The following is a 97634-nucleotide window of genomic DNA, read 5'->3' on the forward strand; positions in this document are numbered from 1 at the left end:
ATTACTACGATTAATAGAAATGCGACTACGATGATTAGAAATAAAAATATTGTAAACGTACTCATTAGTTTTTCTTATTATGTTCTTGTATTTGTTTTATTGCTTTAATTCGGTCTGCAAAGAAACCACTTTTTTCTGGATATTTCAAAATTAATATGTTATAAGATTGAATTGCTTTTTTGTAATTTTTTTGCTCGACATAAATTCGTGCCAAAGTCTCTGTCATCAAGGCTTCGGGCTGTAACAAATTCGATTCTGCTAAATTTAATTGCGGGCTGGTCGATTTTTTAGGATCGATTTTAGGATTGCTAGAAATAAATTTATCTATCAATTCGAATTTTTTTGCCTTTTTAGGGCAGTGTTTTTCGTCTTTAATGAGTTTCTTATTAACAGCTTCCGATTCTGGTTTCACTTCGGGAGTCTGTTCTGGTTCTGAAACCGAGCGATCTACAGGTTTAAATGTTGTAAGCTTAAGCCACTCGTTAAATGAATGTGTTTCTCTATTATTAAAATCTAAAGGTTTTCCAATTTCTAAAACAGCTTCTGGACTTGCTTCTGTGTTATCCGTTTCTGAAGATGAAGCAGTAACCTCTTCATGGTCTTGATTAGAAGCTTCCGTTTCGGTGTCTAAGTCATCAATAGGTTCTTCTGGGAAATACACAAGTTTTGAAGGCGCTATTTTTGGCTGAAATAATTCAGGATCTAAAACGCCCTCGGTTTCATCTATATGTTGACTTAAAACATCATCAATAGATGTTTTTTTGTTGACAGAGATGTCTTCCACATCTACATCGATATCTTTTAAATGTGAAGCGTTTTGTTTTATAAACTGAGAAATTTCATTTTGCAGAAAAGCTTCCGAAGTAATAAAGTCAAATAAAATACTACGGTCGGTCGTATACGCCGCGGTAGTTTTTAATTCCTGATTGTATTTAAAACTCTCTGTGGTTTTTAACGCTTTTAAATATAATGCACGTGCCGGTTGGAAATACGGAAATTCATCTAAAATAAGTTTCAGTGCTCTGGCTTGGTCTGCCATTAAAGCTTCAGGGTGTTGCAGTATATGTGTAAAATCGGTGCGTGTCATGTTACCATTGTGCTAAAGACGCGTTGAAAATATCTTGGGTTAAACGTTCAAAAACTTCATCGATGGCAGTTACTTTTTGGGCACCAACAAGCTGTGCGGTACCGGCGTAATCGTAAAAGAACGAAAAGCGCTTTTCAAACTCTGCATCTTCATCTTGCTTATTGTAGAAGCGTACATTTACCGAAATAGTTAACCGGTTTTGGGCTGCCGTATTTTCTGCGGTCGCTGTGGTTGGCGAAATTCTATATTCTACAATTTCACCTTCGTAAACCAAATCGCCATTAGATTTTACTAATTGTAAATTGGTTTGGTTTAATAGTAAATCTGTTAAAGCATTGGTGAAATCTAAATCTAAACCAGGTTCTATTAAGGTTGCATTATTCTGGAAATAATTAACCTGAAAGGTTTTAGTATTCGGATTAACTTTAGCTCCGGTAAACGAATATGCGCCACAAGCAGCAAGACTTAATGACATACCTATTAAAAGAAGATAATGTTTTATGCTCATAATTTATAAGTCGTACTGTTTAATTTTTCTATATAAGGTGCGTTCGCTAATTCCTAATTCGGCCGCTGCCAATTTACGTTTTCCTTGGTGACGTTCCAACGATTTTTTTATAAGTTCTAACTCCTTGTCTTGTAAAGATAGTGTTTCTTCTTCCTGAATTTCTTCAGCAAAATGATATTTGTCTAATGGGTTTACACTTGGGTCTACTAAGGCCGTATTGATGCTTGGTTCTGGAATTGAAAGAATTTCTAAATTATCGTCGATGTCTTCTTCATCGTATTCGGCATCAGACTCGTCGCCATAAATTTTCTGAATCAGACTTTCGTTATTTTTTTGAACGTCTTTATCGTTGCCGTTTTTCATCAACTCGGCAGTTAGTTTTTTAAGATCGTTTAAATCGGCTTTCATATCGAACAAAACCTTATAAAGGATCTCGCGTTCGCTGCTAAAATCGCTTTCCGATTTAGAATGCGAAATCACTGCTGGTAAATTTGATGTGGTATTCGGTAAATATCCTTTAAGCGTTTGGGCCGTAATGGTTCTGTTTTCTTCTAAAACAGAAACTTGTTCGGCTACGTTTCTTAGCTGTCTAATATTTCCGTTCCAACGAAATTTCAATAAAATTTGTGCCGCTTCATCGGTCAATTTTATAGTTGGCATTTTGTACTTTAAAGCGAAATCGCTAGCAAATTTTCTGAATAATAAATGAATATCTTCTTGGCGCTCGCGAAGTGGCGGTAAATGAATTTCTACCGTGCTTAATCTGTAGTACAAATCTTCTCTAAATTGGCCTTTTTTTATGGCTTCAAACATATTTACGTTTGTGGCTGCCACGATTCTTACGTTCGTTTTTTGAACTTTACTAGATCCCACTTTTATAAATTCGCCATTTTCAAGAACACGTAATAAACGTACTTGTGTGGTAAGCGGAAGTTCTCCTACTTCGTCTAAAAAAATGGTTCCGCCATCGGCAACTTCAAAATATCCAGAGCGGGTTGCCGTTGCTCCAGTAAAAGCCCCTTTTTCATGACCAAAAAGTTCGCTGTCTATGGTTCCTTCTGGTATAGCTCCACAGTTTACAGCGATATATTTACCGTGTTTTCTGTGAGATAGTTGATGAATAATTTTTGGAATACTTTCTTTACCAACACCACTTTCACCGGTAACTAAAACCGAAATATCTGTTGGTGCCACTTGAATCGCTTTTTCGATGGCGCGATTTAGTTTTTGGTCGTTACCAATTATTCCGAAACGTTGTTTTATGGCTTGAATTGATTCCATAGCGTTATATACTTGAATAAAACTTTTCTTTTTTTTTGAAAGGTTTTATGGGTTATTAAAATTACATATTAGACAGATGAAGACCTTCTCCTATTAAGGTAGCACTCGTACAATCTGTAACTTTTACGGTTACAAAATCACCAATTTTAAAATTGCCTTTAGGGAATACAGCAACCATATTTTGCGATGTTCTACCAGACCATTGTAATTCCGATTTTTTAGATTCTTTTTCTATTAGCACTTCTACCTCGCGATTTAAATATTCTCGGGTACGGATTTCGCTGTGTTTACGTTGTAATTGCACGATGTCGTCTAAACGTTTTTTCTTAACTTCTAGAGGGATGTCGTCTTCTAATTTTCGTTCGGCAAGCGTACCTGGGCGCTCAGAATAATAAAACATATAACCAAAATTATACTTTACATGCTCCATTAAACTTAAGGTGTCTTGGTGGTCTTGTTCGGTTTCTGTTGGGAAACCTGTAATTAAATCCTGACTTATAGCACATTCTGGAAGAATGCGACGAATGTTATCTATTAAATCAAAATATTCTTCACGAGTATGTAAACGGTTCATCGCTTTTAAAATACGATTGCTTCCACTTTGTACAGGTAGGTGAATATGATTACAAATATTTTTATGTTTAGCCATGGTTTCTACCACGTCTAGCGTTAAATCTTGAGGATTAGAAGTTGAAAACCGAATACGCATGCCAGGTTGCGTTTTTGCACAAAGATCTAATAGCTGAGCAAAATTAACAGCTGTAGCTTTTTCAAGATCGGATGCTTTTTCAAAATCTTTTTTAAGTCCGCCGCCGTACCATAAATAGCTATCTACATTTTGGCCTAAAAGTGTGATTTCTTTAAATCCACGATTCCATAAATCGTTAATTTCTTCAATAATACTTTGTGGTTCACGACTACGTTCGCGGCCGCGCGTAAACGGCACAACACAAAAGGTACACATATTATCGCAACCTCTAGTAATAGAAACAAAAGCGGTTACACCATTACTATTTAAACGCACTGGCGAAATATCGCCATAGGTTTCGTCTTTGGAAAGGATAACATTAATGGCTTCGCGACCATCTTCAACTTCTGCCAATAAGTTAGGTAAATCTTTATAGGCATCTGGACCTACAACTAGATCAACAATTTTTTCTTCTTCAAGAAACTTGCTTTTAAGGCGCTCTGCCATACAGCCTAAAACGCCAACTTTCATTCTTGGGTTAATACGTTTTACGGCGTTGTATTTTTCTAGACGCTTACGAATGGTTTGTTCTGCTTTATCTCTAATAGAGCAGGTGTTTACTAAAACCAAATCGGCATCTTCTAATTTTTGTGTGGTGTTATAACCTTGATTCGATAAAATTGAGGCTACAATTTCACTATCGCTAAAATTCATAGAACAGCCATAGCTCTCTATAAATAGTTTACGTGAATTTTCTTTTTTTTGTTCTAATACCAGGCTTTCACCTTGTTTACTTTCGTCAATTGTCTTCTCCATAAGGCTGTTGAACATATTTATCAGTCAATAAGTTTGCAAAGATACAATTAAATTTATGTTTGTGACAAAGTGTCAGTTTAATTTTTCTTGTAATTTTGTTAAAATATAGTTTCTTTACTTGTAAACTAAATCAATCACCTATGAGCTTATCAGAAATTAACCAAAAGATAGAACAAGCAAAACCATTAGATTTTGGAATTATATTTAGTCAATCTATCGAACTTTTTAAGAAAATATGGCAACAAGGCTTAGTAATCATGTTATTAATGGTGGCTATTATATTGCCTTTTTATTTTATAATTTATGTGCCATTTTTAATGTTAGGAGTAGATCGGGATGCTTTAAATTCTACACAGGAAATGAATCCTATATTGTTAATTCTCGTAGGGTTATTCTTTTTATTATTCGTTATAATAGCCTCGGCAGCGAGCTTAGGGTTTCAAGCAGCTTTTTATAGGATTTGTAAACAAAAGGATTTAGGGGAGGTAGCAAAAGATGACTATTTCTACTTTTTTAGAAAACCATATTTTAAAAAATTAATCCAATTGTCCTTAGCTATAACAGGAATCTCGTTTCTTTGCGGATTACTTTGTGCTTTACCTTTAATTTATGCTATGGTGCCACTATCCTTTATAAGTGTAGTCTTTGCTTTTAATCCCGATTTAAGTGTTTCAGAACTTGTAAAAGTGAGTTTTAAATTAGGTAATAAAAAGTGGTTGTTAACATTCGGGTTACTCATTGTATGTGGAATTTTGGCCGAGTTACTCGGGTTGCTTATGTGTTTTGTAGGATTGTTTGTAACGGCATCGTTCGCTTATCTACCTTTATATATAATTTATAAGGAGGTAATTGGTTTCGAAAATTTAGAAGACGATTCAATTTTAATAGAAACACAACCCTAATTGGTATTAAATTAAGATTTAAACTGAAAAATAATAGGTCTAAAATCGATATTTTTTGCCTTTCATCGTACTGAATACTGATAAAAATTAGGATGATGTATTTTTTTTGATATACATTTGTAGCACCAAAAAAATAAAAATGGCGAAGAATTTAGTAATAGTGGAGTCACCTGCAAAGGCGAAAACAATCGAAAAATTTTTAGGTAAAGATTATAAGGTTGAATCTAGTTTTGGCCATATTGCCGATCTGCCATCCAAGGAGTTAGGTGTAGATGTAGAAGGCGATTTTAGTCCGAAATACGAAGTGTCTAGCGATAAAAAATCAGTTGTAAAAAAGCTTAGAGATTTATCTAAGAAAGCCGAGATGGTTTGGTTAGCAAGTGATGAGGATCGAGAGGGAGAGGCTATTGCTTGGCATTTAGCCGAGACTTTAAAGTTAGATAAAGCTAAGACGAAACGTATAGTTTTCCACGAAATTACAAAATCTGCCATTCAAAAAGCTATAGAGAATCCTCGTGGTATAGACTACCATTTAGTCGATGCACAACAAGCACGTCGTGTATTAGACAGAATTGTGGGTTACGAATTATCGCCAGTATTATGGCGTAAAGTAAAGGGAGGTTTATCGGCAGGCCGTGTACAATCGGTTTCTGTACGATTAATTGTAGAGCGCGAACGCGAAATCCAAGAGTTTACACCAGAAGCATCGTATAGAATAGATGCAGAGTTTTCAAACGAAGATGGGCAAACCTTTAAAGCTAAATTGCCAAAAACGTTTACTTCTAAAGACGAAGCCTTTACATTTTTAGAGCAAAATGCTTTAGCAGATTTCAAAGTAAAAGATTTAGAGAAAAAGCCAGCAAAAAAATCGCCTGCAGCACCATTTACCACATCAACATTACAACAAGAAGCAGCACGTAAATTATATTTCTCTGTAAGTAAAACCATGACCATGGCACAACGTTTATACGAAGCCGGTTTAATTACTTATATGAGAACAGATAGTGTTAACTTATCCGACGAAGCTAGAAAAGGAGCTAAAGCCGAAATTGAAAATGCTTACGGAAAGAAATACGCTAAAGAACGCAATTATAAAGGGAAAGCAAAAGGAGCACAAGAGGCGCACGAGGCCATTCGTCCTACAGATTTTGCTTTACATTCTGTCGATATAGATAGAGATCAAGCCCGTTTATATGAATTGATTTGGAAACGTACCATTGCATCGCAAATGAGTGAGGCGCAATTAGAACGTACCAATGTTAAAATATCGGCCTCTACACATTCAGAATTATTTTCTGCGAATGGAGAGGTTATTACTTTTGATGGATTTTTAAAAGTATATCTAGAAGGTAACGATGATGAAGATTCGGAGCAAGAAGGTATGTTGCCTGCAATGAAAGTTGGAGAAACACTTTTAAACGAATACATTACAGCTACCGAACGTTATACAAGACCACCTTACCGTTACACAGAAGCTTCTTTAGTTAAAAAGTTGGAGGAGTTAGGTATTGGGCGTCCGTCTACCTACGCGCCAACCATTTCTACTATTCAGAACAGAAACTATGTAGAAAAAGGAACAATTGAAGGTGTAGAGCGTGAGTATACCCAAATTACATTAAAAGAAGGTGTTGTTAAAGATAAACTACTTACAGAAAAAGTAGGTTCGGATAAAGGAAAATTAGTCCCTACAGATATAGGTATGATTGTTACCGACTTTTTGGTAAATCATTTTGAATCTATTTTAGACTACAATTTTACAGCTAAAGTAGAGGAGGATTTTGATGATATCGCGGAAGGTAAAGAGGATTGGACTAAAATGATGAAAGATTTTTATTCTAAATTTCATCCTATAGTAACCGATGTTCAAGAAAATGCCGATCGAGAGTCTGGTGAACGTATTTTAGGAACAGATCCTAAATCTGGACGTCAGGTAAGTGTGCGTTTAGGAAAATTCGGGCCAATGGCTCAAATTGGCGCAGCAGACGAAGACGATAAGCAATTTGCTAGTTTGTCTCCAGACCAACAATTAAATACAATTACTTTTGAAGAAGCCTTAGATTTATTTAAGCTTCCAAAAAGTTTAGGAACTTACGAAGATCTTCCTGTAGAAGTTAATAACGGTCGTTTCGGACCCTATGTTAAGTTTGGAGATGCCTATGTGTCCTTGCCAAAAGGTGTAGATGCCCTAAGTGTAGAGTTAGACGATGCTATTGTTTTAATTAAAGAAAAGCAAAAAGCAGATGCTCCTATATATATGTATGATGGCTTGCCAGTACAAAAAGGAAAAGGACGTTTCGGACCCTTTATTAAGTGGAACAATATGTTTATTAATGTAAATAAAAAGTACGATTGGGATAATTTATCCGACGATGATATCGTAACATTAATAAAAGAAAAAATCCAGAAGGAGATAGATAAAGTTGTTCATAACTGGGAAGATGAAGGCATTCGTGTAGAAAAAGCACGTTGGGGAAGACACAATGTTATAAAAGGTAAAATAAAGGTAGAATTAGATAAAACTGTCGATGCTACCAAATTAACCTTAGACGAGGCAAAAGCTTTAATAGAAGCTAAAACACCCAAGCGTAAAACTGCAGCAAAGAAAAAAGCTCCAGCGAAAAAGAAAACCACAGCAAAAAAGAAATAATTCATGGCCGACCTTAATTTCTTGGCTCCTGTTCCCGATGTTGTTTTAGCGCATAATGCATTATTGTCGCCACAAGCTTTCGGACAAAAATTAAAAATACATTCTAAACAACATGGCTTACCAGATCTTGAAGGTGTAAGCATAGCCATTTTTGGAGTGTTAGAAAATAGAAACGATGTAAACTATATAGGTGAAGATTTCAATTTAAACGAAATTAGAAACGCCTTATATAAACTGTACCCAGGAAGCTGGAGTACTACAATTGCCGATTTGGGCGATATTTCTAAAGGCGAAACAGTAGAAGATACGTATTTTGCTTTAAAGGAAACCGTTTCAGAATTAGTAAAATTAAAAATCGTTCCTATAGTTTTAGGCGGAAGCCAAGACTTAACTTACCCTATATATCGTGCTTTCGATAATCTTATTCCTATGGTAAACATGGTGAATGTAGATAATAATTTCGATTTAGGAGATTCTTCAAAACCTATGAAGAACGGTAGTTTTGTAGGGAAAATCATTTTAGAAGAACCATATAATCTATTTAATTATGCCACGATAGGCTATCAAACCTATTTTAATTCGCAGGAAGAAATAGATTTAATGGAGAAATTATACTTTGAAGCTTACCGATTGGGGCAGGTGTCTAACGATATCACTCTGGTAGAACCTGTCATGCGCGATGCCAATATTGTTACTATAGATTTAGGCGCCATGAAAGCTTCCGAAGTTAGTTTAAATCAAAAGATATCTCCTAATGGTTTAGATGGTAAAGAAATTTGTGCTATTACAAGGTATGCAGGTATTAGTAATAAAGTAAATGTTCTGGGTATTTTTGAGTACAAACCATCTAAAGACGATGAGATGACCTGTGTGTTAATCTCGCAAATGATTTGGTATTTTGTTGAAGGCCTAAATAATAGGGTAGATGATAGTGATTTTAAGGACGAAAATATTTACCAGAAATTTATTACCTTAGTCGACTCCCACGAACTCAATTTTTACAAAAGCATCAAAACTGGACGCTGGTGGATTGAGATTCCTTTTTTAAATGAAATCAATACTAAATTAAAAAGGCACACGTTATTACCATGTATGCATCAAGATTATTTAGACGCATGTAATAATCAAATTCCCGAAAGATGGTTTAAGGCATATCAGAAAAACCACGTTTAAAAGACATAAAAATTGGATGAAATGTACGTTTATCGATAAAATGTAACTTTTTTACGACGAAATGATGAATTTTTTATCGAAAAAGTTGTTTTTTAGAAAATATATAAATATGTTTACGCTCTTAAAATTTAGGTACCAATTATAACCTCAAGTTTTCTATGGATATGAAAAAAATAGTTTTATTAACAGTAGTTTTAGCAGTATTAACAAGTTGTGGTCGCTCCGGAGACAGGGGTGAACTTGTTGGAGTTAAAGGAAAAAGATGGCATCCAGAAAAACCTTACGGAATGGCATTAGTTCCAGGTGGATCATTTATCATGGGTAAAGCCGATGACGATTTAGCAGGAATTCAAGATGCACCATCAAAAACAGTAACCGTTCGTGCATTCTATATGGATGAGACTGAAATAACAAATAGCGAATACAGACAGTTTGTAAACTGGGTTCGCGATTCTATCATTAGAACGAAATTGGCAACCCTTGCCGATGAGGTAGGAAAAACACCGGACGATGGTGGTATTGGCGAATATGCATTTACAGATGCAGATACAGCTAGTATGACCGTGTATCAAAAATATATGTTAGATAATTACGGTGGTTTAGGACCAACAGGAAACGAAGGTCGTAAATTAAACAAACGTGTAGATCTTATATTTGACGAAGCCGATTATCCAGACGAGTATTATGCAGAAGTCATGGATACCATGCATATTCCTTTAGAGGAGTCTTATAATGGGCAACGCACTTGGGATGTAAATAAATTTAAATTCCAATATACCTACTTAGATATTCAAAAAGCGGCTAAGAATAGAAATCTTAAGCGTAGCGATGTGGTAATACAAGAAGAAATTCAAGTATATCCAGATACTACAGCTTGGATTAGAGATTTCGCTTATTCTTATAACGAGCCGATGCACAACGATTATTTCTGGCACGATGCTTACGGAGATTATCCTGTTGTAGGTGTAAGCTGGAAACAAGCTAATGCATTTTGCCAATGGAGAACGCTTTACAAAAATGCACACCAAAAAGATAAGAAAAAGCAATACGTAAATTCGTTCAGATTACCATCTGAAGCAGAATGGGAGTATGCTGCACGTGGAGGTCTTCAAGCTGCAACATTCCCTTGGGGTGGACCGTATGCTAAGAACGATAGAGGTTGTTTTATGGCAAACTTTAAACCTTTAAGAGGAGATTACGCAGCAGACCAGGCCTTATATACTGTAGAAGCAAAATCTTACGAACCTAACGATTATAACTTATATAATATGGCAGGAAACGTGGCAGAATGGGTGTACTCATCTTACGATCCTGCATCTTACGAGTATTCTTCAACAATCAACCCAAGTGTAAACGATCACGAAAATCAACGTAAAGTTGTACGTGGAGGGTCTTGGAAAGATGTTGCTTACTTCTTACAAGTAAGTTCTAGAGACTATGAATATGCAGATTCTGCAAGAAGTTATATCGGATTTAGAACTGTTCAAGATTATATGGGAACAGATATCACGAGTAACTCAGGACGATAATTATTAAACCTTAACCTAAATACCTTTAAACATTTTAACCAACCATTAAGGGGATCCCTTAATCCTAAAATTTAGAAATTATGGCACAGTCAAAAGCAAGTAAAAGATTTATGAATATGGCCTACGGGCTTGGAGCGTCAATTGTAATTATTGGAGCGCTATTTAAAATTACTCACTTCGAGTTAGGACCATTAACAGGAAATGTTATGTTAACCATTGGTCTTGTATCTGAAGCAATTATTTTCGCAATTTCGGCTTTCGAACCGGTAGACAACGATTTAGATTGGTCTCTTGTATATCCAGAATTAGCGGGAGGTCCTCAAACTGCAAAAGCTAAAAAAGAAGAGCCTAAAGATGCAGAAGGTTTATTATCTAAAAAATTAGATAACTTATTAAAAGATGCAAAAATAGATGCCGAATTAATGGCAAGCTTAGGAAACAGCATTAAAAACTTTGAAGGAGCAGCAAAAGGCATTAGCCCAGCTGTAGATTCTATCGCTTCTACTAAAAAATACGGAGAAGAAATGACTATTGCAGCATCTCAAATGGAGTCTTTAAACAGTCTTTACAAAGTACAATTAGAGAGTGCTAGTCGTCAAGCTTCTATCAATCAAGAGTCTGTAGAAAATGCACAAAAATTAAAAGATCAAATGCAATCATTAGCGTCTAACTTATCATCTTTAAATGGTGTGTATGGTGGAATGCTTTCTGCAATGAATAAGAAATAATAACTAATTAGAATATAGAGTTCTATTTACTAATAACTTAAAAAACTAATTAGACATGGCAGGAGGAAATTTATCTGCAAGGCAGAAAATGATTAACTTGATGTATTTAATCTTCATCGCGATGTTAGCGTTGAATATGTCAAAAGAAGTGCTATCGGCATTTGGATTAATGAACGAAAAATTGGTTGATTCTAACCAAGCGGCAACAGAACGTAATTTAGCGTTATTATCAAGCTTAGATGTTAAAGCAGGAGAAAACCCAGAAAAATTTAGCCCACTAAAACGTAAGGCAGATCAAATGGGAGAATTAACAACCAGTTTTAATGCCTATTTAGAAGACTTAAAAACTAAGATGGCTGCTACGGTAGAAGATCCTAAGGATTACGAAACCATGGATAAAGGTGATTTCTTAGATAACTATTTCTTTATTGGTGATAAATACAAGCCAGAAGGAGAAGAGTTTTTAAACGAAATTGCAAAATACAGAGATGGTGTAGTAGCAATTTTAAAGACCGATCCTAAATTGGCTTCTATGGCCGATGACGTGACGGAAGAATTTAGTACATCACCAGTTACAAACAGAGATGGAAAGAAAATTGATTGGTTAGGATATAACTACAAAGGGTTTCCTTTAGTAGCATCTTTAACAAAAATCACTCAAATTCAATCTGATGTAAAAACTACAGCTTCAGAAATCTTAAACAGAATGTTATCTGGATCTTTAGCGGCAGAGGCTTCTATGACAAACTATACAACCTTATTAGAAACATCGAAATCGGCGTATTTTAATGGAGAAAGTTTTGATGGAAACATTGTTTTAGGTCGTAAAGATGCGTCTACTAAGCCAAATAAAGTTGAATTAACTTTAGACGGAAGACCATTAACAGAAAAAGATTACACGATTGAAGACGGTAAAGTAAAATTAAAGTTTGGAACTGGAAGTGTAGGAGAGCATACTATTGAAGGTAAATTAACATTCTTACAAGATGGAGAGAATGTAGAGGTACCTGTAAAGTCTAGTTTTGCAACAGTATCTAAACCAAACTCAGCTACAATTTCTGCAGACAAAATGAATGTAGTATATCGTGGTGTTGCTAACCCAATGACTATTTCTTTCGCTGGTATTGCCGATAATAAAGTGTCTGCATCTGCACCAGGTTTAAGAAAAGGATCTGGAGTTGGTAAATATGTAATGAATCCAGGTACTGGTAGAGAAGTAACTATTAGTGTTTCTGGTACCTTACCAGATGGTGGAAAAGTTAGCGATAAAGCAACCTTTAGAATTAAAGATATTCCTAGTCCTACAGGAACAATTCGTGGAGAAGATGGTAATGTGTCTATGCAACGTAACAGTTTAGAAATAGCTACTGTTGGTGCTAAATTAGATGATTTCGATTTCGATTTACCATTAAAAGTAACTTCTTTTAAAATTAAAATCCCAGGACAACCAACAATTACTGTTGGAGGAACAAGACTTAACGATAAAGCTAAAGCGGCCTTACGTAAAGCAAGACGTGGAGATGGTATAACAATTTTCGATATTAAAGCTCAAATTAGCAATAACTCATCGTACAAGTTGAAAAAAGTATCTCCAATCTTAATTGAGCTTTCTAACTAGAATATTAAGTATTTCGAAAGAAGATTAGCACAACATTTTAAAATTTTTAAACAATGAATTATAAAAGTTTTTTATTAACCCTATGTAGCATTTTCGTAGCTTCTGTATCTTTTGCACAAGCCAACATATTAAATGCTAAGAGCCCAGACGAAATTGGAATAAGAACCGATGCGCAAATAGCTTTAGATAACGACAAACCATTAGAATATGGTTATGTAGACGATCGTGACTTATTGTTTTCTAAAATGGTTTGGGAAAAAATTGTGCTAGACGAGCGTGTAAACTTCCCTTTATATTATCCTGTAGACACAAATAATATTGGTAGCAACAGACGTTCGCTTTACGATGTACTTTTAAGAAGCATTAAGAATGATAAGATTAAAAATATCTATGACGATTCTTATTTCACAACAAAAAGAACGTTATCAGATATTAAAGATGCCTTAGTATTGGTTGATACTACCGATATTGGTTACGAGCAATACAATGCAGAAGGTACTGTAGATCCGCAATATATTAGAAGAAGAGAAATCTCTGCTTACGATATTACAGAATATTGGATAAAAGGACTTTGGTATTTCGATAAGCGTCAATCTGAGTTAAAATACCGTTTATTAGGAATCGCTCCAGTAGCACCAGATGTTAACTTTATCGATTCAGATACTAAAGAATTAATTCCATTATTTTGGGTATTCTATCCAGATGCACGTCAGGTATTACACGATGCAAAAGCCTTTAATAACAGCAATAGCGCCGTACCTTTTTCTTTCGATCATATCTTAAACGCCAGACGTTTTAACGGGTATATCTTTAAAGAAGAAAACGTATTTGGAGACCGTCAGGTTCAAGAATATATCGCAGATAATGCTTTAATGCAGTTGCTAGAATCTGATAGAATTAAAGAAAGTATTCGAAATTTCGAACTAGATATGTGGTCCTATTAATTCCAAGAAATTATCTATACTCATAAAAAAGGCTCGCAATTTGCGGGCCTTTTTTATTCCTCAAGAGTTTATCATTGTATCTTTGTTTTATGAAAGAAGTAGATTATATCATTGTAGGTTGCGGTTTGGCAGGTCTGTGTTTTGCCGAACAAGCAAAAGCTAATAACAAATCCATTTTGGTTTTCGATAACCAGTCGCAACAATCTTCTACAGTGGCGGGAGGCATGTATAATCCGGTTATTTTAAAGCGATTTACAGCGGTTTGGAAAAGTAAAGAGCAATTAGATTTGGCTTTGCCGTTTTACGAGCAATTAGAAGCTAAATTACACGATACGTTTGATTATAAACTTCCTATTTACAGACGCTTTTTGTCTGCAGAAGAACAAAATGATTGGTTTACTGCTTCCGATAAAATGAATGTAGGCGAATTTCTTTCAACCCAATTAATTAAAAATACAAATGAAAGTGTTCAAGCCGATTTTGGTTACGGCGAAGTGCTTCAAACCGGGCGCATTGATACACCACAATTAATCTCGGCTTATAGATCGTATTTAAAACAAGAAGATGCCCTAGATGAATCTGGATTTGAATATGAAGCTTTAAAACCTACAGAAACCGGTTTTGAATATAAAACGATAAAAGCTAAACATATCATTTTCGCAGAAGGCTTTGGATTAAAACACAATCCGTACTTTAATTATTTGCCTTTAAACGGAACCAAAGGCGAATTACTAACCATTCATGCTCCTAATTTAAAAATAGAGTATGTCTTAAAATCGAGTGTGTTTTTAATTCCTTTAGGCGACGATTTGTATAAAGTGGGGGCCACTTACGAATGGACAGACAAAACCTATGCGGTTACCGACGCTGGTAGAAACGAGTTATTAAGCAAATTAGATACTTTTTTAAAGTGCGATTATACGGTTGTAGATCAGGTTGCAGGAATTCGGCCAACGGTTAAAGACCGGAGACCTTTGGTAGGAAACCATCCCGAATATAAAAATATGTTTGTTTTAAATGGTTTAGGAACACGAGGTGTTTTAATTGGCCCATATGCGGCAAAACAACTATATAGTTTTATAGAAAATGGCAATGCTTTAGATCCTGATATCAATATTTCTCGATTTTTAGAGTCTTAAGCCTTCAGGTTTTTACCTAAACTTTTGTCGTAATGCATAAATATATTAATCCAAATATTTCTCGACCACCGCATAATAATGGGCATAAAAGCGATTAAAGTACAAACAATAGCAATAAATGCAGTGATTAGCCCCGATCCAAAAAACAGGTAGCTAATAATAAAAGCAGCCACGGCAAACGCTATACCTACCGCATAACTTACATACATAGAACCATAAAAAAAGGAAGGTTCTATTTTGTATTTGGTATGGCAATGCGAACAGGTTTCGTGCATTTTTAGGGTGTCGCGAAGTATATACGGATTTTTAACCACATACATAGATTCTTGATGACATTTAGGGCACGCGCCAGTGAAAATACTATATAGTTTCGATCCTTTTGTAACCATTTTATTTAATGTATTTTTGCAACCAATTTTAAAATACAAACTTAAGATTTAATCACTTAACGTTTGGCAACATTTGTAACAATTCTATGCTTAACATACATAACTTATCTATTTCATTTCAGGGTGAATATTTATTCGAGGAAATTACTTTTAAACTAGGGCAGGGCGACCGCGTTGGTTTAATAGGTAAAAATGGTGCAGGAAAATCTACCATGCTGAAAATATTATCGAAAGATTTACAACCAGATTCTGGTCAGATTTCTGCCGATAAAGATTTAAAAATTGGATTTTTAAGACAAGATATAGATTTTGTTCTTGGCCGTACCGTTTTAGAAGAAGCTTATCAAGCCTTTACAGAAATAAAGGAATTGGAGGCTAAAATGGAATATATTAACGAACAATTTGTTACTCGTACCGATTACGAAAGTGAGTCGTACCATCAGCTAATGGTCGATTTAAACGATTTACAACATCAATACGAAATTGTTGGAGGGTATAATTACCAAGGTAATACAGAGCGTATTCTTCAAGGTTTAGGGTTTCAGCGTGAAGACTTCGAAAAGCTTACAGATACTTTTTCTGGAGGTTGGCGTATGCGTATTGAATTAGCCAAATTATTACTTCAAGACAACGATATTTTATTACTCGATGAGCCTACCAACCACTTAGATATAGAATCTATTATTTGGTTAGAAGGCTTCTTAAAAAATTATTCTGGCGCCGTGGCCATTGTATCGCACGATAAAATGTTTTTAGATAATGTCACCAACAGAACGATAGAAATTTCTCTTGGACGTATCTACGATTACCCGAAACCATATTCTAAATTTTTGGTTTTGCGCCAAGAAATTAGAGATCAGCAAATGGCTTCTCAAAAAATCAACAAAAACAAATCGAGCAAACCGAAAAGCTAATTGAAAAATTCCGTGCAAAAGCCTCTAAAGCTACTATGGCACAGTCGTTAATTAAAAAGTTAGATAAAATAGACCGGATAGAGGTCGATGAAGATGACAATAGTGTAATGACTTTAAATTTTCCGGTGTCTATTACTCCAGGAAAAGTGGTTGTAGAAGCTAACGATATTGTAAAAGAATACGGCGAGAAGAAGGTGCTTCAAGGGGTAAGTTTACATATAGAGCGCGACAGTAAAACGGCTTTTGTTGGACAAAACGGACAAGGAAAATCAACATTAGCAAAAATTATTGTAGGCGAATTGGAGCATGGTGGCGATTTAAAATTAGGACATAACGTTCAAATCGGTTATTTTGCTCAAAATCAAGCAGAATATTTAGACGGAAATAAAACCGTTTTAGATACTATGATTGACGCCGCAAATGAAAAAAATAGAAGTAAAGTTCGTGATATTTTAGGATCATTTTTATTCCGAGGCGAGGAGGTAGATAAATATGTACGTGTGCTATCTGGGGGGGAGCGAAACCGTTTGGCTTTAGCAAAACTAATGCTTCAGCCATTTAACGTTTTGGTTATGGATGAGCCCACAAACCACTTAGATATTAAATCTAAAAATGTGCTAAAAGAAGCCTTAAAACGATTTGAAGGGACCTTACTTTTGGTGTCTCACGATCGTGATTTTCTTCAGAATTTAACAGATAAAGTGGTCGAGTTTAAGGATCATAAAATAAAGGAATATTTGGGCGATATCGATTTTTATTTAGAAGAACGTAATGTTGAAAACCTAAGAGAAGTTGAAAAACGAAATGTTGTAAAATCTCAACCAAAAGACAAAAAAACGGCTTCTTACGAAGATCAAAAAAGCTAAAATCTTTAAACAATAAACTCAGTAAAATAGAGTCTCAAATCAATGAGTTGGAACGTGATTTAAAGACTTTAGATGCCGATTTAGCGGTACGATACGACGAACTAGCGGCACAACCTGGATTCTTTGATGGTTACAACAAAAAGAAAAGAAATTATCAGATTTAATGACTTCTTGGGAAGATGTTCAAATAGAACTAGAAAGCATAGAAAGTTAACGAAAAGTGTATTTCATCGAAAATATTTGACTTTGGTCTGAGATTAGCTTACTTTTATAATCTAATAGCCACAAATCTTTTTTACTATGAAAACAATTCGACTTACTGTAATTTGTTTATTTACTTCTTTTTTGCCTTAGCAAGCATCCCTTTAAGTGAAAAGAAAGCACTAGTTAATTTGTACTATGCTACCGATGGGGAACATTGGAAAAGACCATGGGTTTTAAATACTCCTGTAGAAACCTGGTACGGTATAACGATTAGCGATGGTCATGTTATAGCTCTCAATCTCCCAAGTAATAATCTTAGAGGCGAATTGCCAGCAAGCATTAGCGAATTACGCTATTTACGTGTGCTTAACTTAGCATCAAACCGTTTAGGCGGAACCTTGCCACGGTCTATTGGAGAATTAAGAGATTTAACCAGTTTAGAGCTGTTTTAAATGAGTTCGTTGGTTTTTTACCTATGGAACTCGGAAATTTACAGAACTTAGAATTTTTAAGTCTTTATCACAATAAGTTTAAAGGCAATGTACCATCAACCTTTAAAAATTTAACCCAGTTAGAAATCTTACAATTGGGGAGAAATCATTTTTCAGGGTATTTCCCAGAGCAATTATGCGGTTTAAAACACTTAGAGCATTTAAGCTTACATGACAATAAATTTGAAGGCGAACTTCCTGAAGAATTAGGTGAACTTAGTAATTTAGAAGAATTAATTATTACCAACAATAAGTTTACAGGGTATTTGCCGTCATCTTTAGGCAAATTGAATAAATTATCGACCTTAATGCTTAAGAAGAATCATTTTAATCAAGAATATTACAGTTTTACAGATCATATGCCTAAGGGATATTTAGCAATTGAAACGGGTACTGTGGTTACCGATAATAATTAATGTGATATAAACGCATGCTGGAACATTTTTTTACATGTCCGTATTGCTGGGAAACTATTTCTATGTTGTTAGATTCTGGAGTTTCAAAGCAAGTGTATATTGAAGATTGTGAGGTATGCTGTAATCCTATAGAAATAAAGGTTGCATTTGTAGATAGTGAACTTACAGAATTCCAGGTGAATACCATTTAGTTTGAAATTTATTTAAAAATAGACTTGTTATTTCTAAAAAGGGTTGTATATTTGCACTCGCAAACAACAACATTCGTCGGCATTATGAACCGAGAGTTAAAAGCTAAGAGAAGTTGTGTTTTGATTAAATCGCGGGATAGAGCAGTAGGTAGCTCGTCGGGCTCATAACCCGAAGGTCACTGGTTCGAGTCCAGTTCCCGCTACTAGAGTTTAAAAGGCTTCACAGACATGTGAAGCCTTTTTTTATTTGGTATGGGTACAGAATAAGTACACAACTTTTAAGCTTGATCCTATTTTTTTAGGATTACCAGGTTTAATTCTAGAAGTGGTCTTAGAAAGAGCAGTTGTTACAGCCTCTAATATAGAGTTGCAATCGCAGTTAAAATTCCGCCTATTAAAAAAGATCACATGATCTCTAAGGCTGTTTTCGAAGCAGAACTTAGGAGCTTAAATAACGCTTTAAATAGTTATCTCGACAATTAAGGATTGTTTAATTTAAACATCCTCCTCTTTTACTTCCTTTTTATAGTTCAAAAAAACTAAAATCAAAATTTTGGGAGAATATAAAATGTAATACACGACTTACATCGAATATTTATTAATTTATTTCTATAATATTTATAACTGTTGTAAATTAGAATCTTAAAACTTTAGTAATCAATACAAAGTACCACTTTTATGAAAACAATTTATGGTAGTATTATCATTTGCACTGTATTAGCTTTTACGGCCTGTAAAAGCGATAAAAAAGAAAAAGCAAGCACGACTTCGCTTACAGCCGAGGAAGTAACGGAGCTTACTAAGGAAGCTTACGTATGGGGATTTCCAATCGTTGAAAATTATAAAGCCATTTATATGTATGGTGGGATAGATTCAACGATGCGTATGTACACCCCGTTTAACAGCGTAAAACCCATGAACGTGTTTTACGATTATACGGTAAAATCTGTTGTAAGCGGCAATAACGACACTTGGTATTCTAATGGTATTCTCGATCTTAGGGCCGAACCTGTTGTTTTTCATGTTCCAGAAGTTGAGAACGATCGTTATTATACCTTTCAATTAACCAGTATGACCACCGATAATTTCGGATATATAGGGTCACGTGCTACAGGAACTAAAGAAGGGTATTACGCAGTTACTGGACCGTCGTTTACGGGAACACTTCCAGATAGCTTACATCAAATTAAAAGTCCTTCAGAATTTGTTTCCGTTATAGGGCGTACTGCCGTATACAATAAAGCTGATGGCGAAAAGGTGAAAAAAATTCAAGAGGAAACAGAAATTATTCCTTTAAGTAAATTGGATTCCAATTTCAAACCAAAACAAGTTGCCGAAATCCAATGGCCAAAATACAATCCTAAAACAAGAGAAAACGTAGAGGCTCTAGAATTGCTCAATTGGTTAAATCAATACATAAAGTTTGGAGAAGAAGAAGCTGCTTATATGAAGAAATTTGAAGCCGTTGGGATTAAACCCCAAGGTGACTATACATTTTATAAAGAGCATCCTGAATTTCAGAAAGCTATAGAAGAAGGTGTAAAACAAGGCTATGCCGAAGTACAAAGACTCGCAAATGCAACAGGAAAAACCGTTGATGGTTGGGATTTAGCACCAACTGATGTCCCGTACTATGGCAATAATTACGATTTACGTACAGGTTGGGCTATGAAAGCCATTTATGTAAACACACCTATAGAAGCGTATTATCCTGCAGGAAACCTAGACTCCGACGGTAATCCGCTTGATGGTAAAAACAACTATGTTTTACATTTTACTAAAGATGAGATTCCTCCTGCAAAATACTTTTGGTCGATTACCATGTATTATGCCGATAACAAACTCATGGTAGAAAATCCTATTGCGCGTTATTCTATTGGGGATAGAACAGAAGGTTTAAAATATAACGAAGATGGCTCTCTAACCATTAATATTAGTCATAACCAACCAAAAGAAGGCACTTCCAACTGGTTGCCAGCACCAGATCGAGAGTTTTATATTTTAATGCGTTTGTATGGACCGGAAGAATCGGTATTAAACGGAGCATGGACACCTAAGTCTATTGAAAAAGTAAAGTAATTTAAAAAAAACAAAAAGTCTACTATTAGCTATAAATCTAAATGCCATCTTATGAAAACCAATAAACAATATGTATCCATACTTTTAATAACAGGTCTGTTAAGTTTAAATGCCTGTAAAGAGAAATCTAAAGAAGTTCCTGTAGAAGAAACCAAAACCGCAGAAACAGCTTTAACGGTAACCGAAGACAATTATGTACAAGCAGAAACCGATTGGAACTGGAATGTGCAGCAAGCCTCCACTCCAATTAACCATTGGCTTCATAAAGAACCGGTAACCAAAGAAAATCAAACCATTATCCGTTCTAATGCCGATGTGGTATATTCTTTAGCATTAGTAGATGTAAGCGAAGGCGCAACCTTTACGATTCCTAAAAGAGAAAATGGTGCCATGCAGTTAATGCAATTAATAGACGAAAATCATTTCACAAGAAAAGTAATTTTTGCTGGAGAGTCTGCGACCCTAACTCCTAAAGATTTATCAGGAGGAACGTATGTGTATATTCTGGCACGAACCCGTATTTCTGATGATTTGGGAGAGACAAAACAAGCTCAGAAAGGTATGATTATCGATGCGAAATCGGCCATTCCATATAAAAGTAAAGGGTTCAAGTCAGAAGATGTAGAAGCCTTTAGAACTAAGTTAATTAAAGATGTAACCGAAGATCATTTAGAAATAGTTGGAGCCAAAGGATTTGGTGAAAAACCATCAGATGTTGATAAAGTTAATTATCTACATGTCGCAGCTATGGGTTGGGGAGGTTTACCACCAAAATATGCGCAATACACTGCGTTGATTAAAGGTCAAGGTTCTGGTGCAAAAAATCAAACCCTTACGTTTCCTAAACCAGATCTTGACTATGATAAAGGTGGATTCTTTTCAATTACAACTTACAATGCCGAATCTTGGATTGGAGAAGAAAATTTTTATATAAGTATGGATAGAATGAAAGACAATGGAGATGGTACGGTAACGGTCGACTTTAATTCTGGCACACCTTATTCTGTAGATGTATCAGAAGGTTGGAATGGTACGCTTAGGCTATATCTTCCTAAAGATGCCAATAAAACTTTAGAAGAAATTAATCATTTTGTTACGATTCCAATAAGTAAAAAATAGATATCTAATACTCCTAAAAACGCTGTCTAAAAATAGAATTAGGCAGCGTTTTTAAATTTTATTCTATGAAGCACTTTGCATTACTGATAATAATCCTTTTATTGATTTGGGTATTGCATGTGTTGTTCAAACTAGTGTACACTAAAGGAGACTCACTTTAGAAGAAAAGGCAAGAAAGCGCCAAAACCCTGATGAAGTAATACGCAGTATCTATTTGCAAAAGATACTTTTTCTGCTGGTTTTGTAATTCAAAACTATTGGTCTCTTGGTGATGAAGGAACGAATAAAGTGAATTCGTTTAATTTTCAATATTTCACCTATTATAACTTAGCTAAAGGCTGGTTTTTGGGGAGTAACGCTACTATAGTTAATAATTGGTTGGCAGAGGATGGCGACCAATTATTACTTCCTCTAGGAGGTGGTGCAGGGAAAACCTTCAAAAAAGGACAATCGAAATTGTTTTATTGTGTTACTGCTCAAGTTTTTTTATGCGGTACGGCCTGACATTGTCGGCTCCTGGGAAGCTGTGTTTTAGTTTCAAGTGATTTTGTAGTTTCTTTTCAGGTAGAAATTAAAGATCCATATTCACAAAACCAACAGCTGAATAAATCTGTTTTTCCAATTGAACTATTAAATATTTTATTTATTTTTAACTAAATCAATTGTCCAACCAACCAAAAACAAATGAGAGATTATAAAAAGCGTTTAGTGAAACCTAGAAATAAAGTTGTAAGTGGGATGATGTACCTCTTACCTATATTTATTCTTTTTATAGTTGTTGAAAAGCTATGGTACAAAGTAAGTCATCTGGGAAAAATTGTTGTTCATAATTTACATTTAGACGATTTTTTCGGTAAGTATTCCTTAACCATTACAACAGGGTTGTTAATCTTACTTATTTTTATGTGTTTGGATATTTGGCGACCTTACCAAAGTTTATAAAGTTTTACAATTGGTTTGAAGGGATGATGCTAGATGTTATTCCGGGGTATAGTAAATATAAAACCGAACTTGAAAATAAAATAAGTCCGAAACCAGATAATAGAACGCCTGTGTTGGTACATGCGCCAATGGGAGACAAACCCGGACTTTTAATCGATGAAAAAGCGACGAGTTCAGTTGTGTTTTTTCCGAGTACAACAAACGCCTTAGAAGGAGAAGTTTTGGTAGTAGATAATAAAATTATCCAGAAAATTGATATCGATGCGAAATCGCTACTTGGCATCATGAAAAAACAAGGGAAAGGCCTTCCTGTAAGCTAAGTTTTTTGGGGTTTATTCTTCAAAAAACAATACCCCATAAATCAATACACCTTATAGAAAAGAATAAATTTCTAGCTGGATGGTAATTTATCACCAGGTTCTAAATTCCTTAAATCTATATAATCCCGAATTTTGGAAATGACTAGATTGTGGACTTGAATGTTATCTTTTATCCTAACAGGTTTCATTGTTATAGTGCAGACTTAAATGTAAACGAATTTACAAAAAAAGAATTAAGAAAAGTGAATTCGTATATAAAGTGCTGAATAAGAGGTGTAACGTTTGAACTTGATTTCTTATAAATGCTGCATTAATACTTTGGCATAACGAACTATAAAGGAATTATGTTTAATTCATTGGGATATACCATCTAAAACCAAAACGAATTCCAAAATTACTCAGGTTTCTAGCATAGCCATCAGAGCGGTAGGCCATAATTTCTGGTTCTATATAGGCGTTATATTTTAATTTTCCAGACCAGATATAACCTACTCTAAAATCTATAGGGATGGCAACTTTTCCCGTATTATAGTCGATTTGCCACTCTGGCTCTATACCGGCGTAAATACCATTGGCCCAAGTGTAAAAAATATTGGGTTGTAAAACGGCATAATTGTTATTCCCATAGGTATCGTTTTTACTAATAGAAAAGAAATTTTCTAAAATCCAATACATTTGCCAGTTTCCAAGATTTGTAAAGGTAACGGTAAAGGCTGGACCTATAGACCATTGTGGAGAACCTAGCTTGTGAGAGGTGTTTGTTGGTGCAGTTAAATTCCAACCGGCACCAAATTGACCCCATTTTTTCTTACTTATAATAAAGAATTGGTTAAGAGTTAAATCTCCTAAACCAGTGGTGCCGTCTGGGGCAGTATTTACAAAAGCAATGACTCTAATAAGTTGTGGTAAAGGAATAAGGAGCCCTTTTTCTACAGGTATGATACCTCTAAAACGAAAATTCTGAGCAAAACCATCTTCGCCCTCTGTATCAAAAATAGCATATTCTTCTAATTGCAATTGCCAAGCCATTGTTGTAGGGTTCATAATCTCTTGAGACTGCTTCACCGATGTTTTAGATTCTGGGGCAGCTTCTTTTGATTCTTGAGCGTACAAAGGCAGACTAAAAATAATGAAAAGTACGATAAGATTTAGTTTCATAACAACACGATTAAATATGCAAAAGGGGTGTTTGTTAAACACCCCTTTAAATGCAAAGAGATTTAAATTTAATTTTTTAACTCGTAAGGATAAATAACCTTCCAGTCTTTAGCCATATCTACGATATCCCATCCTTTGTCTGTAGCTTCGTCTAAAGCTTTGTCAAATGTACCGATATGTGATTGTCTATCGTATTTCCATTCACGAATAGAATCGGTGTGGTGTACATAAATTTGTAAATTTTTAATAGGGTTTGATTCTGCCCAATGCATCATTTGTAAATCACCATCAGAGTTACCAATAGCGACTACAGGCTTACGCCCGATGTAACGGTTAATTCCAACAGGTTTACCATCTTTATCATCAATTAAATCAATTTCAGCAAGACGAGTAATAGTTGGTTTACCGTCGTTGTAACTGTATTTTGTTTTAATGCTACTTCCTATAACGTTTTCACTAGGAATGCCATACACTTCTTCTGCCCATGGTCGCATAAATTCAATGCCACCACCAGATACGATGAACGTTTTAAACTCGTTCGCTTGGAAGTATTTTACAAGCTCAAGCATAGGTTGGAAAATTAATTCGGTATATTTTTTCTTTTTAATCGGGTGTTCAGCTGTGCCTATCCAATCTTTTACAATGCCTGCAAATTCGTCGGTACTCATTCCAGCATGTGTAGTCATAACGATTTCTAAAAGTCCTTTTTCGCCTTGAGCCATTAAGGTTTTCATATCGTTTTCTAATACGGCTTTATAAGGTTGTTTGTTTTTCCATTCCGGATGTTCTGGAGCTAAGGCTTTAATACGGTCTAATGCAAAAAATAATTGAAAATACATTGGCTGTTCAGACCACAATGTACCATCGTTATCGGTAGTAACGATACGGTCTGATTTTTCTATAAAATCTGGATGACCAACAGTAGTCGAGTTGGTTACAAAATCGATAATAGCTTGTTTTGCTTTTCCTTCATTCCATGAGGGTAGCGGGTCTGCTATCTCTTTAGGGTGTTCGCTTTCAGTTGTTGTAGCCGTTTCCTGTGTATGTGTTTGTTCTTTACAAGATGTAAATACCATGGCAAACAATAGGATAAATAAATACGAATGTAATGTGCTAAGTTTTTTCATAGGTTTATTGTTTAATAGAATAAAGGGTGAATAAGGCACCCTTTAAATTTGATAAATTTAAGTTATTTACCTTCTAATTCTGGAATTACAATCCCTTTTTCTTTAAGTAAAAGTTTTGCTTTTTCTATGTTTCTAAAGCGTGTTATTTCCATTGGCCCTGTAAATACTTCACTTTGAAGCGGACGTGGTGGATATTTTACATACGATTTCATTAGATCTTGAGAGGCTTTATTGAAAATAGGTAAGGTCCATGTTTTTTCTGTAAAGCTATTCATAAATAAATCGTAACGCTCTTGTGGGTCTGCCCATAGGTCGTAAATTGCAGGTACTGTTGCGATATAAGTCTCATCACCTCTCCATCCTAATTGTTGTCCTGGAGCATCACTACCAGCTTGTGCACCATTGTCACCACGTGTGTTAAAAACGGCTTTCCATCGGTCTACGCGCACTGCACCTGGCGATAATTCAGATTCTGTAAAGTAGAACCATTTTCTACGTAAAGGCTCACCCTCATCGAATAATATGTTAGACATGTCGTAACTATCAAAAACCATTGGTACACCTTCTCTATCATTTGTTGGTAGGGTAACACCGGCTAAGCTAGCAAAAGTAGCCATAAGGTCTAATCCACCTACTATGTCATGATTGTCAGTTCCAGCTTTAATTTGTCCTGGCCACCAAGCTAATGCTGGTACAAGACTTCCACCTTCTCTATCTGTTCCTTTAGATCCTCTGAAAGGTGTGTATCCAGCATCTGGATAAACATCTTGCCAAGCACCGTTATCTACAGTATAAATTACAATGGTGTTTTCAGCAATACCTAACGCTTTAATTTTGTCCATAATACGTCCTACGTTATAGTCCATTTCCATAACACAATCGGCATAATTACTTTTAGCAGGAGATTTACCTTTAAATTGTTTTGAAGGTAAGTTAGGTTGGTGATTTTTAGCGAAGTTAATACTCATAAAAAATGGATTTTTATCTTTTGCATAGATATCCATTTGTTTTAAAACATTGTCTGTCATATTCATGTCTAATTCCGCAATGTTTTCTGGAGTTACTTTAGAAATTTCTCTAACTGCTTTACCAGCTTCTCCTTCTAAAATACCTTTAGTTGATTTTTGGAAAAAGGCAGCCATTTCTGGCGACATTTCAGGGTTCCAAGAAGGGAATGCGTAAGTATATGCATTTAAGTGATATAATACCACATTTTCCATTTTATCGTAGCCTTGGTTACTAGGCATAGCATAATCGGCTTCTCCTAAATGCCATTTTCCAGAGAAATAGGTATTGTAATTGGCTTTCTTAAGTATAGAAGCTAAAGTCCATTCTGCTGCAGGAAGACCTCCTCCTTGTCCTTGAAATGCTACAGTTGTCATTCCAGAACGGTTAGGAATTCTACCTGTTTGCATGGCAGCCCTACCTGGAGTACAACTTGGTTGACCATAAAAAGACCAAAATTGCATACCTTCTTTTGCAACATTGTCTAAATTTGGAGTAGGCATTCCACGTCCAACACCTCCTCCGTATACGCCAAGGTCACCCCAGCCAGTATCATCAGAGACAAGCATAATAATGTTAGGTTTGCTAGGTCTTTTGTTGTTCTTCTGTGCTTGTCCAAAATTCGGTACACAAAGCGCGAGTAAAACGACAAGCGTTGAGATGGTAATTCGATTCATAATAAAAAATTTATAGATTATAGATTTAGCTAATTTAAGTAAATATTGTTAAAATATGTTTTAAAAAAAAACCTATGAAATTTAATAGTTTTCATAGGTTTAGTTGGGCAATAATTATCGTCTAAATCCGCCATGGAAGCCGCCTCCCATACCTCCGTGGAACCCGCCAAAGTTAGAACGAGTAAATGTTGCTCCACGGTTCATGTCTAACGTATGTTTATTGTACATACCGTTGTTTCTATGTTGAAAAGACTCTGTAGGATGGCTTTTAAAATGATCGTTTCTAGATAAGTTATTGTGTTGTAAATTATGATTGTGATTATTAAAATTAGAATGGTGGTAGATGTTGTTATTATTAATATGAATATTTACATTGTTATGGTAAATATATGGTGGGAAAGGTCTCCATGGGTGAAAAAACGGAGGGAAGAATCCCCAGTAGAATGGTGAAATCCAAGGCGTAAACATTGGTCCCCAAAACCAATCCAAAATTAATGGTGTAGCAACAAAAGCTGGGTAAATATAATAGTCTGGTCCGTAAATATTTGGATCTCCTATTACCTGAACGGTATTGTTTTCTTTTTTAACATCTATAGTAGCTACATCTTGGTATTGATCTTTTCCAATAACGGCCTGAATGGTTACAATTTTTTCATCTCCATTATCTTTACTAACCACTCTTAGATAATCTACTTGGCCATCTTTATTTAAATCTAAATTCGAGATTTGGGCTTTAGGATCGTTAAGACGTTTCTCGAAATCTTCTAAATCTTTAGACTCTCCAAATACAGAAGACACGGCTTCTAAATCTAGGTTGTCGCTAATATCTGAATCTTTAGCTTCAACAGTAGTTGTTGTGGTTGTTGTATTAGATGTTGGAGCGTTGTTTACTGTTACATTTGGTGGTGGCACATTAGACGACGAACTTGTCGATGAACTAGAGCCACAGTTAACCATAATAAGCGATACCAATAAGACACTTAAAATTGAAAGCTTTTTCATTTGTAAAGAATTTTAGTGAGTTTTAAATAAAAAATAGTTGTTTGTTTTAAATAAAGTTAAAATAATTTTATCATTTAGGATGAGGTTTTATACGAACGACACCCTTTTTACGATAAAGTGAGCACTACATAAACTGTAAATTAATCCCAGTTAAAATTTGAAATACGGGTTGTACACCTTCTACATAAATAGAATATTGTGGCTCAACATACATATTGAAAACCGTCTTGCCCATTTTTACAACTTTACCAATCCCTAATGCAATTGGAATTGAATAGGCTTCTTTTTCGAAATCTAAAACCCAAATAGGAGCTCCTCTTAAATAAGTGCCTTTTCCTAACTGCCAAAAGTAAAAGGGTTGTATGGCTCCCATGTTTGTGGACTGTCTATCATCATCGCCAGCAAAAGAAGCTTGCCAGGTGATTAAACCTCCAAATTGAAATATAGGTGATTTTGAAAAGAATGCAACAAAAGCAAACCCTCCTTGCCATTTACCCGTTCCTAGTAAGTCGTCTGAAGCTGTAGGTGCGGTAATAGATGGTCCAATTCCAATGGTCGATGTCGCATCTGAGACTAAGGTATAGGCTAAAAAGGCATTAAAATCGCCTAATCCACTTGTGGTATTTACAACGCCATTGGCATTTGGTAAGCCCAAAGTAGAAAACGGCATAGAAGCACGTAGTAATAATTTTCCTTTAGCCATAGGTTTAGCGAAGCGTACCCATGTGGTATTCATAAAAGCATCATCTGGAGATTCTGCTAATTTAGGCATATAATAGTTTTGAAAACTTAAGGCCGTCATATTCGCCAAAGGGTTGTTGGCTTGTGCTGCACTTGCACTTGGATCTGGTTTTTCTTCAGTTTCTGTTTCAGATTGAGCAAATCCGATAGCACTTATAAAGATGCAGCATAATGCTAAAAGGTAGTTTTTTCTAATCATAATGGTATTGATTTAATAGAATAGTTTTATTCAAAAATAAATTAAATTATGTGTTTCTCGTGGTCTTTCTTAAACGATTTCATTTTTTTGTTTCAGACCTCGTGAGATGTAATAAATATACTAAATAAAAGTCAGTGTTAATTATAAATTAGAATGCAATTGGTACTACGCAAAAAGACGTTATGTCTGGTTTAATTTGAATTGAAATAAAAGTTAAGTTTTCTTTAAAGTGATTTTTAAGATGTAATTTATATGTTAATTTGTGCAGAAATAAAACCAAAGCAAGAGATCTAAAAATATAATCGGTTTGACCTTTGAATAACATTTAAAAAGGTTTTATTTTTAAACAATTAAATTAATCAGAGGATTACCTATAATTATTTAAACACATTTACCTCATGAGCGCAACAGAGCTAGGATTAACAGCAATAGAAATAGATAACATTTCCGAACGTAACGATTTTCATATCGCACCACTTAGGGAAGATGGTACAACGTATGGAACTTTAACATGGATCTGGTCTGTGCAAGTAGATCATCAGTTATATGTAAGAGCCTATCATGGTAAGGATTCTAGATGGTATCAAGCTGCGGTTAATCAAAAACAAGGTAAAATACAGGCTGCCGGATTTGAAAGAAATGTGCGCTTCGAACCTGTTTCGGGCGATATAAATGCTAAAATTGATGAGGCTTATAAAGAAAAATATGGCGATAGTCCGTACTTAAATACCATGATAAATCAGCATGCTAGAATGTCTTCACTTAGGGTGTATTAGCGAATAACATAATTTTTAAGTCGTTTTCTGTTTGAGAAGAAATGGCTTTAAAACGGGTTTGTTTGATGAATTTCAAATAAATCCGTTTTTTTTAGATAGGAATTTACCTGTGTAAAGGTTAAGTCACTGCTGTATAGAGTGATTTGAGCTATAATTATAAAATTTCATCCCGATTGAATTTTTAGGAACTTGTATTCGGTTTATATCTTTTCTAAAAAATGGTCACAACAACTAACATACTGGGTTCAAGACTTTTTAATTGGAAGTTGCTGTTTTCTTTCACATCGAAAATGATAAGTGAACCTTCATTTATTTTGTTGGTCTTTGTCTTGTGTTCCAAACTTAATTGGCCTTCGTAAACATAGATAGCTATGGTTTTTAAACCCTCTTCAGGAGTTGGGTGCCAGGAGCTTTCTCTTTCTAGGGTAATTGAAGATAAGGATGTTTTTGTATTGCCGGTTGTCATCACATTGAAATCTGTGCAACGCCCAATGCAGGTGGTATTCCAGTCGCCTTTAAACACATCGATATCACCACGATTAAGGGTAATACTATGCCTATTCTTGTGTTGTAGCGTTATTTGTCCATCTAAAACCAATAATTGTCTGTTTACACCTGCTAACGATGTGAATGTCGAGTGTTCTACCCGTACCGTAGCGGTGCTTAACCGCAGGTTGAAATTCAACTCAGAATACTTTGCTGTTGGCGGATCTATAAATAATTCGGTAGTTGTGCCTCCAGACCAAGGTTTAGGGGTAAAACGATGTGGAGGAAATATTTGAAGACTCATAAATAAAGGTTTTACTTTTGTAAAAATAAGATTCTTTAACTAAGCAGAAGTTATAATAGGTAATAAAGGATATACTTTAAGCGAGACCGCTTTTTTAGGTCGATTTAAATAGATATTTTTAAGGTATGCTTAATTCGATTGCCTTGTCAAGATAAACGAATTATTCAGTCTAAAATTTTAATCCTCAAAACTGTTGAAAATTCTTATTGTTACTCTTATTATATTCAGTGTTGCAACCACAGGTTTAGCACAACAATTTTCTAGTGGGGATTGGGTGGATTTTGAAAATGAATCGCGAAGAACTTTAAAAGTCACGCAATCTGAAGTTTTTAAGTATAACGATTTTCAGTTTCATGTCACATGGAACGATACTCTAAGTTATTCTGGTAATATTGGGTATTATGGAGGGATTTCCGAATTAAAGGTTTTCAAGCAAGATAAATTATTACAGACTGCGCAAGATATCGAGGATGGTATTGGCTTAGGTGAGATTGTAATTGAATTATATGATTATAATATGGATGGTTTTCTCGATTTTTCGGTGGTTCGAGAATGTGGTGCGTCCTGCTATTACGCGTATTATTTGTTCGATACCACACTTCAAAAATTCGTGCATCAGGAATCATGGGATGATATCCGTATTCAGAAATTAAATAAAATCGAAAAATTAATTGCTGTCTACCCAGACCGATTTGAAGGCCATACTACAAACACGTTGTACAAAGTAAAAGGGAGTACCTTAATCCGTGTTAAGTAAATCCTATGGAAAATAGAGGAAACTGACTATAAAGTTGAGTTTTCGTCAACTTCACAGACCCAAATAAATATTATAAACGCCAAGTTGAAAGCCGCTTTAAATTAGCAAAGCTTAACTTGATTTTTTAAGGCTGTTTATGTGTGTTAATGACGGTCTTCTATGGTCTCTTTCTTTTTATAACGTAGTTCCCCAAGTTCTATACCTATAGCGGTTTTAGCCAGTATGGTAAACACAAAGGCACCCAATGCCCAAATCCCTAAAGTCACACCTATCTCGATACCTGTTGGTAAATACTCTACAATTTTTCCGTAAGGTCCAGGGATAAATCCTGGAACAATAAGTCCGAATCCTTTTTCAATCCAAATTGCAACAAATAACATAAAACAACAAACATATAAGACCTTAAGATTATTTCGGAACCGATTAAATGTCAGGATGATTGTTGCAATAACATTTAGCGGAATGGCCGTCCAAATCCACGGTAATAAGGCATTTTTACCATGAAGACCAAAGAATAAATAATAGGCGCTTTCACTGTGGTGAGTAGGCGCATAGAACTCTTTAAATAATTCTGAAATTAACATGATAAGATTGATTTGTGCAGCCACAGTAACAATCATTGCAATTTTTTTAATGGTTTTATCTGGAATATTAAAGGCCGAAAACGAGCGGATAATGGCTAAAACTAAAATAATTAATGCAGGTCCTGCAGCAAAAGCTGAAGCTAAAAATCGAGGTCCTAATAAGGCGTTATTCCAAAATGGACGGGCTTGTAAACCTTGATATAAAAAGGCTGTTACCAAGTGAATCCCTACGGCCCAAAATACAGATAGAACTGCTCCTGGAACATAAACACTTTTTTTGGCTTCTTTACCTTGATAATGCCTAAATAGGATATAAAAAGGAATAGAAATATTAATAAATAAATAACCGTTTAAAACAATAACATCCCAAGTAAGCATAGAATTAGGGAAATTGAATACACCAATACCGGGAATCATATGCCAAAGTACCGACGGACCACCCATATCGGCAACTACAAACGCTAAACACATAATTAATGCTGCCACGGCGAGGCCTTCGCCAATTAAAACGGCTTGTTTAAAATCGACATCTTTTAACACATAAGTCGGCATAACAAGCATTACAGCAGCCGCAGCTACTCCTACCAAAAAGGTGAAATTAGAAATGTATAATCCCCAACTTACACGATCGGTCATGCCCGTAACACTAAGTCCTTCTTCTAGTTGAATGGAGTAACAATACATACCAATTAACATGACTAATGTTAGAACGCCCATCCATATGTGATACTTTATAGACCCTTTTGTAATGGTGTCTAAACTATCGACTACTAAACTTTTTAATACTTTAAATCGTCCCATTTATTATTGTTTTATATCAAACAGCTGAGGTGTGATGTACGCTCAAACTTCCGATTTATATGCTTTCTTTTTTGGTATATAGCTTAATCCATAAAGTACCAGAATTTAGGATCTGTTCCTAAATCTTCCTTTAGTCTAAATACTTTTTTGTTTTCTAAAACCCAACGTATCGTGCTATTTGGGTCTAATAGGTTTCCGAAAATTCTAGCTCCTGTTGGGCAAGCTTCTACGCAAGCTGGGTTTTTTCCTTTTCTAGAGCGTTGTACACAGAAGGTACATTTTTCCATCACTCCTTTTTTACGCATTCTGTTCCCCAAGTAATGTTGATTTTTGTTTACTTCAGATTCAGGAACTTCAGGTTTGCTCCAATTAAATCGGCGGCCATCGTAAGGGCAGGCGGCCATACAATATCGGCATCCTACACACCAATCGTAATCTACAACTACAAGACCATCGTCTTCTTTCCAGGTGGCTTGTACCGGACAAACTTCAACACATGGCGGGTTGTCGCAATGAAAACATTGAGTCCCCATATAAAAATGGCCCTCTACAGGTACTTCGTGATAGTAATTATCGTCGGCCTTATCAAATTTAAATCCTTCTCCGTCTTTCATTTCGTGAATACGGATATATTGCATTTCTGAATTCCGATCTTGATTGTTTTCCTTTACACAAGCACTTACACAATCCATGTAGCCTTGGCATTTAGAAATATTGAAAGCATAACCAAATAAGACATCTTCAGCTGGATTTTCTGCAGTCATACTAATGGTTTTTCCAGTGCGTAATTCGTAAGACCGCATCAGCCTATTTATGGTGTCTTGCTTTTCTTCATCGGACATTAACTTGTAATTGCCCTTAAATTGTTCTTCCCAATCTATTTGTGCTTTTTCCTTAGCATCATCGCTAGCAAGCGTACTACACGAGGTGCTTATAGCTCCGGCGCCTATTAGTAAACTTGCCGTGAGTTTTTTAAAAGCCGTTCTACGGTCCATTTTAACATCGAAAACTTGGTCGAAACCATCTTTATGGCGTTCGTCTCCTATAGATGCATTAATGGCTGCTTCGTAAAATTCATCGGCACTAAGTTCTTCTTCATTTTGATTATGACTGCCGCATCCCCCTTCAGTTTTTCCACAACCACAGCTACCCGAGGTTTCCTTTTTTTATTTAGACCTAAATCTAAAGCGTACCATTTTTTATTATTGCTCATACCTCCTCTGTTTTTAATGATCTAAATCTTGTTTACGTTCTAGTTCGATATGACTATTGAATTGTGCTGGCCATCGCGATTCGAAACCTGGACTATGCGGATTATGGCAATTAACACATGTCATTGAAGCTCTTGGCGGTGCCCAACCGGCTACTTTTTTTCCGTGTGCACCTCCTTTCCAATCTTCAAATTGGTTGGCGTGACATTGAGCACATACTTTATAACTACTATTGAAATCTATTCTGGTACCCGTAAGACTTTTTAGATTATTCATGTCGTTTCCATTATGGCAGGTTGTGCAATTCATGGCATCTCCATTAGCATGATTTAATTTAATGTCCCAATGGGCTTTTTGTCCCGATTCACTATACATTTGGGTTACAGGTTGTGTATGGCATTCTATACAAGCATACGATTTTAATTGCCCTTTGCGTTCCGGAATTAAAAAGGTATGTTCTCCTTCGGTAATCTTAATTAAATTGGTGCCTTCTAACAATTCTTCCGAAGTAAGTTTTCCGTGATAAGGTTTGCTTTCTGCATTAATTTTATCAGTAATAGAATGATATTTTTCTTCCTTTTTACAAGAACTAAATACCATAATAACCAAGGCTAATAAACAATATGTTATATTTCTATTTCTCATCGGTAGTCTTGAATGATCTTTTAAAAGCACTCTCATCCATGATCGGCGCTTCGTTAGTTTTTGGTAAATGACATTGTCTACAATTAATACGTTCTGGATGCGTGGTTCTAATTTCTTTAGGAGCACTTGGTCCGGCATGACAAGAAATACAGCTTTCACGCATTTCTAATTGATGCGGAATCATTGGTGGTGTGCCTATTAAAGCGTTATTTACCCCAACTCCAACTTTAGGAGGTGTTTCTTTATTAAAAGCAAACGGTTTAAATGTGGCATCTGTCTTTTTCTCGACATGGCATTGGCGGCAATTTATCATTTCTGGATGCGGTGTAATCGGGGCATAGGCATTGTACTTCTCTACAAAGCCACCGTCTTGATGACATTGAATACAGGTGTTTCCACCTACGCTATGATCGTTAGCAACCGGATGCGGAATAGTAGGCGGCGCCCCAAGAAAAGCCCTATTGTTATAATAGTCTTTTAAAAATCGCTGATGATCTTCGTCTACAGGTAAGTTAACGTAGTCTGTGCTAAAATCGGAACGTTTAAACATACCGCTTTCTAGAGGGATAACCTTGCCCGAAGGTGCTTCTATAATAGGTGTATAGGCTTCCTCTAGTCCTTCCCTATAGCTGAAATTCCAAATGGTAATAAAGGCTATAAAAATGATGACGAAAAATGATATGATTACAAGTCTCTTTTTCATAACCTAGGCTTTTTCGACTTTAACGGCGCATTTTTTATAGTCGGGTTCTTTAGAAATAGGGCAAAAAGCATCAAGTGTTACATCGTTAATTAGCATGTTTTCATCAAAGAAAGGCACAAACACCTGTCCTTTGGTTGGTAAGCCACGTTCGTTAATAGATGCTGGTAATTTACAAGATCCACGTCTAGAGGTTACTTTTATAATTTCTCCATTTCGTATTCCTAAAGCTTTAGCATCGTCTGGATGAAATTCTACATAAGCATTAGGCATGGCTTGGTTTAATACAGGAATTCTACGGGTCATAGAACCCGTATGCCAATGTTCAATTACACGGCCGGTGTCTAACCAAAACGGATACTCTTGGTCTGGTTTTTCTGGTGCATCTTCAAAAGGGCGTTGCCATATTACAGCGCGACCATCTGGTTTGCCGTAGAAATGGAAATCTTCGCCATTAGAACAAGCCGGATCGTATTTAGCATTGAAGCGCCATTGGGTCGATTTCCCGTTTACATAGGGCCAAATAACTCCCGATTCTCTCTTTAAAACGTCTAAGGGAGCCATACCGTGTTTTGCACCTTCATGGAACTGTCGGTACTCGTTGAAAATCTCTTCTACATGATTTTCTCTACTGTAAGGGAATAGGTCTGCAAAGCCCATACGCCTTGCAACTTCAATAAACATCCAAGCATCTGGAGTGGTCTCGCCAGGGCCTTCAACCATGGGTTGCCAATATTGTGTTCTGCGTTCAGAATTTCCGTAAAGTCCACCTTTTTCAATATGCCACGATGCAGGTAAAATAACATCGGCAACATCGGAAGTTGGAGTAGGAAATACATCGGAAACCACAACAAAACACGATGGTTTTTCCATTGCTGGACGATAACGACTGGTTTTTGGTAAAGACACCAACGGATTCGTAGCTTGAGTCCATATAAATTTAATATCGCCACGATCTACTGCTCTAAACATTTCTGTGGCATGATACGTGGGCTTAGAAGGAATGCGTTCTACTGGAACTTTCCATATTTTAGCAGCAAGCTTTCTGTTGTCTTCGTTGGTAACAACTCCTTTTGGTAACTTGTGTGTAAATGTTCCTACCTCACGGGCGGTACCACAAGCCGAAGGTTGACCTGTTAACGAAAAGGGGCCGTTTCCTGGTTGAGAAATTTTTCCTGTTAAAAGATGAATGTTATAAATAAGGTTATTCATCCAGGTTCCTCTTGTATGTTGATTAACACCCATGCACCAAAGCGACATTACTTTTGTATTTGGATCGCCATAAATGGAGGCTAAATATTTAATGTCGGTAATAGATACTTTGGAGTATTTTGAGACTTTTTCTGGACTGTAATCTTTTAAAAATTCTTTATAAGCTTCAAAATCGATGCCTTCTGGTTTGTCGGCAAATTCGTAGTTGTCTTCTAGTCCGTAACCCATATTGGTAAGACCTTTGCTGAAGTTACAGTGTTTTTCTACAAACGATTTGTTAACCCAACCCTTTCTTATAATTTCGTAACAAATAGCATTTGCTACGGCTAAATCTGTTTGAGGTTCAAATAATATAGAACGATCTGACGCCATACTGGAACGTGTTGTTCGCGTGGCAAAATCGACAATCTTGGCACCTCTATTCGCTTTTTGTTCTAACATTCTAGAGAATAATACCGGATGCATTTCTGCCATATTATTTCCCCAAGTCACAAAATAATCGGCATGATCGATATCTTCATAACAGCCCATAGGCTCGTCTGCTCCAAAAGATGATAAAAATCCAGTTACCGCACTAGCCATACATAAACGAGCATTACAATCTAAATTATTGGTACCTATAGCACCTTTCATAAATTTAGAAGCAATATAACCTTCAGGTATTGTAGATTGTCCAGAGGTATACATGGCAACAGCATCTTTTCCGTGCTGAGCAATGGTCTCTTTCATTTTATTAGCAACAATATCTAAAGCCTCGTTTAAAGGCGTTTGTACGTATTTGCCATTTTTTTTAACCAAGGCATGTGTAAGACGATCTTTAGATTGAATACACATGGTTTGGTGATAACCTTTTACACAAAGCAATCCTTTATTTACGGATGAATTTGGATCTCCTTTTACCGCAACAGCTTTGCCATTCTCGGTGCCAACCAATATACCGCAACCTACACCACAAAAACGGCAAGGTCCTTTTTTCCAATCTAGATTAGCACCTTCGGGAATGCCTGCTTCTTGCTCACTGGCAAATAAAATTCCTGGAAACATAGAGGCCGCAGCTGTCATGGCCGATAACATGGCTAACTTTTTAATAAAACTTCTTCTATTGGTTACAGAATTGTTCATAGACGTATTAATTTTGAGGTGAGTTAAAGCCAGAGACCAAAGACAATAGTTTTAGGCTAGGTATAGATTCAATTTTTTCTTTTAGAATTTCTTCTTCTTGTTCGTTGGGAGTTTCGGTAACTAAAGCCAAAAGTTCTTGGTTTTCTGCAGGAACAACTTCACATTGTTCGAGGCCAAGTAATGCGTGCAATAATTCTTCTTTTTGTCCGGAAAGCGGAAGCGCGAGGTAGCTCTTTATTGGCATATATATTGGTTTTAGTTATGAATATTTATGTTTCATCATCTAAGTATTGACAATTTAGCAAAATTTCAACTATATTTTGATAAAAAACATGACAAAAGTCAGTTATATTGAATATTTCTAAATAACTAAGTTGTAGTACGTTATTGTTTATTTAGACCAAAAAGAGGAGCGATAATTGTTGGAAAATAAGGGTTATCCTTAGAGGACGAATTAGGTCGTGAGTAAATGGTGAAATATCAACGGCATTCTAAAAGCTAAAGATGCTATTTTCAGAATTTATGAAAAGTATCATTTGTGCAAAAAAAATAAAGGGTCTTCTAAAAATTTGAGTTTTCGTCAATCAGAGCTCCTGTCTGCCGAGAGGTTTGACGATATAGATTCTCACATGTATGTTATCCATATGATGAGAATCTGAAATAAATTCAGAATAATGTATTTTAATACGTTTTAGGCAGCTGCTTTAGAAATGCTATATTCTCATCTAATCGAACTAATGATAATTTCGTTAATGTAAATAAATTGGACTTTAAACGCCAGGATTCCAGCCAAGGGCAATGGCCACTTGGTTTTGTTCTTTAATAATGGAACGCATCATATAGGGACGTTCTAAACCTACATTTTGAATGGAAGTTTCTACAGGTTGACCGTCTATCGTTACGGTTCCTGTGAAATTTTTTTAGGTTGATGCCCTAAACCATACCTGTTATCTTGAACGAGTAATAACATAAGCATTTTATCGGGACTAGGACTTGAGCAATAAATCCCTAACTCGTCCCACAAATAAACTTGGTTTTTCGATTGTTTAATAGATTCAATTCGATTGGCTTCTCCAAATATGCTTTTTAATGTTGTATAGGTTGTTGGGAAGCTAATTTCTGTATCGTTTATATAAACGGCATGTGTTAGGCATGCAATAGTTATGTCTTGATTTCTTTTTTTTCTTTTGCTCGGATCTCTAAAGTCAAATAGTCCCATGAAATTACGTGTTATTAATTAGCTTCGGGCGTATTTAGTTCAGATGAAATCATGAGTGCAGGTTCCCAAGCCGAAACGGCACCATCGTCGATACTTAAAACAAAGCTACTTCCGTTAGGGACTTCTGCAACATACGATTGAAATCCGAAAGTTTGCCCCGCATGTCCTAACGATAAGTCAAGCAAATCTATAACACCTAAGCCATATCGAATTCCCATAGCCATTTCGTTAAAATATTGCGTTTTTACCAATTTTATAGTTTCAGGGTTTTTAAAGAGTTTTCCATTATACCATGCATTAATAAAAATGTCCATATCATCTAAAGTAGAAATTATTTCTCCGGCAGCACCTGCTAATGAAGGTGGCATATGTACTAATTTTCCTTTATAATGTCCGTCCGGCATGTCTTTAGGGATGTAAACCGATCCGAAAGAGGTGTGTTTTAAATCTAAAGGTTCAATAATATGTTGCTTTATATAGCTTTGAAATGTTTCTCCCGAGTATTTTTCTATAATCATACCTAATAAAGTATAATTTACATTGCAGTAACTCATTTTACTTCCTGGTATAAAAGGCTCTTTAATTGGTTTTGCTTTCGATAAGTTGATGAGGTCTTCTGGAGTGAATTTCATATTTGGGTCGCCATGAATTTCAATTTCTCTTTCATCATCGCCGGTAGTAAAATAATCGGTAAAACCTGTTGTATGGTTTAATAGGTTTTTTACTGTAACAGAATCGATATAATCTTTTCCGTCGATCACTAATAAACCTTCGTATAAATTTTTATTTGGAAGGATATCGGTTAGGCGGTCTTCTAACGAAAATTTATCTGCTTCAACCAATTGTAAAATGGCGCTTGCCGTAAATAATTTTGTGCAGCTTCCAATTTCATAAGGCGTGCTAAAATTTGTTATAGGGGCGTTTGCTCTACCATCAAATCCCAAATAAGAAAACACATCCTCGCTAGTCTCTACTTTAGCCATAACACGACACGAATGTTCTTTAGCATATTTAATTAAAATGCTATCTAGTTTGGTGTGTAAGGAATCGGGCAGGGGCTTGCTAGCGTGTTCTTTAGTTACAACCTCTACATCTTTAGTTTTCGATTGCTCTTTACAAGCAGCAAACAGCGTTAAAAATGTAAAAAAGAAAAACAGATTTTTAATTGTTGTTGTTTTCATAGAAAAATTAATGGAGTTGATTCTAGGTTAAAAGTAAGAAATATAAAGTAAAGGGTGCCGAATTAATGTAATTAAGGTTTTTGAAATCGTGAGTGTCTTTGTTAAAATTATAAGAATTACCTAAGATATGGTGTTTTAAATTTGGTAATGTGGATACGAATTAGATAATATAAATTGAATTATAAAACAGCTATTTTGATTGTTTTTCAGGTAAGCTGTTAAAATTGACGATAAACTGTAATTATTTGAAAAGAATTAGACCAATTGTGTTTAGTAGCTGTATCTTTACAGGAATTTGCTAAGCCTGAAATCGTACGTTAGCGCTACTTGTTCCGATTAAAAATACAAGAGGAATATGTTGATAGCGTTAGCCCGTTTTTTATCTGTAAAACGATATTTGTAACGGATTTTAAAGCGATTTTATCCTTTAAAGATGAGTCTGATTTGGCCTAGAATAAAATTTTTTTAATATATAATTTATAATGAAGCATATCCTTTTTTCCTTATTATTTGTATTTAGTTTAAGTGCTTTTTCTCAAATCTTAGAACCCGTAAAATGGACCACTTCGGTAGAAAAAATATCCGATACCGAATACAACTTAATTTCTACAGCACATATCGATGCAGGTTGGCATTTATATTCGCAAACAGTACCCGATGGCGGACCCATTCCAACAACTTTTATTTACGATAATTCTGAAGAGAATTTCACGATAAACGGCAATACAAAAGAAGGAGAAGGACATACCGTTCAAGATCCGGTGTTTGAAATGGAAATTAAATTTTTTGAAGGTGAAGCGACATTTGTTCAAAACATAAACCTGTCGCAAGCCACGGCAACAATCAACGGTATTGTGGAGTTTATGGTCTGCGACGATACGCGATGTTTACCACCTACCGAAATAGATTTAGAGTTTCAGCTTGGCGATAAAAAAGCCTTAACAACCGAAACAAAATCGGAGGTCATTCCTGCAGCAACATTAGAGAAAAACATAGAAAAAACCGAGAAATCGGTCGCTAGCAAAGGACTTTGGTCTATCTTTTTTATTGCGTTTTTATCGGGCTTTGCAGCCTTGTTAACCCCTTGTGTGTTTCCTATGATTCCTATGACGGTGAGCTTTTTTACCAAACAAAGTAAAACTAAGGCTGCTGGTATAAAAAATGCTATTATTTACGGGATAAGCATTATTGTAATTTATGTGTTATTAGGGACAGCAGTCACCGGAATTTTTGGAGCGAGTGCCTTAAATGCCTTAGCAACCAATGTGTGGTTTAATGTTATTTTCTTTATTCTACTGGTGGTTTTTGCCTTTTCGTTCTTGGGTGCTTTCGAAATTGTTTTACCAAACTCATGGGCAAATAAAGTCGATTCTCAAGCCGATCGTGGCGGACTTGTAGGGATTTTCTTTATGGCCTTAGCATTGGCTATTGTGTCGTTCTCTTGTACCGGACCTATTGTAGGTACCTTATTAGTAGAATCAGCATCTAAAGGAGGAGCCGCTCCAATTATTGGAATGTTTGGTTTCTCGCTTGCCATAGCCTTGCCTTTTGCCTTATTCGCCGCTTTTCCAGGGTGGTTAAATTCATTACCAAAATCTGGAGGTTGGTTAAACACCGTAAAAGTGGTTTTAGGATTTTTAGAGTTGGCTTTAGCGTTTAAATTTTTAAGTCAGGCCGATTTAGTATTACAACTTCACATATTAGAGCGCGAGGTCTTTATCGCGATTTGGATTGCCATTTTTGGAGCTTTAGCTTTTTATTTATTCGGAAAAATTCAATTGCCACACGATTCGCCATTAACACATATTTCGGTAGGGCGATTAAGTTTAGGCCTAATCGTATTAAGTTTTACTATTTATATGATTCCAGGGCTTTGGGGAGCACCTTTAAATTTAATTAGTGCCTTTCCGCCGCCGTTAGAATACAGCGAATCTCCTTACGGTGTCGGATTCTCCAAGTTAGGATCGGGCGGTAGTGCATCGGCTCATGGCGATTTACCAGAAGGCGCCCATTTATTAGCACCACACGATATTATGGCCTTTAACGATTACGATACAGGATTAGCCTATGCTAAAAAAGTAGGAAAACCGGTGATGTTAGATTTTACAGGTTGGGCATGTGTAAACTGCCGAAAAATGGAACAAAATGTATGGCCAGATCCAGGTGTTTTAAATATTCTTAAAAACGATGTGGTATTAATCTCATTGTATGTAGACGATAAACGCGAATTAGAACCCGAAGAAGTTACAGAGTCGCAATTAAAACCAGGCAAGCAGTTAAAGTATATCGGGCAAAAATGGAGTGAATTACAAACCATAAAATATAAGTCTAACTCACAACCATTTTACGTGATCATCGATCATAACGAAGACAAGTTGGTAGAGCCTGTAGGCTATCTGCCAGATGTGCCAGACTATAAAGCTTGGTTAGAGGAAGGGGTGGAGAATTTTAAAGAAGAATAGGTAAACTCGACGTAAAACAGAGCTTATAAAAAAATCATCAGTACGTTTTAATGTGTACTGATGATTTTTTTTGTTTTTCAACTAGATCAAATTATTTTTTTGTTAGAGATCATAAGAGTTTTAAACAGCTTCATTTAATAATCGCAAGTATTTTATTAAGGTTTCCTCGCTGTCCTGATCTGTTTCGTTCTTGTATTGTTCCAGTAAATTATCGTGCTGATTAAGTAAAGTTTCAAAGTTCTCAGAAGTAATGGTTTTAACCTCATTTGTTTCCTTATCTATGGCATATAGGAATCTTAGTTTGGCCAGTTTAGCACCTTGTATGGCTCCGCCAATAGCACCAAGGGCATAGCCCGTTTTCATTTGCTTTTTTCGTTCACTTTGGTCCTGAGAAATACCACCTCTAAAAACTAAATATTTTCCGTCGGAAATTACATTAGCATACCAAGGCTGCACTTTATATGTAAAGCAATTGATGTATAGAGAATCGCCGGTAGAATGGGCTAAAACCTCTTTCTTTAATACTTTTTTCTGAAGGGATTTGTCTGGAGAAACTAATTTGTAATCATTTCCACCGTTCATAGCGATGTCACTCGACGTTCTTTTTTCAATTTTTAAATCATACTGTTGCGAAGGTGTTTTGTTTACAAGCTCGTCGAAACTCATATAAGTCCCTTTCGGAAAGTTGGTTTGTGAAAATATTTGATTTCCAAAAATCAAAGTCATCACTAAAATCAATGGTATTGTTTTCATCTTAAATTGATTAATTTTCTGTCAAATGTATATTATTTCTAATCTCAAATTTAAAATGGATTCTACTTTATTTTCAGTTGTTAAATAAGTAGGTTTTCAGACTTATTATAACACAAAAAACGGATTGGTTTTAGTGGCCAATCCGTTTTTTTATATTCAAAATAGCTATGAATATTATATGGTCATGGAAAATAATTTGGTGTCGGGTTTGTTTTTTAATAAACGTAAATCGAATGCCATACAAATGTTTCTAATAAACATGCGTCCTGCTTCTTTTACAATTAAATGATCGTCAAAAATATCGAGTACACCATCGGCTTCCATCTCTTTTAAGTGCGATAAAATTTCAGGAAGTTCTTGTAATTGCATTTCTGGAGCTTTCCAAGAAGTTTCAAGATTACACATAATATTTAAGATGTGTTTTCTAACAATAAGATCTTTTTCGGTTAATAAATGACCTTTGAAAATTGGAAGCTCATTAGCATTTAAACGAGCGTAATAGTCATCTATATTTTTTTCATTCTGAGCAAAACTGTACCAAGAATCGCTGATAGACGACACTCCTAGACCGAGCATAAGCTGAGTTTTTCCAGAGGTATAGCCCATAAAATTTCGGTGCAAAGCTTTGTTTTTCATGGCCATATACATGCTGTCTGTAGGTAATGCAAAGTGGTCCATGCCAATCTCTACATAGCCCGCATCAAAAAATAATTGCTTTCCTAATTCGTATAATGCGCGCTTTTCGTTGTCTTGTGGTAAATCTGAATCTTTAAAACCACGTTGTCCATTTCCCTTAATCCACGGCACATGGGCATAGCTGTAATAGGCGATGCGGTCTGGTTTTAATTCGACCGTCTTTTTAATAGTATCGCGTATGCTGTCTTCGGTTTGGAAAGGTAAACCGAATATTAAATCGTGACTTACAGAATCGTAACCAATAGCTCTAGAATCTTCGGTAACCCGTTTTACCACTTCAAAAGATTGCATACGGTGAATGGCCTTTTGTACTATAGGGTCGTAATCTTGAATGCCAAAACTATTACGTTTAAAGCCTAAATTATACAAAGCTTGAAGTTGTTCTTTTCGTGTGTAATTAGGATGACCTTCAAAGCTAAATTCGAAATCTTTAGCCCTGTTAGCAGTTTCAAAAATACCGTTTATTAACTTGGTTAAATTTTCTGAAGAAAAGAACGTTGGCGTTCCGCCGCCCAAATGAATTTCCTTTATGTTTGGTCTCTCTTCTAAGATGTCGCAATACATATTCCATTCTTTTAAAACCATTTCTACGTAAGGAACTTCAACACCATGTTGCTTTGTAATACGTTTGTTACAGGCGCAAAAGGTGCATAAACTTTCACAAAAAGGTAAATGTATGTATAGACTTATTCCTTCGGAAGTATTTGATTCTTTAAACGATTTTTTAATGGTTTTAATCCAATTTTCAAGACTAATCCCTTGCTCGTCCCAATAAGGTACGGTAGGGTAACTCGTATAGCGAGGTCCTGGAATGTTGTATTTCTGAATTAAATTATTCATACGATCTTAAATTTTTGACTTCAGAATTCATCATTTCTAAAGTCGGTATTTGGGATTGCAAAAATACGATTTATTTAACGGATGTTTTACTCTTTTTAAGAATTAACTGTAGCTTCTTTTAAAAACGGATAATCGGTATAACCTCGTGCTCCTAAACCTCCAAAAAGGGTGTGGTTATCGGATATTTCATTTAAAGAGGCATTGGTTTTTACACGTTCTGGGTAATCTGGATTGGTTAAAAAATGTCTCCCGAAACCTATTAAATCGACTAAATTTTCTTGTAATAAGGCATTTCCAATGTCGGGTGTTTTATTTCCAGTAGCAATTATAGTGTTCTTAAAGGTGGCTCTTAAATGAGTTCGGAAATCATCGGGAATAATGGGAGCATCATCCCAGTCGGCCTCACTTAAATGTAAATAAGCAATATCTAAATCGCTAAGTTTTTTCGCTGCTAGCATAATGGTGTCTAAAATTTCTGGATCGTCCATATCTTTAAATTTTATAAACGGAGCCAGACGCACACCAACCTTATCCTGCCCAATAGCATCGGTAATTGCTTGAGTAATTTCCATTAACAAACGTACTTGGTTTTCTTTGCTAGATCCATAATCATCTATACGTTTGTTGGCATTACTTCGTAAAAACTGATCGATTAAATAGCCGTTTCCACCATGAATTTCTACACCGTCAAATCCGGCTTCTATGGCATTTAAAGCGCCTTGTTTAAAATCGTTAATGGTGATGTCGATGTCCTCTTGGGTCATCGCTCTGGGAGTTTCTACAGGCACAAAGGTAGCATCGCCATTAGGAGCGCCATCAAAAATATAAACCGAAGTGTCTTTTGCTATTTTTGCTGAAGGAGCGATAGGTTGTAATCCGTTTACTTTAGAAGAGCTTATACGGCCTACATGCCAAAGCTGAAGAAATATTTTACTTCCTTTTTTGTGAACTTCGTTCGTGATTAATTTCCAGCCTTCTATTTGTTCTTGAGTGTAAATTCCGGGTGTGTTGGCATATCCTTTTCCTTGTAACGAAATTTGAGTTGCTTCAGTTATAATGATACCGGCCGATGCCCGTTGCCCATAATATCTTGCCATGAGTTTATTAGGAACATCTCCTGGTTGCGATGCTCTAGAACGCGTCATTGGTGCCATTAAAAATCTGTTTTTTAAAGCTAATCCGCTTAAGTTATAGGGGTTAAAAAGTGCTTGTGTTTTCATGATGATATAGGTTTGAACTAATTACAATACAAAGTTAGAGGAGGTTTAAATAAATTAATTGTAATAAAACACTATATATTTGTAATATCTAATTAAGTTGTAAATGAGACGATTATTTAGCAGGCAGGCATTAAATGTATTCCAAATCGAATTGGAAGAATGGCCACATGCTGTGCATACCCATAATTTTTACGAATTAATTTTAATTGTTGAAGGTCATGGTATTCATAATCTTAACGATGTTAGTTTTCCTTATAAAAAGGGCGATGTGTTTTTGTTAACCCCAGAAGATTGGCATGAGTTTAAAATTGAATCAAAAACTATTTTTACCTATTTAAAGTTTACCGAACAAATTCTAATTGAAAAGCATTTAGATTCTAAAAACAGTTGGAAACGCAACCTAGAATCGGAGTTGTTTAAACCCAATGTGATTCCAGAGAATATTATTAAAGGTAAAAAAGATAAGCAAATGATTTGGAGCTTATTGGATATGTTGCTTACAGAGTTTCACGATTACGATCGGTTTAGCAGAGAAGTGGTTTTAGAGTTATTTGGAGCGGTTTTGTTTATAATTGTTCGAAATTTGAGTAAAAAAGGTGAAAATGTTTCTAAAGTTGAGCATATTGAAAAACAAAAAGTATCCGAAATGTTATCCTATATTCGTCAGCATTTAAACGATAAAGAAGCCATTTCATTACAAGCCATCGCTAACAAATTTTTAATGTCTCCAAATTATGTAAGTGTATATTTAAAGAAACATACGGGGATTGGATTACAGCAAATGATTATTGAAACCCGTTTAAAAACAGCAGAGCGTTTACTTAATCAAAGCACATTAACCATTTCTGAAATATCGAATACATTAGGATTTAATGATGCGAGCCATATGAATAAGATGTTTAAAAAGTATCGGAATAAAACCCCAAAAGCATATAGAAATACCTAATACAGAAGGCTTAAAAGCAAGAATATAAACCGTATGCTTTTACGTATTTTTAGTAACTCTTCTTAAAATGATGCTTTGCGCAGAAAAATAAGCGTATTTTTGCGGTTATATTATAAATGACATAAAAATTAAGTGTCATTTTCTTCAATTCAAATATATGTCATTTAATTCACTAGGCTTATCTGATGCCTTATTGAAAGCAATCAATAAAAAAGGATACAACACGCCATCACCAATTCAAGCAAAAGCAATCCCACCCATTTTAGAAGGGAAAGATGTTTTGGCATCGGCGCAAACAGGTACCGGTAAAACCGCGGGTTTTACACTACCATTACTTCAAATTTTAACAGAAGGAACCACAAAAAGACAGCGTCCAGTACGCGCTTTAATATTAACGCCAACTCGAGAATTGGCGGCTCAAATTTTTGAAAACGTTAAAGAATATAGCGAATTTATAGATATCAGATCGGCAGTTATTTTTGGAGGTGTTAATCAGCGTCCTCAAGAAGCCCAAATTAGACGAGGTGTCGATGTGTTGGTAGCAACACCAGGCCGATTATTAGATTTGTGTAGCCAAAACATATTGTCTTTATCGAGTGTAGAGATTTTTGTGTTAGACGAAGCAGACCGTATGTTAGACATGGGATTTCTTCGCGATATAGAACGTGTTATAAAGTTAATTCCGAAGAAACGTCAGAATTTAATGTTCTCGGCAACCTTTTCAAAAGATATTAAAAAGTTAGCGAACGGCATCTTATCTCATCCAGTTTCTGTTGAGGCGACTCCAGAAAACACAACGGTTGAGGTTATTCAGCAAAAAGTGTATCGGGTTGCTAAAGCCAAGAAAACCGGATTAATTATTAAATTAATATCGGAAGGTAATTGGCAACAGGTTTTGGTGTTTACACGTACAAAACACGGTGCGAACAACTTAACCAAAAAAATGATTTCTGCAGGTATTACTGCAGCAGCCATTCATGGCAATAAAAGTCAAGGTGCGCGTACAAAAGCCTTAAGTGGGTTTAAAGATGGAAGTATACGGGTTATGGTTGCTACAGATATTGCAGCTCGTGGTTTAGATATTCCATTGTTGCCACATGTTATAAACTTCGAAATTCCGAATATTTCTGAAGATTATGTACACCGTATAGGTAGAACCGGGAGAGCTGGAGCTAGTGGGGAAGCCATTTCATTAGTAAGTGCAGACGAAACCACGTTTTTAAGAGATATTCAAAAACTAATTGGATTACAAATTCCAGTTGAAATTGTAGAAGGTTTCGAACCAGATCCTAACGCCTCTACCGAGCCTATTAAACAAGGCGGCGGCGGTTCTAGAAATAGAAACTCTAGACCAGGCGGTGGTAGTAAAGGCAATAAAAAAAGCTCAACTAAAGGAGGAGCATCTAGTTCTAGTAGAAGTAGATCGCGAGATAGAAGAAAATAAGTGCGTATGGATAGTCAGCCAAATAATCCGTTACATGGCGTAAAATTAGAACAGATTTTAGTAGCGTTAGAAGCGCATTACGGTTGGGAATATATGGGGTATAACATTAATATTCGTTGTTTTAACGATAACCCGTCTATTAAATCGAGTTTAAAGTTTTTACGACGCACGCCGTGGGCAAGGACTAAAGTTGAACAGATGTATTTAAATATGATTTCTAAAAAATAAACAGATGAATTGTAAGATATTCTATTTTAGATAGTTATCTTTATAAGAAATCAAACCATTTTAATACCATTAAAATCATGAAAAAATTAGTTCTAGTTCTATTAGTAGCTTTGTGTTTTACAACGTTTTATAGTTGTCATTCATCAAAATCATCAGTGCCAACAACTGCCGTGTCAGATATGAGTGCCGATCAGATGAAGTCTTATTTTATGAGTAATCCAGATGTTCAAAACAAAGTAAAAGACGCTTTGGTCGATGAGAATTCGCCGCTGAGAAAACAAGCTACCGAGTATTTAAAAACAAATCCGGATACTCAGGCGAAAGTAACAGATTTTATTGCTAAAAACCCGGATGCAAAGGGAAATTTAATGAAGTATGTTATGGATAATCCTGAATTAACCAATAAACTTATGAATTGGATTTCTAACAATCCGAAAGTATTAAAACAAGCTATGAGTTTAATAGGAATGTAATTTTTCTTACATAATATTTTAAAGCAGTTAAGTTGTACTTGGCTGCTTTTTTTTGTTTAAAACCATACTAGAATGCAAGTATTCTGCAACTAAACGCGGATTTAATAAAGCAAGGTTGTAACTTTGCAAACACTTAAACGTAGTAAGACATGAATCATAAAGCCGGTTTTGTAAATATTATAGGAAATCCAAATGTTGGAAAATCTACATTAATGAATGCTTTTGTGGGTGAAAAATTATCGATCATAACCTCTAAGGCACAAACTACGCGTCACCGTATTTTAGGTATTGTGAATGGCGACGATTTTCAGGTGATCCTCTCTGATACTCCTGGAATTATTAAACCCGCTTACGAGCTACAATCGTCTATGATGGATTTTGTAAAATCTGCCTTCGAAGATGCCGATGTCTTGGTTTATATGGTTGAAATTGGTGAAACAGAACTTAAAGATGAAGCCTTTTTTAACAAGATTACTACGGCTAAAATCCCTGTATTATTGCTGTTAAATAAAATAGATAAATCCGACCAAGAGCAGTTAGAAGCTCAAGTTGGCTTGTGGAGTAGAAAAGTGCCTAATGCCGAAATTTTTCCAATTTCTGCTTTAGAAGGTTTTAATGTGTCTGAAGTATTCAATCGTATCATTGAATTGCTTCCAGATTCACCACCATTTTATCCAAAAGATCAGTTAACCGATAAACCAGAGCGATTTTTTATAAATGAAACCATTCGTGAAAAAATATTAATGCATTACAAGAAAGAAATTCCGTATGCGGTAGAGGTTGATACCGAGGAGTTTTTTGAAGAAGAGCAAATTATTCGTGTTCGTTCTGTAATTATGGTCGAGCGAGAAACCCAAAAGGGAATTATTATTGGTCATAAAGGAGCTGCTTTAAAACGTGTAGGCGTAGAGGCGAGAAAAGATTTAGAAAAATTCTTTGGAAAGCAAATTCATCTAGAATTATACGTAAAAGTGAATAAAAATTGGCGTTCCAATTCGCAGCAATTGCGTCGTTTCGGGTATAATCAGAAATAAAATGTTATAAATTAAGAGCGCTTTTCATAAATTGTTGTAGAGCTATCATATCTTTTTTTCCTTTATAACGCCCAGCTCGTCCAATAAAATACAAGGCAAACCAAAGTACAACCATGGCTATACAAACACCTATTTGTATGCCGTATGAGGTCTCTAATGCCCAATTGGAATAGGCCCAAATCCCGAAGCCGGTAAAAAGCATGGCCACGATAAAATGGAGAAACATAAAGAGCGTCCATACTGTTGGGTTTGGTCCGAAAAGCCCGTGTAGCCTGCAAGATCCATCTTCTTTTTCGTTAACTTCAAGATGTAATTGTGGCGACCAGAAGTGCTGTTTATGCTTCGGAATCCGAATAAAAACATGATCGTCTATACGCGACACTATAAACTCGTTCTGTGTATTTTTAAGGGCTTCAAAAACCGATAAAACCTCCTCGTTATGTTGGGGTAAGTCTATGTTAAATCTCGGGCGAAGAATAATGTCGTTATCTAATATCATCTTTTTTATCAACTTTAAAGAATGCGTTAAAATACAGTTTTTTCTTAAACATCTAAACACTACCTTTGCAGACAATTAAAAGTGTATGAGTAATATAGTAGCCATAGTAGGAAGACCAAATGTTGGAAAGTCAACATTTTTCAATCGTTTAATACAACGAAGAGAAGCCATTGTAGATGCAGTTAGTGGGGTTACTCGCGATAGACATTACGGAAAGAGCGACTGGAACGGAAAAGAATTTTCTTTAATCGATACCGGCGGATATGTAAAAGGAAGCGATGATGTTTTTGAAGCAGAGATCGATAAACAAGTAGTTTTAGCCATAGAAGAAGCCGATGCCATTATTTTTATGGTCGATGTAGAATCTGGGGTTACCGGCATGGATGAAGACGTAGCGAAGTTATTAAGAAAAGTAACGAAGCCAGTTTTCTTGGTGGTAAATAAAGTAGATAACGGAAAACGTGCCGAGGATGCTGTAGAGTTTTACTCTTTAGGTCTGGGCGAATATTATACGGTAGCAAGTATAAATGGTAGTGGAACGGGAGATTTATTAGATGCCTTAGTTGAAGCTTTGCCAGAAAAAGAGGAGGAAGAAGATGAAGAAGCTTTACCTCGTTTTGCGGTTGTTGGCCGTCCAAATGCAGGGAAGTCATCATTTATTAACGCTTTAATAGGTGAAGAGCGCTATATAGTTACAGATATTGCAGGTACAACACGAGATTCTATAGATACGAGGTATAACCGTTTTGGATTTGAATTTAACTTGGTAGATACGGCTGGAATCCGTAGAAAATCTAAAGTTAAGGAAGATTTAGAATTTTACTCTGTAATGCGTAGTGTACGTGCCATAGAGCATAGCGATGTTTGTATAATAGTGTTAGATGCCACAAGAGGTTTCGACGGACAGGTACAAAATATTTTTTGGTTAGCAGAACGCAATAGAAAAGGTATAGTTGTGCTTGTAAATAAATGGGATTTGATAGAAAAAGAAACCAATTCTGCTAAAGAATACGAAAGACAAATTCGTCGCGAAATGGAACCTTTTACCGATGTGCCTATTGTATTTATTTCGGTATTAAATAAACAACGTATTTTTAAAGCTATAGAAACAGCTGTTGAGGTTTACAAAAACAGAAGCAAAAAAATTAAAACTAGTGTTTTAAACGAAGTGATGTTGCCTATTATAGAAAATTATCCACCACCGGCGTATAAGGCAAAATATGTAAAAATTAAGTTTATTACGCAGTTACCAACACCACAGCCGCAATTTGCATTTTTCTGTAATTTGCCTCAGTATGTAAAAGAATCTTATAAACGATTTTTAGAAAATAAATTACGTGAACATTTCGATTTTAACGGTGTTCCTGTAAGCGTATATATGCGAAAGAAATAGTGTAAATATTACATAATTCAAATTAATAACCTCGATTTTTTGTTAAGTCGGGGTTTATTTTTTTGTTTCATTAAACTTTTTATAGTTTTGGCAGTCTAAGAGACAAGTGGTTTTTTTCTTGAGAAATTTTTAATTTTTTAGTCTTCACTTTTAATTAATAAGATACCGAAAACTTAGTTTGCAATGAGATATTTCTTTACGTTGTTATTTGTACTTACTTCAATATATGTACAAGCACAATCTAAACATTTTCAAATTTCAGGAACCTTAATGGCTTCCGATGTGAATGAACCCCTAGAGGCGGCAACCGTATATTTGCAACGTATTCAGGATAGTACGTTAGTCGCGTATGGCATTACAGATGCTAAGGGAAATTTTGAAATAGAGGGAAAAACAGCAGACCCTCAGCTTAATATATTTATGTCTTATTTAGGCTATAAAACCTATGCTAAAGTTATCGAAATTGCTTCCGATCCTATCCACTTACAAACCATGCGACTAGAAACGGAAGACAATACTTTACAAGAAGTTATTATTAAAGCGGCGGCTCCAATTACGTTTAAAAAAGATACTTTGGAATACAATGTCAAATCGTTTAAAACTAAAAAGGATGCCAATGTAGAGGATGTTTTAAAAGTACTTCCGGGAGTTGAGATTGATGAAGATGGTATAATTACAGTAAACGGAGTGGAAGTTGATAATGTATTGGTTAACGGAAAATCTTTTTTTGGAGACGACCCAAGTATTGCAACAAAAAATCTAACCAAAGATATCATAAAGAAAATTCAGATTGTAGATACCAAAACTAAAGCGCAAGCTTTTGCTGGCGAAACTGGCGATCAAGAAAATAAAACCATAAACCTAACTATAGAAGAGGATAAAAACAAAGGGCATTTTGGCCGAGTTTCCGCAGCTGGAGGTACCGATAATAGGTATGAAACCTCTGGTATTTATAATCGATTTAACGATACTAAACGTGTAAGCGTCCTAGCCGGAACCAATAACATTAATGCGCCAGGGTTTAGCAATGCCGAGTTAAACGATACTTTTGGAGGTCGTGGTAGTAGAGACTATGGAAGTGGCAGTGGTAACGGGATAATCACCTCTAAAAATGTGGGTGCTAATTATACGAGTTCGCCTTCAAAGCATAAAGAATTTAATGCCGACTATTTTTACGCACGAAGTGATTCAGATCAAGAAAACAAAACCGATAAAGAAATCTTTCTTCCAGACTCTAAATATTACACGTCGTCGGTGTCTACAAATTTAAAAACCAATCAGAGTCACAAGGCGAATATCTATTATGAAACCGATTTAGACTCTACTTTGTTGCTTACTATTAGGCCACGTTTTCAAGCAAATGAAAGCGAAAGTAGATATTTAAGCGACGAGAAATCGTTTAATGAAGAGAAAGTATTAAGCAATCAATCTATTAGTCAGATAAACAGCAATTCTGAATCGCAACAATTTTCTACAGATTTGGGCGCTACCAAGCGTATAGGTAAAAAAGGAAGTTATGTGCGATTTAATTTAGGTGCTAATGTATCAAATAGTGATTCTGACAAGTATTTAAAGTCTCAGACCAATTATTTTGGAGATTCTCCAAGTGATGAGGTTAGAAATCAACATGAAGATGGGAAACAATCTGGGCAGGAAATAAGTTCTTCTCTGCGGTTTCGATTACCGCTTATAGAAAATAAGTTGACTTTAGATTTGGAATACGATTACCAGTCTAATTTGTCTAAAAGTAAGTTGTTTACTTATGATTTTGATGACTCTACAAATGAATATTCCGATTTTAATTTTGATCAAAGTACAGATTTTGAAAACGAAAACATAGTAGCTACCCCAGAAGTAGAATTGCGATATCGCGGCGATAAATGGTATTTTAGAACAGAAGTAGGCTACGATTTTATCGAATTGTCTTCTAAAGATGCCTTAAGGCCAGAACTTAACTTTAGTCAAGATTTTACTCAAATAAAATTAGGAACGACGCTTGGTTACCGTGTGCGTTCTAAAATGGAAATGCGCTTACAATACCGTTTAAGAAATCAGGCACCAAGTATTTCTCAATTACAACCCTATGTTGACATTAGTAATCCGTTACATATTGTTATGGGTAATCCAGCCTTAGAAATGACGCAAAACCATCGTATACATGCGCGTTACAACAGTACGAATTATAATAAAGGGTTTGGTTTTTTTGGTTTTGTAAATTTAAATGTATTAGATAATAACGTGGTGCAAAAATCTGTAATCGATGAAGATTATGTAAAAACCACCACCTATGTAAATGTAGATGGTAGCTATAATTTAAGCATGATGATGAATGCTTCTAAAAAGGTGAAATTAGATTCTATTTCTAATATTAAATTTATAGTGGGGTTACGTCCGTCGTTAAATAGAAGTGTCAATTTTAATAACGATGTGCAGTATACCAATACCGTAAGAGCATTAGGGCCAACAGTGGGTGCGGTATACGAGATATCTGATATTGTTGAGGTAGAAACTTATTATTCTGCGCAGTTTTCTAGAGCTAATTACAGTATAGATAGTTTTGACGATAATGCGTTTACTATTCATAATTTGCGAATAAATACAGCAACATATCTACCCAAAGGTCTTGAGTGGCGAAATAATATCAATTTTAATTACAACTCCAATATTTCCGATGGTTTTCAAAAGAGTGCTTGGTTTTGGAATAGTACCTTGTCGTATTCAGTGTTAAATGACACCGGTTATGTAACGCTAAAGGCTTACGATTTGTTAAATCAGAACACAAATGCGCGTCGTATTGTAAATCAAGATTATATTCAGGATAGCGAGAGTAATGTCTTGCAACAATATTTCCTGTTGGGCTTTAGTTGGAAATTTAATAGTCTTGGTGCCAAAAGCTAGTATTATGCTAAGGGCATAGCCATTTCGGTATTAGCATTCTTATCAATTACAATTCGTGTTCTTGGTAGACTATCTGGATAATTTTTCTGAATAAACGCAATCATCTTTTCGCGAATAAGCACCCTTAAATCCCAGGCTATAGGCGAGTTTTTTGCACTTACAAGTATTCTTATTTCTACGGTAGTTTCAGTACAATCGGTTACCTGTAACACATTAACTTTTTTGTCCCATAAATCTGTAGCATTCAAGAGGCGAGTTAATTCGTTTCTTAAGTCATCAAACGGAATAGAATAATCGGTATACAGAAATATGGTTCCCATAATATCGGCGTTGTTTCGTGTCCAGTTTTGAAATGGTTTTTCAAGGAAATAGGAGGAAGGTAACACCAATCGTCTTTTGTCCCAAAGACGGACTACGACATAGGTTAAATTAATTTCTTCTATCCATCCCCATTCATTTTCAACAACTACAGCATCATCTATTCTAAAGGGCTGCGTTATGGCTATTTGAATTCCCGCTAGCAGGGCGCCAACTACTTTTTGAGCGGATAACCCCAATATAATACCCGCAACTCCGGCAGATGCAAAAAGGCCGACTCCAATTTTTCTGATACCTTCAAACGACAACAAAATCATTCCGATAGCCAAAATAATTATAATGAAAATGATGACCTTTTCTAGAATATTAAATTGGGTATAAATTTTCCGAGAATGCAAATTATCTTCTTTAGTAATATCGTAACGCTTCAAAAAATTGGTCTTCAATTTATGTAGTAGTACTATACTTAAATACGCAGAAGCTGCGATAAGCAGGTTTTGTTGTTGCGATGCTAAGATGGAAAAATCGATACTTGTGGTTCGCGTTAAGAATTTACTTAAGGGGTCTATGCTTAGTACAAATAGAATAATAGCAATGCTTATTATTAAGGGCAGATGTTTTTTCATAGGCAAAGATTTTACAAGGTAGGAGGTGTAAACCTAGCTTAGATTTAACTATGAAAAACAGCGTGTTACATCGACTATAAAGAGGATGAGCAAAGAAAAAACATAGCTTTTTATTTTAAAGTTAACCAAAAAAAGATGAACTATACAAGCATAAAGCCATGAACTGATTAGAAATCAGATTAATAAAAAAATAACTATGAAAAATTGAAAATATGATAATGCATTTACCAGCTTCCACCGGCACCACCCCCACTGAAGCCACCGCCACCGAAGCCACCACCAAAACCTCCGCCACCGCCGAAGCCACCTCCACCGAAGCCGCCTCCGCCAGATCCAAAGCCACCGCCATAGGTTCCGCGGCCCATATTACTTAAAATAATGGCATCGAGAATACTTGTTGGTCTGCGGTTACTGCCGCTGCCACCGCCTCCGCCACCGCGTTTGTTTCTAGAAATGGCAATCATGAGAATAACAAACATGATAAACATAAAGATTAGTTCGGGTGGAAAACCTTCTGGTTCTGCATTTTGTCTGCTGCCTTGATATTCACCCATTAAGAGTTGAAAAATAGCATCGGTTCCTTTGTCTAAACCTTGGTAGAAATTACCGTTTATAAATTCTGGAATTATAACATTACGTGTCATTTCTCCTACAATTCCGGCAGTAAGTTTGTGTTCTACACCATAACCTGGGGAGATATGGATTTTACGGTCGTCTTTCGCTAACAATACAAAAACACCATTGTCTTCTTTGGCTTGACCAATACCCCATTCTTGTGCCCATTTAGGGGTTAATAGGCCAATATTTTCTCCTTTAGTAGTAGAAATAATGGCAATTACAATTTGGGTAGATGTAGTGTCTGAATATTTTACAAGCTTGTTTTCTAAGGCGCTTTTTTCTGAAGGAGTTAATAAGTTTATATAATCGTAAACACTGGTTTGAAAATCTGGTTTAGCAGGAATGTCGAATTGTGCTGTAACGATTTGTGATATACAAAACGCAATACAGCAACAAGTAATTAGCCAAGTGTTTTTAATTTTTTGCAAGATTATCCTTTTGAAATGTCGTTAGGTAATTCGTTAATGTCTGAGGCGTCCCAAGGGAAATTCGCTTGAAGTTCTTTCCCTGCTCTTAAAACACCTTCAACAAGGCCGTCTTTAAATTTACCTTGTTTAAAATATGATTGAATAACATCTTTGGTCGTGTCCCAGAAATCTGCCTCTACAACGTCGTTAATACCTTTATCGCCATAAATAACAAAGGTTTTGTCTTCTACAGCAACATAAATTAAAACCCCATTTTGGAGTTTGGTATTATCCATTTTTAAAACATGAAAAACTTCCATAGCCCGTTCGTAAACGTCTATGGAAGCTGTTTTTTCAATATGGATACGGATCTCGCCAGAGGTGTGACTCTCGGCCACACGAATAGCTTCAACGATCTCGTCTTCTTCGTCTTTAGTAAGAAATCTTTCTACTTTAGAGTCCATTATTTGTTATTGAAATCGAAATCAACATCTACAGGTCGTTCTGCACCAGCTTCAGCATCGAAGTATGGTTTAGATTCAAAATGTAACAGTCCTGCTAATAGTGAGTTCGGGAATGTTTTAATATGATTATTGTATGGTTTTATCGCTTCATTATAACGTACACGTGCGGTTTGAATGGTATTTTCGGTGCTTGTTAATTCGTCTTGTAATTTTAAGAAATTCTGATTGGCTTTTAATTCAGGATAACGTTCTACAGATACTAATAATTTAGATAACGAACTACTTAATCCGCCTTGTACTTCATTAAATTGCTTTAATTGTTCTGGTGTAATATTAGAAGGATCTATAGTGGTTGAGGTTGCTTTTGCACGAGCTTCTATAACTTCGTTAAGTGTTGTTCTCTCGAAATCTGCAGCACCTTTAACGGTATTTACAAGGTTTCCAATAAGATCGTTTCTACGTTGGTAAGAGGTTTGTACATTACCCCATGCTTCACTTACATTTTCGTTTAATTTAACTGCTGTGTTGTTAAAGCCAACACCCCATTTGTAAAGTCCAAATGCAATTACCGCAAGGATAATTACAGGAATTAACCATTTTTTCATGATTGTTAGTTTTTAAAGTTGATTTTTAATTCTGATGAGTTGATTTTTTATGTCTTCTAACTTATCGATAATATCAAAGTTAGTTAAAGTTTTCTTTTTTTCTTCTTTTAAATGTGTTTTTGCGCCATCAAGCGTAAATCCTCGTTCTTTTACAAGATGAAAGATTAATTTTAAGTTTTTTATGTCTTCGGGCGTAAATTTTCGGTTGCCTTTAGCATTCTTTTTGGGTTTAAGCACATCGAATTCTTTTTCCCAAAAACGGATTAAAGACGCATTAACATCGAAAGCTTTGGCGACTTCGCCAATTCCATAGTATCGTTTTTCGGGTAAATCTATATGCATTAATCTAATGATTGATTTTCTAATGATGCTTTTTCTAATAAACGGCTATATTCTTCTGGTGTTAAACTGCCGTAATAGAAATTTGTTGGGTTAATACGCTCGTCGTCTTTAAAAATTTCATAATGTAAATGTGGCGCTTCAGATCTACCAGTACTTCCTACAAATCCAATAAGATCTCCACGTTCTACTTTCTGGTTTTTCTTAACATTGTACTTGTAAAGATGCGCATATAAACTTACATAACCATAACCATGGTCTATTCTAATATGATTTCCGTAACCGGTGGAATGATTGTCGGCACGAATTACTACGCCATCTCCAGTAGCATACACGGGGGTTCCACGCGGTGCCGTAAAATCCATACCATAATGAAATTTCCTCGCTTTGGTAAAGGGATCTGTTCGGTATCCGTAACCAGAAGCTATACGCGTTAAATCTACATTATTTACGGGTTGTATTGCTGGAATTGCAGCTAATAATTTTTCTTTGTCTTCGGCTAATTTTGCAATTTCATCTAGAGATTTAGATTGCACTACAATTTGTTTTTGAAGAATGTCTAACTTTTTATTGCTTTCTATTATAAGTTTAGAATTGTCGTAGCCTTCTAAATCTTTATATCTGTTTATACCTCCAAAACCAGCTTTACGTTGCTCTTCCGGAATAGGGTTGGCTTCAAAATAAATGCGATATATGTTGTTGTCTCTATCTTCAATACTGGCTAAAACTTCAGATGCTTCATCCATCTTTTTATTCAGCATATCAAATTGTATCTGAGTGTTTTGTAACTCGCGTTTTAGGGCTTTCTCTTTAGGCGATTCAACAAAATGGCTAGTAATAAAAATAGTTAAAAACCCAAATAAGGCCGCTGCAGTAATAAATGCTAATATAAACTTAAACGTATTACGTTTTTTACGCTCTATTTTACGATAGGAAAGCGTCTCAGGATCATAATAATATTTTACCTTACTCATTATCTAATTTATACTATTTTTGCAATTAAATTGATGCAATTTGCTGTTAAATCAAAGGGATTCTGGCAAACCTACAAAAATATTCGAACTACAAATTTAAAAAACAAATGACAATATTTTACGTCTAGCCTTAAGCAAACCTTAATTTAACAATATATTTGCACTTAATAATCGAAAAAATGACTTCCTAAAAGTAGTCAATTTAATAACAGTTTGTTACGTATAATATGAAATCTCAAGACATTCGCGCTAAGTATTTAGAATTTTTTAAAAGTAAAGGACATACCATTGTGCCGTCTGCACCTTTGGTATTAAAAAACGATCCCACCTTAATGTTTGTAAATTCTGGAATGGCACCGTTTAAAGAGTACTTTTTAGGACAAGCGAAGCCCATAAGTAATCGTATAGCAGATTCGCAAAAATGCTTACGTGTTTCGGGTAAACATAACGATTTGGAAGAAGTAGGGTACGATACGTATCACCACACTTTATTTGAAATGTTGGGGAATTGGAGTTTTGGAGACTATTTTAAAAAGGAAGCCATTGCATGGTGTTGGGAGTTATTAACCGATGTTTATGGTATAGATAACGATATATTATATGTTACGGTTTTTGAAGGCGATAAGGAAGATGGCACACCTATGGATCAAGAAGCATACGATTTTTGGAAAGAAATTGTAGACGAAGATCGTATCCTTTTAGGGAATAAAAAAGATAACTTTTGGGAAATGGGCGATCAAGGTCCGTGTGGACCATGTAGCGAAATACATGTTGATATTCGTTCGGCAGAGGAGAAAGCTAAAATTGATGGAAAATCTTTAGTGAATGCCGATCATCCTCAAGTTGTAGAAATCTGGAACTTAGTATTTATGCAATACAATCGTAAAGCCAACGGAAGCTTAGAAACACTTCCTAATAAACATATCGATACCGGTATGGGCTTCGAACGTTTATGTATGGTATTGCAGGGCGTTCAATCTAATTACGATACCGATGTGTTTACGCCAATTATTAGAGAGATTGAAATAATTTCTAAAGCTAAATACGGGAAAGACGAAAAAGCCGATGTTGCCATTCGTGTTATCTCAGACCATGTGCGTGCGGTAGCTTTCTCTATTGCCGATGGTCAATTACCTAGTAATACGGGGGCGGGTTACGTAATACGTCGTATTTTACGTCGCGCCGTACGATACAGTTTCACATTTTTAGACGAGAAGGAACCATTTATTTATAGATTGGTGAATGTTTTAAGTGAAAAAATGGGAGCTGCTTTCCCTGAATTAAAAGTTCAAAAACAATTAATTCAGAATGTAATTAAAGAAGAAGAAGCTTCATTTTTAAGAACTTTAGAGCAAGGTTTGGTGCTCTTAAACGGTATTATTGAAGGTGCTTCATCTAAAACAATTTCTGGAGAAAAAGCATTCGAATTATACGATACTTACGGATTTCCTATCGATTTAACCTCTTTAATTCTTCGCGAAAAAGGATTAGCCTTAGATGAAGCTGGTTTTCATGCCGAAATGGAAAAACAAAAAAACAGATCGCGTTCTGCTAGCGAAATGTCTACAGACGATTGGACGGTTTTGATAGAAGATGATGTTCAAGAATTTGTAGGGTACGATACTTTAGAGGCGCCTGTTAATATAACACGATACAGAAAAGTAGTTTCTAAAAAAGAGGGAACGATGTATCAACTCGTGTTTAACTTAACACCGTTTTATCCAGAAGGTGGAGGTCAGGTTGGAGATAAAGGTTACATTGAATCTCCAAACGGAGATGTCACTTATATTCTAGATACTAAAAAGGAAAATAATGTTGTTATTCACTTAGTAAAAGAGCTTCCGGATGATATTAATGTGGTGCTTCAAGCTACAGTAGATGCAAAACAGCGTTACCGTACCGCTTGCAACCACACGGCAACCCACTTATTACACCAGGCTTTACGCGAAATATTAGGAGAGCATGTCGAGCAAAAAGGATCTGCTGTACATTCTAAGCATTTAAGATTCGATTTTTCTCACTTTTCTAAAGTAACGAACGATCAATTACAGGATATAGAAAGTTTTGTGAATGCGCGTATCGAAGGTAAACTTCCGTTGCAAGAACAGCGTAACATTCCAATGCAGAAGGCGATAGATGAAGGAGCGATGGCCTTATTTGGTGAAAAATATGGAGATACCGTTCGTGCCATTCGTTTCGGAAAATCGATAGAACTTTGTGGTGGTACACATGTACAGAATACCGCAGATATTTGGCATTTTAAAATTATTTCTGAAAGTGCTGTGGCCTCAGGAATTCGTAGAATTGAAGCCATTACTAATGATGCGGTTAAGAGTTTTTATACCGAAAACAGTAAGATTTACTTTGAAATGAAGGATTTGCTAAATAATGCGCAAGAGCCCATTAAAGCTCTGCAGAATTTACAAGACGAAAATTCAAGTTTAAAAAAGCAAGTTGAGCAATTATTGAAAGAGAAGGCTAAAAATATTAAAGGCTTGCTTAAAGAGGAAGTAGAAACTATAGGTGGTATACAGTTTTTAGCAAAACAATTAGATTTAGATGCGGCAGGAATAAAAGATTTAGCATTCGAGTTAGGCGATCAGTTAGGAAATGCATTTTTAGTTTTCGGTACCGAACAAAACGGAAAAGCTTTATTGTCTTGTTATATCTCTAAAGGATTAGTGGCTAGCCATAATTTAAATGCCGGCCAAGTGGTTCGCGAACTTGGGAAGTTTATTCAAGGAGGCGGTGGCGGACAGCCATTTTTTGCAACTGCTGGAGGTAAAAATCCAGAAGGTATTGCAGAGGCCTTACAGGCTGCAAAACAATATGTTGCCAAATAGGAATTATATATGAAATTTTTAACCGAGATCCCAATACAACAACAAAGCGAAAATCTTATAGATTATCAATCAGAAGTGTTGTTATTGGGATCTTGTTTTGTAGAAAATATTGGCAAAAAATTAGACTACTTTAAATTTAAAAATCTTCAGAATCCCTTTGGGGTATTATTTCAACCCAAAGCCATCGAAAATTTAATAGATAAAGCTGTCCATAATCATACGTATACCGAGGCCGATTTATTTTATTTCAACGACATTTGGCAATGTTACGAAGCGCATTCTAAATTAAGCGCCCTATCTAAGGAAGCTGTCCTAACTAGATTGAACTCTTCCTTAAATCAAACTAAACAGTTTTTGCAAACGGCAACTCATGTTGTAATTACTTTAGGCACCGCCTGGATATATAAACATGAAGCGACACATACTATCGTTGCAAACTGTCATAAAGTTCCTCAAAAATCATTTAAAAAAGAACTGTTAAGTGTAGCAGACATTCGTGATTCTTTAAATCATATTTTAGGTTTAATCGCTTCGGTGAATCCTAACGTTACTGTGCTGTTTACCGTGTCTCCAATTCGACATACTAAAGACGGATTTGTTGAAAATACACGCAGCAAAGCACACTTAATTTCGGCTATTCATCAAGTTCTTGAGACTAAAAAAGGAAATACATTTTATTTCCCATCTTATGAAATTATGATGGACGAGCTTCGTGATTATAGGTTTTATACTGCCGATTTAGTGCATCCTAACCAAATGGCTATCGATTATATTTGGGAGAAATTTCAAACGGCTTGGCTTGCTCCAACGACTAGTCCTATAATGAAGGAAATTCATGGTGTTCAATCAGGTTTACAGCATAAACCGTTTAATGAATCATCGGAACAACATCAAAAATTTCTTCAAAATTTAGAACAGCGCATACATACAATTCAAAAGAAATTAGATAGAAATTTGTTTAATATGTAAGAATTTATTGTGATTAATGAGGATGTTTTGCGATATGGCTAATTTTTGTGTTAGTCATCTAAAAAAATCGATAAATATCTGAATAAATTATAATTTAGACTTGCTATTAATCAATCTGTTAAGGAGCATCAAAGACTGCGAATCACAAAAGGTGTAGATCAGTAATTGATGCTTTTTTTTATGACATTATTAGGGTCTTCTCATAAACATATTTTATACCTTTAAGTAAAATTAAAATTGATGCGTAATATTATTTTTGGAATCCTTATCGCAGTTGCTTTGTTTTTTACTTTAAGATACTGTAGTGCTGCAAAGGAAGATAAAGCAGAGCTGCTTGAAAGTTCGCAATTAATTCAGGAACAGATTAAGAATGTCGGTAAGCTCGTGGTTACCGAAGGGCATTTTAGCGAAGTGTTTACGTATAAAGATTCGCGTGAGGTGTTCCCCTATTTGGTGAGTGCCGAAAAGAAAGCTTTAGTGGTGGTAAATGCCGATGTTACGATAGCCTACGATTTAAGTAAAATTGAATATGATATTGACGAAACTACAAAAACGTTAAACATTACATACATACCAGAAGAAGAGGTTAAAGTATATCCAGAATTCGAATATTACGATATACAGGCCGATTTTTTAAATCAGTTTCAAGCGAAAGATTACAATGCTATTAAGAGTAGGGTAAAGGCATCGCTTATGAAAAAAGTTGATAAATCTGATTTTAAAAAGAATTCTAAAAACAGGTTAATCAGCGAATTGTCTAAGTTTTACATTTTAACCAATTCTTTGGGGTGGACCTTACAATATAATCAGCAACCTATTACACACGAACAAAGTTTGCAAGACCTAAAATTATAACCACTGTTTTAAAGTTTGGTAGCTTCCTCCATTAGTGGCGTCTATGCCATTTATATGTAAATATTTAACTGCTTTGGCAGATCGTACACCGCTCGCACAACAGACTATAAACGGCTTGTTGGTTTTTCTTAGAACAGAAACTTGTTGGTGTAAATGGTCTATAGGAATGTTTTCCGATCCTATAATATGACCTTTATTGTATTCTTTTTTAGAGCGTACATCTAAAATTATGGCACCCCTAGATTTAAAATTTTCAATGTCGCGTCGCTGCTTTCTGAATAAAAAATCTAGTAATCCCATGACTTTTTTATAAAAATACAAGATTTCTTAGGAAAATGAAAACTTAAAAGGAAGCAACTTAAAAATTTCTGTATCTTCGATTTTAAAATTTTAGGCAAATAAAATGGCAGAATCTTACGTAAAACAATCCATAAACGACGGGGTAAGTTGTATTGAATTTTACAATCCTCCGCACAATGGTTTACCTAGTCATTTGCTTTTACAATTAGAGCAAGAATTAATTCAGGCCAGTAACAATGATGCTGTAAAAGTTGTAGTGCTACAAAGTGGAGGCGATAGAACCTTCTGTGCCGGAGCCAGTTTTAATGAGCTTATTACTATTGAAACAGAGGCGGAAGGAAAAATCTTTTTTTCAGGATTTGCAAAGGTTATAAATGCTATGCGAACCTGTCCGAAATTTATTATTTGTAAGGTGCAAGGGAAAACGGTTGGAGGCGGCGTTGGTATTGCCGCAGCTTCAGATTATTGTTTAGCCACTCAATATGCTGCTATAAAACTTAGTGAATTAAGTATAGGAATAGGACCCTTTGTAATAGAACCCGCCGTGAGTAGAAAAATTGGTGTGGCAGCTATGTCTGAAATGACTATTAATGCCGAACAGTTTTACGATGCAAATTGGGCCAAACAGAAAGGGTTGTTTGCCGAAGTTTTTGAAACTAAAGAAGCATTAGATACCGCTGCAGAGGCTTTAAGCCAGAAATTAAAAACCTACAATCCCGAAGCCGTAAAAGATATGAAAAATGTGATGTGGCAAAACACATCGCATTGGGACGAATTATTAGCCGAACGCGCTAAAATTAGTGGCAAGTTGGTGTTGAGTGATTTTACAAAACAGGTGTTAAGTAAGTACAAAACAACTTAAAATAAACTACAAAACGTTGTTCGTAATTTTTACGCCGCCATCAATTAAATGACTGATTTCTGGACGACTTGTTCTCAAGTGTTTTAAATGTTTCAATATTAATTTTTCTGATGATTTGGCTTTATGTTGATGTGCTAATTCATACAATTCGACCGATAAAAGCCAATCTGTAGGATGGTTTTTTTGAAGCTTTTCTATAAGGTCTGAATATGAAAAGCTATCAATTTTACCTTCCCTAAAATCACGAACATTTTGATAAAGCTGTTCTAAATCTAGGCTTTTTTTAGTCTTTTTTGCTTTAATAGTAGGCTGTGTTTGTTTGTGTGTTATTAAATTGAAACTATTAAAATCGGCTGGACCAGAAAATGCAGAATGTATCGATTTGCCTACAGCCAAATCGTAATGGCCCCATTCAGGTTTAAATAATACGTGGTCTTTATGGGTTACGGTGCAATTTTTAAAACGTATTAAAATAATTTTTCCTTGTAAATTGCGCTTGCCTGTTATTATTTCACCCCGAACTTTAATGTTGTTTTCAAATTCTAAAGTCACCACTTTACCTTCGTAAATATCATAAGCACTTAAATCACGCGGACTCATATCTTCAATAGCTAAATTGATGCCTTTTAATTTCCCGATAGGCGAGCCAAAACCATCTGGATGATTTTTAGTGCCGTGTCCTACCAATTCTTTTTCGCGATATGCTAGCGCTGTAGGTCCTTTTGTTTGAAAATAGATAGGCTGATTATTCGCTTCTAAAACTGAATCAAATACTCCCGAAATTTGAATTCCAGTACTTAGTTCTATAGTTCCTAAGGCGTTAGAGTCTATAAGTTTTTGGAGTCCTTTTAATCCGCCAGTTCTTAGAGCCATGGTATTTGCAAACTGTTCTAAAACCAAGCTTAAATGAGCAAAATCTGGGGTTACATAAAGTTGAGGTTGCGGTTTCGTAATGTCGAAATTTTGGTGTAATGCCTCTATAGTGTACGGAATTTTTGTTACCGCATCTGTCATGCACCACGCACTTTCGCCTATAGACGATAATAAGCCCGCGCCGTAAATTTTAGGATGTTTAATGTTGCCAATTAATCCATACTCCACTGTCCACCAATGTAGGTTTCTAATTAGTGCCATTTCGCTAGGTTGTCCCATGTTTTTTTGTAGGTTTTCAACCCGGTGTTCTGCTTTAATAATTTCAGTTTCTTGACTATCTGGAGCTTCTTTAATAATGGATAAATGTCTTACAGCTTCGTACAACTCGTAATCTTTGGCCGACGAAATGGCTTTGCAGCCAATTTCACCAAACCGTCTTAAATATTCGGCATATTCAGGATTTGCAATAATAGGAGCATGGCCTGCCCCTTCGTGAATAATATCGGGAGCAGGGGTGTATTCAATATGTTCTAACTGACGAATATCACTGGCAATTACAAGTACATTATAAGCCTGAAACTCCATAAAAGCATTTGGAGGGATAAAGCCGTCTACAGCCACTGCCGCCCATCCAATTTCTTTTAAAATACGGTTCATCCCGTACATATTCGGAATATTTTCTATGGAAATCCCAGTTTGCTTTAGTCCATCTAAATAAGATTTATGAGCTACGGTACTTAAATAATTTACATTTTTACGCATAACATACCGCCACACAGCCTGATTTATAGCCGTGTAGTCGTTGTAGTTTTGTGGCTTAATAAACTGTTGTAGATGTTTTGGTAAACGCTCTAAAATGCTGTTGTATTCTATATTCGTATGACTCATAACGTTACAAGTTGCTTCTTGTAAAAATAATGAATATAGAATGGATTAAATGTTAAAGTATGTTATGGTTTTATTAGAACTTGTTGAAATAAAAGGAATTAGAATTTACTTTTAGTGAATTCAGCTTCAAAGAGGTTTTCAAAATGTTTTAAAAGTTTAGCTTTTACTTCGGCTTCGTTAACTTCTCGTTGCCCTAATTCTACATTCATAGAGGTTACAGCCTTTCCACGAATACCACATGGAATTATATTATCGAAATACCCTAGGTTAGCATTTACATTAAGCGCAAAGCCGTGCATGGTAACCCAACGACTTGCGCGTACGCCCATGGCGCAAATTTTTCGAGCAAAAGGAGTACCTACGTCTAGCCAAACACCTGTTTCGCCAGGACTACGTTCGGCCTTCAACCCATATTCTTCTAAAGTAAGAATAATAATTTCTTCTAAGAATCGAAGGTATTTGTGTATGTCTGTAAAAAAATTGTCGAGATCTAAAATAGGATACCCTACAATTTGCCCAGGACCATGATAGGTGATATCTCCACCTCTATTAATTTTATAAAATGTAGCACCTTTCTCTTTTAATTGTTCTTCGTTGAGTAACATATTAGACATATGGCCACTTTTACCCAACGTGTAAACATGAGGATGCTCTACAAATAAAAAATAATTAGGAGTAGGAATCTCCGTGTCTTCCCTTCTGTTTTTTATTTTTAAATCGACGATTTGTTTAAACAATTCTTCTTGGTAATCCCAAGTGTCCTTGTAATCTTTTAAGCCTAAATCTTGTATTTGAACTGTTTTATTCAACCTTATTAATCTTCTAATATTACTTCTACATCTAAGCGTTTCGGATCGATTAAATAATCCTTAAAACTGACTTCTGCAGAGAAACTTTTGTGGTCTTCACTAAAGCTAGCATCTTCTAATGATACTGATTTTATTTTCTTCGGAAAGTGATAATTTATGGTGTAGGTAGATGCAGATAACATCATTTCGGCATCGCCAATACTATCTTTTACTTTTGCTAATTGTTCTGGATCTGTAATGGTAACCGAGCGTTTAAATACTTTACCGTTAAAGCTATAATCTACTTTTGATGATTCTCCGGTGCCTAGATTAGAAAAAGGATTGGGCTTCTTGTCATCATTTTTCTGATTTAATGCACCAGCATTATTCATCATTTTAAACATATCATGCAAACCATCGACATTTTTAAAATCGGTAAACAAATCCACCGACATTTTTTTAGTCTTAGGATCTATAAGCATATGCATGTTGAAATTTTCTAGCGCTTTTAGGCGTTGTTGCTCTTCGGCAGGTAATGTTGCAATGCTATCTTTATTTTTTTCGAGAAAATCTTTGAAAACCACTGTAGAATCTATTACTTTTTCATTGGGATTAACCATTTGGTCGCCGCCCATTTGCATTAATTGAGAGCCATCTAAATTAAAAGACATTTTACCGCTTCCGTCGTTGTTAATATAAATCGTTTCAGAAAACTGGCAACTAGAGACTAGTAGGAGCATTAAACATAAGGTTAAGTAGTAAAAAGTTTTCATTTAGCGGTTTTATAAAGTTAAATCTAGGCAAAGATAATTATTAAATACCTAAAACCGGTTGTTTGTGTAATGTTGTGTTAAAAGTATAAACCTGTTTAAAAATTAAAAGTCCGATAAACAAATTAAGATTATCGGACTTTTTTGAATTCTATTTTTATCGTTTCGGATTATTTAAGATCACTAAGGCGGCAATGACTCCAGGAACCCAACCACACAGCCATAATAAAAATACGATAATTACAGACCCGCAACCTTTTCCTATAACGGCTAAAGGTGGGCATATAATAGAAAGGATAACTCTCCAGATGCTCATTTTTGATTTGATTTTAATAGATTGATGATATACAAATATGACGCCAAAACACTGCTTTTGTTACACGAATAAAAAACTATGACGTATTTCAATACTAATAAATTGAAATAGTAACCAATAGTAATTATCTTTGTGCGTTAAAAATTTAATTAGAACAATCTAGATATGTCGCAATTATCAGAGCAAGAAATCGTAAGAAGAGAAAAGCTAAGCAAACTTCGTGAGCTAGGGATTAATCCTTATCCTGCAGATCTTTATCCTTTAACCCATTTAAGTCAACAAGTTAAAACAGATTTTGAAGAAGGTAAGACCGTGGTAATTGCCGGACGATTAATGTCGCGTAGAATTCAGGGTAACGCTAGTTTTGCCGAAGTACAAGATAGCGCAGGACGTATTCAAGTCTATTTTAATCGTGATGAAATTTGTACAGGAGACGATAAGACAAAATACAATACCGTTTATAAAAAATTACTAGATATAGGAGATTTTGTAGGTATAGAAGGGGAGTTATTCACGACTCAAGTGGGCGAAAAAACCATAATGGTAAAAGATTTTACAATTTTAAGTAAGTCTTTACGTCCGTTACCACAACCTCGTGTAGATACAGAAGGAAAGGTTCACGATGCCTTTACAGATCCAGAACAACGATACAGACAACGCTATGCCGATTTAGTTGTGAATCCGCATGTAAAAGAAGTGTTTGTTAAACGAACAAAACTTTATAATGCCATGCGTGGTTTCTTTAACGATGCTGGTTATTTTGAAGTAGAAACCCCTGTTTTACAACCTATCCCTGGTGGTGCAGCGGCCCGTCCGTTTATTACGCATCATAACAGTTTAGATATTCCGTTATACATGAGAATTGCTAACGAATTATACCTAAAACGTTTAATTGTTGGTGGTTTTGATGGCGTTTACGAGTTTTCTAAAAACTTCAGAAATGAAGGGATGGACAGAACTCATAATCCAGAGTTTACGGCTATGGAAATCTATGTGTCTTACAAAGATTATAATTGGATGATGGATTTCTGTGAGAAACTTTTAGAACATTGTGCTATTGCAGTAAACGGTACTAGTAAAGTTACTTTTGGCGAACATAACATCGACTTTAAAGCGCCGTATGCTCGTGTAACCATGGCAGATTCTATTAAGCATTTTACCGGTTTCGATATTATTGGTAAATCTGAAGAAGAAATACGTGAAGCTGCAAAAGGCATGGGCATTCAAGTAGATGCAACCATGGGTAAAGGGAAATTAATAGATGAAATTTTTGGTGAGAAATGTGAAGGAAATTATATTCAACCAACATTCATTACAGATTATCCTAAAGAAATGAGTCCGCTTTGTAAGGAACATAGAGACAATCCAGATTTAACAGAGCGTTTCGAGCTTATGGTTTGCGGTAAGGAAATTGCTAATGCCTATTCAGAACTTAACGATCCTATAGATCAACGCGAACGTTTTGAGCACCAATTAAAATTGGCTCAAAAAGGTGATGATGAAGCGACCGAGTTTATAGATTACGACTTTTTACGTGCTCTAGAATATGGAATGCCTCCTACATCGGGAATGGGGATTGGTATGGACCGTTTAATTATGTTTTTAACCAATAACCAGTCTATTCAAGAAGTGTTATTCTTCCCGCAAATGCGTCCGGAGAAAAAACAAGTTGAAATGTCTGAAGATGAAAAGGCAGTTTTCAATATTCTAAAAGCAAATTCACCTATCGACCTTAATTCGCTAAAAACGCAATCTCAATTAAGTAATAAAAAATGGGATAAAACCATTAAAGGTTTAACTAAATTAGGGCTGGCTAAAGTTGATAAAACAGACGAAGGTTTGTTTGTAGCCTTAAATGAATAAACATGTTTAAACTGATCGCAAAATACAAAGCATACCTTATTATTTGGTATGCTTTTTTATTAGCTGTTCATTTTATTTTTAAAGATCGTTTTTCGCCTTTCATTTTTGTTTTTAATGCTGTCCCACTAATTTTTACGGTTTTATACGGATTTTTTATGTCGGTAATTTTATACAGACATAAAACTTTATGCCTTTTGCTTTTGTTTATAAACGGTTTGCTTACCGTGTACTGGATGAACCATTACTATGTAGAAAACAAGAGCACTTATCAAAATCTTGAAGCCAAGAAACACGCTATCCTATATTGGAATGTGGCCAGAAAGAAACATTTGCCTTTAGATATTATTTTTGAAAATATGGCGACCTATAAGCCTGAAATTATGGTGTTGGTTGAAGCGAAAAATGTTTTAGAGGAAGATATCCAGGCGTTTAAAAAACAGTATCCAGACTTCGAGATTAGGCAGCTGGAAGGGGAGATGCTAATTGCTGTAAAGGGAGAACTTAATACTATCGATTTTCAGCATATTGCATCAAGTTCTAAATACAATTTAGTAAATACAACGATTCATGGCCACTCCATTTCGATACTCATCATCGATTTGTTAGCAAGTCCGGTACATTCAAAAAAATCTGATCTAACTAAAGTGGTTAATATTGCCAATCAAAATGCGGTCGATTTTGTTATTGGCGATTTTAATACTCCTTTCGAAAGCTATTATTTTAAACCTTTTAACACCAATTTTGAGAGTTTTCATTACTACAATGATGGGTATACGGCAACATGGCCCACCATATTCCCTGTGTTAGAAATAGACCACTTTTGGCTAAATAAAAGATGGCAGCCCCTAAAGGTAAATAAGCAGTTTCATACGGTATCCGACCATGCCTTACTTATTGGTGAGTTTATTTTAAAACATCGCAAAGAATAAAGGTTTAATGGTTAATACATTGTTAATTTCGCTAAAGGCATTAAACCTTTCTAAAATGCGAAAGTCTTAGCTGTATAATAATTTAAACCGTAAAAAGATGAAAAAAATAATGATTTTAGCTTTAGTGTTAATCTCTTTTAATGCTTTAGCACAAGACCAAAAAGGTGAGAGAAAAGGAAAGCATAACAAAGAAATGCGTATGCAAAGACCAGACTTCACTCCAGAGCAGCAAGCCACTTTGCAAACCAAAAAAATGACCTTAAAATTAGATTTAACAGAATCGCAGCAAAAGGAAATTTATAATCTAAATATTGCTCAAGCAAAATCAAAACAAGCAGATCGTGAAGCGTTTAAAAAGGCAAAAGATGCAGGGAAAAAACCTACACAAGAAGATCGTTATAATAGAATGGTGGCTCAGTTAGATCATCAAATTGCGATGAAAAATAAAATGAAAAGTATCCTTAAAAGTGATCAGTACGAGCTTTGGGAAAAAAGTATGAAGCAACGCAAAGGAGGAAGACAGCACAATGAGGGTAGACCAAACGGACGTGAACAACACGGTAGACGTGGATAAGATAGGGATCAGTCCAAATAAAAAACGACAAACTTTTTAGTTTGTCGTTTTTTATTTTTAGAATAATTAATTGGTTGTAATGATTTATTATTCGATCTACAACCTTAAACTTATTTAATCTTTCTGTATAGAGTTTTTGACTAAAATTAATGAGATTCAGAATCAGGTTCGAAAAGACATAAGCTGGAAAGCATGAAATAACTTTAGATTAATTCAGTAAATTTAAAAGATTGTTTTTAACGGCATAGGTTACTAATCCAGCAACATTTTTAGACTCGGTTTTAAGTAGTAAATTATTACGGTGACCTTCAACCGTTCTAGGACTAATACATAGTTGGTCGGCAATTTCCGAGGTCGTAAATTGTTTGCAAATAAGATCTAAAATTTCTTTTTCTCTACTCGTTAAATACGATTCGTCAAAATCACATTTAACAGCTTTTCCATTATTGTGATTTAAATCTTCATGAATATATTTCATGACTTCGGTAGTGTAACAAAACCCAATTTCATGTACTTCTTTAATGGCCAAGATTAACTCTGCAGGTTTGCTATTTTTTGGCATATAGCAAGAAGCACCCAAATGAATCATGTTTAAAACACAAGATTTAGAATTATAACTACTTAGGGCGACGATTTTTAAATTGGGAAATTCCTTGTGAATTAATTTTGTGGCTTCTACACCGTTTAACTCCGGCATACTTAAATCCGTTACAACTATATCTGGAAGTGTGTTTTTTCTTAAATAATCGATGAGTTCAAGCCCGTTTGATGCTTCAAAATCTACTATAACTTGTTTGTCGCGTTCTAGCAGAAAGCGAATTCCGGTTCTAAACAAACGTTCATCATCGGCAATAACTATATGTATAGGTTTAGATTCCATTTAGCAAGTTTTATAGCATAATCATATAAAAAAGACGGTAGGTTAATCATATTGTTACATTATTATTGGTTTTTTAGTAAATTTTAACATTAAAATGAAAATAGATTTAAAATTATCAATAATAAAATATGCTATCGTTAATTGCTAAAGGGAGTGGGATGCGAATATAGCTTGTTTTAAATAGAGAAACGCGGTTCTCTAACTATATTAGGGAGAAAACGGGTACAAATACCTGTTTTAAAAGAGGAAATTTCTACGTTTAAATACATCAGAATTAAATATTATATTCAGTTGTCATTATGTAATACATAATTAACTGTATTAAATATAATAAAAAAAAGAATACCAAAAATGGGTTTTTGAAAAATACACAGTTATGCGTAGGTAAAAATACCTTTTTTAAATTCTGGTACTACCCCTCTGAAAATAAATGTGTTAGTGTGCTAACTTTGATTCAAATAAATTATTAATCTTAAAATTCTAGAAATCATGAAAACATGTATTGCACTAGTAGGTTGCCTGTTTATAGTAAACAGCTTCTACGCCCAAACCACAGAACTGAAATCTGAACAGCAACACGAGTCTGAAACAGCAGTAGCTTACAACCAGAGTAAAGATTTAGCAGCTTTAAATAATTTGAATACAAACACGATGGCTGTGAAAACTACAGGAGTAAATGCAAATTATTTAAATAGCCATATGTTATCAGATAATGCGTTATATGTAAAAGTGTTACAGCAACACGCTGCACAATACGATTTAAAAACACAGATGTGTATAATAAAAAAAACGTGTCTACTTATGATGTAGTCTTTGATAGTAAAAAAGGAACGATGTCTGTGAAATATGATGAGACTGGAAAAATTACTTCATCTAAAGAGCGATATAAAATGTAGCGCTACCAACACCTGTTATTGTAAGCATCATGAAAGCTTATCCTCAATGGCGCTTTAACGAAAATGTGTGTACTGTAGATTATAAGCATAACAAGGCAGTAATTACAACCTATAAAGTGAAAATATCTAATGGAAACCAAACAAAAACGGTGAAAACAGATGAAAAAGGTAATCTTATTTAAACCTAACTTTTAATAATTCTCCTAATTTTTTAATATTAGTTAAATAGGTAAAAAATAGAACGCAAAAATTATCAATCATGAAACGTATCGTATTAAGTACTGTTTTTTTGCTCTTTAGTTTGCATAGTCTGCAAGCACAACTAAGTTCTAAAAAAACAGCTATCGAGTTTACCGACAACCATGCATTAAATTTAGGGAACATTTATAGTGTTAATAATAATACCATACAGGGCAACTACGTTATTATTCAATCTGATGTTGAGGTGCCTGTGACTTACGAGCCATATACCTATCATCCTATAGAAAATAATACAGATGATAATAACATGGGTACAGATATTCAGGCAGAGGAGAATCATACTAAATTCTCCGATCAAGGGTTAGCTAATTTGCAGGCTTTTGCTGTATTTACTATTGTAGATACCAATAGTCTGTCTGATGACATCGTGGAGGATGATATATCTGGTTTAGATCCAGATTTTAAAAAGTTTCTACCAAAAGGATTTAATCCTTATCATGGTATGTTTAAAAGCGATACTTATAGTAAATCTTTACAAAACCCAATTACGGTTAGATAAGTACAAATTAATTATGAACACTAGTCTGTTAGAGGGCTGTGCAAAAAGTTTAAAGTTCGTTATTCTGAATTAATTTCAGAATCTCTTGATTGAAAATCAAGTGTGAGAGAACATGAGTTACCGTGCCAAGTGGTAGTTAGGAGTTCTGATAAACGAAAATTCAACTTTTTTGGACAGCTTTTTTTGTGTTATTTTCTTATAGAATTTTTTAAGATAGTTATTAATCAAATTATCAGTCTTCTAACCCGTACAAGTACCTAGTTGGTTTTAGGTGAAATCTACGCTGAGAACCGCCGGATGTTTTGATTATCTTTAATAGAGATAAGGTTAAAATTGGAAATTAAATAAATGAAGCACGTGTTTAAAGTTGAATTGAATTTTTGTGAAAATAAAGGTTTCTTTCGAGGTGAAATCTCGAAAACCCGAACGGGGTGAGATAAATAGACATTACTGGATGGAGTTGATTTACTTTCTAAATTTAATCAAAACGAGTATTAACTTAAAATTTAGAAATTATGAAAGCATTCACTTCAATTGTATGTTGCTTGTTTGTACTAAACAGCTTCTACGCACAAACATTAAATTACCAAGTCATAACGATATCGAAACTAAGGTTGCTTATGTAGACGATCCTGCCATAGATAAAATCAACGAATTTAATACTGTTAACAGATCGGTTAAAACTACCGGGGTTAATACTGCATTTTTAAATAGTTCATTATATACTAACAACGCCAATTTTGTAAATACTGTAGAACATCGCATCTCTAGATTTGATGTTCAAAACGCAAGTGGCTATAACGGCGATCGTAAATCAAAGTACGATGTAGTATTTTTTACAGAAAAGGGAGATTTGTTAGTTACTTATAATCATCAAGGAGAAATTATAGCGTCTCGGGCACGTTTTGTGAATATACCATTACCTAGACTTGTTAGTATGAGTATAATGAATAAATACCCGAGCTGGATAGTCGATGAAAATGTTTGTCTTATAAATTATAAACAAGATAAAGGTCGAGTTACAATTTATAAAACAAAGATTTCTAAAGACAATCAAAGCAAAATAATAAAGACCGACGAAAAGGGAAATATTATTTAATTCAAAGTATAAATTATTAATCTATGTATTATGAAAACATTCCTTTCAATTGCATTAGGGCTGTTACTTTCGGGAGGCCTATATGCACAAACAACGAAATTTAGTAAAGCAAAGGGAAAGCGTATAGCGGAAACAACTATAGAGGCACCGGATGCTGCGATTGTCGGATCAGCCAGCAGTACTACGGCTGTTAAAACGACTGGAGTAAATGCTAATTATTTAAACATTTCTAATGTTTTAGAGAGTCCGAAAAGTGTGAGACAATTTCAGCAAATTGTAGCGGAATATGATGTTAAAACATCTGGTATGTATAATAGTAAATATGAAGGGCTTAGTAAACCGATATATCAAATCACTATGCAAACAAAAGATGGTATTCTTAGGGTTGATTATAACGGAGATGGTAAGATTGTAAAAACCTCGGAGCATTATAGCAATGTTGCTATTCCTTCCTTTATGGTGGTAAAGATTCTACAAGAGTATCCAGGGTGGAAAATTGTTAGTCAGAATTGTAATGTAGACTACCTTCAAAATAAAGGTACCACGAGGACTTATAAAATTAAAATAGAAAAAGAAGGTAAAAAGAAAACACTACATTTAGATGGTGCTGGTAAATTACTATAAAAAGTACGTTTTCAAGTAAAGAAGAAGAAGAGGTTGTTTAATCCGTATTGAAATCCATTATCCTGAAATTGAAGTAATATAAAGTTGAGAAACTAAACAATTTTCGGAGTAATGAGAGTCTAACGTATAAACAACCTCTTTTTTTATTGATGCTACTATGTAAGTGAACTAGCCACTTTATGAACAGTATTTATTGTCGTATCTAAATCTTGATAGCTTAAAGCATCTGTAATAAACCAAGTTTCAAAAGCACTAGGAGCGATATAAACGCCTAAATCTAATAACCCATGGAAGAAGGTTTTAAAATTCTCATTATTTCCTAAGGCAGCCGTTTTAAAATCGACAACAGGAGTATCAGAAAAATGAACAGAAATCATAGAGCCAACACGGTTAATGGTATGGGTGATTTTATGATCTTTTAAAACTTTAGTAATGCCTTTGTGTAAATATTCGGTTTTTTCGGCTAAACGATTAAAAATTTCAGCATCGCCTTCTAAAGCTTGTAACATGGCTAAGCCTGCAGCCATGGCTAACGGATTTCCACTTAAAGTTCCCGCTTGATATACAGGGCCTACAGGTGCAAGGAAATCCATAATTTCATTTCGAGCTGCAAAAGCACCTACAGGTAATCCACCTCCAATTACTTTTCCGAAACATACAATATCGGCTTTAATACCGAATAATTCTTGTGCGCCACCACGGGCTAATCTAAACCCTGTCATGACTTCATCAAAAACCAATAATATATTATTTGCGTCGCAAAGTGCTCTTAGCTCTTGTAAAAAGTTGTCTTTTGGAGGAATACACCCCATATTACCCGCAACAGGCTCTAAAATAATACAAGCAATATCGCCAGAATTCGCTTCGATAATCGATTTTACATTCTCAATATCGTTATAAGTTGCCAATAAAGTATCTTGAGCGGTACCTTTGGTAACTCCTGGGCTATTCGGACTTCCAAAAGTTACAGCACCACTTCCTGCTTGAATCAAGAACGAGTCGCTATGCCCGTGGTAGCAGCCTGCAAATTTTATGATTTTCTCTTTTCCCGTAAATCCTCTAGCTAAACGTACAGCACTCATACATGCTTCTGTGCCAGAATTTACAAATCTAATTTTATCTATATTCGGAACCATAGATACAGCTAAAGCGGCAATCTCGGTTTCTAGTTCTGTTGGCGCTCCAAACGAGGTGCCTAGCTTTGCTTTTTCAATAATAGCATCTACAACTGGTGGGTAGGCATGACCCAAAATCATAGGCCCCCAAGAGTTTATATAATCTATATAAGTATTATCATCTTCATCTATTAAATAAGCGCCTTTAGCTTTCTTCATAAAAATAGGAGTTCCTCCAACGGCTTTAAAAGCACGTACTGGCGAGTTTACTCCGCCTGGAATCACTTGTTCTGCGTTAGTAAATAATGCACTACTTCTTGTATATTTCATTGTACTATGGTATTAAGATTTTATGATCAATTCCTGACCTACAGAAATTGTTGTGCCATTTAATCTGTTTAATTTTTGAAGTTCTTTTATAGATATTTTATATTTTCTAGAAATAGAGTATAGGGTATCTCCTTTTTCTACAAAATGAACATTCTTCCGTTTCTCGATAGGCCTTGGCGTTTTGCCCGAAACAATATCATCGTAAGTATAAAGTTTATAACGCTCGATAAGGGCGATTAGTTTTTCTGGATATTTCCTGTCTGTGGCATAACCGGCGGCACGTAAGCCTTTGGCCCAACCTTTATAATCGTCCATGTCTAAATCGAATAAGGCAGCATAGCGTTGTCTTTCGGTTAAAAACAAGGAATGGTCGCGGTACGAATATTTGGCATCTTTATATTTTCGGAAACACTCCTGGTCTTCGTCATCGTCATGATAAATACGAGCTCCTGTCCATTCATGACATTTTATTCCGAAGTGATTATTGGCCTCTACCGCCAATCGACCACGTCCTGACCCCGATTCTAAAATACCTTGGGCTAAAGTGATACTTGCTGGGATATGGTAAAATTTCATCTCCTCAATGGCAATATTACTAAATAGCCTAATGTATTCTTCGGTGCTACTTACCAGTTTAGGAACCACTAAATCTACAGCTTCCTTGGCAGGAGCTTCGGTAGTTTTGTTTTGTGTTTTTGGCTGAGTATGTTTGCGTTGTACGTGTTCTGTTTTAGGTTTAGACTTCGACGATTTATGCTTACGCTTTCTCGAACCACAACTAAACAATACACTTATTACTAATAAAAGGATAACAATTTGCTTCATGCACTTAAATAATTTGGGGCAATTTTTTCTTTTTTAATTGGATATTCATACCTGTTATACCCTGCAATCCTCCAGTATGAATCACCAATATTTTTGATGCCTTCGGAAAATAGCCTTTATCAATCAAATCCATAACGCCATATACAACCTTCCCGGTATAAACAGGATCTAATGGCACTTTATAATTGGCTTTAAACTGATTGATAAAACGTATTAAATCGGGATTAATTTTAGCGTAACCACCAAAATGATAATCTGTTATTAACGCCCAATTGGTTTTGTTTACAAATTTACTAATATTGTGTTGTAAAAAATCACCTTTTAAGGCTGGAAATCCTAAAATTTGCTGATGCGATTTACTACTGTTTATTATTCCAGAAATAGTACCGCCAGTTCCCACGGCGCAACATATATAGTCGAACACAGTATCGGCCTCGGTTAAAATGGCCTCGCAACCTTTTACCGCAAGCGTATTGGTGCCTCCTTCGGGTACTAAATAGAAATCACCAAAAAGTTTTTTTAATTCTGCTATAAAACCATCTGTTTCTTTATCGCGATAGGCTTCTCGAGACACATAATGAAATTGCATACCACAAGATTTCGCAAATTCAAGAGTTGGGTTTAAAACTGTTTTTTTTGCCAATTCTTCACCGCGAATTACCCCAATCGTTTTAAATCCTGAAACCTTTCCAGCATAGGCTACGGCCGCAATATGGTTAGAAAAAGCACCACCAAAAGTTAATAAGGTGTCTTGGGTTAAACGTTGTGCTTCAAAGATGTTGTAATGTAATTTTCGGTATTTATTCCCACTTACAAAGGGGTGGATTTCGTCTTCACGTTTTATACTTAACTGTATGCCGTCTTTCAACGCTATAGGAATAGGCACATTTTGAATCTGTTTAGGAAGCGACGAAAATAGCATGATTTAAGGTGTTATAACAACTTTTTTTGACTCACAAAAATAAAGGAAATACATGGTTTACAATACCTTTTTAATTAAAATAGCAAAAGCAACATAGAAATTATTATTTTTACATGGAATATGAGCCTTAAAACTAACCTTTTTGTCGAATAAACAAATAGTTAGTAATCAATAGCCTATATTTAAAATGGTAATTTTATTACTTTTACAATTTATATTATATCTCTGTGTTTATGATAACAAAAACTACTTATAAAGTTCCTTCGGGAACTACTTTTTTTAACACTTCTTTTTTAAAACAATTTGCTTTATATCTTGTATTTGGGTTGTTGAGTTTTGGTGCTCAGGCTCAAGATGAAACAGTAATCATTTTAGACCAACCTGGTTCTGGAACGTTTGTAGCTCCTTGTGGAGTTTCAAAAATATTTGTAGAAGTTTGGGGTGCTGGGTCTGCAGGAGGAGGTAGTATTAGTTCTAACCGGGGTGGGTTAAAAGGTCTTAAAGGGCGATATGGGTCGAAAGAATATACGTTACCTGTAGAAGGTCTTAAATTTGATTATATAATTGGTGAAGGAGGAAAAGGTATAATCGGAAAAGCCGGAACTAAGCCGACCGACCCAACACAGATGACTGGAGGTTAGTATAATAACTTTCAATTAAGAGTAGATCAAGCCACTCACTTCGGTGATTTGGGTAATAGTGGTCAAATAGCCGAAAATGGGGAAAATGCTCCTAATGATATTAATGGTATTTCAATTGGAGCAGGTGGACTAGCTAATACTGCTGGAGATGGTTTTCCTGGAGGTCAAGGAGCTGGTGGAGGTGGCGGAACAGCCACGAGCTCTGGCAACGCGAAAGGAGGCGATGGTGGAGATGGTATGATTAGAATTACCATGTATGGAAATACGGGGAATTCACAGTATTGTAAAACTACCTTTTCTGAAGATGTAGAACCAATAACCCAAGTCACCTTTGCAGGTATAAATAAAACTTCAAGTGCAATTATAAATGACACATTAGAAAATGAATTCTTTTGTACTGAAATAGGAACTGTTGTTAAGGGAAGTGGAGATAATAAAATTACACTTAAAGGGAATACTAATGGAGCCGAAAAAAACTTCTTTGTTGCATATATAGATTGGGATCAAGATGGTGTTTTTGAAAAAAACAGCACTGAAAGACAAAAAATTGGTGAGCTAGCAAAGTCGACCGGAACAGATAGCGTAAGTCTAGAAGATTATATTAACGTTCCTGATAATGCAAAGTTAGGAACTACTACCATGCGTATTATTAAAACAGATGGTGAATCTGCAACAGATGGGCCTTGTGAAACATACATTAACGGCCAAGCAGAAGACTATACGCTTGTAGTAAAAGAATTTGAAGATGATGAAGTATTGGATGACTGTGGAGATGTTTTAATAGATTGCGACATTACATTTAAGAATGTTGCTGCAATTACACAGGTAAAATTGGCTGGTATAGACCATGAAACAGATGTTAATAGTAATACTGAAATTGAGCGTTTTTGTGATATAGAAGGTACCGTTAGTCGAGGAGGTACTTATGAAATAACTTTAAAAGGGGATACAAATGGGAAAAATAAAAACTTCATTGTGGCTTATATTGATTGGAGTCAAGATAACGTATATGATAAAGACGATGAAGAGTATAAATTAGGTGAATTAGAAAAGTCTAATGGAGAAGATGGAGTTAGCCTTATAAGAAATATAGTAGTTCCTAATGATGCTGTATTAGGATTTACTAAAATACGCATCATAAAGACTTACAATGGATCGGCTAGGCAACCATGCGATGATTTTAATGAAGGTCAAGCAGAAGAATATACGCTAATTGTAAAAGAGTTTGATCATGATCCTAATTGTGACCCTTTTACAACAACCTGCTATCCAGATTTTGATAGGGTTTATCCTATAACAAAAGTTGAATTTGCGGGAATAAATAATTCATCTAGTGCCACTATTGACGGAAGTCCGGCAGTAGAACGTTTTTGTGATGTTACCGGAATGGTTAAAGCGGGGCAGACCTACGAAATTAAGCTAAAGGGTAATATTAATGGGGAAGAAAAAAACTTTTTTGTGGCTTATGTCGATTTTGATGGAGATGGCGAATATAATTCTTTACAGAATGTTGGTAATAATGGCGGAGAAGAATATAAGTTAGATGAACTTCATGATTCTGATGGTACAGCAACAGCACAAATAACCATTCCATTAAATGCAAAACCAGGGTTTAGCAGCATTCGTATTGTTAAAACCAGTCATATCGATGGTTCTTCTACTTGGGCTTGTGTTAATGAAGGATCTATACCTAATGAATCTATTAAATATATTGGGGGGCAAATTGAAGAATACCCTATTTTTATAGAGCGAGAATGTATAACCTGGGAACCAGGGACAGGTAATAATAGGTGGAACCATGAACAAAACTGGAGTTCTAAGAAAGTTTCAGACCAATATGATTGTGTAATTATACCTAGTTTAAACAATGACAGATATCCTATTCTTGAAAATAGTCCAGGAGTAGATGCAAGAGCCAACTCTGTTTATATTGAAGCAGGTGCTTCTCTAACCTTAGGGTCAGGAAGTACGCTCACAGTTGAGGATGATTTAAGTATAAACGGTGAATTATCTGTAGAAGGACAAGGTATTCTTACCATAAATAACATTTTAACCGTAGGAGGTAATTTACACGCCTCAGATCAAAGTATCATTACCGTAGATGATTTATTGACATTAAGGGGTAATATTACCTTAAACGATGATGCCAGCTTTATTCAAATTAAAGAATCTGACAGAAATGTATCTACTGGAACGTTTATTGTAAACCGTACAGCAAAAAATCTTAAAGCTTACGATTACGTTTATTGGTCCTCACCAGTTATAAATTTTGATGTCTCGAACATTGGAGCTACATCTCATCGTTATCAGTGGAAACCAACAGAGGATAATGGAAATAAATATAAAAGTCCTTTCGGGAACTGGAGTAAAGCTTCAGGAGATATGGTACCAGGTAAAGGCTATATTGTTAGGGTAGGGGCATCATCTTGGTCTGGTGCTACAAATACATTCGATCAAGTGTTTCAAACATATAAACCTAATAATGGTACTATTGAAGTCGATATCACACATGGTGGTTATAATGAAGGGAATTACAACAATGGGCCATCAAGTACCATAGTTACCAATGACGACGATAACTGGAATCTTATAGGGAATCCATATCCTTCTGCTATTAATGCTACTGCCTTTTTAACAGAAAACTTTAGTATGCTTGAAGGTGGTGTACGTATTTGGACGCATGGTACAGAAATAGGTAAAGGGGGGAATGAGGATCCGTTTTATGATGATTTTGTATATAACTATTCTAGTAGTGACTATCTTACTTACAATGCGTCAGGACCTAGTGATCCGGCTGGCTTTACAGGTTATATTGCCTCGGGACAAGGTTTCTTTGTATTGATGAAAAATGATGCTGATAGAAATACTAGTAAAGTCTCTTTTAAGAATGCAATGAGATCTTATAATTCGGCGAGTTATACAAATGCTGAGTTTTACAGAAGTTCTGGAGAGAATGAATCAAAAAAACATAGAATATGGTTTGATTTTGCTGATTCGGAACAATCGAAAGTGTCTATGATGGTGGGGTATATTGAAGGTGCTACTAATAAAAAGGATGATTTATATGATTCTGGAATTATGGATTATAATGTTACAAATTTCTATTCGTTAATTGATGATGAAGCTATGTTAATTCAAGGTCGTGCATTGCCTTACACGGAAGACGATACCGTACCTTTAGGTTTTATTGCTGCCAAAAAGGACCAATATAGTATAGGAATGAGTAAAGTAGATGGATTATTTGAGAACAGTCAAGATCTCTTTCTAGAGGACCTATACACAAACACGCTGCACGATTTAAGAAAAGCTCCTTATAATTTTACTACGGAAGCAGGTACGTTTAACGACCGTTTTGTATTGCGTTATCAGGCTAACAAATTAGATGTTAATGATGCTGTAGCCAATAGTGATTTTAAAATTATAGCGACAAAGAATTTTATAAAAGTAAGTGCTTCAAAAAGTCCGATAGATCAAATTACTATTCACGATGTTTTGGGTAGAGTGTTGTTAAAAAAATACCATATAAACGCTTCCGAAATTCGATTAGATGAGTTTAAACCAACACAAGGACCACTAATTGTAAAAGCTACTTTAGCGAATGGTTTAGAGAAAACTCAAAAAGTGATATTTTAGTTGGTAGATACTCTTTTGTTTATAGTAAAGCTAAAAACTAACATTTATAGTACTTCAAAAAAGAAAACAAAGACCTTGACTTTAAATAGTTAAGGTCTTTTTCGTGTCTATAAGCTTCACGCTCGAATGAAATATTTGCATAAGCCTTTTGCCAGGATCTGTATTGCAGATACCGAATTAAGAATTCTAGAACATATAATATATAAAACGGAATAACCAGGAGTTCCAATTGTTGTTTAAGATGAATACGCTCATGATTTAGTAATACAGCATCTTCCTTAAGGTGTGGTTGTTTTAAAAACACAAAAGGGTAAAGCGTAATACCTTGGTAGCCCTTGGGAACGATATGTTTTGAAATTAAAATCATGTAATACCTCATTCAAAAATCAATCCAAATTACACTATCTTTGCTAAACATGAAAAAAATTATCCCTGTAGAGGAAGGCGACTATTATTTAACACCAGAAGGTTATCGCTGTTTTACCGAGCAATATCATCTAAAGAGAGGATATTGTTGTAAGAGCGGATGTAGACATTGCCCGTATGGTTACGATAAAAAAACAGATAGCTTTAAAAAATAAATTGTGGATATTCTATTAATGACATATCGAATTAAAGTAGCGAATACCCACCATCGTGTGGATATTCGGTACCCTTAGTGCCTGTTGTTAAACCATTAATTTACACACAAAATTAAAATGTAGATAATGGTTTAGATGTCTTAACTTGAAAAGTGGTATTTCAGAATTAAATTTTGAATCCCTTTAGTTAGGTTAAGAGAGTAACATAAAGTAACCAGCATACTTAAAAAAACAATAGCACTAAAATTCAAATTAAAATGACATTTAAAGAGCAAATATTAGAAGGAATTCCTAAGCAGTTACCATCACCACAAGCTTACGATACTACAATAAATCATGCCCCTAAGCGTAAAAATATATTAACTTCAGAAGAAAAAAAACTAGCCTTACGGAATGCTTTACGTTATTTTTCTCCAGAACATCACGCCGAATTAATTTCTGAATTTAAAGAAGAATTAGAAACCTACGGTCGTATTTATATGTATCGTCTACGTCCGACGTACAAAATGTATGCGCGACCTATAGACGAATATCCAGCAAAAAGTAAACAAGCTGCAGCCATCATGCTCATGATTCAGAATAATTTAGATTATGCAGTGGCGCAACATCCGCATGAATTAATTACTTATGGGGGTAATGGTGCAGTGTTTTCTAATTGGGCGCAATATCGCCTAACCATGAAATATCTGGCCGAAATGAACGATGAACAAACTTTGGCCATGTACTCTGGGCATCCTATGGGTTTGTTTCCATCTCATAAAGACGCACCTCGTGTGGTAGTTACCAATGGAATGATGATTCCGAATTACTCTAAACCTGACGATTGGGAGAAATTTAATGCCTTAGGTGTTACTCAATACGGACAAATGACGGCTGGTAGCTTTATGTATATTGGTCCGCAAGGGATTGTTCATGGAACAACGATTACAGTTTTAAACGGATTCAGAAAAATTAAAAAATCGCCTAAAGGAGGTGTTTTTGTGACTTCCGGTTTAGGAGGTATGTCTGGTGCACAGCCAAAAGCAGGGAATATTGCTGGCTGTATCACGGTTTGTGCCGAAGTAAATGAAAAAGCAGTTCACACACGCCATTCTCAAGGTTGGGTAGACGAGGTTATTTCGGACGTGTCCGCCTTAGTAAAACGTGTACGAGAAGCTCAAGTTAAAGAAGAAACGGTTTCTATTGCTTACCACGGAAATGTGGTTGATGTATGGGAAACTTTCAATGCAGAAAATATACATATCGATTTAGGAAGCGATCAAACGTCGCTTCATAATCCATGGGCAGGAGGGTATTATCCGGCAGGCGTAACCTTTGAAGATGCCAACACTATGATGGCGAATAACCCAGAACGTTTTAAAGACAAGGTTCAAGAAAGTTTACGTCGTCAGGCAAATGCTATTAATAAACATACAGAGAAAGGTACTTATTTCTTTGATTACGGAAATGCTTTTTTATTAGAAGCGTCTCGTGCAGGAGCAGATATCATGGCAGAAAATGGTATTGATTTTAAATATCCAAGTTATGTGCAGGATATTATGGGACCGATGTGTTTCGATTATGGTTTTGGGCCTTTCCGTTGGGTATGTGCTTCCGGCAAGCCTGAAGATTTAGAGAAGACAGATGCTATTGCTTGCAATGTTTTAGAAGGTATTAAATTGCATTCTCCTAAAGAAATTCAGCAACAAATGGCTGATAATATTCAGTGGATTAAAGGTGCTCAAGAGAATAAACTTGTCGTAGGTTCGCAAGCCCGAATTTTATATGCGGATGCCGAAGGACGTATGAAAATTGCTGAAGCTTTTAATGATGCCATTCAAAACGGAGAGATTGGTGAAGTGGTTTTAGGACGCGATCATCATGATGTTTCAGGAACCGATTCCCCTTACAGAGAAACTTCAAATATTTATGACGGATCCCGCTTTACAGCAGATATGGCCATACAAAATGTAATTGGCGATAGCTTTAGAGGTGCAACCTGGGTAAGCATTCACAACGGTGGAGGAGTAGGTTGGGGTGAAGTTATTAACGGAGGATTCGGCATGGTTCTTGATGGTAGTAAAGAGGCGTCTAGACGCCTGAAATCCATGTTGTTCTGGGATGTAAACAACGGAATCGCTAGACGAAGTTGGGCTAGAAATGAGGAGGCTGTTTTTGCCATTAAACGGGCTATGGAAGCCGAGCCAAATTTAAGAGTTACATTGCCAAATACCGTGGATGATAAGTTAATTAATATGAACTAAATACCTAAGCAATATGAAAAGAATACTAAAATTTACTCCAGTAGTGTTACTACTTTTTGTACTAGGCTCTTGTAGCTCTATAAAAGTAGCGTCGGATTATGATAAAGCCACAACCTTTGATCAATATAAAACCTTTGCGTTTTATAAAACAGGAATTGATAAAGCAGAAATTAGCGATTTAGATAAACGTAGAATTTTACGTGCTATTGAAACCGAACTTTTAGCTAAAGGCTTTGTTAAATCTGAAAATCCGGATTTATTAGTTAGTATTTTTACAAAAGCTAGAGAAAAAGTAAACGTTTATAATAACAATATGGGCTGGGGACCTTACGGTTACGGCTGGGGTTGGAGTCCTTGGTATTACAACGATTTTAACAATACTACCGTAACACGCTCTACCGAAGGTACTTTGTTTGTAGATCTTATTGATGCCAACAAAAAAGAATTGGTTTGGCAAGGTGTAGGATCTGGATATTTAACCGATAATATGGAGAAGAAAGAAGAACGTATTCAAGAATTTGTTGCTAAGATTTTAGCCAATTACCCTCCAGAGCAAAAGAAATAATTTTTTTCCTTGAAAAAGAAAATTAGTGCCGGGAACCTAGAAATAGGTTCCTTTTTTTTTGGATAAATGTTTCCTATTGGAATATAATTACAACGATATCTAATTTTGAAGAATGGATTAACTATTTTACTAACAACTAACAACTAACAACTAACAACTAACAACTAACAACTAACAACCACCTCTACTTTAAAGCCTCAATCTTATTTACTATGGTGTTGTAGATGTCTTGTTCGTCTTCTAATTGTAATTTAGCGTCATATTGTTTTTTAAAATTGTAATCGGTTAAAATAATATGCTCGTCCGGAATCACATCAATCCCAGAAAGACATGCTTTTGCACATTGCAGTGGGCAGCCATCTATAGCAATAATAGGTTTATTAGATTTTGCTTTTTTTACTAAAGATTTTACTTTACCGCCAACACCAGCGATACAAGACATTTCGGCTAAGCCATCGGTATTTGTTTTAATGGCAATATCGTTGGCCAATTGTGCCACATTGCTACAGCCAGAACAAGAATAAATGAGTGGTAAATCCTTTTGTTTTTTTAGTCCCATAACGTTTTATTCTATTTGTGGGTTTTGAAAACCTATTTCATCACAAATCATAATAATGACACGTTTACAAAAATAATTCCAAGAGTGGAAAAAACAGAATTTAAATTTAGATAAAATAAAAAAGAGGCTATCTAAAAAATTAAACTTAACAGGTTTGGTTAACCATGTTATGAGATTCTGAAATAATTCAGAATAACGAGTTTTAATTCATTTAGTACAGCCTCTTTCTAAGGCAAGGAACGCTATATAAATTATAACGTTAAGTTATTTAGCCATCAATTTTTTAGAAACTTTGTAGGTTGCGGCATACAGCATTCCTGCTTGTTCATGTTTTAAGTGACTAAATTCTCTTTTATACCAATTTTCATCGGTTGCTTTTTTTCTAAACGACTCGTGATTGATGGTTTTATAAGGATCTTTGTCTACAATGGTTTTGATGTCGTAAACAGAAATTCCATAATAGGCACATTGAGTTAAAACTGTAGAAAAATCTTCCTCAGAGAAATAATAATCATCGTTAACTTCATTCTTTTGCAATCCGGTAAATACATTTTTTTCTAAAAATTCTTCTTGGGTCATTTTCTTTGGATTTAAGTATTTTATCTGAATACAGAATTACTCTTTTTAATTGATCTTTCTGTGTTTTTTTATATTTAATTTTCTTAACCTTCTGTATTAAAGAAAACTTTATAATAGTACATTTTCTTTTCCTCATCGAAACCGCGTTCTAGATATTCGCTGGCCGCATCAGGGGCATCGATATCGAGTTTAATTTGTATTTGGGTGTCGAGTTTTATTTCAGTTTTAATTTTCTGCTTTTGCTTTTTTACAACAGGTTCTGCAACATCAAACTGATTTAATATAAGTAAATCTTGTTCGCTTTCGAACGATTTTTTGTAGTCTTCGAATAAGGTTTTATGCTTATCGTCTTCAAAAACTTCTTCTTTAAAATTCTCTACGTTTATAAATTCATGTTCTTTAAAGAAATCTACGGTTTTGGCTAAGAAAATATTTTGTTCTTGGTTGCCATAACTAGTCTTTAAAACTTCGGTAGAAAACTCTTTGCATAACTCTAAGTAATTCTGAGTATGAGAATTATTGTCGTTCGCATATTTAATGTTTAAAAAGTGATTAATCCAATATTGAGCATCGTAATTATTATTGTCTACGGTAAGTACAATAGGACCTTCGGCATCAGTCTGATTTAAAATTAAACACCCTTTATCAACTTTTTTCGTATTAATTCCTTGTTGTACGGCAACGTCGTAACTGTTGTTTTCTAAATAGGTCTGAAAGAAATTAGATTTACTTTCAATTTTAAAAATTCCGACAGCATTGGTTACAATCTCGTTAAATTCGATGCCTTCAAAAAGAGCAACAATTACATCGCCCGTTTTAATTTGTGCCGAATTAGATTGCTCGTATAAATGCTTTACAATGTTTTTAGAAACTTCGATAAAATTAGTTTCATCTGCAAAAATATCTTCAGCATAAGTGTTTACCTCGTTAAGTTTTATGTTGGCATGATGATTAAAACGATGACTCTGAACCACACTACCAAAAGGTCTCAACAAAAACGGTAACATTAAATCGTAACTCGCTTCGTCAAACTGTACTTCGCTTTCTGAAAATGCGTTTTTTGTATCGTTGAATTTATTTCCTACTTTATGAATTATAAATTTTGAAATCGAGGCATTGTTACGTTTTATCATGGTGTTTTATGCTTAAAAATTAGGGGATGCAATAGTACTAAATTCGCTTCAGAATTAAATATAAATTAGAGAATCTTAACAACTAAAAATTAATTTATTTGGTAAATAATTATAGCATTATCGTTTCCTTTTGTAACACCTTCCAAAGGTTTGTCTTTATCAAGATTGGCCATATCTAAAGCACTAGTGCCGTACACAGGAAAGTTAGAAATATCTTCTCCTTGGCTATCAAATACATAAACTTTTTGGGCTTGTAAATCGGTAGTGGTGATATAAATTTTATTGTTAAGCAAAAACAGTTTTACCGGAGTATAGCTTCCAAAATCTAGTTCTAATTTTTTATCTCTAATTTTTAGAGTATTTCCAGATTGGGTTACTAAAGTACGCGTAGAGGCATCTATATGGTGTTGTTCGCCTAAGTTTAAATTTTCGCTTGCTACGTTTCCATTTACATCAATAAGAATCAAATCACCCTGATCTGTGGTTGTTGCAAATTTATTGTTGTAAATATATATGGCCTCCTTAGAATAGGTGTAAGATGATTTTGGAGTAACACGCTCTTGTCCTGTACGACTTAAAATATAAAGTTTTTTAGACGTTTTAAAAACCAGATAATCCTTACCACGCACTCTAAAATGTTGAGGTTTATGGGTAATCGTAGAATTCGCCTTCTTAAAATTAAAACCTTTTACGGTTTTACCTTGAGCATCGTACATTAAAACCTCTTGGTCTTGAATTACTAATAGACGATATTTTTTATTGTGGTCGTAATCGAACACCGCTAATGGTTGGGTAACCTTATCTTTAAAGTTTAAAGGGAATGGCGCTACCTCTTTGCCGTTTCTATCTAAAACATACAAGTGGTGTGCTGTAGTAAAAGCTAATTGTAAACGGCCGTTTTTATACATGTCAATCTGCGAGACATCTCCAAGTATGGCTTCGTTTAATTGCTTTTTCCAAAGTACTTTTCCTTTATTTGAAATTAAATATAAGTTGTTATTAATATCCTGAACCACAATGTCTTTTTGTCCAGAAATATGATTGGTTACAAATTGCGGGGTATTTAAAAGTTTAGCATCTAATTTAATATTCAGTTCCTCGGTAACCGAGTTTATAGCAGCTTTACCTTTGGTCTTTTTTATTACGGCATTGATATGTGCAAAATCATGATCGTATATATATTGTATAGCCGAAAATTTAAATTCGCTTGTATTTACTTTTGAAGAGGATTTAAAATTAGCCTGTAAATAATCGTTTAAAATATCGGAATTACCAACTAACATTAGCGAGGAGGCATCGCTTAAATCTTCGGTAATATTATGGTAGTAATCGCTGTTGTTTAAAGTGGCTTTATTTTGATAGGATGCAATAATGTTTTGAAGCATTTCTAAATCATCTGCAAATACAAAGAAAGAGTCTATTGCGGCATAATAAGACGTGTTCTGAGCTTTTATTAAAGGTTGAAAATTGATGTTAAACCATTCTGGATGTGCGAAATTTTTTATATCAACATTTCTAAACGTTTCGATAATTTCTTGCGAATCTAGTAAGGCTTCATTCGTAGCCATATCGTCTAAACTGTACAAAACAACTGCACGATGATCATTATTATAAATCACCCCGATTTCATTAGTATTATCGAAAAGTGTGGTTTCTGGTGGCTCTTGATTGTTTAATGCTACAAAATTAGCCTGTAAGTTGGCGAAATCATGATAAGTAAAACTCATAAATCCGTCACTGTTGGCAGGTGTAATTTCTGCAAGTTTATTTAGTTGAGGAAGTGTGTTTTTAAAAACGTTGATTAAACTATTTGTAGAATCGTTGGCTTTTGTTATCCCGTTTAATGTGATTTGATCTTGAGTAATATCGGTGTCTAGAGCAATATATTTTGAAAATATCTGTAACGGAATCGAGTCTGATGCAAAAAATAAGGAGGCTTCCTTGGTGTTTTTGGTGTCGAGAATTATAGCAAAGGTTTTTTCTGAGCTCGTGGTATTATAAATTTTTTGAAGTTCTGGTTGTATTGGTCTTTCGTTTACACTTTGTTCTATAATTTGTTTGGATGTAGACCCTATAAAAATACTATCTACAACCACACTAAATAAGGTCTCGGTATTTAATTGTGTTTTTGTTATGGTTGCATTTTGAAATGAAATTTGTTCTTGTTTTGGTTTTGTTAGCGAATCGAACTGAAAGAGTTGCGGTGTATATTTTGTTATAATTGTAATTTGAGTGCTATCTGCTTGGTCCGTATTTAGGCAGAATAAAACTTCACGTTCTGGTTTAAATGCAGCGGTGTTTTTAAAAACCCTATCTAAAGTGGTGTAGAAATTAGCAGTTTTAAAGTCCTGTATTAAATCGTTATTGGTAAGACTGCTTTTTAAATCTTCAATATTATTCGTTTTAATTATAGTTGAAGCGCCTTCGGGAACAAATTCTATTAAGCTGTGGTGTGTTGTTGTAGTGGTATCGCAACTTATTAGGAAGACACTGCAAATTATGGCTAAGTAAAGCGCTCTCATAAAAAGGATTTTTTTTACAAATATAGAAAGTTATATATCTAATTTTAATTGATCGGGAAGTAATGTAAAAGATAAGCGGTGGTATTTTGTTGGACCGTATTTTTTTATAGCTTCTCGGTGTGCTTTTGTTGGGTATCCTTTATTCTGTTTCCAATTGTACATTGGGAACTCTTCATGGATGGTATTCATATAAGCATCGCGATAGGTTTTTGCTAAAATAGATGCGGCTGCTATATTTAAAAACCTACTGTCTCCTTTAATTAGTGTTTGGTGTGGTATATTAAGGAAGGGTTTAAACCGGTTGCCATCTACACTTATAAATTCAGCTTTTGGTTCCAGTTGTGCTATGGCCAATTGCATGGCATAAATAGAAGCGTTTAGGATATTTATTTCATCAATTTTTTCAGGAAAAACATGGGCTACTCCAAAAGAAATAGCTTCATCTTCAATAATTGGTTTTAATAATTCTCGTTTTTTTTTGATAACTGTTTGGAGTCATTTAAAATTGAATTTTCAAAAGTTTTGGGTAAAATAACGGCTGCAGCTGTTACTGGACCTGCCAAACAACCACGTCCAGCTTCATCAGTGCCACATTCAAACTCGTATTCAGAATAGTTAAGCGCAAGCATTTAAATAATATTTTTGATTTAATAATGGTATCATATTTTGTATTTACCTTTGCAAGGTCTAAAAAATAATTATGAAGCAAATCATTCTATCATTCTTTTTATTGTGTTTTACGCATTTTGCCTTTGCCCAAGTTAGCGGAGGTTTGTCAGAAGGAAAGAAGGGTACACGAGACGATGCTGCTATTCAAGAAGGATTTACACAACAGTCAACAGACACTACAAGTACAAAAGCAGGAGAGCAGAAAGTAGGAAAGATAGAGCAATATTTAATTGTTTCAAATGAAAACGATAGTACTTATGTAGATACCACCTTGTCGCTAAAAAAGGAGTATAAATTCAACTACATTCGTAAAGACAATTTTAATCTCATAGCGTTTTCAAATATGGGGCAAACCTTTAATACGCTGAGTTACGATTTTAAGTCGGAACTTTTAATGCCAGATTTAGGTGCACGATCTAAACATTTTAGTTTTAGAAGCCTAGAAGATATTAATTATTACCATGTGCCAACACCACTAACCGAGTTGTTTTATAAAACAGGTTTTAAGCAAGGGCAAGTAGCACAAGGATTTTTTACCACCAATTTATCAGAACAATTTAATTTTTCGATATCATATAAAGGGTTACGTTCTTTAGGAAATTATCAACATATAATTGCTAGTTCAGGAGATTTTGAAGTCACTTCCAATTATAAAACGAAGAGCGAACGTTACATTGCAAAAGTTCATTTTGTGGCTCAAAATATAAATAATGAGGAAAATGGAGGACTAACAGATGAAGGGATGGGGTATTTTGAATCTGGAGATCCTGAATTTCTTGATCGTGGTGTTTTTGATGTGAATTTTGAAGATGCCGATAATACCTTGAAAGCAAAACGATTTCATTTAGATCACAGATATTATATTGTAAAACCAACAGATTCTCTGGCTAAACATAGTTTAAATGTGAACCATATTATGACCTTTGATGATAAATATTTTCAGTTTAATCAATCTACCGCTAACGACTATTTCGGAGATTCGTTTAAATCGACATCCTTAAGTGATCGCGCGACACTCGAAAATTTTTATAACGAATTTCAGCTGAATTATAGTAATGATCTATTAGGAGATTTACAGTTTAATACAAGTATTGATAACTATAATTACGGTTACGACCAAATTGTTATTCTAGACGGCCAGCATATTACTAACCGTTTAAAAGGAAATGTGGGTGCAGTAGGCGGAAAGTACCATAATCATTTTGGAGGCTTCGATATTTATGGAGACGCCGGGCTAAATGTTACAGGAGATTTTAGCGGAAATTATATAACAGGAAAAGCAGCCTATCAATTTAACGACGATTTACTTGTTAGTGCAGCACTTAATCATAATGCTAAACAACCTAATTATAATTTTTTGCTGTTTCAAAGTGATTATATAAATTACAATTGGCAAACAAATTTTAGCACAGAGAAAACACAGCAATTAAGTTTTAATATAGAATCTGAAAAGCTATTAAATCTGGCTGTCGATTATTCCACGATAAGCGATTATGCATATTTTAAGCGCGATGAAGTTTCGGGGGGTGTAAAACCGTTTCAAAACAGTTCAACCATTACCTATTTGCGAGTGCGCTTAGATAAAGAAATTAAATTTGGTCATTTTGCTCTGGCTAATACTTTAATGTATCAAAATGTGCAAGACGATAAGCAGGTTTTAAACATGCCAGAATTTGTAACTCGTAATACCTTATATTACAGAAATGAGTTTTTCAAAAAGGCTTTACTCTTAGAAACAGGAATTACATTTAATTATTTTACAAAGTATTATATGAATGCCTACGATCCTTTATTAGGTGAATTTTATGTTCAAACAGATAGGGAGTATGGTAATTTTCCAAGATTAGACTTCTTTTTAAACGCTAAGATTCAGCAAACGCGCATATATTTTATGGTCGAACATTTTAATGCGGCGCTTACAGGCTATAATTATTATTCGGCACCAAACTACCCGTATCGCGATTTAGCTATTCGTTTTGGACTTGTTTGGAATTTCTTTTTGTAAAAAAATAATAAGGTTATTTGCGATTTAGGTTAAAAGTAATGCTTTAGGTTTATTCTGTTTTGCCTATATTCGTTTTAACTATTATTTGATTTGGCGTTTATATGAAAATACACGGTTTTCTTTTATTACTTTTTTTTGTGTTTTTGGAAGGTGCAACTTATGCACAAATACTGGAAGAAACAGAAACTGATAGTACAACCACTGGTGAGTATCCTTATGTGTTGCCTATTTGGGGGCAAAAAGTTCAAGATCGTGGAATGGCAGATCAACTGCAATTGCCGTTTGGTGTTAATTTAAATTATGTAAATGCCTTTATCGAATTAGATATTACCGAGTTCGAGTTGGCATTAAATGGTCATGATTTATCCGATTTTTTAAATGTTGAGACATTAAATTTCCAAGAGGTAAGCGGTACTACTAATGGTGTAAATTTTAGAGCAGATGCTTGGATTTTACCATTTATGAATGTGTATGGATTATTCTCAGCTGTTAAAGGAGGCACGAACGTTACTTTAATGCCGACCTGGAAAAATGAATTAGGAGAGGTGGTTTTGCAATTACCTGAATTTTCTTCGCATGTCGATTTTGATGCTTTAGCTTACGGAATAGGTACAACCTTAGTTTTTGGTTGGAATAATTATTTTGCTAGTATTGATATGAATTATTCCAGAACAGATACCGACTTATTAAACGAGCAAGTAGGGTATTTAACCTTGTCGTCAAGGCTAGGATACCGTTTTGGTTTAAGCAAGAAAAATAAAGATTTTTTTATAGCTCCATATTTGGCTTGTATGTATCGTGATTTTGTTGGTGCAAAAGGAAATAGCGGGCAAATTAATATGAGTGAAATCTTTCCTGATTTAGAAAATGTTTTTAATGAAAAGGCAGATGATAAAATTGCTGCGAACCAAGAAATTATTAACGATCCAGGAACATCTGCTGCAGAACGTATAAAATTGCAGGCTCAAAATCAAGCCATAGAAACCATACAAGGTAAAATTAACGACAGCGGTGTGTTTAGTTCGGAAATAGATTATTCTATCCGTAAAGAAATGGTTCAACCTATAACCTTTCAATTCGGATTCAATCTTCAAATTAATAGAAACTGGATGGTTAGAGGAGAGTATGGAGTCTCAGATGCACAACGCTTTTTAATGACCGGTTTACAATATAGATTTGGTATTAAAAAGAAAGGGATTTAAAGAAGGCATTATTTTTTTTTATACTGAAGCGCAATAACGCTTAAGTTTCACTACAGCTTCTGCATTATTTTGATTGTAAAGATTTACGATTATTTAGTTCAAGATATTTGTTGTTTAATCGTTTTAAATTGTAATTCTAAGGTTTTTATTATTGTTGAAGCATAATTTATTTGATGCTCTAACCCCACATTCATTATCTAATTTAGGTTTTATCTCGGATGGTGTTACTTGGTTGGGCTAGAAAGTTCCCTAAAAATTACGATTGTTTAGTGTGAGTTTTAGGTCTTTGCTGAGTTTTCCAGTTACTATTATATAAGTAAGGAATAAGTTAAGTCCATTATATATATAGTTAACTCCATATCTAATATTATAGACAGAGAATAGGCTTAGGAGTAAATAGGGTAAAGTATATTTAGGTAGTTTATAGCTGTAATTGGAATGAAATCGTAATCACATAAAATTAATTTCACTTTCAATTGTCTGCAAACCTGCATATTAAAACTAAATCAAAAAAAACCTTATAAAAAGTTAGTTTTATAAAAAGGAAAGGTTGTATATTTGCACCCGCTTACGGCGAGAGGGTATGATAGGAGAGTAAGCAAACGTTCATTAACAGGTTAAAAAATCGGATTTAAAATAAGTTTTAAAAAAGACTAGAAAAAGCTTTGTAGGAATAAAAAAGGTTGTAAGTTTGCAGCCGCTAAAAACGGCAACGTTTTTAGATAAGAGAAGTTCTTTGGCTAGTGTTTTAATGAGATTAGAAAGTTTGCAAAAACAATCTAAAAAAAACTTCAAAAAAACATTGCAAGGAATAAAAAAGGGTTTTATATTTGCACCCGCTTAACAAGGAAACGCGTTAAGATAAGAAGAGAAATAAGTTCATTAACATATTGAATTGACAGCGTAGATATTAACTGGAAACGGTTAGTATCACAAAAAGAGAATAAACCATTTTGAGTACCAAAATTTAATTCCATTAGTTGTTAAAAGTAAAAGTGGAAACACTTAAAAATTTAACGATGAAGAGTTTGATCCTGGCTCAGGATGAACGCTAGCGGCAGGCCTAACACATGCAAGTCGAGGGGTAACATTGTGCTTGCACAGATGACGACCGGCGCACGGGTGCGTAACGCGTATGCAATCTACCTTTTACAGAGGGATAGCCTTTAGAAATGAAGATTAATACCTCATAGTATATAGATGTGGCATCACAATTATATTAAAGATTTATCGGTAAAAGATGAGCATGCGTTCTATTAGTTAGTTGGTAAGGTAACGGCTTACCAAGACCGCGATAGATAGGGGTCCTGAGAGGGAGATCCCCCACACTGGTACTGAGACACGGACCAGACTCCTACGGGAGGCAGCAGTGAGGAATATTGGACAATGGGCGAGAGCCTGATCCAGCCATGCCGCGTGCAGGAAGACTGCCCTATGGGTTGTAAACTGCTTTTATACAGGAAGAAACACTCCCTCGTGAGGGAGCTTGACGGTACTGTAAGAATAAGGATCGGCTAACTCCGTGCCAGCAGCCGCGGTAATACGGAGGATCCAAGCGTTATCCGGAATCATTGGGTTTAAAGGGTCCGTAGGTGGACAATTAAGTCAGAGGTGAAATCTTGCAGCTCAACTGTAAAATTGCCTTTGATACTGGTTGTCTTGAGTTATTATGAAGTAGTTAGAATATGTAGTGTAGCGGTGAAATGCATAGATATTACATAGAATACCAATTGCGAAGGCAGATTACTAATAATACACTGACACTGATGGACGAAAGCGTGGGTAGCGAACAGGATTAGATACCCTGGTAGTCCACGCCGTAAACGATGGTTACTAGCTGTTCGATCTTCGGATTGAGTGGCTAAGCGAAAGTGATAAGTAACCCA

General features: G+C 35.2%; 89 protein-coding genes, 1 tRNA gene, 1 rRNA gene and 2 pseudogenes (2 of these 93 cut by a window edge). 48 read left to right on the forward strand and 45 right to left on the reverse strand.

Features of this window, described 5'->3' with window-relative positions; all coding sequences use genetic code 11:
* From secG to miaB, 5 genes are all read right to left on the reverse strand, one after another.
* Positions 1 to 65: the start of a preprotein translocase subunit SecG gene (gene secG / locus A9D35_RS14275; protein ID WP_066224104.1), read on the reverse strand. It extends 292 nt beyond the left edge of the window; 65 of the gene's 357 nt are visible here — the first part of the coding sequence; the start codon lies at positions 63 to 65; the stop codon falls past the left edge of the window.
* Positions 65 to 1087 carry a tetratricopeptide repeat protein gene (locus A9D35_RS14280; RefSeq protein ID WP_066224106.1) on the reverse strand — a complete coding sequence of 341 codons (1023 nt, stop codon included), beginning with the start codon at positions 1085 to 1087 and terminating at the stop codon, positions 65 to 67. Before A9D35_RS14280 ends, secG begins: the two co-directional genes overlap by 1 nt.
* Position 1088: 1 nt before the next feature.
* Complete coding sequence (locus tag A9D35_RS14285; protein ID WP_066224108.1) at positions 1089 to 1595, reverse strand: LptE family protein; 507 nt, start codon at positions 1593 to 1595, stop codon at positions 1089 to 1091.
* A gap of 3 nt (positions 1596 to 1598) precedes the next feature.
* On the reverse strand, positions 1599 to 2876 hold the full coding sequence (locus tag A9D35_RS14290) for a sigma-54 interaction domain-containing protein (RefSeq protein ID WP_066224110.1): 1278 nt from the start codon (positions 2874 to 2876) through the stop codon (positions 1599 to 1601).
* A 61-nt stretch (positions 2877 to 2937) separates the two neighbouring features.
* The gene (gene miaB, locus A9D35_RS14295; RefSeq protein WP_066224112.1) at positions 2938 to 4380 is read right to left on the reverse strand and encodes a tRNA (N6-isopentenyl adenosine(37)-C2)-methylthiotransferase MiaB; all 1443 of its coding nucleotides are present in this window, start codon (positions 4378 to 4380) and stop codon (positions 2938 to 2940) included.
* Between the two features lie 140 nt (positions 4381 to 4520).
* Here miaB and A9D35_RS14300 point away from each other — a divergent pair, with 140 nt between their 5' ends.
* From A9D35_RS14300 to A9D35_RS14335, 8 genes are all read left to right on the forward strand, one after another.
* On the forward strand, positions 4521 to 5282 hold the full coding sequence (locus tag A9D35_RS14300) for a hypothetical protein (RefSeq protein ID WP_066224114.1): 762 nt from the start codon (positions 4521 to 4523) through the stop codon (positions 5280 to 5282).
* Between the two features lie 139 nt (positions 5283 to 5421).
* A complete protein-coding gene (gene topA / locus A9D35_RS14305; RefSeq protein ID WP_066224116.1) occupies positions 5422 to 7929 on the forward strand; it encodes a type I DNA topoisomerase in 2508 nt (835 codons plus the stop codon).
* A 3-nt stretch (positions 7930 to 7932) separates the two neighbouring features.
* Positions 7933 to 9102: a formimidoylglutamase gene (locus A9D35_RS14310; protein WP_066224118.1), complete on the forward strand. Its 1170-nt coding sequence runs from the start codon at positions 7933 to 7935 to the stop codon at positions 9100 to 9102.
* Between the two features lie 164 nt (positions 9103 to 9266).
* Positions 9267 to 10631 (forward strand): T9SS ring complex lipoprotein PorK/GldK, encoded by a 1365-nt coding sequence (gene porK, locus A9D35_RS14315; protein ID WP_066226133.1) that lies wholly within the window; start codon positions 9267 to 9269, stop codon positions 10629 to 10631.
* Positions 10632 to 10711: 80 nt separating this feature from the next.
* Positions 10712 to 11359, forward strand: a complete 648-nt coding sequence (gene porL / locus A9D35_RS14320; protein ID WP_066224119.1) for a type IX secretion system motor protein PorL/GldL — start codon at positions 10712 to 10714, stop codon at positions 11357 to 11359.
* Positions 11360 to 11414: 55 nt separating this feature from the next.
* Complete coding sequence (porM, locus tag A9D35_RS14325; protein ID WP_066224121.1) at positions 11415 to 12977, forward strand: type IX secretion system motor protein PorM/GldM; 1563 nt, start codon at positions 11415 to 11417, stop codon at positions 12975 to 12977.
* Positions 12978 to 13030: 53 nt separating this feature from the next.
* A complete protein-coding gene (gene porN / locus A9D35_RS14330; RefSeq protein ID WP_066224123.1) occupies positions 13031 to 13921 on the forward strand; it encodes a type IX secretion system ring subunit PorN/GldN in 891 nt (296 codons plus the stop codon).
* Positions 13922 to 14010: 89 nt separating this feature from the next.
* Complete coding sequence (locus A9D35_RS14335; RefSeq protein WP_066224124.1) at positions 14011 to 15060, forward strand: NAD(P)/FAD-dependent oxidoreductase; 1050 nt, start codon at positions 14011 to 14013, stop codon at positions 15058 to 15060.
* Here the strand turns inward: A9D35_RS14335 and A9D35_RS14340 are convergent.
* A complete protein-coding gene (locus tag A9D35_RS14340; protein WP_066224127.1) occupies positions 15057 to 15449 on the reverse strand; it encodes a DUF983 domain-containing protein in 393 nt (130 codons plus the stop codon). The genes A9D35_RS14335 and A9D35_RS14340 overlap by 4 nt on opposite strands.
* An 86-nt stretch (positions 15450 to 15535) precedes the next feature.
* On the opposite strand from A9D35_RS14340, the pseudogene A9D35_RS14345 reads away from it, so the two are divergent.
* From A9D35_RS14345 to A9D35_RS14390, 10 genes and pseudogenes are all read left to right on the forward strand, one after another.
* Positions 15536 to 17443 (forward strand): annotated as a pseudogene (locus tag A9D35_RS14345) (ABC-F family ATP-binding cassette domain-containing protein).
* A gap of 112 nt (positions 17444 to 17555) precedes the next feature.
* Positions 17556 to 17885, forward strand: a complete 330-nt coding sequence (locus tag A9D35_RS14350; RefSeq protein ID WP_066224130.1) for a hypothetical protein — start codon at positions 17556 to 17558, stop codon at positions 17883 to 17885.
* Positions 17886 to 17908: 23 nt separating this feature from the next.
* A complete protein-coding gene (locus A9D35_RS14355; protein WP_066224132.1) occupies positions 17909 to 18340 on the forward strand; it encodes a leucine-rich repeat domain-containing protein in 432 nt (143 codons plus the stop codon).
* 14 nt (positions 18341 to 18354) lie between these two features.
* A complete protein-coding gene (locus A9D35_RS14360) occupies positions 18355 to 18531 on the forward strand; it encodes a CPXCG motif-containing cysteine-rich protein (protein WP_066224133.1) in 177 nt (58 codons plus the stop codon).
* Positions 18532 to 18661: 130 nt separating this feature from the next.
* Positions 18662 to 18734 (forward strand) — tRNA-Met (locus A9D35_RS14365).
* A gap of 475 nt (positions 18735 to 19209) precedes the next feature.
* A complete protein-coding gene (locus tag A9D35_RS14370; protein WP_066224135.1) occupies positions 19210 to 20610 on the forward strand; it encodes a DUF1254 domain-containing protein in 1401 nt (466 codons plus the stop codon).
* A gap of 51 nt (positions 20611 to 20661) precedes the next feature.
* Complete coding sequence (locus A9D35_RS14375; RefSeq protein ID WP_066224137.1) at positions 20662 to 21729, forward strand: DUF1254 domain-containing protein; 1068 nt, start codon at positions 20662 to 20664, stop codon at positions 21727 to 21729.
* Positions 21730 to 22017: 288 nt separating this feature from the next.
* Positions 22018 to 22233, forward strand: coding sequence for a hypothetical protein (locus tag A9D35_RS14380; protein WP_066224139.1), 216 nt, complete (start codon positions 22018 to 22020; stop codon positions 22231 to 22233).
* A 180-nt stretch (positions 22234 to 22413) separates the two neighbouring features.
* Entirely contained in the window at positions 22414 to 22671 is a 258-nt protein-coding gene (locus A9D35_RS14385) for a hypothetical protein (RefSeq protein WP_066224141.1), read from the forward strand.
* Positions 22647 to 22991 (forward strand): hypothetical protein, encoded by a 345-nt coding sequence (locus A9D35_RS14390; protein ID WP_218017744.1) that lies wholly within the window; start codon positions 22647 to 22649, stop codon positions 22989 to 22991. The genes A9D35_RS14385 and A9D35_RS14390 overlap by 25 nt, the downstream gene beginning before the upstream one ends.
* 348 nt (positions 22992 to 23339) lie before the next feature.
* On the opposite strand, the gene A9D35_RS14395 is transcribed toward A9D35_RS14390, so the two are convergent.
* From A9D35_RS14395 to A9D35_RS14415, 5 genes are all read right to left on the reverse strand, one after another.
* Positions 23340 to 24149: a transporter family protein gene (locus A9D35_RS14395; protein ID WP_066224143.1), complete on the reverse strand. Its 810-nt coding sequence runs from the start codon at positions 24147 to 24149 to the stop codon at positions 23340 to 23342.
* Between the two features lie 68 nt (positions 24150 to 24217).
* Entirely contained in the window at positions 24218 to 25276 is a 1059-nt protein-coding gene (locus A9D35_RS14400) for an HAD family hydrolase (RefSeq protein WP_066224145.1), read from the reverse strand.
* A 62-nt stretch (positions 25277 to 25338) separates the two neighbouring features.
* Positions 25339 to 26958, reverse strand: a complete 1620-nt coding sequence (locus tag A9D35_RS14405) for an arylsulfatase (RefSeq protein WP_066224147.1) — start codon at positions 26956 to 26958, stop codon at positions 25339 to 25341.
* A gap of 114 nt (positions 26959 to 27072) precedes the next feature.
* Complete coding sequence (locus A9D35_RS14410) at positions 27073 to 27960, reverse strand: hypothetical protein (RefSeq protein WP_066224149.1); 888 nt, start codon at positions 27958 to 27960, stop codon at positions 27073 to 27075.
* A 124-nt stretch (positions 27961 to 28084) separates the two neighbouring features.
* On the reverse strand, positions 28085 to 28900 hold the full coding sequence (locus A9D35_RS14415) for a hypothetical protein (RefSeq protein WP_066224151.1): 816 nt from the start codon (positions 28898 to 28900) through the stop codon (positions 28085 to 28087).
* 398 nt (positions 28901 to 29298) lie between these two features.
* On the opposite strand from A9D35_RS14415, the gene A9D35_RS14420 reads away from it, so the two are divergent.
* Positions 29299 to 29676 (forward strand): DUF2255 family protein, encoded by a 378-nt coding sequence (locus tag A9D35_RS14420; protein ID WP_066224152.1) that lies wholly within the window; start codon positions 29299 to 29301, stop codon positions 29674 to 29676.
* Positions 29677 to 29887: 211 nt separating this feature from the next.
* Here A9D35_RS14420 and A9D35_RS14425 read toward each other — a convergent pair whose 3' ends face one another.
* Complete coding sequence (locus A9D35_RS14425; RefSeq protein WP_066224154.1) at positions 29888 to 30466, reverse strand: HutD/Ves family protein; 579 nt, start codon at positions 30464 to 30466, stop codon at positions 29888 to 29890.
* A 193-nt stretch (positions 30467 to 30659) separates the two neighbouring features.
* On the opposite strand from A9D35_RS14425, the gene A9D35_RS14430 reads away from it, so the two are divergent.
* Entirely contained in the window at positions 30660 to 31223 is a 564-nt protein-coding gene (locus A9D35_RS14430) for an XAC2610-related protein (protein WP_066224156.1), read from the forward strand.
* Between the two features lie 143 nt (positions 31224 to 31366).
* Here the strand turns inward: A9D35_RS14430 and dsrP are convergent, their stop codons facing one another.
* The 8 genes from dsrP to A9D35_RS14470 form a co-directional block, all read right to left on the reverse strand.
* Positions 31367 to 32608, reverse strand: coding sequence for a sulfate reduction electron transfer complex DsrMKJOP subunit DsrP (dsrP, locus tag A9D35_RS14435; RefSeq protein WP_066224158.1), 1242 nt, complete (start codon positions 32606 to 32608; stop codon positions 31367 to 31369).
* Positions 32609 to 32691: 83 nt separating this feature from the next.
* Positions 32692 to 33603, reverse strand: coding sequence for a 4Fe-4S dicluster domain-containing protein (locus A9D35_RS14440; RefSeq protein WP_066224159.1), 912 nt, complete (start codon positions 33601 to 33603; stop codon positions 32692 to 32694).
* Positions 33604 to 33834: 231 nt separating this feature from the next.
* Positions 33835 to 34464, reverse strand: coding sequence for a cytochrome c3 family protein (locus A9D35_RS14445; protein ID WP_066224161.1), 630 nt, complete (start codon positions 34462 to 34464; stop codon positions 33835 to 33837).
* The gene (locus A9D35_RS14450) at positions 34454 to 35167 is read right to left on the reverse strand and encodes a cytochrome C (protein ID WP_066224163.1); all 714 of its coding nucleotides are present in this window, start codon (positions 35165 to 35167) and stop codon (positions 34454 to 34456) included. The genes A9D35_RS14445 and A9D35_RS14450 overlap by 11 nt, the downstream gene beginning before the upstream one ends.
* Before the next feature lie 3 nt (positions 35168 to 35170).
* Positions 35171 to 37498 (reverse strand): molybdopterin-dependent oxidoreductase, encoded by a 2328-nt coding sequence (locus A9D35_RS14455; RefSeq protein WP_066224166.1) that lies wholly within the window; start codon positions 37496 to 37498, stop codon positions 35171 to 35173.
* A gap of 7 nt (positions 37499 to 37505) precedes the next feature.
* A complete protein-coding gene (locus tag A9D35_RS14460) occupies positions 37506 to 37742 on the reverse strand; it encodes a hypothetical protein (RefSeq protein ID WP_066224168.1) in 237 nt (78 codons plus the stop codon).
* Positions 37743 to 38396: 654 nt separating this feature from the next.
* Positions 38397 to 38717 (reverse strand): DUF7738 domain-containing protein, encoded by a 321-nt coding sequence (locus tag A9D35_RS14465; protein ID WP_066224171.1) that lies wholly within the window; start codon positions 38715 to 38717, stop codon positions 38397 to 38399.
* Between the two features lie 14 nt (positions 38718 to 38731).
* Positions 38732 to 39898 (reverse strand): serine hydrolase domain-containing protein, encoded by a 1167-nt coding sequence (locus tag A9D35_RS14470; RefSeq protein ID WP_066224174.1) that lies wholly within the window; start codon positions 39896 to 39898, stop codon positions 38732 to 38734.
* A 482-nt stretch (positions 39899 to 40380) separates the two neighbouring features.
* Here A9D35_RS14470 and A9D35_RS14475 point away from each other — a divergent pair, with 482 nt between their 5' ends.
* Positions 40381 to 42360, forward strand: a complete 1980-nt coding sequence (locus tag A9D35_RS14475; protein WP_066224176.1) for a protein-disulfide reductase DsbD family protein — start codon at positions 40381 to 40383, stop codon at positions 42358 to 42360.
* 120 nt (positions 42361 to 42480) lie between these two features.
* On the opposite strand, the gene A9D35_RS14480 is transcribed toward A9D35_RS14475, so the two are convergent.
* From A9D35_RS14480 to A9D35_RS14490, 3 genes are all read right to left on the reverse strand, one after another.
* Positions 42481 to 43113, reverse strand: a complete 633-nt coding sequence (locus tag A9D35_RS14480; RefSeq protein WP_141675547.1) for a DUF6563 family protein — start codon at positions 43111 to 43113, stop codon at positions 42481 to 42483.
* A gap of 174 nt (positions 43114 to 43287) precedes the next feature.
* Positions 43288 to 44649: an oxygen-independent coproporphyrinogen III oxidase gene (gene hemN, locus A9D35_RS14485; RefSeq protein WP_066224179.1), complete on the reverse strand. Its 1362-nt coding sequence runs from the start codon at positions 44647 to 44649 to the stop codon at positions 43288 to 43290.
* A gap of 95 nt (positions 44650 to 44744) precedes the next feature.
* On the reverse strand, positions 44745 to 45869 hold the full coding sequence (locus A9D35_RS14490; RefSeq protein ID WP_066224181.1) for an alkene reductase: 1125 nt from the start codon (positions 45867 to 45869) through the stop codon (positions 44745 to 44747).
* A 103-nt stretch (positions 45870 to 45972) separates the two neighbouring features.
* Here A9D35_RS14490 and A9D35_RS14495 point away from each other — a divergent pair, with 103 nt between their 5' ends.
* The 5 genes from A9D35_RS14495 to era all read left to right on the forward strand — a co-directional run bounded on the left by A9D35_RS14495 (position 45973) and on the right by era (position 49994).
* Complete coding sequence (locus A9D35_RS14495) at positions 45973 to 46815, forward strand: AraC family transcriptional regulator (protein WP_066224183.1); 843 nt, start codon at positions 45973 to 45975, stop codon at positions 46813 to 46815.
* Positions 46816 to 46972: 157 nt separating this feature from the next.
* Positions 46973 to 48259, forward strand: a complete 1287-nt coding sequence (locus A9D35_RS14500) for a DEAD/DEAH box helicase (RefSeq protein ID WP_066224185.1) — start codon at positions 46973 to 46975, stop codon at positions 48257 to 48259.
* A gap of 6 nt (positions 48260 to 48265) precedes the next feature.
* A complete protein-coding gene (locus A9D35_RS14505; protein WP_066224187.1) occupies positions 48266 to 48487 on the forward strand; it encodes a VF530 family protein in 222 nt (73 codons plus the stop codon).
* 77 nt (positions 48488 to 48564) lie between these two features.
* Positions 48565 to 48960, forward strand: coding sequence for a hypothetical protein (locus A9D35_RS14510; RefSeq protein WP_141675548.1), 396 nt, complete (start codon positions 48565 to 48567; stop codon positions 48958 to 48960).
* A gap of 149 nt (positions 48961 to 49109) precedes the next feature.
* Positions 49110 to 49994: a GTPase Era gene (gene era / locus A9D35_RS14515; protein ID WP_066224190.1), complete on the forward strand. Its 885-nt coding sequence runs from the start codon at positions 49110 to 49112 to the stop codon at positions 49992 to 49994.
* Positions 49995 to 49998: 4 nt separating this feature from the next.
* Here the strand turns inward: era and A9D35_RS14520 are convergent, their stop codons facing one another.
* Positions 49999 to 50493: a GTP-binding protein gene (locus A9D35_RS14520; protein ID WP_066224193.1), complete on the reverse strand. Its 495-nt coding sequence runs from the start codon at positions 50491 to 50493 to the stop codon at positions 49999 to 50001.
* Between the two features lie 85 nt (positions 50494 to 50578).
* On the opposite strand from A9D35_RS14520, the gene der reads away from it, so the two are divergent.
* Together der and A9D35_RS14530 are read left to right on the forward strand one after the other, a co-directional pair.
* Positions 50579 to 51886: a ribosome biogenesis GTPase Der gene (gene der / locus A9D35_RS14525; RefSeq protein ID WP_066224196.1), complete on the forward strand. Its 1308-nt coding sequence runs from the start codon at positions 50579 to 50581 to the stop codon at positions 51884 to 51886.
* Between the two features lie 183 nt (positions 51887 to 52069).
* On the forward strand, positions 52070 to 54784 hold the full coding sequence (locus A9D35_RS14530; RefSeq protein WP_066224198.1) for an outer membrane beta-barrel protein: 2715 nt from the start codon (positions 52070 to 52072) through the stop codon (positions 54782 to 54784).
* Between the two features lie 2 nt (positions 54785 to 54786).
* Here the strand turns inward: A9D35_RS14530 and A9D35_RS14535 are convergent, their stop codons facing one another.
* From A9D35_RS14535 to A9D35_RS19795, 6 genes are all read right to left on the reverse strand, one after another.
* On the reverse strand, positions 54787 to 55728 hold the full coding sequence (locus A9D35_RS14535) for a mechanosensitive ion channel family protein (RefSeq protein ID WP_066224201.1): 942 nt from the start codon (positions 55726 to 55728) through the stop codon (positions 54787 to 54789).
* A gap of 224 nt (positions 55729 to 55952) precedes the next feature.
* Complete coding sequence (locus A9D35_RS14540) at positions 55953 to 56774, reverse strand: TPM domain-containing protein (protein WP_066224204.1); 822 nt, start codon at positions 56772 to 56774, stop codon at positions 55953 to 55955.
* 2 nt (positions 56775 to 56776) lie between these two features.
* Positions 56777 to 57217: a TPM domain-containing protein gene (locus tag A9D35_RS14545; protein ID WP_066224208.1), complete on the reverse strand. Its 441-nt coding sequence runs from the start codon at positions 57215 to 57217 to the stop codon at positions 56777 to 56779.
* Complete coding sequence (locus A9D35_RS14550) at positions 57217 to 57822, reverse strand: LemA family protein (RefSeq protein ID WP_066224211.1); 606 nt, start codon at positions 57820 to 57822, stop codon at positions 57217 to 57219. Before A9D35_RS14550 ends, A9D35_RS14545 begins: the two co-directional genes overlap by 1 nt.
* 12 nt (positions 57823 to 57834) lie before the next feature.
* Positions 57835 to 58164, reverse strand: coding sequence for a MerR family transcriptional regulator (locus A9D35_RS14555; RefSeq protein ID WP_066224214.1), 330 nt, complete (start codon positions 58162 to 58164; stop codon positions 57835 to 57837).
* Entirely contained in the window at positions 58164 to 59135 is a 972-nt protein-coding gene (locus A9D35_RS19795) for a M23 family metallopeptidase (RefSeq protein WP_066224217.1), read from the reverse strand. The genes A9D35_RS14555 and A9D35_RS19795 overlap by 1 nt, the downstream gene beginning before the upstream one ends.
* A gap of 227 nt (positions 59136 to 59362) precedes the next feature.
* Between A9D35_RS19795 and alaS the strand changes: the two genes are divergently transcribed.
* From alaS to A9D35_RS14575, 3 genes are all read left to right on the forward strand, one after another.
* Positions 59363 to 61978 (forward strand): alanine--tRNA ligase, encoded by a 2616-nt coding sequence (gene alaS, locus A9D35_RS14565; RefSeq protein ID WP_066224219.1) that lies wholly within the window; start codon positions 59363 to 59365, stop codon positions 61976 to 61978.
* 9 nt (positions 61979 to 61987) lie between these two features.
* The gene (locus tag A9D35_RS14570) at positions 61988 to 62947 is read left to right on the forward strand and encodes a GSCFA domain-containing protein (protein WP_066224222.1); all 960 of its coding nucleotides are present in this window, start codon (positions 61988 to 61990) and stop codon (positions 62945 to 62947) included.
* A 240-nt stretch (positions 62948 to 63187) separates the two neighbouring features.
* Positions 63188 to 63802, forward strand: a complete 615-nt coding sequence (locus tag A9D35_RS14575) for a DUF4230 domain-containing protein (RefSeq protein WP_066224223.1) — start codon at positions 63188 to 63190, stop codon at positions 63800 to 63802.
* Here A9D35_RS14575 and A9D35_RS14580 read toward each other — a convergent pair.
* Positions 63797 to 64102 (reverse strand): rhodanese-like domain-containing protein, encoded by a 306-nt coding sequence (locus A9D35_RS14580; RefSeq protein ID WP_066224226.1) that lies wholly within the window; start codon positions 64100 to 64102, stop codon positions 63797 to 63799. The genes A9D35_RS14575 and A9D35_RS14580 overlap by 6 nt on opposite strands.
* Positions 64103 to 64205: 103 nt before the next feature.
* On the opposite strand from A9D35_RS14580, the gene A9D35_RS14585 reads away from it, so the two are divergent.
* Positions 64206 to 64964 (forward strand): enoyl-CoA hydratase/isomerase family protein, encoded by a 759-nt coding sequence (locus tag A9D35_RS14585; RefSeq protein ID WP_066224231.1) that lies wholly within the window; start codon positions 64206 to 64208, stop codon positions 64962 to 64964.
* A 6-nt stretch (positions 64965 to 64970) separates the two neighbouring features.
* Here A9D35_RS14585 and A9D35_RS14590 read toward each other — a convergent pair whose 3' ends face one another.
* The 4 genes from A9D35_RS14590 to A9D35_RS18425 all read right to left on the reverse strand — a co-directional run bounded on the left by A9D35_RS14590 (position 64971) and on the right by A9D35_RS18425 (position 68599).
* Positions 64971 to 66725, reverse strand: a complete 1755-nt coding sequence (locus A9D35_RS14590; protein ID WP_066224234.1) for an aromatic amino acid hydroxylase — start codon at positions 66723 to 66725, stop codon at positions 64971 to 64973.
* A 98-nt stretch (positions 66726 to 66823) separates the two neighbouring features.
* Entirely contained in the window at positions 66824 to 67534 is a 711-nt protein-coding gene (lipB, locus tag A9D35_RS14595) for a lipoyl(octanoyl) transferase LipB (RefSeq protein ID WP_066224237.1), read from the reverse strand.
* A 5-nt stretch (positions 67535 to 67539) separates the two neighbouring features.
* Complete coding sequence (locus tag A9D35_RS14600; protein ID WP_066224239.1) at positions 67540 to 68286, reverse strand: hypothetical protein; 747 nt, start codon at positions 68284 to 68286, stop codon at positions 67540 to 67542.
* 154 nt (positions 68287 to 68440) lie between these two features.
* Positions 68441 to 68599 (reverse strand): YqaE/Pmp3 family membrane protein, encoded by a 159-nt coding sequence (locus A9D35_RS18425; RefSeq protein ID WP_083191722.1) that lies wholly within the window; start codon positions 68597 to 68599, stop codon positions 68441 to 68443.
* A gap of 165 nt (positions 68600 to 68764) precedes the next feature.
* Between A9D35_RS18425 and lysS the strand changes: the two genes are divergently transcribed.
* The 3 genes from lysS (at position 68765) to A9D35_RS14615 (ending at position 71965) form a co-directional block, all read left to right on the forward strand.
* On the forward strand, positions 68765 to 70462 hold the full coding sequence (gene lysS, locus A9D35_RS14605; protein WP_066224242.1) for a lysine--tRNA ligase: 1698 nt from the start codon (positions 68765 to 68767) through the stop codon (positions 70460 to 70462).
* Between the two features lie 2 nt (positions 70463 to 70464).
* On the forward strand, positions 70465 to 71391 hold the full coding sequence (locus tag A9D35_RS14610; protein WP_066224244.1) for an endonuclease/exonuclease/phosphatase family protein: 927 nt from the start codon (positions 70465 to 70467) through the stop codon (positions 71389 to 71391).
* 97 nt (positions 71392 to 71488) lie between these two features.
* Positions 71489 to 71965 (forward strand): DUF4890 domain-containing protein, encoded by a 477-nt coding sequence (locus tag A9D35_RS14615; protein ID WP_066224247.1) that lies wholly within the window; start codon positions 71489 to 71491, stop codon positions 71963 to 71965.
* Between the two features lie 208 nt (positions 71966 to 72173).
* On the opposite strand, the gene A9D35_RS14620 is transcribed toward A9D35_RS14615, so the two are convergent.
* Positions 72174 to 72845 (reverse strand): response regulator transcription factor, encoded by a 672-nt coding sequence (locus A9D35_RS14620; protein WP_066224249.1) that lies wholly within the window; start codon positions 72843 to 72845, stop codon positions 72174 to 72176.
* A gap of 489 nt (positions 72846 to 73334) precedes the next feature.
* Here A9D35_RS14620 and A9D35_RS14625 point away from each other — a divergent pair, with 489 nt between their 5' ends.
* The 5 genes from A9D35_RS14625 (at position 73335) to A9D35_RS14640 (ending at position 76224) form a co-directional block, all read left to right on the forward strand.
* Positions 73335 to 73655, forward strand: coding sequence for a hypothetical protein (locus A9D35_RS14625; RefSeq protein ID WP_066224252.1), 321 nt, complete (start codon positions 73335 to 73337; stop codon positions 73653 to 73655).
* Between the two features lie 115 nt (positions 73656 to 73770).
* Entirely contained in the window at positions 73771 to 73923 is a 153-nt protein-coding gene (locus tag A9D35_RS18705; RefSeq protein ID WP_159427066.1) for a hypothetical protein, read from the forward strand.
* A gap of 77 nt (positions 73924 to 74000) precedes the next feature.
* Positions 74001 to 74501 (forward strand): hypothetical protein, encoded by a 501-nt coding sequence (locus A9D35_RS14630; protein ID WP_066224255.1) that lies wholly within the window; start codon positions 74001 to 74003, stop codon positions 74499 to 74501.
* A 382-nt stretch (positions 74502 to 74883) separates the two neighbouring features.
* The gene (locus A9D35_RS14635) at positions 74884 to 75600 is read left to right on the forward strand and encodes a hypothetical protein (RefSeq protein WP_159427067.1); all 717 of its coding nucleotides are present in this window, start codon (positions 74884 to 74886) and stop codon (positions 75598 to 75600) included.
* 30 nt (positions 75601 to 75630) lie between these two features.
* The gene (locus A9D35_RS14640) at positions 75631 to 76224 is read left to right on the forward strand and encodes a hypothetical protein (RefSeq protein WP_066224261.1); all 594 of its coding nucleotides are present in this window, start codon (positions 75631 to 75633) and stop codon (positions 76222 to 76224) included.
* A gap of 155 nt (positions 76225 to 76379) precedes the next feature.
* Here the strand turns inward: A9D35_RS14640 and hemL are convergent, their stop codons facing one another.
* Genes hemL through A9D35_RS14655 form a run of 3 tightly spaced genes read right to left on the reverse strand, consistent with a single transcriptional unit; the run spans position 76380 to position 79416 of the window.
* Positions 76380 to 77669, reverse strand: a complete 1290-nt coding sequence (hemL, locus tag A9D35_RS14645; protein WP_066224264.1) for a glutamate-1-semialdehyde 2,1-aminomutase — start codon at positions 77667 to 77669, stop codon at positions 76380 to 76382.
* A gap of 12 nt (positions 77670 to 77681) precedes the next feature.
* Positions 77682 to 78494 (reverse strand): glucosaminidase domain-containing protein, encoded by an 813-nt coding sequence (locus A9D35_RS14650; protein ID WP_066224267.1) that lies wholly within the window; start codon positions 78492 to 78494, stop codon positions 77682 to 77684.
* A 4-nt stretch (positions 78495 to 78498) separates the two neighbouring features.
* On the reverse strand, positions 78499 to 79416 hold the full coding sequence (locus A9D35_RS14655; protein WP_066224270.1) for a 1-aminocyclopropane-1-carboxylate deaminase/D-cysteine desulfhydrase: 918 nt from the start codon (positions 79414 to 79416) through the stop codon (positions 78499 to 78501).
* Positions 79417 to 79649: 233 nt separating this feature from the next.
* Between A9D35_RS14655 and A9D35_RS14660 the strand changes: the two genes are divergently transcribed.
* Positions 79650 to 80057 (forward strand): hypothetical protein, encoded by a 408-nt coding sequence (locus A9D35_RS14660; protein ID WP_066224272.1) that lies wholly within the window; start codon positions 79650 to 79652, stop codon positions 80055 to 80057.
* 48 nt (positions 80058 to 80105) lie between these two features.
* A complete protein-coding gene (locus tag A9D35_RS14665; protein WP_066224275.1) occupies positions 80106 to 83690 on the forward strand; it encodes a RemA C-terminal-like gliding motility protein in 3585 nt (1194 codons plus the stop codon).
* Positions 83691 to 83727: 37 nt separating this feature from the next.
* Here A9D35_RS14665 and A9D35_RS14670 read toward each other — a convergent pair whose 3' ends face one another.
* Entirely contained in the window at positions 83728 to 84057 is a 330-nt protein-coding gene (locus A9D35_RS14670; RefSeq protein ID WP_066226135.1) for a hypothetical protein, read from the reverse strand.
* 49 nt (positions 84058 to 84106) lie between these two features.
* On the opposite strand from A9D35_RS14670, the gene A9D35_RS18710 reads away from it, so the two are divergent.
* From A9D35_RS18710 to A9D35_RS14680, 3 genes are all read left to right on the forward strand, one after another.
* Positions 84107 to 84271 (forward strand): C1orf53 family protein, encoded by a 165-nt coding sequence (locus A9D35_RS18710; RefSeq protein WP_159427068.1) that lies wholly within the window; start codon positions 84107 to 84109, stop codon positions 84269 to 84271.
* A 257-nt stretch (positions 84272 to 84528) separates the two neighbouring features.
* A complete protein-coding gene (gene hutU / locus A9D35_RS14675) occupies positions 84529 to 86514 on the forward strand; it encodes a urocanate hydratase (protein ID WP_066224278.1) in 1986 nt (661 codons plus the stop codon).
* A gap of 13 nt (positions 86515 to 86527) precedes the next feature.
* Positions 86528 to 87079, forward strand: coding sequence for a DUF4136 domain-containing protein (locus tag A9D35_RS14680; RefSeq protein WP_066224280.1), 552 nt, complete (start codon positions 86528 to 86530; stop codon positions 87077 to 87079).
* 184 nt (positions 87080 to 87263) lie between these two features.
* Here the strand turns inward: A9D35_RS14680 and A9D35_RS14685 are convergent, their stop codons facing one another.
* The 5 genes and pseudogenes from A9D35_RS14685 to rnhB all read right to left on the reverse strand — a co-directional run bounded on the left by A9D35_RS14685 (position 87264) and on the right by rnhB (position 92501).
* Complete coding sequence (locus tag A9D35_RS14685) at positions 87264 to 87638, reverse strand: putative zinc-binding protein (protein ID WP_066224283.1); 375 nt, start codon at positions 87636 to 87638, stop codon at positions 87264 to 87266.
* Positions 87639 to 87902: 264 nt separating this feature from the next.
* A complete protein-coding gene (locus tag A9D35_RS14690; protein ID WP_066224286.1) occupies positions 87903 to 88217 on the reverse strand; it encodes a hypothetical protein in 315 nt (104 codons plus the stop codon).
* Between the two features lie 83 nt (positions 88218 to 88300).
* Positions 88301 to 89350: a nucleoid-associated protein gene (locus A9D35_RS14695; RefSeq protein WP_066224288.1), complete on the reverse strand. Its 1050-nt coding sequence runs from the start codon at positions 89348 to 89350 to the stop codon at positions 88301 to 88303.
* Between the two features lie 89 nt (positions 89351 to 89439).
* On the reverse strand, positions 89440 to 91872 hold the full coding sequence (locus A9D35_RS14700) for a ribonuclease HII (RefSeq protein WP_066224291.1): 2433 nt from the start codon (positions 91870 to 91872) through the stop codon (positions 89440 to 89442).
* A gap of 30 nt (positions 91873 to 91902) precedes the next feature.
* Positions 91903 to 92501 (reverse strand): annotated as a pseudogene (gene rnhB, locus A9D35_RS14705) (ribonuclease HII).
* A 71-nt stretch (positions 92502 to 92572) separates the two neighbouring features.
* Between rnhB and A9D35_RS14710 the strand changes: the two are divergent.
* From A9D35_RS14710 to A9D35_RS14720, 3 genes are all read left to right on the forward strand, one after another.
* Entirely contained in the window at positions 92573 to 94546 is a 1974-nt protein-coding gene (locus A9D35_RS14710) for a putative porin (protein ID WP_066224294.1), read from the forward strand.
* Positions 94547 to 94647: 101 nt separating this feature from the next.
* Positions 94648 to 95748, forward strand: coding sequence for a hypothetical protein (locus A9D35_RS14715; protein ID WP_066224297.1), 1101 nt, complete (start codon positions 94648 to 94650; stop codon positions 95746 to 95748).
* 1016 nt (positions 95749 to 96764) lie between these two features.
* Positions 96765 to 97634: ribosomal RNA gene (locus A9D35_RS14720) — 16S ribosomal RNA — on the forward strand; it runs 650 nt beyond the window's last position.

This window comes from Formosa haliotis, from assembly GCF_001685485.1.
Classification (GTDB): Bacteria; Bacteroidota; Bacteroidia; order Flavobacteriales; family Flavobacteriaceae; genus Formosa; species Formosa haliotis.

Coding starts and splice junctions, on each gene's coding strand:
- A9D35_RS14280 (WP_066224106.1), bottom strand. CDS start 1,087: ATGACACGCACCGATTTTACACATATACTGCAACACCCTGAAGCTTTA.
- A9D35_RS14285 (WP_066224108.1), bottom strand. CDS start 1,595: ATGAGCATAAAACATTATCTTCTTTTAATAGGTATGTCATTAAGTCTT.
- A9D35_RS14290 (WP_066224110.1), bottom strand. CDS start 2,876: ATGGAATCAATTCAAGCCATAAAACAACGTTTCGGAATAATTGGTAAC.
- miaB (WP_066224112.1), bottom strand. CDS start 4,380: ATGGAGAAGACAATTGACGAAAGTAAACAAGGTGAAAGCCTGGTATTA.
- A9D35_RS14300 (WP_066224114.1), top strand. CDS start 4,521: ATGAGCTTATCAGAAATTAACCAAAAGATAGAACAAGCAAAACCATTA.
- topA (WP_066224116.1), top strand. CDS start 5,422: ATGGCGAAGAATTTAGTAATAGTGGAGTCACCTGCAAAGGCGAAAACA.
- A9D35_RS14310 (WP_066224118.1), top strand. CDS start 7,933: ATGGCCGACCTTAATTTCTTGGCTCCTGTTCCCGATGTTGTTTTAGCG.
- porK (WP_066226133.1), top strand. CDS start 9,267: ATGAAAAAAATAGTTTTATTAACAGTAGTTTTAGCAGTATTAACAAGT.
- porL (WP_066224119.1), top strand. CDS start 10,712: ATGGCACAGTCAAAAGCAAGTAAAAGATTTATGAATATGGCCTACGGG.
- porM (WP_066224121.1), top strand. CDS start 11,415: ATGGCAGGAGGAAATTTATCTGCAAGGCAGAAAATGATTAACTTGATG.
- porN (WP_066224123.1), top strand. CDS start 13,031: ATGAATTATAAAAGTTTTTTATTAACCCTATGTAGCATTTTCGTAGCT.
- A9D35_RS14335 (WP_066224124.1), top strand. CDS start 14,011: ATGAAAGAAGTAGATTATATCATTGTAGGTTGCGGTTTGGCAGGTCTG.
- A9D35_RS14340 (WP_066224127.1), bottom strand. CDS start 15,449: ATGGTTACAAAAGGATCGAAACTATATAGTATTTTCACTGGCGCGTGC.
- A9D35_RS14355 (WP_066224132.1), top strand. CDS start 17,909: ATGGAACTCGGAAATTTACAGAACTTAGAATTTTTAAGTCTTTATCAC.
- A9D35_RS14360 (WP_066224133.1), top strand. CDS start 18,355: ATGCTGGAACATTTTTTTACATGTCCGTATTGCTGGGAAACTATTTCT.
- A9D35_RS14370 (WP_066224135.1), top strand. CDS start 19,210: ATGAAAACAATTTATGGTAGTATTATCATTTGCACTGTATTAGCTTTT.
- A9D35_RS14375 (WP_066224137.1), top strand. CDS start 20,662: ATGAAAACCAATAAACAATATGTATCCATACTTTTAATAACAGGTCTG.
- A9D35_RS14385 (WP_066224141.1), top strand. CDS start 22,414: ATGAGAGATTATAAAAAGCGTTTAGTGAAACCTAGAAATAAAGTTGTA.
- A9D35_RS14395 (WP_066224143.1), bottom strand. CDS start 24,149: ATGAAACTAAATCTTATCGTACTTTTCATTATTTTTAGTCTGCCTTTG.
- A9D35_RS14400 (WP_066224145.1), bottom strand. CDS start 25,276: ATGAAAAAACTTAGCACATTACATTCGTATTTATTTATCCTATTGTTT.
- A9D35_RS14405 (WP_066224147.1), bottom strand. CDS start 26,958: ATGAATCGAATTACCATCTCAACGCTTGTCGTTTTACTCGCGCTTTGT.
- A9D35_RS14410 (WP_066224149.1), bottom strand. CDS start 27,960: ATGAAAAAGCTTTCAATTTTAAGTGTCTTATTGGTATCGCTTATTATG.
- A9D35_RS14415 (WP_066224151.1), bottom strand. CDS start 28,900: ATGATTAGAAAAAACTACCTTTTAGCATTATGCTGCATCTTTATAAGT.
- A9D35_RS14420 (WP_066224152.1), top strand. CDS start 29,299: ATGAGCGCAACAGAGCTAGGATTAACAGCAATAGAAATAGATAACATT.
- A9D35_RS14425 (WP_066224154.1), bottom strand. CDS start 30,466: ATGAGTCTTCAAATATTTCCTCCACATCGTTTTACCCCTAAACCTTGG.
- dsrP (WP_066224158.1), bottom strand. CDS start 32,608: ATGGGACGATTTAAAGTATTAAAAAGTTTAGTAGTCGATAGTTTAGAC.
- A9D35_RS14440 (WP_066224159.1), bottom strand. CDS start 33,603: ATGGACCGTAGAACGGCTTTTAAAAAACTCACGGCAAGTTTACTAATA.
- A9D35_RS14445 (WP_066224161.1), bottom strand. CDS start 34,464: ATGAGAAATAGAAATATAACATATTGTTTATTAGCCTTGGTTATTATG.
- A9D35_RS14450 (WP_066224163.1), bottom strand. CDS start 35,167: ATGAAAAAGAGACTTGTAATCATATCATTTTTCGTCATCATTTTTATA.
- A9D35_RS14455 (WP_066224166.1), bottom strand. CDS start 37,498: ATGAACAATTCTGTAACCAATAGAAGAAGTTTTATTAAAAAGTTAGCC.
- A9D35_RS14460 (WP_066224168.1), bottom strand. CDS start 37,742: ATGCCAATAAAGAGCTACCTCGCGCTTCCGCTTTCCGGACAAAAAGAA.
- A9D35_RS14465 (WP_066224171.1), bottom strand. CDS start 38,717: ATGGGACTATTTGACTTTAGAGATCCGAGCAAAAGAAAAAAAAGAAAT.
- A9D35_RS14470 (WP_066224174.1), bottom strand. CDS start 39,898: ATGAAAACAACAACAATTAAAAATCTGTTTTTCTTTTTTACATTTTTA.
- A9D35_RS14475 (WP_066224176.1), top strand. CDS start 40,381: ATGAAGCATATCCTTTTTTCCTTATTATTTGTATTTAGTTTAAGTGCT.
- A9D35_RS14480 (WP_141675547.1), bottom strand. CDS start 43,113: ATGAAAACAATACCATTGATTTTAGTGATGACTTTGATTTTTGGAAAT.
- hemN (WP_066224179.1), bottom strand. CDS start 44,649: ATGAATAATTTAATTCAGAAATACAACATTCCAGGACCTCGCTATACG.
- A9D35_RS14490 (WP_066224181.1), bottom strand. CDS start 45,869: ATGAAAACACAAGCACTTTTTAACCCCTATAACTTAAGCGGATTAGCT.
- A9D35_RS14495 (WP_066224183.1), top strand. CDS start 45,973: ATGAGACGATTATTTAGCAGGCAGGCATTAAATGTATTCCAAATCGAA.
- A9D35_RS14500 (WP_066224185.1), top strand. CDS start 46,973: ATGTCATTTAATTCACTAGGCTTATCTGATGCCTTATTGAAAGCAATC.
- A9D35_RS14505 (WP_066224187.1), top strand. CDS start 48,266: ATGGATAGTCAGCCAAATAATCCGTTACATGGCGTAAAATTAGAACAG.
- A9D35_RS14510 (WP_141675548.1), top strand. CDS start 48,565: ATGAAAAAATTAGTTCTAGTTCTATTAGTAGCTTTGTGTTTTACAACG.
- era (WP_066224190.1), top strand. CDS start 49,110: ATGAATCATAAAGCCGGTTTTGTAAATATTATAGGAAATCCAAATGTT.
- A9D35_RS14520 (WP_066224193.1), bottom strand. CDS start 50,493: ATGATATTAGATAACGACATTATTCTTCGCCCGAGATTTAACATAGAC.
- der (WP_066224196.1), top strand. CDS start 50,579: ATGAGTAATATAGTAGCCATAGTAGGAAGACCAAATGTTGGAAAGTCA.
- A9D35_RS14530 (WP_066224198.1), top strand. CDS start 52,070: ATGAGATATTTCTTTACGTTGTTATTTGTACTTACTTCAATATATGTA.
- A9D35_RS14535 (WP_066224201.1), bottom strand. CDS start 55,728: ATGAAAAAACATCTGCCCTTAATAATAAGCATTGCTATTATTCTATTT.
- A9D35_RS14545 (WP_066224208.1), bottom strand. CDS start 57,217: ATGGACTCTAAAGTAGAAAGATTTCTTACTAAAGACGAAGAAGACGAG.
- A9D35_RS14550 (WP_066224211.1), bottom strand. CDS start 57,822: ATGAAAAAATGGTTAATTCCTGTAATTATCCTTGCGGTAATTGCATTT.
- A9D35_RS14555 (WP_066224214.1), bottom strand. CDS start 58,164: ATGCATATAGATTTACCCGAAAAACGATACTATGGAATTGGCGAAGTC.
- A9D35_RS19795 (WP_066224217.1), bottom strand. CDS start 59,135: ATGAGTAAGGTAAAATATTATTATGATCCTGAGACGCTTTCCTATCGT.
- alaS (WP_066224219.1), top strand. CDS start 59,363: ATGAAATCTCAAGACATTCGCGCTAAGTATTTAGAATTTTTTAAAAGT.
- A9D35_RS14570 (WP_066224222.1), top strand. CDS start 61,988: ATGAAATTTTTAACCGAGATCCCAATACAACAACAAAGCGAAAATCTT.
- A9D35_RS14575 (WP_066224223.1), top strand. CDS start 63,188: ATGCGTAATATTATTTTTGGAATCCTTATCGCAGTTGCTTTGTTTTTT.
- A9D35_RS14580 (WP_066224226.1), bottom strand. CDS start 64,102: ATGGGATTACTAGATTTTTTATTCAGAAAGCAGCGACGCGACATTGAA.
- A9D35_RS14585 (WP_066224231.1), top strand. CDS start 64,206: ATGGCAGAATCTTACGTAAAACAATCCATAAACGACGGGGTAAGTTGT.
- A9D35_RS14590 (WP_066224234.1), bottom strand. CDS start 66,725: ATGAGTCATACGAATATAGAATACAACAGCATTTTAGAGCGTTTACCA.
- A9D35_RS14600 (WP_066224239.1), bottom strand. CDS start 68,286: ATGAAAACTTTTTACTACTTAACCTTATGTTTAATGCTCCTACTAGTC.
- A9D35_RS18425 (WP_083191722.1), bottom strand. CDS start 68,599: ATGAGCATCTGGAGAGTTATCCTTTCTATTATATGCCCACCTTTAGCC.
- lysS (WP_066224242.1), top strand. CDS start 68,765: ATGTCGCAATTATCAGAGCAAGAAATCGTAAGAAGAGAAAAGCTAAGC.
- A9D35_RS14610 (WP_066224244.1), top strand. CDS start 70,465: ATGTTTAAACTGATCGCAAAATACAAAGCATACCTTATTATTTGGTAT.
- A9D35_RS14615 (WP_066224247.1), top strand. CDS start 71,489: ATGAAAAAAATAATGATTTTAGCTTTAGTGTTAATCTCTTTTAATGCT.
- A9D35_RS14620 (WP_066224249.1), bottom strand. CDS start 72,845: ATGGAATCTAAACCTATACATATAGTTATTGCCGATGATGAACGTTTG.
- A9D35_RS14625 (WP_066224252.1), top strand. CDS start 73,335: ATGAAAACATGTATTGCACTAGTAGGTTGCCTGTTTATAGTAAACAGC.
- A9D35_RS18705 (WP_159427066.1), top strand. CDS start 73,771: ATGAAAGCTTATCCTCAATGGCGCTTTAACGAAAATGTGTGTACTGTA.
- A9D35_RS14630 (WP_066224255.1), top strand. CDS start 74,001: ATGAAACGTATCGTATTAAGTACTGTTTTTTTGCTCTTTAGTTTGCAT.
- A9D35_RS14640 (WP_066224261.1), top strand. CDS start 75,631: ATGAAAACATTCCTTTCAATTGCATTAGGGCTGTTACTTTCGGGAGGC.
- hemL (WP_066224264.1), bottom strand. CDS start 77,669: ATGAAATATACAAGAAGTAGTGCATTATTTACTAACGCAGAACAAGTG.
- A9D35_RS14650 (WP_066224267.1), bottom strand. CDS start 78,494: ATGAAGCAAATTGTTATCCTTTTATTAGTAATAAGTGTATTGTTTAGT.
- A9D35_RS14655 (WP_066224270.1), bottom strand. CDS start 79,416: ATGCTATTTTCGTCGCTTCCTAAACAGATTCAAAATGTGCCTATTCCT.
- A9D35_RS14660 (WP_066224272.1), top strand. CDS start 79,650: ATGATAACAAAAACTACTTATAAAGTTCCTTCGGGAACTACTTTTTTT.
- A9D35_RS14670 (WP_066226135.1), bottom strand. CDS start 84,057: ATGATTTTAATTTCAAAACATATCGTTCCCAAGGGCTACCAAGGTATT.
- A9D35_RS18710 (WP_159427068.1), top strand. CDS start 84,107: ATGAAAAAAATTATCCCTGTAGAGGAAGGCGACTATTATTTAACACCA.
- hutU (WP_066224278.1), top strand. CDS start 84,529: ATGACATTTAAAGAGCAAATATTAGAAGGAATTCCTAAGCAGTTACCA.
- A9D35_RS14680 (WP_066224280.1), top strand. CDS start 86,528: ATGAAAAGAATACTAAAATTTACTCCAGTAGTGTTACTACTTTTTGTA.
- A9D35_RS14685 (WP_066224283.1), bottom strand. CDS start 87,638: ATGGGACTAAAAAAACAAAAGGATTTACCACTCATTTATTCTTGTTCT.
- A9D35_RS14690 (WP_066224286.1), bottom strand. CDS start 88,217: ATGACCCAAGAAGAATTTTTAGAAAAAAATGTATTTACCGGATTGCAA.
- A9D35_RS14695 (WP_066224288.1), bottom strand. CDS start 89,350: ATGATAAAACGTAACAATGCCTCGATTTCAAAATTTATAATTCATAAA.
- A9D35_RS14700 (WP_066224291.1), bottom strand. CDS start 91,872: ATGAGAGCGCTTTACTTAGCCATAATTTGCAGTGTCTTCCTAATAAGT.
- A9D35_RS14710 (WP_066224294.1), top strand. CDS start 92,573: ATGAAGCAAATCATTCTATCATTCTTTTTATTGTGTTTTACGCATTTT.
- A9D35_RS14715 (WP_066224297.1), top strand. CDS start 94,648: ATGAAAATACACGGTTTTCTTTTATTACTTTTTTTTGTGTTTTTGGAA.